The sequence below is a fragment of the Actibacterium sp. D185-2 genome (genome assembly GCF_054954595.1).
Genome location: NZ_JBPWNX010000004.1, coordinates 1 through 110,692, shown reverse-complemented (window position 1 = coordinate 110,692; position 110,692 = coordinate 1). Strand labels below are relative to the sequence as shown.

Annotated in this window: 110 protein-coding genes, 1 other RNA gene and 1 riboswitch (1 of these 112 cut by a window edge); of the genes, 60 read left to right on the top strand and 51 right to left on the bottom strand. The window is 65.2% G+C overall.

Annotation, left to right across the window (positions count from 1 at the left end; genetic code table 11):
- The 9 genes from ACSR1C_RS09155 to ACSR1C_RS09115 form a co-directional block, all read left to right on the top strand.
- Window positions 1-2,469 carry the 3' portion of a molybdopterin-dependent oxidoreductase gene (locus ACSR1C_RS09155; RefSeq protein ID WP_460259179.1) on the top strand. The gene continues 270 nt to the left of window position 1, outside the view, so only the last 2,469 of its 2,739 coding nucleotides appear in the window; the start codon falls outside the window, past its left edge; the stop codon is at window positions 2,467-2,469.
- Window positions 2,466-3,944 (top strand): 6-hydroxynicotinate reductase, encoded by a 1,479-nt coding sequence (locus ACSR1C_RS09150; RefSeq protein ID WP_460259180.1) that lies wholly within the window; start codon window positions 2,466-2,468, stop codon window positions 3,942-3,944. The genes ACSR1C_RS09155 and ACSR1C_RS09150 overlap by 4 nt, the downstream gene beginning before the upstream one ends.
- 4 nt (window positions 3,945-3,948) lie before the next feature.
- Complete coding sequence (locus tag ACSR1C_RS09145; RefSeq protein ID WP_460259181.1) at window positions 3,949-4,794, top strand: UPF0280 family protein; 846 nt, start codon at window positions 3,949-3,951, stop codon at window positions 4,792-4,794.
- Complete coding sequence (locus ACSR1C_RS09140) at window positions 4,787-5,368, top strand: amino acid synthesis family protein (protein WP_460259182.1); 582 nt, start codon at window positions 4,787-4,789, stop codon at window positions 5,366-5,368. The genes ACSR1C_RS09145 and ACSR1C_RS09140 overlap by 8 nt, the downstream gene beginning before the upstream one ends.
- Window positions 5,369-5,492: 124 nt before the next feature.
- Window positions 5,493-5,597: riboswitch (guanidine-I (ykkC/yxkD leader) on the top strand.
- A gap of 82 nt (window positions 5,598-5,679) precedes the next feature.
- Entirely contained in the window at window positions 5,680-6,753 is a 1,074-nt protein-coding gene (locus ACSR1C_RS09135; protein WP_460259183.1) for a putative urea ABC transporter substrate-binding protein, read from the top strand.
- Between the two features lie 29 nt (window positions 6,754-6,782).
- Window positions 6,783-7,628: an ABC transporter permease gene (locus ACSR1C_RS09130; RefSeq protein WP_460259184.1), complete on the top strand. Its 846-nt coding sequence runs from the start codon at window positions 6,783-6,785 to the stop codon at window positions 7,626-7,628.
- Window positions 7,625-8,386 (top strand): ABC transporter ATP-binding protein, encoded by a 762-nt coding sequence (locus tag ACSR1C_RS09125; RefSeq protein WP_460259185.1) that lies wholly within the window; start codon window positions 7,625-7,627, stop codon window positions 8,384-8,386. The genes ACSR1C_RS09130 and ACSR1C_RS09125 overlap by 4 nt, the downstream gene beginning before the upstream one ends.
- Window positions 8,376-9,641, top strand: coding sequence for an agmatinase family protein (locus ACSR1C_RS09120; RefSeq protein ID WP_460259186.1), 1,266 nt, complete (start codon window positions 8,376-8,378; stop codon window positions 9,639-9,641). Before ACSR1C_RS09125 ends, ACSR1C_RS09120 begins: the two co-directional genes overlap by 11 nt.
- A 3-nt stretch (window positions 9,642-9,644) precedes the next feature.
- Window positions 9,645-10,085 (top strand): hypothetical protein, encoded by a 441-nt coding sequence (locus ACSR1C_RS09115; protein WP_460259187.1) that lies wholly within the window; start codon window positions 9,645-9,647, stop codon window positions 10,083-10,085.
- A 54-nt stretch (window positions 10,086-10,139) separates the two neighbouring features.
- Here ACSR1C_RS09115 and ACSR1C_RS09110 read toward each other — a convergent pair whose 3' ends face one another.
- The 5 genes from ACSR1C_RS09110 to ACSR1C_RS09090 form a co-directional block, all read right to left on the bottom strand.
- Window positions 10,140-11,549, bottom strand: a complete 1,410-nt coding sequence (locus ACSR1C_RS09110) for a M10 family metallopeptidase (protein ID WP_460259188.1) — start codon at window positions 11,547-11,549, stop codon at window positions 10,140-10,142.
- A 126-nt stretch (window positions 11,550-11,675) separates the two neighbouring features.
- Complete coding sequence (gene ccmI / locus ACSR1C_RS09105) at window positions 11,676-13,118, bottom strand: c-type cytochrome biogenesis protein CcmI (protein ID WP_460259189.1); 1,443 nt, start codon at window positions 13,116-13,118, stop codon at window positions 11,676-11,678.
- Window positions 13,115-13,603: a cytochrome c-type biogenesis protein gene (locus ACSR1C_RS09100; protein ID WP_460259190.1), complete on the bottom strand. Its 489-nt coding sequence runs from the start codon at window positions 13,601-13,603 to the stop codon at window positions 13,115-13,117. Before ACSR1C_RS09100 ends, ccmI begins: the two co-directional genes overlap by 4 nt.
- A 10-nt stretch (window positions 13,604-13,613) precedes the next feature.
- On the bottom strand, window positions 13,614-15,593 hold the full coding sequence (locus ACSR1C_RS09095; protein ID WP_460259191.1) for a heme lyase CcmF/NrfE family subunit: 1,980 nt from the start codon (window positions 15,591-15,593) through the stop codon (window positions 13,614-13,616).
- Window positions 15,590-16,264 (bottom strand): Crp/Fnr family transcriptional regulator, encoded by a 675-nt coding sequence (locus tag ACSR1C_RS09090; RefSeq protein WP_460259192.1) that lies wholly within the window; start codon window positions 16,262-16,264, stop codon window positions 15,590-15,592. Before ACSR1C_RS09090 ends, ACSR1C_RS09095 begins: the two co-directional genes overlap by 4 nt.
- Window positions 16,265-16,624: 360 nt before the next feature.
- Between ACSR1C_RS09090 and ACSR1C_RS09085 the strand changes: the two genes are divergently transcribed.
- Window positions 16,625-18,979, top strand: a complete 2,355-nt coding sequence (locus tag ACSR1C_RS09085; protein WP_460259193.1) for a hypothetical protein — start codon at window positions 16,625-16,627, stop codon at window positions 18,977-18,979.
- Between the two features lie 67 nt (window positions 18,980-19,046).
- Window positions 19,047-19,418 carry a Rap1a/Tai family immunity protein gene (locus ACSR1C_RS09080; protein WP_460259194.1) on the top strand — a complete coding sequence of 124 codons (372 nt, stop codon included), beginning with the start codon at window positions 19,047-19,049 and terminating at the stop codon, window positions 19,416-19,418.
- 9 nt (window positions 19,419-19,427) lie between these two features.
- Here the strand turns inward: ACSR1C_RS09080 and ACSR1C_RS09075 are convergent, their stop codons facing one another.
- The 10 genes from ACSR1C_RS09075 to urtA all read right to left on the bottom strand — a co-directional run bounded on the left by ACSR1C_RS09075 (window position 19,428) and on the right by urtA (window position 31,387).
- Entirely contained in the window at window positions 19,428-20,711 is a 1,284-nt protein-coding gene (locus ACSR1C_RS09075) for an amidohydrolase family protein (RefSeq protein WP_460259195.1), read from the bottom strand.
- Window positions 20,711-21,658 carry an ABC transporter permease gene (locus ACSR1C_RS09070; RefSeq protein ID WP_460259196.1) on the bottom strand — a complete coding sequence of 316 codons (948 nt, stop codon included), beginning with the start codon at window positions 21,656-21,658 and terminating at the stop codon, window positions 20,711-20,713. Before ACSR1C_RS09070 ends, ACSR1C_RS09075 begins: the two co-directional genes overlap by 1 nt.
- A gap of 3 nt (window positions 21,659-21,661) precedes the next feature.
- Entirely contained in the window at window positions 21,662-22,711 is a 1,050-nt protein-coding gene (locus ACSR1C_RS09065; protein WP_460259197.1) for an ABC transporter permease, read from the bottom strand.
- Window positions 22,701-24,236 (bottom strand): ABC transporter ATP-binding protein, encoded by a 1,536-nt coding sequence (locus tag ACSR1C_RS09060; RefSeq protein ID WP_460259198.1) that lies wholly within the window; start codon window positions 24,234-24,236, stop codon window positions 22,701-22,703. Before ACSR1C_RS09060 ends, ACSR1C_RS09065 begins: the two co-directional genes overlap by 11 nt.
- The gene (locus ACSR1C_RS09055) at window positions 24,236-25,270 is read right to left on the bottom strand and encodes a BMP family protein (protein WP_460259199.1); all 1,035 of its coding nucleotides are present in this window, start codon (window positions 25,268-25,270) and stop codon (window positions 24,236-24,238) included. The genes ACSR1C_RS09060 and ACSR1C_RS09055 overlap by 1 nt, the downstream gene beginning before the upstream one ends.
- Window positions 25,271-25,418: 148 nt before the next feature.
- Window positions 25,419-26,114: an urea ABC transporter ATP-binding subunit UrtE gene (gene urtE, locus ACSR1C_RS09050; protein ID WP_460259200.1), complete on the bottom strand. Its 696-nt coding sequence runs from the start codon at window positions 26,112-26,114 to the stop codon at window positions 25,419-25,421.
- Between the two features lies 1 nt (window position 26,115).
- On the bottom strand, window positions 26,116-26,856 hold the full coding sequence (urtD, locus tag ACSR1C_RS09045; protein WP_460259201.1) for an urea ABC transporter ATP-binding protein UrtD: 741 nt from the start codon (window positions 26,854-26,856) through the stop codon (window positions 26,116-26,118).
- Complete coding sequence (urtC, locus tag ACSR1C_RS09040; RefSeq protein WP_460259202.1) at window positions 26,853-28,085, bottom strand: urea ABC transporter permease subunit UrtC; 1,233 nt, start codon at window positions 28,083-28,085, stop codon at window positions 26,853-26,855. The genes urtD and urtC overlap by 4 nt, the downstream gene beginning before the upstream one ends.
- A 3-nt stretch (window positions 28,086-28,088) precedes the next feature.
- Window positions 28,089-30,050 carry an urea ABC transporter permease subunit UrtB gene (urtB, locus tag ACSR1C_RS09035; protein WP_460259203.1) on the bottom strand — a complete coding sequence of 654 codons (1,962 nt, stop codon included), beginning with the start codon at window positions 30,048-30,050 and terminating at the stop codon, window positions 28,089-28,091.
- Window positions 30,051-30,121: 71 nt separating this feature from the next.
- Window positions 30,122-31,387: an urea ABC transporter substrate-binding protein gene (gene urtA / locus ACSR1C_RS09030; RefSeq protein WP_460259204.1), complete on the bottom strand. Its 1,266-nt coding sequence runs from the start codon at window positions 31,385-31,387 to the stop codon at window positions 30,122-30,124.
- A gap of 138 nt (window positions 31,388-31,525) precedes the next feature.
- Here urtA and ACSR1C_RS09025 point away from each other — a divergent pair, with 138 nt between their 5' ends.
- Window positions 31,526-32,461, top strand: coding sequence for a LysR family transcriptional regulator (locus ACSR1C_RS09025; protein WP_460259205.1), 936 nt, complete (start codon window positions 31,526-31,528; stop codon window positions 32,459-32,461).
- Here ACSR1C_RS09025 and ACSR1C_RS09020 read toward each other — a convergent pair.
- From ACSR1C_RS09020 to ACSR1C_RS08995, 6 genes are all read right to left on the bottom strand, one after another.
- Window positions 32,440-33,180 carry a peptidase gene (locus ACSR1C_RS09020; protein WP_460259206.1) on the bottom strand — a complete coding sequence of 247 codons (741 nt, stop codon included), beginning with the start codon at window positions 33,178-33,180 and terminating at the stop codon, window positions 32,440-32,442. The two genes, ACSR1C_RS09025 and ACSR1C_RS09020, sit on opposite strands and share 22 nt — an antisense overlap.
- Window positions 33,181-33,206: 26 nt before the next feature.
- Window positions 33,207-34,013, bottom strand: coding sequence for a transglutaminase family protein (locus tag ACSR1C_RS09015; protein ID WP_460259207.1), 807 nt, complete (start codon window positions 34,011-34,013; stop codon window positions 33,207-33,209).
- 4 nt (window positions 34,014-34,017) lie between these two features.
- Entirely contained in the window at window positions 34,018-34,959 is a 942-nt protein-coding gene (locus tag ACSR1C_RS09010) for an alpha-E domain-containing protein (protein ID WP_460259208.1), read from the bottom strand.
- A 6-nt stretch (window positions 34,960-34,965) separates the two neighbouring features.
- The gene (locus tag ACSR1C_RS09005; RefSeq protein ID WP_460259209.1) at window positions 34,966-36,393 is read right to left on the bottom strand and encodes a circularly permuted type 2 ATP-grasp protein; all 1,428 of its coding nucleotides are present in this window, start codon (window positions 36,391-36,393) and stop codon (window positions 34,966-34,968) included.
- 111 nt (window positions 36,394-36,504) lie between these two features.
- Entirely contained in the window at window positions 36,505-36,945 is a 441-nt protein-coding gene (dtd, locus tag ACSR1C_RS09000) for a D-aminoacyl-tRNA deacylase (RefSeq protein WP_460259210.1), read from the bottom strand.
- Window positions 36,942-37,865, bottom strand: a complete 924-nt coding sequence (locus ACSR1C_RS08995) for a carbohydrate kinase family protein (protein ID WP_460259211.1) — start codon at window positions 37,863-37,865, stop codon at window positions 36,942-36,944. Before ACSR1C_RS08995 ends, dtd begins: the two co-directional genes overlap by 4 nt.
- 155 nt (window positions 37,866-38,020) lie before the next feature.
- Between ACSR1C_RS08995 and ACSR1C_RS08990 the strand changes: the two genes are divergently transcribed.
- On the top strand, window positions 38,021-38,440 hold the full coding sequence (locus tag ACSR1C_RS08990; RefSeq protein ID WP_460259212.1) for an Hsp20/alpha crystallin family protein: 420 nt from the start codon (window positions 38,021-38,023) through the stop codon (window positions 38,438-38,440).
- Between the two features lie 9 nt (window positions 38,441-38,449).
- On the opposite strand, the gene ACSR1C_RS08985 is transcribed toward ACSR1C_RS08990, so the two are convergent.
- From ACSR1C_RS08985 to ACSR1C_RS08950, 8 genes are all read right to left on the bottom strand, one after another.
- Complete coding sequence (locus ACSR1C_RS08985; RefSeq protein ID WP_460259213.1) at window positions 38,450-39,556, bottom strand: primosomal protein N' (replication factor Y) - superfamily II helicase; 1,107 nt, start codon at window positions 39,554-39,556, stop codon at window positions 38,450-38,452.
- A gap of 51 nt (window positions 39,557-39,607) precedes the next feature.
- The gene (locus tag ACSR1C_RS08980) at window positions 39,608-40,729 is read right to left on the bottom strand and encodes an SPFH domain-containing protein (RefSeq protein ID WP_460259214.1); all 1,122 of its coding nucleotides are present in this window, start codon (window positions 40,727-40,729) and stop codon (window positions 39,608-39,610) included.
- Window positions 40,729-41,517, bottom strand: a complete 789-nt coding sequence (locus tag ACSR1C_RS08975; protein ID WP_460259215.1) for a hypothetical protein — start codon at window positions 41,515-41,517, stop codon at window positions 40,729-40,731. Before ACSR1C_RS08975 ends, ACSR1C_RS08980 begins: the two co-directional genes overlap by 1 nt.
- Window positions 41,517-42,437, bottom strand: a complete 921-nt coding sequence (locus tag ACSR1C_RS08970; RefSeq protein ID WP_460259216.1) for a DUF2927 domain-containing protein — start codon at window positions 42,435-42,437, stop codon at window positions 41,517-41,519. Before ACSR1C_RS08970 ends, ACSR1C_RS08975 begins: the two co-directional genes overlap by 1 nt.
- A gap of 36 nt (window positions 42,438-42,473) precedes the next feature.
- Window positions 42,474-43,667, bottom strand: a complete 1,194-nt coding sequence (locus ACSR1C_RS08965; protein WP_460259217.1) for a toxic anion resistance protein — start codon at window positions 43,665-43,667, stop codon at window positions 42,474-42,476.
- 4 nt (window positions 43,668-43,671) lie between these two features.
- Window positions 43,672-44,583 carry a 5-bromo-4-chloroindolyl phosphate hydrolysis family protein gene (locus tag ACSR1C_RS08960; protein ID WP_460259218.1) on the bottom strand — a complete coding sequence of 304 codons (912 nt, stop codon included), beginning with the start codon at window positions 44,581-44,583 and terminating at the stop codon, window positions 43,672-43,674.
- A gap of 150 nt (window positions 44,584-44,733) precedes the next feature.
- Entirely contained in the window at window positions 44,734-45,558 is an 825-nt protein-coding gene (locus tag ACSR1C_RS08955; RefSeq protein ID WP_460259219.1) for a TerC family protein, read from the bottom strand.
- 74 nt (window positions 45,559-45,632) lie between these two features.
- A complete protein-coding gene (locus tag ACSR1C_RS08950) occupies window positions 45,633-46,427 on the bottom strand; it encodes a pseudouridine synthase (RefSeq protein WP_460259220.1) in 795 nt (264 codons plus the stop codon).
- A 76-nt stretch (window positions 46,428-46,503) separates the two neighbouring features.
- On the opposite strand from ACSR1C_RS08950, the gene ACSR1C_RS08945 reads away from it, so the two are divergent.
- Both ACSR1C_RS08945 and ACSR1C_RS08940 read left to right on the top strand, forming a co-directional pair.
- Window positions 46,504-46,983, top strand: coding sequence for a nucleoside deaminase (locus tag ACSR1C_RS08945; RefSeq protein WP_460259221.1), 480 nt, complete (start codon window positions 46,504-46,506; stop codon window positions 46,981-46,983).
- A gap of 79 nt (window positions 46,984-47,062) precedes the next feature.
- Entirely contained in the window at window positions 47,063-47,521 is a 459-nt protein-coding gene (locus tag ACSR1C_RS08940; RefSeq protein ID WP_460259222.1) for a DsrE family protein, read from the top strand.
- A 25-nt stretch (window positions 47,522-47,546) separates the two neighbouring features.
- Here ACSR1C_RS08940 and atzF read toward each other — a convergent pair whose 3' ends face one another.
- The 6 genes from atzF to ACSR1C_RS08910 form a co-directional block, all read right to left on the bottom strand.
- Window positions 47,547-49,343 carry an allophanate hydrolase gene (gene atzF / locus ACSR1C_RS08935; protein ID WP_460259223.1) on the bottom strand — a complete coding sequence of 599 codons (1,797 nt, stop codon included), beginning with the start codon at window positions 49,341-49,343 and terminating at the stop codon, window positions 47,547-47,549.
- Window positions 49,344-49,361: 18 nt separating this feature from the next.
- Complete coding sequence (locus ACSR1C_RS08930) at window positions 49,362-50,993, bottom strand: dipeptide ABC transporter ATP-binding protein (protein WP_460259293.1); 1,632 nt, start codon at window positions 50,991-50,993, stop codon at window positions 49,362-49,364.
- A 5-nt stretch (window positions 50,994-50,998) separates the two neighbouring features.
- Window positions 50,999-51,895 carry an ABC transporter permease gene (locus tag ACSR1C_RS08925; RefSeq protein WP_460259224.1) on the bottom strand — a complete coding sequence of 299 codons (897 nt, stop codon included), beginning with the start codon at window positions 51,893-51,895 and terminating at the stop codon, window positions 50,999-51,001.
- On the bottom strand, window positions 51,892-52,917 hold the full coding sequence (locus ACSR1C_RS08920) for an ABC transporter permease (RefSeq protein ID WP_460259225.1): 1,026 nt from the start codon (window positions 52,915-52,917) through the stop codon (window positions 51,892-51,894). The genes ACSR1C_RS08925 and ACSR1C_RS08920 overlap by 4 nt, the downstream gene beginning before the upstream one ends.
- Before the next feature lie 5 nt (window positions 52,918-52,922).
- On the bottom strand, window positions 52,923-54,533 hold the full coding sequence (locus ACSR1C_RS08915; protein WP_460259226.1) for an ABC transporter substrate-binding protein: 1,611 nt from the start codon (window positions 54,531-54,533) through the stop codon (window positions 52,923-52,925).
- Between the two features lie 316 nt (window positions 54,534-54,849).
- Window positions 54,850-55,542, bottom strand: coding sequence for a metal-dependent hydrolase (locus ACSR1C_RS08910; RefSeq protein WP_460259227.1), 693 nt, complete (start codon window positions 55,540-55,542; stop codon window positions 54,850-54,852).
- A gap of 53 nt (window positions 55,543-55,595) precedes the next feature.
- Between ACSR1C_RS08910 and ACSR1C_RS08905 the strand changes: the two genes are divergently transcribed.
- Window positions 55,596-56,249, top strand: coding sequence for a ceramidase domain-containing protein (locus tag ACSR1C_RS08905; RefSeq protein ID WP_460259228.1), 654 nt, complete (start codon window positions 55,596-55,598; stop codon window positions 56,247-56,249).
- Here the strand turns inward: ACSR1C_RS08905 and purU are convergent.
- Window positions 56,240-57,100, bottom strand: coding sequence for a formyltetrahydrofolate deformylase (gene purU / locus ACSR1C_RS08900; protein WP_460259229.1), 861 nt, complete (start codon window positions 57,098-57,100; stop codon window positions 56,240-56,242). The two genes, ACSR1C_RS08905 and purU, sit on opposite strands and share 10 nt — an antisense overlap.
- Before the next feature lie 182 nt (window positions 57,101-57,282).
- Here purU and gatC point away from each other — a divergent pair, with 182 nt between their 5' ends.
- The 7 genes from gatC (at window position 57,283) to ACSR1C_RS08865 (ending at window position 61,913) form a co-directional block, all read left to right on the top strand.
- Complete coding sequence (gene gatC, locus ACSR1C_RS08895; RefSeq protein ID WP_460259230.1) at window positions 57,283-57,570, top strand: Asp-tRNA(Asn)/Glu-tRNA(Gln) amidotransferase subunit GatC; 288 nt, start codon at window positions 57,283-57,285, stop codon at window positions 57,568-57,570.
- Complete coding sequence (gene gatA / locus ACSR1C_RS08890; protein ID WP_460259231.1) at window positions 57,570-59,057, top strand: Asp-tRNA(Asn)/Glu-tRNA(Gln) amidotransferase subunit GatA; 1,488 nt, start codon at window positions 57,570-57,572, stop codon at window positions 59,055-59,057. Before gatC ends, gatA begins: the two co-directional genes overlap by 1 nt.
- Before the next feature lie 36 nt (window positions 59,058-59,093).
- Window positions 59,094-59,699 (top strand): hypothetical protein, encoded by a 606-nt coding sequence (locus ACSR1C_RS08885; protein WP_460259232.1) that lies wholly within the window; start codon window positions 59,094-59,096, stop codon window positions 59,697-59,699.
- Window positions 59,700-59,706: 7 nt separating this feature from the next.
- Window positions 59,707-60,396 (top strand): N-acetylmuramoyl-L-alanine amidase, encoded by a 690-nt coding sequence (locus ACSR1C_RS08880; protein ID WP_460259233.1) that lies wholly within the window; start codon window positions 59,707-59,709, stop codon window positions 60,394-60,396.
- A gap of 11 nt (window positions 60,397-60,407) precedes the next feature.
- An RNA gene (gene rnpB, locus ACSR1C_RS08875) (RNase P RNA component class A) lies at window positions 60,408-60,777 on the top strand.
- Window positions 60,778-60,917: 140 nt separating this feature from the next.
- A complete protein-coding gene (gene rpmG, locus ACSR1C_RS08870) occupies window positions 60,918-61,085 on the top strand; it encodes a 50S ribosomal protein L33 (RefSeq protein ID WP_011750518.1) in 168 nt (55 codons plus the stop codon).
- Window positions 61,086-61,220: 135 nt separating this feature from the next.
- Window positions 61,221-61,913 carry a VIT1/CCC1 transporter family protein gene (locus tag ACSR1C_RS08865; protein WP_460259234.1) on the top strand — a complete coding sequence of 231 codons (693 nt, stop codon included), beginning with the start codon at window positions 61,221-61,223 and terminating at the stop codon, window positions 61,911-61,913.
- Between the two features lie 70 nt (window positions 61,914-61,983).
- On the opposite strand, the gene ACSR1C_RS08860 is transcribed toward ACSR1C_RS08865, so the two are convergent.
- Complete coding sequence (locus tag ACSR1C_RS08860) at window positions 61,984-62,724, bottom strand: Bax inhibitor-1/YccA family protein (protein ID WP_460259235.1); 741 nt, start codon at window positions 62,722-62,724, stop codon at window positions 61,984-61,986.
- 135 nt (window positions 62,725-62,859) lie between these two features.
- Entirely contained in the window at window positions 62,860-63,078 is a 219-nt protein-coding gene (locus ACSR1C_RS08855) for a DUF1127 domain-containing protein (RefSeq protein ID WP_460259236.1), read from the bottom strand.
- Window positions 63,079-63,199: 121 nt separating this feature from the next.
- Between ACSR1C_RS08855 and ACSR1C_RS08850 the strand changes: the two genes are divergently transcribed.
- Window positions 63,200-64,054: a LysR family transcriptional regulator gene (locus tag ACSR1C_RS08850; RefSeq protein WP_460259237.1), complete on the top strand. Its 855-nt coding sequence runs from the start codon at window positions 63,200-63,202 to the stop codon at window positions 64,052-64,054.
- Window positions 64,055-64,060: 6 nt separating this feature from the next.
- On the opposite strand, the gene ACSR1C_RS08845 is transcribed toward ACSR1C_RS08850, so the two are convergent.
- Window positions 64,061-65,023 carry an NADPH:quinone oxidoreductase family protein gene (locus ACSR1C_RS08845; RefSeq protein ID WP_460259238.1) on the bottom strand — a complete coding sequence of 321 codons (963 nt, stop codon included), beginning with the start codon at window positions 65,021-65,023 and terminating at the stop codon, window positions 64,061-64,063.
- Between the two features lie 322 nt (window positions 65,024-65,345).
- On the opposite strand from ACSR1C_RS08845, the gene ACSR1C_RS08840 reads away from it, so the two are divergent.
- The 3 genes from ACSR1C_RS08840 (at window position 65,346) to ACSR1C_RS08830 (ending at window position 67,953) form a co-directional block, all read left to right on the top strand.
- Entirely contained in the window at window positions 65,346-65,717 is a 372-nt protein-coding gene (locus tag ACSR1C_RS08840) for a helix-turn-helix domain-containing protein (RefSeq protein WP_460259239.1), read from the top strand.
- 87 nt (window positions 65,718-65,804) lie between these two features.
- Window positions 65,805-66,605: an inositol monophosphatase family protein gene (locus ACSR1C_RS08835; RefSeq protein ID WP_460259240.1), complete on the top strand. Its 801-nt coding sequence runs from the start codon at window positions 65,805-65,807 to the stop codon at window positions 66,603-66,605.
- A gap of 4 nt (window positions 66,606-66,609) precedes the next feature.
- Window positions 66,610-67,953 (top strand): 8-oxoguanine deaminase, encoded by a 1,344-nt coding sequence (locus ACSR1C_RS08830; protein WP_460259241.1) that lies wholly within the window; start codon window positions 66,610-66,612, stop codon window positions 67,951-67,953.
- 11 nt (window positions 67,954-67,964) lie between these two features.
- Here ACSR1C_RS08830 and guaD read toward each other — a convergent pair whose 3' ends face one another.
- Window positions 67,965-69,257: a guanine deaminase gene (gene guaD / locus ACSR1C_RS08825; RefSeq protein ID WP_460259242.1), complete on the bottom strand. Its 1,293-nt coding sequence runs from the start codon at window positions 69,255-69,257 to the stop codon at window positions 67,965-67,967.
- 122 nt (window positions 69,258-69,379) lie between these two features.
- Here guaD and mgtE point away from each other — a divergent pair, with 122 nt between their 5' ends.
- Together mgtE and ACSR1C_RS08815 are read left to right on the top strand one after the other, a co-directional pair.
- Entirely contained in the window at window positions 69,380-70,786 is a 1,407-nt protein-coding gene (gene mgtE, locus ACSR1C_RS08820) for a magnesium transporter (protein WP_460259243.1), read from the top strand.
- A complete protein-coding gene (locus ACSR1C_RS08815) occupies window positions 70,783-71,346 on the top strand; it encodes a 5-formyltetrahydrofolate cyclo-ligase (RefSeq protein ID WP_460259244.1) in 564 nt (187 codons plus the stop codon). Before mgtE ends, ACSR1C_RS08815 begins: the two co-directional genes overlap by 4 nt.
- A gap of 43 nt (window positions 71,347-71,389) precedes the next feature.
- On the opposite strand, the gene ACSR1C_RS08810 is transcribed toward ACSR1C_RS08815, so the two are convergent.
- Together ACSR1C_RS08810 and ACSR1C_RS08805 are read right to left on the bottom strand one after the other, a co-directional pair.
- On the bottom strand, window positions 71,390-72,709 hold the full coding sequence (locus ACSR1C_RS08810) for a PepSY-associated TM helix domain-containing protein (RefSeq protein ID WP_460259245.1): 1,320 nt from the start codon (window positions 72,707-72,709) through the stop codon (window positions 71,390-71,392).
- A 37-nt stretch (window positions 72,710-72,746) separates the two neighbouring features.
- Window positions 72,747-73,112, bottom strand: a complete 366-nt coding sequence (locus ACSR1C_RS08805) for a hypothetical protein (protein ID WP_460259246.1) — start codon at window positions 73,110-73,112, stop codon at window positions 72,747-72,749.
- A gap of 104 nt (window positions 73,113-73,216) precedes the next feature.
- Between ACSR1C_RS08805 and ACSR1C_RS08800 the strand changes: the two genes are divergently transcribed.
- The 9 genes from ACSR1C_RS08800 to ACSR1C_RS08760 all read left to right on the top strand — a co-directional run bounded on the left by ACSR1C_RS08800 (window position 73,217) and on the right by ACSR1C_RS08760 (window position 81,211).
- Window positions 73,217-74,029, top strand: a complete 813-nt coding sequence (locus ACSR1C_RS08800; RefSeq protein ID WP_460259247.1) for a TIGR00282 family metallophosphoesterase — start codon at window positions 73,217-73,219, stop codon at window positions 74,027-74,029.
- On the top strand, window positions 74,026-74,964 hold the full coding sequence (locus tag ACSR1C_RS08795; protein WP_460259248.1) for a DMT family transporter: 939 nt from the start codon (window positions 74,026-74,028) through the stop codon (window positions 74,962-74,964). The genes ACSR1C_RS08800 and ACSR1C_RS08795 overlap by 4 nt, the downstream gene beginning before the upstream one ends.
- A 23-nt stretch (window positions 74,965-74,987) precedes the next feature.
- Window positions 74,988-76,766 carry an SLC13 family permease gene (locus ACSR1C_RS08790; protein WP_460259249.1) on the top strand — a complete coding sequence of 593 codons (1,779 nt, stop codon included), beginning with the start codon at window positions 74,988-74,990 and terminating at the stop codon, window positions 76,764-76,766.
- A gap of 27 nt (window positions 76,767-76,793) precedes the next feature.
- Window positions 76,794-77,183 (top strand): hypothetical protein, encoded by a 390-nt coding sequence (locus ACSR1C_RS08785; protein ID WP_460259250.1) that lies wholly within the window; start codon window positions 76,794-76,796, stop codon window positions 77,181-77,183.
- 84 nt (window positions 77,184-77,267) lie between these two features.
- The gene (locus ACSR1C_RS08780) at window positions 77,268-78,008 is read left to right on the top strand and encodes a YebC/PmpR family DNA-binding transcriptional regulator (protein WP_460259251.1); all 741 of its coding nucleotides are present in this window, start codon (window positions 77,268-77,270) and stop codon (window positions 78,006-78,008) included.
- Window positions 78,009-78,078: 70 nt separating this feature from the next.
- Window positions 78,079-78,990 (top strand): DMT family transporter, encoded by a 912-nt coding sequence (locus ACSR1C_RS08775; RefSeq protein WP_460259252.1) that lies wholly within the window; start codon window positions 78,079-78,081, stop codon window positions 78,988-78,990.
- Between the two features lie 65 nt (window positions 78,991-79,055).
- Window positions 79,056-79,622, top strand: coding sequence for a hemerythrin domain-containing protein (locus ACSR1C_RS08770; protein ID WP_460259253.1), 567 nt, complete (start codon window positions 79,056-79,058; stop codon window positions 79,620-79,622).
- An 83-nt stretch (window positions 79,623-79,705) separates the two neighbouring features.
- On the top strand, window positions 79,706-80,854 hold the full coding sequence (locus ACSR1C_RS08765; protein ID WP_460259254.1) for a PepSY-associated TM helix domain-containing protein: 1,149 nt from the start codon (window positions 79,706-79,708) through the stop codon (window positions 80,852-80,854).
- A 108-nt stretch (window positions 80,855-80,962) separates the two neighbouring features.
- Window positions 80,963-81,211, top strand: a complete 249-nt coding sequence (locus ACSR1C_RS08760) for a YdcH family protein (RefSeq protein ID WP_460259255.1) — start codon at window positions 80,963-80,965, stop codon at window positions 81,209-81,211.
- 202 nt (window positions 81,212-81,413) lie between these two features.
- Here ACSR1C_RS08760 and ACSR1C_RS08755 read toward each other — a convergent pair whose 3' ends face one another.
- Both ACSR1C_RS08755 and ACSR1C_RS08750 read right to left on the bottom strand, forming a co-directional pair.
- The gene (locus ACSR1C_RS08755; protein ID WP_460259256.1) at window positions 81,414-82,817 is read right to left on the bottom strand and encodes a helix-turn-helix domain-containing protein; all 1,404 of its coding nucleotides are present in this window, start codon (window positions 82,815-82,817) and stop codon (window positions 81,414-81,416) included.
- Window positions 82,818-82,893: 76 nt separating this feature from the next.
- A complete protein-coding gene (locus ACSR1C_RS08750; RefSeq protein WP_460259257.1) occupies window positions 82,894-84,126 on the bottom strand; it encodes a multidrug effflux MFS transporter in 1,233 nt (410 codons plus the stop codon).
- A gap of 183 nt (window positions 84,127-84,309) precedes the next feature.
- Here ACSR1C_RS08750 and ACSR1C_RS08745 point away from each other — a divergent pair, with 183 nt between their 5' ends.
- The 9 genes from ACSR1C_RS08745 to ACSR1C_RS08705 all read left to right on the top strand — a co-directional run bounded on the left by ACSR1C_RS08745 (window position 84,310) and on the right by ACSR1C_RS08705 (window position 91,374).
- On the top strand, window positions 84,310-85,842 hold the full coding sequence (locus tag ACSR1C_RS08745; protein ID WP_460259258.1) for an acyl-CoA carboxylase subunit beta: 1,533 nt from the start codon (window positions 84,310-84,312) through the stop codon (window positions 85,840-85,842).
- 22 nt (window positions 85,843-85,864) lie between these two features.
- Entirely contained in the window at window positions 85,865-86,218 is a 354-nt protein-coding gene (locus ACSR1C_RS08740; protein ID WP_460259259.1) for a hypothetical protein, read from the top strand.
- On the top strand, window positions 86,211-86,615 hold the full coding sequence (locus ACSR1C_RS08735; protein WP_460259260.1) for a RidA family protein: 405 nt from the start codon (window positions 86,211-86,213) through the stop codon (window positions 86,613-86,615). The genes ACSR1C_RS08740 and ACSR1C_RS08735 overlap by 8 nt, the downstream gene beginning before the upstream one ends.
- Window positions 86,612-87,016 carry a DUF6497 family protein gene (locus ACSR1C_RS08730; protein ID WP_460259261.1) on the top strand — a complete coding sequence of 135 codons (405 nt, stop codon included), beginning with the start codon at window positions 86,612-86,614 and terminating at the stop codon, window positions 87,014-87,016. The genes ACSR1C_RS08735 and ACSR1C_RS08730 overlap by 4 nt, the downstream gene beginning before the upstream one ends.
- Window positions 87,017-87,230: 214 nt before the next feature.
- Entirely contained in the window at window positions 87,231-87,362 is a 132-nt protein-coding gene (locus ACSR1C_RS08725; protein WP_460259262.1) for a hypothetical protein, read from the top strand.
- A gap of 66 nt (window positions 87,363-87,428) precedes the next feature.
- The gene (locus tag ACSR1C_RS08720) at window positions 87,429-87,788 is read left to right on the top strand and encodes a hypothetical protein (RefSeq protein ID WP_460259263.1); all 360 of its coding nucleotides are present in this window, start codon (window positions 87,429-87,431) and stop codon (window positions 87,786-87,788) included.
- 328 nt (window positions 87,789-88,116) lie between these two features.
- A complete protein-coding gene (locus ACSR1C_RS08715; protein WP_460259264.1) occupies window positions 88,117-88,317 on the top strand; it encodes a hypothetical protein in 201 nt (66 codons plus the stop codon).
- 131 nt (window positions 88,318-88,448) lie between these two features.
- The gene (locus ACSR1C_RS08710) at window positions 88,449-90,449 is read left to right on the top strand and encodes an acetyl-CoA carboxylase biotin carboxylase subunit (protein ID WP_460259265.1); all 2,001 of its coding nucleotides are present in this window, start codon (window positions 88,449-88,451) and stop codon (window positions 90,447-90,449) included.
- A 16-nt stretch (window positions 90,450-90,465) separates the two neighbouring features.
- On the top strand, window positions 90,466-91,374 hold the full coding sequence (locus ACSR1C_RS08705; RefSeq protein WP_460259266.1) for a hypothetical protein: 909 nt from the start codon (window positions 90,466-90,468) through the stop codon (window positions 91,372-91,374).
- Between the two features lie 22 nt (window positions 91,375-91,396).
- On the opposite strand, the gene ACSR1C_RS08700 is transcribed toward ACSR1C_RS08705, so the two are convergent.
- Complete coding sequence (locus ACSR1C_RS08700; protein WP_460259267.1) at window positions 91,397-91,864, bottom strand: DUF4174 domain-containing protein; 468 nt, start codon at window positions 91,862-91,864, stop codon at window positions 91,397-91,399.
- Window positions 91,865-91,966: 102 nt separating this feature from the next.
- Here ACSR1C_RS08700 and scpA point away from each other — a divergent pair, with 102 nt between their 5' ends.
- The 6 genes from scpA to ACSR1C_RS08670 all read left to right on the top strand — a co-directional run bounded on the left by scpA (window position 91,967) and on the right by ACSR1C_RS08670 (window position 97,564).
- The gene (scpA, locus tag ACSR1C_RS08695) at window positions 91,967-94,102 is read left to right on the top strand and encodes a methylmalonyl-CoA mutase (RefSeq protein WP_460259268.1); all 2,136 of its coding nucleotides are present in this window, start codon (window positions 91,967-91,969) and stop codon (window positions 94,100-94,102) included.
- 231 nt (window positions 94,103-94,333) lie between these two features.
- Window positions 94,334-94,951: a VOC family protein gene (locus ACSR1C_RS08690; RefSeq protein WP_460259269.1), complete on the top strand. Its 618-nt coding sequence runs from the start codon at window positions 94,334-94,336 to the stop codon at window positions 94,949-94,951.
- A complete protein-coding gene (locus ACSR1C_RS08685) occupies window positions 94,951-95,448 on the top strand; it encodes a GNAT family N-acetyltransferase (protein ID WP_460259294.1) in 498 nt (165 codons plus the stop codon). The genes ACSR1C_RS08690 and ACSR1C_RS08685 overlap by 1 nt, the downstream gene beginning before the upstream one ends.
- Before the next feature lie 31 nt (window positions 95,449-95,479).
- On the top strand, window positions 95,480-96,163 hold the full coding sequence (locus ACSR1C_RS08680) for a TerB family tellurite resistance protein (protein ID WP_460259270.1): 684 nt from the start codon (window positions 95,480-95,482) through the stop codon (window positions 96,161-96,163).
- A complete protein-coding gene (locus tag ACSR1C_RS08675; RefSeq protein WP_460259271.1) occupies window positions 96,160-97,194 on the top strand; it encodes an endonuclease/exonuclease/phosphatase family protein in 1,035 nt (344 codons plus the stop codon). The genes ACSR1C_RS08680 and ACSR1C_RS08675 overlap by 4 nt, the downstream gene beginning before the upstream one ends.
- Before the next feature lie 37 nt (window positions 97,195-97,231).
- Window positions 97,232-97,564, top strand: a complete 333-nt coding sequence (locus ACSR1C_RS08670) for an AAA+ family ATPase (RefSeq protein WP_460259272.1) — start codon at window positions 97,232-97,234, stop codon at window positions 97,562-97,564.
- An 8-nt stretch (window positions 97,565-97,572) separates the two neighbouring features.
- Here the strand turns inward: ACSR1C_RS08670 and ACSR1C_RS08665 are convergent, their stop codons facing one another.
- The 4 genes from ACSR1C_RS08665 to ACSR1C_RS08650 are packed head-to-tail and all read right to left on the bottom strand — an operon-like array spanning window position 97,573 to window position 103,141.
- The gene (locus ACSR1C_RS08665) at window positions 97,573-99,120 is read right to left on the bottom strand and encodes a Ppx/GppA family phosphatase (protein ID WP_460259295.1); all 1,548 of its coding nucleotides are present in this window, start codon (window positions 99,118-99,120) and stop codon (window positions 97,573-97,575) included.
- Between the two features lie 52 nt (window positions 99,121-99,172).
- Complete coding sequence (locus ACSR1C_RS08660; RefSeq protein ID WP_460259273.1) at window positions 99,173-101,341, bottom strand: RNA degradosome polyphosphate kinase; 2,169 nt, start codon at window positions 101,339-101,341, stop codon at window positions 99,173-99,175.
- 36 nt (window positions 101,342-101,377) lie between these two features.
- A complete protein-coding gene (locus tag ACSR1C_RS08655; protein WP_460259274.1) occupies window positions 101,378-102,064 on the bottom strand; it encodes a P-loop NTPase family protein in 687 nt (228 codons plus the stop codon).
- Window positions 102,065-103,141 (bottom strand): AI-2E family transporter, encoded by a 1,077-nt coding sequence (locus ACSR1C_RS08650; protein WP_460259275.1) that lies wholly within the window; start codon window positions 103,139-103,141, stop codon window positions 102,065-102,067.
- 133 nt (window positions 103,142-103,274) lie between these two features.
- On the opposite strand from ACSR1C_RS08650, the gene proS reads away from it, so the two are divergent.
- The 7 genes from proS to ACSR1C_RS08615 all read left to right on the top strand — a co-directional run bounded on the left by proS (window position 103,275) and on the right by ACSR1C_RS08615 (window position 109,535).
- A complete protein-coding gene (proS, locus tag ACSR1C_RS08645) occupies window positions 103,275-104,666 on the top strand; it encodes a proline--tRNA ligase (RefSeq protein WP_460259276.1) in 1,392 nt (463 codons plus the stop codon).
- A gap of 31 nt (window positions 104,667-104,697) precedes the next feature.
- Window positions 104,698-105,204: a DUF2937 family protein gene (locus ACSR1C_RS08640; protein WP_460259277.1), complete on the top strand. Its 507-nt coding sequence runs from the start codon at window positions 104,698-104,700 to the stop codon at window positions 105,202-105,204.
- Window positions 105,205-105,322: 118 nt separating this feature from the next.
- Complete coding sequence (locus ACSR1C_RS08635; RefSeq protein WP_460259278.1) at window positions 105,323-106,609, top strand: lipoprotein-releasing ABC transporter permease subunit; 1,287 nt, start codon at window positions 105,323-105,325, stop codon at window positions 106,607-106,609.
- Complete coding sequence (locus ACSR1C_RS08630; protein ID WP_460259279.1) at window positions 106,602-107,279, top strand: ABC transporter ATP-binding protein; 678 nt, start codon at window positions 106,602-106,604, stop codon at window positions 107,277-107,279. Before ACSR1C_RS08635 ends, ACSR1C_RS08630 begins: the two co-directional genes overlap by 8 nt.
- A gap of 138 nt (window positions 107,280-107,417) precedes the next feature.
- A complete protein-coding gene (locus ACSR1C_RS08625) occupies window positions 107,418-108,644 on the top strand; it encodes a calcium-binding protein (RefSeq protein ID WP_460259280.1) in 1,227 nt (408 codons plus the stop codon).
- A gap of 76 nt (window positions 108,645-108,720) precedes the next feature.
- Window positions 108,721-109,119 (top strand): c-type cytochrome, encoded by a 399-nt coding sequence (locus tag ACSR1C_RS08620; RefSeq protein ID WP_460259281.1) that lies wholly within the window; start codon window positions 108,721-108,723, stop codon window positions 109,117-109,119.
- Window positions 109,095-109,535 carry a L,D-transpeptidase gene (locus ACSR1C_RS08615; RefSeq protein ID WP_460259282.1) on the top strand — a complete coding sequence of 147 codons (441 nt, stop codon included), beginning with the start codon at window positions 109,095-109,097 and terminating at the stop codon, window positions 109,533-109,535. The genes ACSR1C_RS08620 and ACSR1C_RS08615 overlap by 25 nt, the downstream gene beginning before the upstream one ends.
- Before the next feature lie 2 nt (window positions 109,536-109,537).
- Here the strand turns inward: ACSR1C_RS08615 and ACSR1C_RS08610 are convergent, their stop codons facing one another.
- Both ACSR1C_RS08610 and ACSR1C_RS08605 read right to left on the bottom strand, forming a co-directional pair.
- Window positions 109,538-109,984, bottom strand: coding sequence for a DMT family transporter (locus ACSR1C_RS08610; RefSeq protein WP_460259283.1), 447 nt, complete (start codon window positions 109,982-109,984; stop codon window positions 109,538-109,540).
- A 72-nt stretch (window positions 109,985-110,056) separates the two neighbouring features.
- On the bottom strand, window positions 110,057-110,572 hold the full coding sequence (locus ACSR1C_RS08605) for a DUF4238 domain-containing protein (RefSeq protein WP_460259296.1): 516 nt from the start codon (window positions 110,570-110,572) through the stop codon (window positions 110,057-110,059).
- Window positions 110,573-110,692: the final 120 nt, after the last annotated feature.

Genomic DNA, 110,692 nt, shown 5'->3' with positions numbered 1-110,692 from the left:
CAGGCGGCGTTTCTGCGCCACGGGGCGGCACAATGCGGGATCTGCACGCCGGGGATGCTGATGGCGGCCACGGCGCTGCTGGCGCAGGTGCCCGCGCCCACGCGCGACCAGGCGAAAGAGGCGCTGGGCGGTGTGCTGTGCCGCTGCACCGGATATACCAAGATCATCGACGCGGTGTGCGATGCGGGCGCGCGCCCGGCCCCCGCGCCCCTGCCACAGGCGGGGGCGGCGGTGGGGGCTGCGGTCGCGCGGCTGGACGGTGGGCCCAAGGTGGACGGATCCGAAGTGTTCGGCGCGGATTACTGGCCCGCGGGCGCGCTTGTGGTACGCGCGATCCGGTCACCGCATTTCGCGGCCGGGTTCCGCTTCGGCGATCTGGCGGGCTGGGCCGGGGCGGCGGGGGTGCAGGTCTTTACCAGCGCCGATCTGCCGGGGCGCAACCGCTTCGGCGTCATCCCGCCCTTCGCCGATCAGCCCGCCCTGGCCGAGCAACACGCGCGGATGCGCGGCGAGGCGGTGGCGATCGTGGCCGGGCCGCAGGCGGTGATGGCCACGCTCGATCTGTCCGATTTTCCGATTACATGGGCGCCGCGCGACCCGGTGCTGGCGCCCGACACCGCGCTGGGTGGTCCGCCGCTGCATGACAGCCGCCCCGACAATATCCTGATCCGGGGCCGGGTGGTGCAGGGCGATGCCGCGGGCGCGCTGGCCGGGGCCGCGCATCTGGCCGAGGTCACGGTGCAGACCGCCTATGTCGAACATGCCTATATCGAGCCCGAGGCCGGCTGTGCCTGGATGGACGGCGACACGCTGGTCATTCAGGCCTGTACCCAGGCCCCGGTGATGGATCGCGACGATACCGCCATTCTGCTGGGGTTGACGCCTGACAAGGTCCGCATCATTCCGGCGGCCACCGGCGGCGGGTTCGGGTCAAAGCTGGATGTCTCGCTCCAGCCGTTGATCGGGCTGGTGGCGCTGAAGACCGGCCAGCCCTGCCGCATGGTGTATGGCCGCGCGGAATCGATGATGTCGACCACCAAGCGCCACCCGGCCCGGATGACCGCCCGGATCGGGGTGGACGCCGGTGGCCGCATCGCCGGGATGGAATTCGACGGCACCTTCAACACCGGCGCCTATGCAAGCTGGGGGCCGACGGTGGCCAACCGGGTGCCGGTTCATGCCTCGGGGCCGTACCGGGTGCCGAACTATCGGGCCGAGGCCACGGCGGTGCATACCAACGGTCCGGTGTCCGGCGCGTTCCGGGGCTTTGGCGTGCCGCAGGCGGCGGTGGTGCAGGAACTGCTTTACGACGATCTGGCCGCGGCCTGCGGGTTGGACCGGCTGGAGTTTCGCCGCTGCAACGCGCTGGCCGACGGCGACCGCACGGTCTGTGGGCAGGAACTGCACGGTGTCGGTATCCGCGCCTGTCTGGATGCGCTGGCCCCGCGCTGGGGCCAGGCGCTGGCAGAGGCGGCGGCGTTCAACGCGGTGGCGGGCGCCGTGCGGCGCGGGATCGGCGTTGCATCGTGCTGGTATGGCTGCGGCAACACCGCGCTGCCCAACCCGTCGACCATCCGGGTGGGGATCACCCCGAACGGCGCGCTGCGGCTGCATCAGGGGGCAACCGATATCGGGCAGGGCTCGAACACCGTCATCACCCAGATTTGTGCCGATGCGCTGGGTATGCCCCTGACGGATTTCACCCTGATCGGTCCCGATACCGCGATCACGCCCGATGGCGGCAAGACCTCGGCCTCGCGCCAGACGGTTGTGTCGGGCAAGGCGGCGCTGCTGGCGGGCGCGGCGCTGCGGCGCCAGATTCTGGCGCTGACCAACCGGGGCGCGGACGCCGCGATCCGGTTGCAGGGCGATTGCCTGCTGGTGACCGACAGTTCCGGCACGGCCACGCTGCGGCTGGCCGATCTGCCCGAGGCCGGGCATGGCTATGCGCTGCTGGCCGAGGAAAGCTATGACCCGCCGACCCTGCCGCTGGACGACAACGGGCAGGGTGTGCCCTATGCCGTTTACGGCTATGGCGCGCAATTGGCCGAGGTCGAGGTGGACATGATCCTGGGTACCGTCCGGGTCGCCCGGATCACTGCGGCGCATGATCTGGGCCGGGTCATCAACCCGCGTCTGGCCGAAGGTCAGATCGAGGGCGGCATCGCCCAGGGGTTGGGCATGGCGCTGATGGAGGATTACATTCCCGGCCGGACCGAGAACCTGCACGACTATCTGATCCCCACCACCGGCGACATGCCGCAGATCGACCCGGTCCTGATCGAGGTGCCCGACCCCGAAGGCCCGATGGGTGCCAAGGGGCTGGGCGAGCATGTGCTGATCCCGACCGCGCCCGCGATCCTGAATGCGATCCGCGATGCCTCGGGCGCGCGGATCACGCAATTGCCGGCGCTGCCGCACCGGGTGCTGGCCGCGATCCGCGCCGCGCAGACGGAGGATGGGGCATGACCGCCGACGCGACGACCCGTGCGGGCAAGATCCGCTGTGACGCCTGCCCGGTGATGTGCTTCGTGGCCGAGGGCATGACCGGCGCCTGCGACCGCTATGCCAATGAGGGCGGCAGGATCGTGCGTTGCGATCCGCTGACGGTGCTGGATCGCCGGATCGCCGAAGGCGGCGAAATTCGCCCGTTCCTGGCCGCCGAATGGCAGGGCGATCTGATCCGCGACGACGATCTGTTTGTCAGCGCGGTGGGCGCGGGCACCACCTATCCCGATTACAAACCCGCCCCCTTCATCATCAGCCGAGAGGTCGAGGGTGTGGATTTCGTCACCGTGGTGACCGAGGCGATCTATTCCTATTGCGGGGTCAAGGTGAAGATCGACACCGACCGCCACCTGGGCCCCGAAGGCGCGGTGATCCGCGCGCAGGGCGAGGCGGTGGGGTTGATGATCACCTCTGAATACGGTTCGCAGATGATGTCGCTGGGCGGTGTGGATCACCTGACCGGCGGGTCCAAATCCGAGGGTCGGGTGACCTGTGACACGCTGCTGCGGTTGTGCAACAAGCAGCCGGTCGAACTGTCGGTCGAGGGCGGCGCCACGGTTGTGGTGCAGGCCGGCCAGCCGCCCATCGTGGACGGCGCGACCGAACACCGGATGCGGGTCGGCTGCGGCTCGGCCACCATCGGGATGTTCGCGTCGCAATGGCGGGGGCTGGTGGACGAGGTCGTGGTGGTGGACGATCACATCACCGGCGTGGTGTCCGAGCATCAGGCGGGCAAGGTGCTGGGCTGGCCCGAGACCGGCATCCGCATCAAGGGGCGCCGGTCCACGCCGGGACGCTATTTTCAGGTGGCGCAGCCGGGGCTTGGCTGGGGCGGCACCGATATCGAGGAGCCGCTATCGATTCTGGGCGACTGGAACCCGAAGAAGGGCGCGCGCCCCGGCCTGACGCTTCTGATGGTGTCGACCACCGGGGAACATGCGGGCTATTACGTGCTGGACGACGCGCTGGTGCCGCAGCCCGCCGCCTTGCCCGACGGGTTGCGTGCCTCGGTCGATCTGATCGCTGAAAACTGCGAACCGGCGCTGTGCAATGTGCTGTTCGCCGCCGGGGCGGGGGGGTCGCTCCGGTCTGGGGTCACGCGCAACCCGGTGCGGCTGACGCGCTCGGTGCAGGCGCTGAAGACGCATGTCACCTGCGGCGGCGCCCCGGCCTGGATCTGGCCCGGTGGCGGGATCACCATGATGGTGGATGTCACAAGGATGCCAGAGGGATCCTTTGGCTATGTGCCCACGCCCGCGCTGGTGGCGCCGCTGGAATTCACCCTGCGGCGCGACGACTACCTTGCGCTGGGCGGGCATGGCGACGCGGTGCGCAGCCTGGCGGATGTGCTGGAGCATGGCGGCGACTATGGCGACCGGATGCGCGCCGTCGCCCCGCGCGGCGACATGCCGCCGCTGCCGGACGACACGGGCTAGGGTGATGGGGCCGCAAGCCTCCCTTCTGCCGGACGGGCAGCGGCTGCACCTGCATCACGGGCCGATCGACCTGATCATCGGTGCGGACGGGGGCGCGCGGGAGCGCGCCTTTGCCCGTGCCACGGCGCGGTTCAGCACGGTGCTGGACGAGTTGGTGGCCGAATTGCCCGCGCTGCGCCGTCCGGTGGGGCAGGCCGCGCTGACCGGCGCGATCGCGCAGGCGATGCAGCGCGCGGCGGCGCCGTTCGCGCCCGTTTTCATCACGCCGATGGCCGCTGTGGCCGGGGCGGTGGCCGATGCGGTTCTGGCCGCTGTGGCCGGTGCGCCCGGCCTGACCCGCGCCTATGTGAACAACGGCGGCGATGTGGCCTTCTTTCTGGCAGAGGGGACGCAGATCACCGCCGCCATGGCCGGGGGCCGGATCACGCTGTGCGCCGCCGATCCGTATCGGGGCATTGCCACCTCGGGCTGGCGCGGGCGCAGCCAGTCGCTGGGCATTGCCGATGCGGTCAGCGTGGTGGCCGGAACCGCCGCCGCCGCCGATGCCGCCGCCACCCTGATCGCCAACGCGGTCGATCTGCCGGGACACCCCGCCATCACCCGGCGCCCGGCCCATGATCTGGCGCCCGACAGCGATCTGGGCGCGCGGCTGGTCACCACGGAGGTCGGACGCCTGAGCGGCGCGGAAACCGATGTGGCGCTTGACCGGGGCGCGGCCTTTGCGCAAGACCTGCGGCACAAGGGGCTGATCGGCGGCGCCTGTCTGCTGCTGAACGGCCAGAGCCGCACCATCGGCCCGATGCCCGACCCTGAACCGAATGCCGAACGACCGGAGCTGCACCATGCCTGATTTCCCGATCCGCAAAACGATGATCTTCATCGAGGATATCCACCACGACGGCGGCCCGGTGGCCGATCTGCCGCGCCGCCGCGCCGCGATCATCGCGCTGGTCGCGAACCCCTTTGCCGGCCGCTATGTCGAGGACATCAAGGGCGCGATGGACGATCTGAAGCCCCTGGGGCTGATGATGACCGATCGTCTGATCGCGGCGATGGGCGGGGCGCAGGGCATCGATGGCTACGGCAAGGCCGCGCTGTGCGGTGAAAACGGCGAGCTGGAACATACCGCGCTGTGGCATGTGCCGGGCGGCTATTCGATGCGCGAGCGGCTGGGCGAGGCCAAGGCGATCGTGCCCTCGTCGATGAAGGTCGGCGGCCCCGGCACCCGGATCGACATCCCGCTGGGCCATATCAACGCGGCCTATGTGCGCAGCCATTTCGACGCGATGGAGGTGGGCATCGCCGACGGCCCCCGTGCCAATGAACTGCTGTTCGCGCTGGCGATGAGCCGTGGCCCGCGCATCCATCACCGTGTCGCGGGCCTGGCGGCTGCGGACGTGACCGGCGAAGATGGTCTGCGCTAGGGCACGGCCCGATCCTTGGGCGATCCGGCGCAATTCGCGCTGAAATAACGGGCAACCTCGCCCTTGGCCGTGGCCGCCCGCCGCGCGGCGTTTACCGGGCCGCGATATCCCGCATTATAGGCCCATGCAGGGCGTCTAGGGTTCCGTTTGCGTTGGCAAAGCAGGTCCGAGAGATGCCGCCGGGTCCGATCACGGGTCCGGTACACGGCGGGGCAAAATCCCGGGAGAGCACTGCACCGTTCGATCGAAACGTGCTCTCTGCTTATCGTGTTCCGGTCGGGCTGTTTTTGACGCCGCAAAGGGACACTGCCATGAACCGATTTTCACTAACCTCGACCTCGACACTTGCCGCGCTGACATTCGCGCTGACCCCGGCTATTGCCGCCGCGCAGGAAAAAGACAGCTTCAAACTCGCCTGGTCGATCTATGTGGGCTGGATGCCCTGGGGCTATATCGAAGACAGCGGCCTCATGGACAAATGGGCCGACAAATACGGCATCGACGTCGAGATCGTGCAGATCAACGATTATATCGAGTCGATCAACCAATACACCGCCGGCGCGTTCGACGGTGTGTCGGCCACCAACATGGATACGCTGTCGATCCCGTCGGGCGGGGGTGTCGATACCACGGCGCTGATCGTGGGGGATTATTCCAACGGCAATGACGCGGTGATCCTGAAGGGCGAAGGCGGGCTGGCCGATCTGGCGGGCAAGCCCGTGCATCTGGTCGAACTGTCGGTGTCGCATTACCTGTTGGCGCGCGGGCTGGACAGTGTGGGCCTGTCGGAATCCGATCTGGACGGGGTGATCAACACCTCGGACGCCGACATGATCGCGGCCTATGCCACTTACGACGTACAGGCGGTGGTCACGTGGAACCCGCTGGTCTCGGCCATCATGGCAGAGCCGGGCGCCAACATGCTGTTCGACAGTTCCGACATTCCGGGCGAGATCATTGATCTGATGGTGGTCAATACCGCGGTTCTGGACGCCAACCCGGCCTTCGGCAAGGCGGTGACCGGCGCGTGGTACGAGGCGATGGCGATCATGTCATCCGACACGCCCGAGGGCATCGCCGCGCGCGAGGCGATGGCGGCGGCCTCGGGCACCGATCTGGCGGGCTATGACGCGCAGCTTGCCTCGACCGCGATGTTCTATGACCCGGCTGCGGCGGTGGCCTTCGCCTCCGGCCCCGAACTGCCCGAAACCATGGTCAATGTGGCCGGGTTCCTGTTCGACAAGGGTATCCTGGGCGAAGGCGCGCCCTCGGCCGATTTCGTGGGTGTGGCCTATCCGGACGGATCGACCACCGGCGATGCGGGCAACGTCAAGTTCCGCTTCGACACGACCTATATGCAGATGGCCGCGGACGGCGCGCTCTGAGACCGCCGGTTTCCCCCATGTTGCCGCGCGTGCCGGACCCCGCTGAAAAGCCCGGTTCGGTGCGCCTGGTCAACCGCAAACCCGGCCGGGCGCTGGCCGGGTTTCTGCTGATGCTGCCCTTCGTGCTGGTGCTGGTGGCCTATGCGCTCGGGTCCGAGGCGCGGCGCGCGGTCAACCCGGCGGACAAGCTGTTGCCGGCGCCGACGCAGATCGTGGAAACGGCGCAGCGGTTGCTGACGCAGCCCGACAAGCGATCGGGCGACATCCTGTTCTGGAAAGACACCGGCGCCAGCCTGCGGCGGCTGGCGCTTGGCGTGGGCATCGCGGCGACGCTGGGGCTGGGCTTTGGTCTGCTGATCGGGCTGCTGCCGCTGGTGCGCGCGGGGGGCGCGCCCTTTGTGTCGGTTCTGTCGATGATCCCGCCACTGGCGGTGCTGCCGATCCTGTTCATCGTGTTGGGGCTGGGCGAAGTATCCAAGGTGGCGCTGATCGCCATCGGCATAACGCCTTTCCTGATCCGCGATCTGTCACAGCGGGTGGCCGAACTGCCCGCCGAGCAGATGGTCAAGGCGCAGACCCTTGGCGCAACCTCGCTTGCGATCGGGCTGCGGGTGGCGCTGCCGCAGATGATGCCGCGCCTGTTGCAGGCGGTACGGCTGTCGCTGGGCTCTGCCTGGCTGTTCCTGATCGCGGCCGAGGCGATCGCCGCCGAAAACGGGCTGGGCTATCGCATCTTTCTGGTGCGCCGCTATCTGGCGATGGATGTGATCCTGACCTACGTCATCTGGATCACCGTGCTGGCCTTCGTGATCGACTGGCTGCTCAAGCGGCTGACGCAGCGGCTGTACCCCTGGGCGGGGGAGGGCACGCTGTGAGCTATGTCGAGGTCGACAATGTCTTTCAGTCCTACAACCACCGCCCGATCCTGGAGCGCGTGTCGCTGGGGGTGAAACAAGGCGAATTCATCTCGATCGTCGGTGCGTCGGGCTGCGGCAAGTCCACCTTCCTGCGGCTTCTGCTGGCGCAGGAACAGCCCAGCCGGGGCGAGATACGGATCGACGGCGCGCCGCCCGCGCGCGAGCCGAACAAGGATCGCGGCGTGGTGTTTCAGCGTTATTCAGTGTTCCCGCACATGACCGTGCGCGAAAACCTGATCGCGGCCGAGGCATTGGGTGCGAACCCGCTGGGCCTGTTGCTGGGCCGCGCGCATCGGGCGGCGGGCAAGCGTGCGGATGCGGCATTGGAACGGATCGGGCTGTCGCATGTGGCGGGGCAATATCCGGCGGCGCTGTCGGGCGGGATGCAGCAGCGGCTGGCAATTGCCCAGGCGCTGGCGGCGAAGCCGAAGATCCTGCTGCTGGACGAACCCTTTGGCGCGCTCGACCCCGGCACACGGCTTAAGATGCATGGTTTCTTGCAGGAGCTGCGGGCCGAAACCGGCATGACCGTGTTCATGGTCACCCACGATCTGTCCGAAGGCTTCAAGCTGGGCGACCGGGTGCTGGTCTTCGACAAGACCCGCTGGGACCCGCAGGCGCCAGAGGCTTATGGCGCCACCATCACCTATGATTTCGACACGCGGACGGCCACGCCGCCGCACGACAACCCCGAGGAGAGCATCCATGTTCACTGAATCAGGCCGCCGCCCCCGGTCGCACCACCCGGCCGACCAGCGCCATGAGGCGCGCCGCTTTCACCACCCGGACCTGTCGAAGCTGCAGGGCTGGAAGTCGATGCAGGCCGAGGCCGACATTCCCGGCGACGAATGGGAAAAGGAAAAGCAATGGGCGCTGCGCATGGGCCTGACCGGCGCCGACAGCATCGAGGACAAGTCGATCCCCACCTTCGCGCGGGGCGAGTTGCCGCATTACGCGGGCATCAACACCTTCCTGAAAGCCCCCTATGCCGAGGACGTGTCAGAGGTCGGCCAGTATGACGCCACCGTGCTGGGCGCGCCGTTCGATGGCGGCACCACCTATCGCCCCGGTACCCGCTTCGGGCCGCAGGGTATCCGCAAGATCAGCGCTCTTTACACGCCCTACAATTATGAAATGGCCATCGACCTGCGCGAACAGATGAGCCTGTGCGACGCGGGCGATATCTTCACCATCCCCGCCAATATCGAAAAGACCTTCGATCAGATCAGCCGCGCCTGCGCGCATGTGTTTTCCAGCGGCTCATTGCCGATCATTCTGGGCGGCGATCATTCGATCGGTTATCCCACGGTGCGCGGCATCGCGGAATGCACGTCGAAAAAGATCGGGATCGTGCATTTCGACCGCCACGCCGATATTCAGGAAAAGGACCTGGACGAACGGATGCACACCACGCCGTGGTTCCACGCGACCAACCTGCCGAACGTGCCGGCCAAGAACCTTGTGCAGGTCGGCATCGGCGGCTGGCAGGTCCCGCGCGAGGCGGTGGGGGTGGCGCGGGAACGCAACACCAACATCATCACCATGTCGGATATGGAGCGCATGGGCGTCGACAAGACCGCTGAGATGGCGCTGGAAATGGCGTGGGACGGGGTGGACATGGTCTATATGTCCTTCGACATCGACAGCGTCGATTGCGGTTTCGTGCCCGGCACCGGTTGGCCCGAACCGGGGGGCTTTTTGCCGCGCGAGGCGCTGGCGCTGGCATCCAAGGTCGCGGCCGAAGGCATCTGCGGGATGGAACTGGTCGAGGTCTCGCCGCCCTATGACACCTCGGACATCACCGCACTGCTGGGCACGCGGGTGATCGTGGATGTTCTGGGCTCGATGGTGTCGGCGGGCACGCTGGGCAAGCACAAGCGCCATATCGACAAGCCGGTGACGCTGCCGATGGGCGACTATTCAGAGGCGACCCATGGCCGCCGCTGGTCGACCCCTGCGAAAAGGAAATGACCGATGCCGCATGATCACCCACACCATCACGACGACGACCACCATCATCATCACGGGTCGGGCCACAACCACGCCCACCCCGACCACCTGCACAGCCATATGGAACCGGGCGACCGGGCGGCCGACCTTCAGGTTCTGACCACCCAGTTCATCGATGGCTTCACCGCGGCGAAGGACAAGCAGGCCTATCTGAAGATCGCCGGCGTACCGCTGGAAATCGGCGGCGGCGACAGCCCGGCGCTGAAACTGGTGGATGTGGAGTTGCGGACCGAATGGCAGGTCGGCACGGCCTCGCCCTCGTTCGGCTCGCGCGAGCTGAGCTATCTGCCCTTCCCGGGCGAGATGATCACCGAGCGCACGAATATGGGCTTCGTCTATGTGTCGATGGCGGAAAAGCGCGTGGTCGATCTGCGCGATTTCCTGCGCGACAGTCTGGCGGACTGAGCCCCCGGAACTGGCGCCGCTGCGACCCAAGGCGGGCCGCAGCGGCGTGTTTCATCAGGCGAACAGGATGAAATCCGCGCCGGAAAGTTCCGACCGTTCGACACCTTCGAAGAAGATGATCTGATCTTGATAGGTCAGCGTGATGCCAGAGGCATCCATGCTGGCGGACAGGTCCTGACGGTTGAACGGGCCCAGATCGGACACATCGACCATGTCGAAGCCATCCTCGAAATCGGCGATCGTGTCGAACCCGCCGCCATCGGCGGTGAAGATGAATGTATCATTGCCGCCATTGCCGGTCAGCACGTTGTCGGCGCCGTTGGCGATCAGCGCGTCGTTGCCCGCGCCGCCGGTGGCGTTCTCGATCACTGCGCCATTGGCGATGGTATAGCCGCCATAGATGCCGTCGGCATAGGAAATCCAGCCGCCGCCGCCTTCTTCCAGCTGCAAGGTCGCTTCGCGCAGGTCGATCACTGCGTTCTCGCTGCCGTCATAGCGGATCTCGTCGGTGCCGCCGGCATCCCAGATGCAGCTGTAGAACGTTCCGGCCTCGTTCGCGTCGGGCAGGTAATACACATCGTCGCCGGTGTGGTATTCGTCATTCGCGCCGTATTTTTCCTGAAGCTGCGCGATGTCGATCGCCATCGGCGTGCCCTGATAGCCATAGTCCACGGTGTCGGACGGCGACAGGGCGCCGTTGGGGTTGGTGGCCCAGCCATCGACATAGGACATGGTGGTATAGATGCCCTGGTTCAGATCGCCGGTGCCGGTGTCGTCGGCCCCCGAGACGCCCGGCAGGATGCTGGAGCCGCCGCCATCGTCATGCGGATGCGCCAGGCCAAGGCCATGGCCGAATTCGTGAATCAGGGTGATGAAGCCATAGCCGCCCTGTTCCAGCCCGCCGGTTGCATCCCAGCCCACGGCGCCGACGCCGGCGTTGAAGCCGGCAGAGCCCGGGCTGGCCTCGCCCGGGGGGTTCATGACCCCCAGAAACAGGCCGAATGCGTTGACCTTGTTCAGCGAAAATTCGGCATCCGCGGCATTGGTGGTTTCCACGAACTCGACATCGATGATCGCCTCGTAGGTGTCGAAGGCGACCGCGACCTGCTGCTTTTCATAGGCCGTCCATTCAAGCCGCGGGAACAGGCCGCCATAGCTGCCGGTGCCGGGGACGAAATAATACTCGATGACCATGTCACCGTCGCCGTTGAATTCGCCGCTGTCGACCGCCTGGTCGCCCCAGTTGATCGCATCGGTATAGGACGAAACGCTCAGCGCGATGGCAGAGGCTTTTGCGATCAGGCCGTCGGCGCCGTTCGCGTCGGTGTTCAGAAGATCGACGCCGCAGCACGGGCAGGGCCCGTCGGTCAGAAGATGGCCCCAGGCGGCGGGGCTTACCGTGTCGGTCGCGGCGGCGATGACCGCAGTTTTACTGTCAAAATGTTCTGAAATGAAGTTCAGCACCGGATAAATCTCCTCAGTGATATATTGCGGCGCAGGCTAGTCCAGATGGGCGCGTTTCCCAACCCTGAAAGTTCGGTTTGCCTAATGAAACTCCCGGGGCGCGGCACTGGGACCGCGCCCTTTCGGTCAGGGCGTGGTCACGGCCGGCCCGGCCTCGGCGGAAAGCCGGGCCAGGATCGCTGCCTTTTCGGCGAAATGGGCGCGCGCGGCGCTGTAGGTCGCCTGCGCCTTGTCGGCCTTGCCAAGCTGCGCGTAAGACCGCACCAGCATGATCCAGCCGTCGGGGTTGTCTGGATTTTCCTCCAGCTTGGCGGCCAGTCCGGCGACCATCCCGGCGATCAGGTCGGCCTGTTCGTCGGCGCTCATGTTCTGCGCGGCGGCGATGTCGGCGGCATCCGGTCCCGAAACACCCGGCGCCTGCGCCAGCAGATCCAGCCCAAGCGCCGTGGCGGCATCGTCGATCTTGCCCAGAACGAAGGGGGCGGCGGCGAAATGCGCCCGCGCATCGGCAATGGTGCGCGCCGCGCCTTCGTCGTCGCCCAGGGCCGAACGGATTTGGGCCAGCTCGATCCAGCCCTTGTAATCGGCCGGATCACCGGCCAGTGCCAGTTCCAGCCCGACCGCGCGGGCGGTCATGGCCTCGGCGCTGCCGATATCCGCCCCGCCCCCGGCAGACCCGGCGGCGGCGATTTCCACCGCGGTGGCATCGGGCAGATAGGCGGTCACGTCGCGCTTCAGGAACCGGGCCATGTTGACGATGTCGCGCCGTACCAACCCCATCCAGGGCGCGTCGGGGGACGAGTCGGCGGCCAATGCGGCCCAACCGTGCAGCGCGCCTTCGAAATCCTGCGCCTGCGCCTTGGCCAGCGCCACATAATACCGTGCGCGCGGGTCGGTGCCGCGCGCCAGCACCTGCTCGAATATCAGTCGGGCGGCCTGCGGCACCTTGTTGCCATTGGCCAGCGTCATCGCCTCGCCATAGGCCGACAGTACCGAGGGGTTGTTGTCCGACAGCTCGGCCGCATGGCGATAGGCGTCGGCGGCCGAGGCATTGTCGCCGATCGCGGCATAGCTGCGCGCCAGAAGCCACCAATCCTCGAACGATTGCGGGTTGTCGCGGGTGGTCTGGATCAGCAACTGGATGCGGCTGTCGATATCGCCCGCCTCGGCCTGCTGCATCAGGGCCTGCGCCTTGCGCTGTGCCAGCGGCAGATCGGGCAGCGCAGGGTTGCCAAGCCCGGCATAGCCCGCCAGCGCCGCGCCCGCCGCCAGCACCACAAGGGTCGCGGCAAAGACCGGCGAACGGTGCGAGACCGACATGCCCCGGACGGATTTGCGGGCGGCCTTCAGCGCGCGGGCCTCGATTTCCTGCTGGGCGGCGTCGAATTCCGCCGCGCTGATCAGCCCGGCCTTCAGGTCGCGGTGCACCTCGTCGGCCTGATCGCGATAGATCGACAGCGCCTGATCGGTTTCGTGCAATTCGACCTCGGTGCGGCGCAGGAACGGCCAGGCCATCCACAAGGCGCAGATCAGGGCCGCGCCGGTAATGGCGATCCACAGAAGGGTCATGTGCGGTCTCCCTCAAGCAGTTTGCGGGCCTCGGCCCGGTCGGTGTCACTCATGCCCGCCAAGCCGGCCGGTGGTTTGCGTCCGCGCGCATAAACTACGGCGCCGGACAGCCCGAACAGCAGCGCCAGCGCCGGGGTCAGCCACAGCACCGCGTTCTTGGCCGACCAGCGCGGTTTCAGCAGCACATAATCCCCGAACCGGTCCGAGATATGGCGCAGCACCTGCGCATCGGTGTCGCCGGCCGCCATCCGTTCGCGCACCAGAACGCGCAGATCCTTGGCCAGCCCGGCATTGGAATCGAAGATCGACTGGTTCTGACAGACCAGACAGCGCAACTGACGGCCGATTTCCCGCGCGCGGGTTTCCTGGGCGGGGTCGGCGAACATCTCGTCCGCGTCCAGCGCCAGGGCCATCGGGGCGGTCAGCAGCGCCAGCATCAGCGCCAGAAGGGCAGGGCGCAGGCGGGCGGGCAGGGGTATCCTCATGGTCATCCTCCTATTCCGCCGGTTGGGGCGCCATGCGCCGACGCGGCGCCGGAATGCCCACGCGCAGCCGCCGGTCGGTCAACGAGATCAGCCCCGACAGCGCCAGAATCAGCGCGCCGAGCCACATCCACGGGACACCGGGGTTGTAGTAGTATCGGGTGACGAAGCCGCCGCTTTGATCCGGATCGCCCAGCACCGCATAGAAATCGCCGTGCCAGCGGGTTTCGATCCCGGCCTCGGTGGTCGGTTTCTGCTCGACCGGATACCAGCGCCGTTCGGGGCGCAGCATGGTGATCAGCCTGTTGTCGCGGGTGACGCGGACCGTCGCGACAGAGGTCTGGTAATTCGGGCCCGTGCCGTTTTCGACATCAAGCAGGGTGAAGGCATAACTGCCGACCTGCACCGGGTCGCCCATCTGGACGACCTGAATTTCTTCGTCCTTCCAAAGCGAGGCCGCAATCACGCCGGCGGCGGCAATCGCCAGCCCGGTATGGCCCAGATACATCCCCCAGGTCGAGCGTGGCAGCCCGATCAGCCGGTGCAGCGCGGTGCGGGCCGGGGTGCTGCCGACGCCGACCCGGCGGGCCAGGTCGACACTGGCGGCCACGCCCAGAAACAGCGCGATGCCGATGCCGAACAGGCCAGCGGGTTCGGGGATGCCGAACAGCGCCATCAGCGCGGCCCCGATCAACAGCGTCAGCCCGACCGACAGGCCGGTGGCGCGCAGCACCTGCCGGCGGTTGGCGCGTTTCCAGGCCAGAAACGGGCCGATCGCGGCGGCTAGGATCACCAGGGCAAAGACCGGCAGGAAGGCCTGATTGAAATAGGGCGCGCCGACGGTGATCTTGTCGCCGGTCACCAGTTCCAGCGCCAGCGGATACAGCGTGCCGACAAAGACGATCGCGGTGGCTGCGCTGAGCAGAACATTGTTCAAAAGCAGCCCGCCTTCGCGCGAGACCAGCGCGAAATAGCCGCCATCGGCCAGTTTCGCGCTGCGCCAGGCAAACAGCGTCAGCGCGCCGCCAATGGCCACCACCAGGATCAGCAGGATGAAAATGCCGCGCTCTGGGTCGTTGGCGAAGGCATGAACCGACGACAGGATGCCCGAGCGCACCAGGAAGGTGCCGATCAGCGACAGCCCGAAGGTCAGGATCGCCAGCAGGATGGTCCAGGCCAGCAGCGCGGCGCGCTTTTCGACGACGATCGCGGAATGCAGCAGCGCGGTGCCCAGCAGCCAGGGCATGAAGCTGGCGTTTTCCACCGGATCCCAGAACCAGAAGCCGCCCCAGCCCAGTTCGTAATAGGCCCACCACGACCCCAGCGCGATACCGGCAGTCAGCGCGGACCAGGCCAGCAGAACCCAGGGCCGCATCCAGCGCGCCCAGCTCGGGTCGACCTGACCACGCACCAGCGCGGCCACGGCAAAGGAAAACGCGGTCGAAAAGCCGACATAGCCCAGATACAGCAGCGGCGGGTGGAAGGCGACGCCGGGGTCCTGCAGCAGCGGGTTCATGCCTTGCCCGTCCAGCGGCGGGTTGATCAGCCGTGCGAACGGGTTCGTGGTCAGCAGGATGAAGGCCAGGAAGGCCACGCCGATCATTGCCTGCACCGACAGCACCGTGGCCCGCATCGCGACCGGCACTATCCGCCCGAAGACCGAGATCAGCACCCCGAAAAGCGACAGCATCAGCACCCACAGCAGCATGGATCCTTCGTGATTGGCCCACACGCCGGTGACCTTATAGAGCATCGGCTTTCCCGAATGGCTGTTCAGCGCCACGTTCAGCAGTGAAAAGTCCGAAACGACATAGGCATGGACCAGCACGCCGAAGGCGGCGGCGATGCTCACGAACTGCACCTGCGCGGCATTGTCGGCAAAGCGCATCGCGGCGGCGTTGTCGGTGCGCACACCCCAAAGCGGCACGGTGGATTGCAGGATCGCCGCCACCAGCGCCATGACAAGGGCGAAATGCCCGAATTCAACGATCATTGTAGGGCTCCCCTCGGGAAAGACTGGTCGCCCGCCGCGCGCGGGGCATGGGTCTGAAAGCTGTGCGGCGCACGGCTTTGCATCGGGATGCGCCGTTCAAGCGCCGCGATGTCCGGGATGTAATAGGCGCTGCGCGACTGGAACTTGACCAGCCCGCTTTTGCGCAGCCGGGTGAACAGGCGGCTGACGGTTTCGCTGTTGAGCCCCAGAAAATCGGCGATGTCTTCGCGCGTCATCGGCAACTCGACCTGAACCGACGCGCCGGCCGGCTGGCCGATCCGGCGCGACATGTCCAACAGGAACAGGCTGACCCGTTCCATGCTGTCGAGCCGCCCCAGCGTGACCAGATGGGTCGAGCAGGTTTCCAGCCGGGCGTGGATCAGCACGAACAGGGCCGAGACAAGATCGGGATGCTGATCGAGCGGCCCGTGTAACCCGGCCAGGCTCTGCTCGCAGATATGGCATTCGCTGAGCGCCTCAAGCCAGCTTTCCGACCCCGAGGCGGCGGCAAGCCCGCAGATGATCTCGCCGGGGGTTTCCAGCCCGACGATCTGGCGCCGCCCGTCGGCCAGCCCGGTGCAGATCGCCGCCACCCCCGAGGTGATGACCCAGATGCGCTGACAGGCCCCGTTGCCCAGGTCCAGCCGCTCGCCGCGTTTGAGTACGGTCATGTCATGGCTGCGGCCGGTCCCGTCATCGGGCAGCAACTGGCAGACAGGTTGGCGACAGGCAACGCCCGAGGCCGGGCAATTCATGGCTGGTTTCAATGCTTCACGAACGGACATGGTCCCCCTGACGTGCGGCTGAGCGTCATCGGTTTGTTGGTGTGCAAATATCAAAGTGCCTTGCCCGACGCATATAAACTGCTGTGTGGCGGCACCATGACTCAGATCAATTCTCTTTTATGAATATGGACTTACGGGGCAGTTCTCATTTTTTTGGGTTCTCTGACAAATGTCAGGGCCAAGCGCGGCAATGCTTTTTAGGTTTGAGGAAAGTTTGAGTCTTGCACGCAAAATGGAGTCGGGCCTGTGAAAAAGATTGTCTTCGCCCTGGCGATGCTGTTCGGAGGAGCAGCCTACGCTCAGGACGTCCCCGTGGACGTTCCGATGAAGGTCGATGAAGCGCTGGCCGCCGAAAAGGGCTGTCTGTCGTGTCACGAAGGGATCGAGAAATTCACCGCCGGCGCGATGATGGATCAGATCGAAGTGATGGGCGAAGATTTCGCCGATCCGGGCGGCTGCGTGATCTGCCACGGCGGCACGCCAAGCGGCCTGACCGCCGAAGAGGCCCACAAGGGCAGCCCGACCGACCTGGCCGAGGCGGACGGCCCGCATATGTTCTTCCCCGATCCCGGCGCGCTGTGGATCGCGGACAAGACCTGCGGTCAGTGCCATGACGGCTATGCCGAGCGTCTGACCAAATCGCTGATGAATACCGAGGCCGGCAAGCTGCAGGGCAACCTGTGGTCCTGGGGCGTGATCGACACGCATCAGTCGGTCTATGGCAACTACGATCTGGTGGACGAGGACGGCAATGTGCCGATCGTCGGCACCGAGGCGTATCAGGATTATATGGTCGCCTTTGCCGAATCGCATCCCGAACAGATGCCAACCTCGATGGCGCAGGTGCCCGAGGTCGACGTGGATCAGGTGTCGGAACACCCCAATCTGGCCGGTATCACCTATTCGCGCCAACAGTGTCAGCGCTGTCATGTCGGCGTGACCGGCAGGGAAAAGCGCGGCGATTATCGCGGGGCGGGCTGTTCGTCCTGCCATGTGCCCTATTCGAACGAAGGGTTCTATGAAGGCGGCGACCCGACGGTGGCCAAGGATCAGCCGGGCAAGCTGTTGACCCACCAGTTGCAGGCGACCCGCAAATCCAAGGTCACACTGGGCGATGTCGAATATTCCGGCATCCCGTCCGAGACCTGCAACTCGTGCCACAACCGTGGCAAGCGGATCGGTGTCAGCTATCAGGGCATCATGGAATTCCCCTATGGCTCGCCCTATGACGAGACCGGCGGCAAGCAGCCCAAGCTGCACACCAAGAACTATCTCTACATCAAGGATGACCTGCACCATTCCATCGAATCGCGGGACGGCAACCCGGCGGGCGGCATGCTTTGCCAGGATTGCCACACCACGGTGGACATGCATGGCGACGGCAACCTGCCGGGCACCACGCTGGCCCAGGTCGAGATCGAATGCGAAGATTGCCACGGCACCGTGTCGAAATTCCCCTGGGATTTGCCGCTGGGCTATGGCGAAGAGCATGAGATGGATATCGGCGATGCCGCCCGCGGTCTGGCCGATGACGTGACCGCCGAGCAGTATTTCGCCGAGCTTTACGACCCCGAGGACGGCTATCTTCTGACCGCCCGGGGCAATCCGTTCGGCAACGTCGTGCGGCGCGGTGACAAGGTGATCCTGCATTCGGCCTCCGGTCTGGACTTCGAAATTCCGGTGCTCAAGCAGATCGCGATCGACGGCACCTGGAAATCGCCGAATGCCGAGGTCGCGATGATGTCTGTCGGCAAGCATATGGAAAGCATGGAATGCTACGCCTGCCACGCCGACTGGGCCCCGCAATGCTATGGCTGCCACATCACCGTGGACTATTCCGAGGGCAAGACCGATGTCGACTGGATCGCCAATGCCAACGAACGCGGTGCCAACGGCCTGACCGCCGACAACCCGCTGGGCACCAACGGTCTGACCAGCCCCGGCAAAGTGTCTGAAACCCGGTCCTACCTGCGTTGGGAAGAGCCGACCCTGGGCATCAATGGCGAAGGTCGGGTCAGCCCGCTGATGCCGGGGTGTCAGGTCATCACCACGGTGATCGACAAGGACGGCAAGACCGTGGCCCATAACGAAACCTGGATGACGCCGGATGCGAATGGCACCAAGGGCATGGACCATGCCGCCGTGCAGCCGCACACTGCCGGACGTCAGGCGCGAACCTGCGAAAGCTGCCACAACAACCCCAAAGCACTGGGCTATGGCATCTCGGACGGCCGGTTCATGAAGGGCTACGACAAGGGCTTCACCGTTGATCTGCAAACCGCCACCGGGGAACTTATCCCGAGCCAGACGCAGTTTCAGTCGCAGCCGGTGCCGTCGCTTGACCACGACCTCAGCCAGATCGTGACCCGTGACGGCAAGCAACTGGTCAGCGTGGGGTCGCACTGGCCGCTGACCGGCCCGCTGCCGCAGGACATGCGCGAAAAGATGGAGCGCACCGGCCTGTGCATGGGCTGTCACCAGAACATGACCAACGAGGACCTGTGGTCGAAGGTGAACACGCCTGCCTTCCGCAACAATGCCGAACACCAGGATGTCATGAACGAAGCCGTCCATGCCCTGGCCGACAGCAAGTCGGAATAAGCCCGAGTTTCCCGGCCGCCCCAGACAGTGGGCGGCCGGGATCATTCATCCAGCGAGGAGCATACCCATGCGCGCTATTCTTTCCATCGCCCCGTTGGCCCTTGCGGGCGTTCTGATCTCGGCCCCGGCTTTCGCCGACTCGCATATGGCCGCGCCCTATCTGGCGGGCGATCTTCTGTCGCCGTGCCAGGAGGCCGACAATGACGCCCGCTGGGGCGAAGCGGCCGAAACCGAATGCGAGCAGTACATCAAGGGGTTCATCGGCGCGCTGGAACTGATCGGCGACACCGGCGCTTGCCCGCCCGCGGTCAACACGGAGGACGAGGTGCGCTGGGCCTTCATGCGCTGGGTCCATGCGTCCTATACCCGGCGTACGAAACTCTCTGCCGCCGAGGCGATGATGGGTACCCTGAAAGAGGTGTTTCCCTGCGGCGGCTGATCGCTGGGATTAGTCCTGTGCAACCAAATGGCGGCGCCGCACCGTGGCGGGCCGGCCGGGCAGGGAAAGCCGCGCATCGTTGCGTGCCTGCCGCGAGATGACCTTGCCCTTGGCGATCACATACAGCCGGTCGGGCCGCAGCCGCAGCGCCTCGATCGGGTCGGCGGCATCCAGCACCACAAGCGACGCCTTTGCGCCGACATGCAGCCCGTACCCTTCCAGATTCAGGATCGACGCATTCACCTGCGTCACCATGTCGAAACAGGCGGCCATGTCCTCGGGGCTGGTCATCTGCGCCACATGCAACCCCATGAAGGCCACGTCCAGCATGTCGCCGGTGCCAAGCGAATACCACGGATCGCGCACGCAATCCTGACCCCAGCCCACCGGAATACCCATCGCGCGCATTTCTTTGACCCGCGTCAGGCCGCGCCGCTTGGGAAATGTGTCGTGCCGGCCCTGCAGCACGATATTGATCAGCGGGTTCGGGATGGCGGCCACCCCCGCCTCGGCCATCAGCGGCAGCAGCTTCGAGACATAGTAATTGTCCATCGAATGCATCGAGGTCAGGTGCGACCCCGCCACCCGGCCCTGAAGCCCCAGCCGCTGGGCGTGACAGGCCAGCGCCTCGATGTGACGTGACATCGGATCGTCGGTTTCGTCGCAATGCAGATCGACCATCAGCCCGCGTTCGGCGGCGATCGCGCACAGTTCTTTGACGCTGTCGGCACCATCTTGCATGGTGCGCTCGAAATGCGGAATGCCGCCGACGACATCCACGCCCATGTCCAGCGCGCGCAGGGTGTTGGCGCGCGCGGTCGGGTCGCGATAGAACCCGTCCTGCGGGAAGGCGACCAGTTGCAGGTCGATATACCCTTTCACCGTCTCGCGCACATCCAGCAGCGCCTGCACCCCCAGCAGCCGGTCGTCGCAGGTATCGACATGCGACCGGATCGCCAGCAGGCCCAGACTGGCGGCCCAGTCGCAATAGGCCAGGGCGCGCGCCTTCATCTCGTCAATCGTAACGATCTCTTTCAACTCGCCCCACAGCGCGATCCCTTCCAGCAAGGTGCCCGATGCGTTGATCCGTGGCAGGCCGTAGGACAGCGTGGCGTCCATGTGGAAATGCGGATCGACGAAAGGCGGGCAGACCAGATCGCCGCTGGCGTCGATCACCGCGCCCGCCGTGGCCCCGGTCAGATCGGCCAGGGCCGCGATCCGGTCGCCGGTGATGCCGATATCGGTCACGCGGCCATCGGGCAGGGTGCCGCCCTTCACGATCAGATCGAACATCAACGCTCCCCCTTGTTGAACGGCACCATCAGGGCTGCGGGCACCTCGGCCCGGCGTGACATGAATATCAGCGCCAGGATGGACAGGATATAGGGCATCATCAGGAACACCTGATAGGGCAGGGCCGCGCCCAGCGGGGTCTGTTGCAGCCGGATTTGCAGCGCATCGAACGCCGCGAACAGCAGCGCGCCCAACAGCGCCTTGCCCGGCTTCCACGCGCCGAAGACCACCAGCGCGATGCAGATCCAACCGCGCCCGTTGACCATCTCGAAGAAGAACGAATTGAATGCCGACATGGTCAGAAACGCGCCGCCCACCGCCATCAGCCCCGACCCGGCCATCACCGCGCCGATGCGGATGCCGGTCACCGACAGGCCCTGCGCCGCGACCGAGGCCGGGTTTTCCCCCGCCGCCCGCAATGCCAGCCCCAGGGGCGTACGATAGAGTACCAGCGCCACCAGCCCGGCCACGGCAAAGGCCAGATAGGTCAGCGGCGTCTGGCTGAACAGCGCCGGGCCGATCAGCGGTATGTCGGACAGCAGCGGAACCGGCCATTCGGTGAATGCCTCGATCCGCGGCGGGGTGGTGACCTCAGGCAGCGCCAGGCGATAGGCGTAATAGGTGACCGAGGTGGCCAGCATGGTAATGCCCAGGCCCACCACATGCTGTGACAGGCCGAAGGGCACCGACAGCACCCCGTGCAGCAGGCCAAACAGCATCCCTGCGGCCATCGCCACCGCCACGCCGCCCCAAAGCCCGGTGCCGGAATAGACCGCCATCCAGCCCGCGAAGGCGCCGATGACCATGATCCCCTCGATCCCCAGGTTCAGCACGCCAGCGCGTTCGCAGATCAACTCGCCCATGGTGGCGAAGATCAGCGGGCTGGCGATGCGCACGGCGGCGGCCCAGAAGCTGGCGGACAGAAGGATGTCGATGATCTGATCCATCCGTTATCCCCGCACGACGCGAAACCGCGTCAGCATGATCGCCAACACCATCAGCAGCAGGGCCGAGGCCAGCAGAATATCGGCGATATAGGTGGGTACGCCCGCCGCGCGGCTCATGGAATCGGCGCCCACGAAGATGCCCGCGACGAACAGCGCCGACACCACCACGCCCAGCGGATGCAGCAGCGCCAGCATCGCCACGATGATGCCGGTGTAGCCAAAGCCGGGCGACAGATCGAGGGTCAGCGCGCCTTTCAGTCCGGCCACCTCGGAAAATCCCGCCAAGGCCGCCAGCCCGCCCGACAACAGCGCAGTCAGGATCAGCACGCGGGTGACCGGGATGCCGGCAAACCGCGCGGCCTGCTGGTTCAGGCCGACCGCGCGCATCTCGTAGCCCAGCGTGGTGCGGGTCTGGATCACCCAGACCACGGCGGCCGAGATCAGCGCGATGCCGAACCCCCAGTGCAGGCGCAGCCCCTCGACGATGCGGGGCAGGCGGGCCTCGGCGATCAGGCGTTTCGATTTCGGCCAGCCCATGCCCATCGGATCCTTCAGCGCACCTTCCAGCAGCATCGATATGAACAAAAGCATGATGAAATTCAGCAGCAGGGTGGTCACGACCTCATCCACCCCCAGCCGGGTTTTCAGCAAGGCGGGCCCCAGCAGCACCAGCGCCCCGGCGATCATCGCGCCCAGCATGATGGTCGGGATCAGCAGCGGCGCGGCCCAGTTCAGCGCGCCCGTGCCCAACAGCACGGTGACCAGCGCGCCGGCGTAAAGCTGGGCCTCGGCGCCGATGTTCCACAGCTTGGCGCGAAAGGCCACGGCCACCGCCAGCCCGGTAAAGATCAGCGGCGTGGCGCGGTTCAGTGTTTCCAGGGCTGCGAACTTGCTGCCCACTGCGCCCTTCACGATCAGCCCCAGCACTGCAAACGGGTTCGCCCCGGCCAGCGCCGCCAGCCCGCCCGCAATGACCACCGTCAGCGCGATCGCCAACGCGGGCAGGCCCAGGGTGCGCGCCAGGGTCGGGGTGGCGACAGGTTCAAGCCGCATGTTCGAAACCTTCCCCGGCCATCCAGACGCCCAGTTGCGCCGGGGTCATTGAACCACGTTCAAACGGCGGCGACAGCCGCCCTTCGGACATCACATGGATGACATCGGACAGGGCCATGATTTCATCCAGATCCTCGGAAATCAAAAGCACGGCGGCGCCTGCGTCGCGCGCCTGCAACAGCCGCGACTGCACATAGGTGACCGCGCCAATGTCCAGTCCGCGCACCGGCTGATTGGCCAGGATGATCCGGGGGCCATGTTCCAGCGCGCGGCCCAGGATCAGCTTTTGCATATTGCCGCCCGACAACAGCCGGATGCGGGTCCTGGGGCCGGGGCAGCGGATGTCATAGGTGGCGATCAGATCGCGGGTGAACCCGTCCGCCGCGCGCCAGTTCATCCAGCCGTTGCGGCTGAATTCCGGCGCGGGGTAATCTTCCAGAATGGCGTTTTCGGTCAGGGTGAAATCGGCGATCGTGCCGGTGGCGTGGCGATCCTCGGGGATGCGGCCGATGCCTGCGGCCAGCGCGGCGCGCGGGGTCCAGTCCCGCGGCACGGCCCCCGCCACCTGCATCTGCCCCGACGCGGGCCGCAGCAGCCCGGCCACCAGATCGGCCAGTGCTGCCTGACCGTTGCCCGACACGCCCGCCAGCCCGGTGATCTGCCCGGCCTTCAATGCCAGCCCGACGGATTTCAGCCCCGGCGCATTGCCCCGGTCGGGGGTGCTGACACCGTCCAGTACCATCAGCGCGGCACCGGGATTGACCGGGGCCACGGCGGGCGCCTTGACCTCGGCCCCCACCATCATTTCGGCCAGCGCGTGGCGGTTGGTCTGTGCGGTCGCGACCTCGCCCACCAGCCGCCCGTGGCGCAGCACCAATACGCGGGACGAGATTGCCATCACCTCGTGCAGCTTGTGCGAGATGAAGATCACCGACAGCCCCAGCGCCACCGCGCGGCGCAGCGTATCGAACAGCGCGTCGGTTTCCTGCGGCGTCAGCACGGCGGTGGGTTCGTCCAGGATCAGGATCCGCGCCTCGCGGTACAGCGCTTTCAGGATCTCGACCCGCTGGCGTTCGCCCACGGTCAGGCTGCCGACCTTGGCATCGGGGTCCACCGCCAGCCCGAAATCGGCCGAAAGCTGTGCGATCCGCGCCCGCGCCGCCGCCCGCCCGAACCCGGCGCGCCACAAGGGCACAGTGCCCAGAACGATGTTTTCCAGCACGGTCATGTTGTCGGCCAGGGTGAAATGCTGATGCACCATGCCGATGCCCGCCCCGAGTGCGGCGCGCGGATTGCCGGGGGGCAGGGGCGTGCCGAACAGGGTCACGCTGCCCGCGTCGGCGGTGTAATGGCCGAACAGGATGTTCATCAGCGTGGTCTTGCCCGCGCCGTTTTCCCCCAACAGCGCGATCACCTCGCCCCGATGCAGGGCAAAGCTGATCGCGTCATTGGCGGTCAGGGCGCCGAAGCGCTTGGTGATATTGTCGAGGCGCAGGACAACCTGCGCCCCGTCATCCGTGATCATCAGGAGGATTTCGGCTCTTCGTCGTTGATCGCGACCACGAAGCTGCCATCCTTGATCGCCGCCTCGCGTTCCGCGACCAGCGCCAGGGCCGCCTCGGGGATCTTGCCCTCGAACGTGCCGAAGGGCGCCAGCGAACAGCCGCCTTCCTTCATGAAGGAATAAAGGCCGTAGTTTTCGGCGGTGAATTCCCCGGCCTTCACCTTGGCGACGGCGGCGGTGAACGTAGGCTCGAAATGCCAGATCGCCGAGGCCACGACCGTGTCGGGATAATCGGCCTGGGTGTCGATCACGTTGCCGATCGCCAGAATGCCCTTTTCCTGTGCCGCGTCCGACACGCCGAACCGTTCAGCATACAGGATATCGGCGCCGTTCTCGATCATCGCAAAGGCGGTTTCCTTGGCCTTGGGCGGGTCGAACCAGCTGCCGATGAACGAGATCTGGAACACCATGTCGGGGTTCATCTCTTTCGCGCCGGCCATGAAGGCGTGCATCAGGCGGTTGACCTCGGGGATTGGAAAGCCGCCGACCATGCCGATATTGCCCGCCGCCGACATCGCACCCGCAATGATGCCCGACAGATAGGCCGCGTCCTGAATATAGTTGTCGAAGACCGAAAAATTCGGCACGGCCGGGTCGGGCAGGAAGCTGGACCCCATCATGAAGGCCACATCGGGATAATCGGCCGCCACTTCGCGCGCCTCTGCCTCGACCCCGAAAACCTCGCCCACGATCAGCTGGATGCCGCTTTCGGCATATTCGCGCATCACCCGCGGATAATCGGTGTTGGAGACGTTTTCGGTATAGGTATAGCTGACCTCGCCCGCATCCTGCGCGGCGGTGGCGGCCTTGTGGATGCGGCTGACCCACTGCTGCTCGACCGGCACGGTATAGATGCCCGCCACCTTCAGCGGCTCGGCCCCGAACAGCTTGCCCGGTGTGGTCAGAACGCCGGTCGCGGCCAGCGCCACGCCAGAGGTCAGAAGATGCCGGCGGGACAGTGTCAGTGCCCCGGTTCTGGATGTGCTTCGCGTCATGTTCCTGTCCCTTTTGTTTGTCTGCAAACGTTTGATCAAAAGGTAAAAGAACGCCACGATTCGGCAAAATCCTTTCGGACAAACGACCCCGGATGCCGGGATATTTTGCCGCATCCGTGCGCGGGTGATTAAAGTTTGGGCGCCGCCGTCAGACTGACACGGCCGCCATCAGCGCGTCCTCGGACACATCGGCCTTGGCGCCGCTCAGTGTCACCCGGCCCTGATTGAGCACATAGAAACTGTCGGCCAGCCCATAGGCAAAGCTGAAGAACTGCTCGACCAGCACGATGGCCATGGTGTTCTGATCGCGCAGATATTCGATCACCCGGCCGATCTGCTGGATGATGTTGGGCTGGATGCCTTCGGTCGGCTCGTCAAGCAACAGCAGCTTGGGCTTGGTGATCATCGCGCGGGCAATCGCCAGTTGCTGCTGCTGACCGCCCGACAGATCGCCGCCGCGCCGGTTTTGCATTTCCTTCAGGACCGGGAACAGCTCATAGATCTCGCCCGGCACCCTATGCTCGGACCGGGGCAGGCAGGCATAGGCGGTTTCCATGTTTTCCTTCACCGTCAGCAGCGGAAAGATCATCCGCCCCTGCGGCACATAGCCCACGCCCTTGTGCGCCAGCACATGGGCGGGCGGGCGGGCCAGCGGCTCGCCATTCAGCACCACGTCGCCGCCGGATCGGTGATGTGTGCCCGACAACGCCTTCAGAAGGCTGGTCTTGCCCACGCCGTTGGTGCCCATCACGCAGGTGATCTTGCCGGTCGCGGCCTGCATGTCGATGCCGTACAGGATCTGGCTGCCGCCGTAATGCAGGGTCAGGTTCTTGGTTTCCAGCATCTCAGCGCCCCAGATATACGTCGATGACGTCTTGGTTGGCGGTCACATGGTCGAGGCTGCCCTCGGCCAGAACCGATCCTTCATGGAACACCGTCACCTTGCAGTTCAGCCTGCGGACGAATTCCATGTCATGTTCCACCACCACCACGGCACGGGTCCGGGCGGCCTCGACCAGCAGGGCGGTGGTATGTTCGCGCTCGGCCGGGGACATGCCCGCCGCCGGTTCGTCGACCAGCAGCAGCCGGGGTTCCTGCGCCAGCAACATGCCGATTTCCAGCCATTGCTTTTGCCCATGCGCCAGCTCGCCCGCCTTGCGCGGCAGTTCGGCGTGCAGGCCGATCTCCTCGGCCAGCGTCTGCACCTTGTCGGCGTCGTCCGCGCTGCGCCGGTAAAACAGCACGTCGAACGGGCCGCGGTCGTTTTTCAGCGCCATCAGCAGATTGTCGAACACCGACTGATCCTCGAACACGGTGGGGCGCTGGAACTTGCGGCCGATGCCTTCGCGGGCGATCTGGCTTTCGTTCATTTTCAGCAGGTTCACCGATTTCTCGCCCCAGATCACCCGGCCTTCGTCGGGCCGCGTCTTGCCGGTGACGATATCCATGAAGGTGGTCTTGCCGGCGCCGTTGGGGCCGATGATCGCGCGCAATTCGGCGTCGCCGATCCGGAACGACAGATTGTTGATCGCGCGAAACCCGTCAAACGTGACCGAAATGCCCGAGACCTCTAGCAGCGTGCTCATTCCTCGGCCTCCTTCTCGCGCAGCGATCCCTGGTCGGGGCCAAGATCGGCACCCTGGCGCGCGGGTGGTATGCGGCCGGTGATCAGATCGAACAGCCCGCCAATGCCTTGCGGTGCGAATAGCGTGACCAGAACAAAGCTGAGCCCCAGCAGCACCAGCCACCAGTCGACCCATTTGACCGTGTAAAAGCCCAGCGGCAGGTTCGGCACCTGACCGCCGGTGAACCAGGTGGACACCAGCGACACCAGGGCCGCGCCGATCACCGCGCCATACAGCCGTCCGCGCCCGCCGATGGCGACCCAGACCGCCAGATAAATACTGGCGATGGGCGCGATTTCCGCCGGGTTGATGATGCCCGCCTGCGGATAATAGAGCGCCCCCGCAATGGCCGCGATCACCGCGGTGAGGGTGAAGACGAACAGCTTGTACCCTTCGACGTGATAGCCCAGGAACCGCACCCGCGCCTCGTCATCGCGGATGCCGCGAATGACCGAGCCCAGCTTGCCGCCCACCACCCAGGCCGCCAGCAGATAGCCCAACCCCAGCGCCAGCGCCGAGGCCCACAAGAACCAGATCGAGATCAGCGATTGCGGCACGTTTTCCGCGCCGGGCAGGTTTTGCAGCCCCGAAAGGCCATTGTTGCCGCGCAACCCGCTGTCGTTCTGAAACAGGTACAGTGACAGCGCCAGGGTCATCGCCTGGGTCAGGATCGACAGGTAGACCCCGGTCACGCGCGACCGGAACGCCAGCCAGCCGAAGATCAGCGCCAGCAGGCCGGGCACCAGCACCACCAGCGCCAGTTGCGCGGTCAGGCTGTCGGCGAAAGACCAGATCGGCGGAATCTCGGCCCCGCCGACGACGCCGAAAATCTGGGTGCCGATGCCGTCGCGGATTTCCTCTGGCGTGGGGGGCAGGGGCGCACCCGCCAGGGACGAGACGACGATCGCCTTGGTGCGCTCATACATCAGCCACATGCCGATCATGTAGCCGCCCAGCCCGAAGAACGCGAAATGGCCCAGGCTCAGGATGCCGCAATAGCCCCAGACCAGATCCATCGCGATGGCGATCAGGCACAGGCACAGCGTCTTGCCCAGCGTCTTGACCATCGAGGTCGAGATGACGTCGATGCCGAAGCCGTCGCTCAGGGCGGTGACCGCCACGGTGAACAGCGCCAGCAAACCGATGAAGATCATCACCGACGGATTGCGGATGAAGAACGGTTTCTGCATCGGTCAGTCCCCCGCCGCGCGGCCCTTGAGGGCGATGATGCCCTTTGGCCGAAACTGAATGAAGATGATGATGAAGATGATCATATAGGTCTGTGCCGCCAGGGTGTTGCTGGGGTTCATCCACTCGATCCCCTTTTGCAGGAAGCCGATCATCGCCGCGCCCAGCAGGGTGCCCCAGATATTGCCGACCCCGCCCACGACCACGGTCATGAAGCTTTGGACGATATAGTCGCTGCCCAGTTCCGACGTGACCTTGGCGTAAAGCCCGATGGCCACGCCGGCGATCCCGGCGATGCCCGAGCCGAGCCCGAAGGTCAGCATGTTCACCCGGTCGGGGTTGATCCCCATACTGGCCGCCATGCGCGGGTTTTGCGTCACCGCGCGCATTTCCAGCCCCAGCCGGGTCTTGTTCAGCACGAACAGCAGCAGGAACAGGAAGATGATCCCGAGCACGAAAATCGCGATGCGGATGTAGCTGATCGACACCACATCGTTCAGCACCAGCGCCCCGTCCAGCCAGCCGGGGCTGGTCAGCGGGCGGGCCTGGGTGCCGAAGATGTTCTTGGCCAGCTGCTGCAGCGCGATGGAAATGCCGAAGGTGGCCAGCAAGGTTTCCAGCGGCCGGTTATAGAGCCAGCGGATCACCAGCCGCTCCATCGCGACACCGGCGGCGAAGGTCACCGCAAAGGCCAGCGGGATCGCGACGATGATCGACACCGTGTAATCGGGGACGATCTGCTGCACCACATAGCCCGTATAGGCGCCCATCATGATGAATTCGCCATGCGCCATGTTGATCACGCCCATCACGCCGAAGGTGATGGCTAGGCCGATCGCGGCCAGAAAGTAGATCGAGGCCAGCGACAGCCCGTCCAGCGCCAGATCCAGCACCTGGTTCAGTCCGACGCGGGTGCCGATCGACGACAGGGCCTGGGCCGCGGCGTCGGTGACGGCGGCGTCGGGTTCGCCGTATTGGTCAAAGAACACATGCGCCTTCAGCGCGCGGTCGATATCGGCCTCGGTCACATCCGCGGGCACCGCATCTTCGGCCGACAGCAGGTCATAGGCGCGGGCGCGGGCCGCGGCCGTGTTCAGACTGTGTGTCGGGATGCCGGCGACGGTGCCGTTTTCGATATGCGCGATCAGCGCCTCTTTCTTTTCGGCGTCGGTGACCGGTGCGCGGGCCAGCCCGGCCTCGACCAGCAGCGCATAGGCGGCGTCGCGGGGCAGGGCGTCGGTGCCGGGCTTCAGGACGGCGGCGATATTCGCGCCCTCGGGCAGGTCGGTGGCGGCCACGCGCCGTGTGTCCAGCAGCGGGTTCAGCGCGCCGCGGGCATCGACGCCCAGATCGGTGGAAAAGCTTTCGATGGCGGCCACGCGCGCGGCGCTGTCATCGGAATAAGGAATGGTCAGCAGCCGTATCAGGCGCTCTTTGCGGGCCAGCAGCCCGGCGTCGCTCTCGCCCTCGATCGAGGCGCGCAGAGCCGCCAGATGCGATGCTTCGGGCCCGCGCTCGATCGCGGTCAGCCCTTCGGCGCGCTTGGCGGGGTCGGGGTCGGTCAACTGAAACCGGACCAGCGCGGTGGCGATCACGCTGCGCACACCGCTGTTGGGCTTGAGCTGCGTGACGGCTTTCTTGTCATATTCGCCCACCGCGTCGCCGGTGGCGATGTCGATCAGGCGGTAGGTATCCTTTGTCACCGGCTCGGCAAAGAAGAACAGCCCGTCCTCGTCGCGCTGCCAAAGTTCTTTTTCGCGCCACTTGGCCAGTACCTCGCGGGTTTCCGGCAGGCCAGAGGCCAAAAGCGCCTCAAGCACCGTGTCGATCGTGCTGCGCGAGGATTTCTCGACCGCGGCGCGATGCTCCTGCAAAATATCCTGAATGGGGGATTGTGCCTGTGCGACCAGGGCGGTCAGAAGCCAGAACAGGGTAACCCTAAGTCCGAAAATGAAAATGCGTGTCATGCTGCCCGAACCGGAGGGGGCACCACGGCGCCCCCTCCTACTAGACTGAAATTGCCAAGCCGAAATGCGGCTTAGTAGTTGGATTTGATCTGCACGCAGGTCTTGGTCTCGGTGTTGTACATACCGCAGTCGAGGTCTTTCCAATCCGATTCCAGCACCGCCGATTCCGGCAGGAAATCGGTCCAGGCATCGCCCGGCACTTCTGCGGTCTGGCTGATGATGTCGAATTGGCCATCGGCCTGGATTTCACCGATCAGAACCGGCTTGGACAGGTGATGGTTCGGCAGCATCACGGCGGTGCCGCCGGTCAGGTTCGGGAATTCCTGACCGTACATCGCGCTGCGGACGGCGTCCACATCGGTGGTGCCGGCGGCCTCGACCGCGTTTGCCCACATGTTGAAGCCGATATAGGTGGCCTCCATCGGGTCGTTGGTCACGCGATCTTCGCCCATGGTCGCTTTCCAGGCGGCGACGAATTCGTCATTGGCTTCGGATTCGGCGGACTGGAAGTAGTTCCAGGCGGCCAGGTGACCGACCAGGTTGGTGGTGTCGAGGCCCGACAGTTCCTCTTCACCGACCGAGAAGGCCACGACCGGGATGTCGTCGGCCGAAATGCCGGCAGCGGCCAGTTCCTTGTAGAAACCGATATTGGCGTCGCCGTTGATGGTCGAAATCACGCCGACCTTCTTGCCGTCGGCACCCAGCGCGACAACGTCGGCCACGATCTTGGACCAGTCGGAATGACCGAAGGGGGTGTAGTTGACGAAGATGTCTTCGGCCGGGATGCCCTTGTCCTTGAGATATTGCTCAAGGATTTTGTTGGTGGTGCGGGGGTAGACATAGTCGGTGCCCAGCAGCGCGAACTTCTCTACGCCCAGCTCTTCCAGGAAATAGTCGGTCGCCGGGATGGCCTGCTGATTGGGGGCGGCACCGGTGTAGAATACGTTTTTCGAGCTTTCCTCGCCCTCATACTGCACCGGGTAGAACAGCAGGCCGTTCAGTTCCTCGATGACCGGCAGAACGGATTTGCGCGAAACCGAGGTCCAGCAGCCGAAGATCACGTCAACGCCCTGATCCGAGATCAGTTCGCGCGCTTTTTCCGCAAACAACGGCCAGTCAGAGGCGGGGTCGACGACCACGGGTACCAGCATCTCGCCATTGATACCGCCTTTGGCGTTCTGCTGGTCAATCAGCATCAAAACGGTGTCTTTCAATGTGGTCTCGGAGATCGCCATCGTGCCGGACAGCGAGTGCAGCACACCCACCTTGATCTCGGCCTGTGCAGCCCCGGCAAGGGTGGCCGACAAAGCGGTGGCGGTCAAAAGCATTTTCATCATGTTTCAATTGTCCCTGTTTAACGGCGCGGGGCACGAATCCCCGTCGGCGTGTAAATCTGTTAAGAAAAACCTGTCCTGTCTTCTGCAAGTTTTGCTCTATGCTGCTGCAAAAAGCGCAACGCCGGGGGAAAGATACATATGCGACACCTGAATTTATATCGTGCCCTGCGCGAGGTCGTGCGCGAAGGATCGATCAGGAAAGCCTCTGAAAAACTTGCGATTTCCGCCTCTGCGTTGAACCGGCAGATCCTTGCGATGGAAGAGGAGCTTGGCGTGCCGTTCTTCGAACGTCTGGCCGGCGGGGTGCGGCTGTCCACGGCCGGAGAGATATACTTTAGTCAGTTTAATAGGCATCTTGCTGAAATAGACCGCGCTGGCGAAACTGTGTCCGATCTGTCCGGTGTGCGGGTCGGTCATGTCCGTGTCGCCGTGAGTCGACCGCTGGAACGGGGCCTGTTGCCCGACGCGGTGCGCAACTTCCGGGCCGATCATCCGCGGGTCAGCTTTACCCTGACCCCGGTGGCGCCGGGGGAATTTTCCGAGCTGCTGCTGGGGGATGATGCCGATCTGGCGCTGATCGCGCAGCCGCAATATCACGATGGGGTCGAAACCCTGACCTTCGAGGAAATGCCGGTCTTCGCGGTGGTGGCCCGCGCGGCGGCGCAGGGGCGGCGCGCGCTGTCCCACGCCGATCTGATCGATATGGACCTGATCCTGCCGCCCGGTCAGGCCGGGCTGCGCGCCCATTTCGACCTGACCTTCAAGCGGCTGCGCAGCCCGCTGTCGCCGGTGGTGGAAAGCGCGCAGTTGCTGCCGCCCTGGCCCGGTGGTGACAGGATCCGCCCCAGCGCGCAGCTTTGCCTGGCGCCGGTCATCAGCCGCAGCTGGCTGACGGCGCATGACGCCTGTGTGCTGCCGCTGCCCCGGTTTGCCCCGGCGCGGGTGGTGCTGTGCAAGCGCGCGGGCCGGGTGCTGCCGGTGGCGGCAGAGAAATTCGCGATGCAACTGGCCGCGGAATTACAGACTGGCGGCGGGGTCGGTGACTGCGCCGATCAGGACGAGCCGATCTCGTAGGGCGGCAGGCTGTCGAAGGCCATTTTCAGCGCATCGCCCCAGCCTTCCGAAATCGTCCTGAAATAGGCGTCGCGCTTTTCGACCCGGTGAATCTCGCCCGGTTGCAGGCTGTTGGTCTTGTAAATCTGAAAATCCAGCGGCAGCCCGACCGACAGATTGGCCTTTATCGTGCTGTCGAACGACACCATCAGCAGCTTCACCGCGTCGGCGAAGCTCATGTCGGGGTCATAGGCGCGCACCAGGATCGGGCGGCCGTATTTGGTTTCGCCGATCTGAAAGAACGGCGTGTCCTCGGACGCTTCGATGAAATTGCCCTCGGGATAGATCAGGAACAGGCGCGGCTCGCCCACACCGATCTGGCCGCCGACGATCATCGTGGCATTGAAGGCGGAATCGGCGCGCTGGCCAGCCTCGGCATGTTCGGCGATCACCTCGCGCAGGGTGTCGCCGACCAGACGGGCCACCTGAAACATCGAAGGCTGTTCCAGGATTGACGGGTTACGCTCGCCCGGGGCCTTGGTGCGTTCGTCCAGCAGGCTGATGACCGATTGGGTGGTGGCCAGATTGCCCGCCGTCATCACGGTGATCACCGCCCGGCCGGGGACCGACCAGCACTGCATCTTGCGGAAGGTGGAAATGTTGTCCATCCCCGCGTTGGTGCGGGTGTCGGACATGAACACCAGACCGGAATGGAGCCGCAGGCCCACGCAATATGTCATCAATCGCTCCTGAGGGCGGGGGCCGCCTATTGCTGTTGGACCTGAATTGCCACCGACAGCGTCTCTGTCCCGTGGTCCCCGATCCGAAGACCCGATATCGGTGCGGCTTCCTGATAGTCAAGCCCGGTGGCCACACGAATATAGCGTTCATCCGGGCAGATCCCGTTCGACACATCGAAACCGATCCAGCCGATCCCGTCCAGATGGGCCTCGGCCCAGGCGTGGCTGGCATCCTGATCGATCCGGTCGTCCATCAGCAGATACCCCGACACATAGCGCGCCGGAACCCCCATGGCGCGCGCCGCGGCGATGAACACATGCGCGTGGTCCTGGCACACGCCGTGGCCTGCGGTCAGGGCGTCCTCGGCGCTGCTTTGGGCATTGGTGTGGCCGGTCGTATAGGCCACGGCCTCCAGCACCCGGTCCGACAGCATGTGCAGCCGGGTCACGGGGTCGTCCACCTCGCTCAGCAGGCCCTTGGTCAGCTTGCGGGTCAGGTTGCCGGCGCGGGTCAGGTCGGTGGCGCGCTCGAAATACCACAGCGGGGCAAAGCCCGCATGTTTGCCGGTCACGCCGTTGGTGTCGAAGGTCTCGACCTCGCCGACGCAGGTGATCGTGATCTCGTGGCCTTCGCCGGAAAAGCTGATCAGGGTGACATGGTTCATGTGCTGGTCGTCGAATTCCAGCTCTTTGCGGCCACCGTCGACGGCGATTTTCCAGTTCAGCACATGCTGGGCCGGGCGGCCTTTGGGGGTCAGCCGCAGCTCCTGCAGCCCGTAGGAAACCGGGCGCTCGTAGCGATAGGTGGTGCAGTGCGTGATTTTCAGGCGCATCTCTCTATCCGTAGAATCGGAAATCTCGTTCAACCTGAGCGCCCAGGGCGGCGTTGTCACGCAGGAACCCAGTCAGGAACTCGTGCAGGCCGGTGTCGAACACGGTGTCGATCGAGGTCCGGGTCAGACAGGCCTGCAGAGTCTCGGCCAATTCAAGGCATTTATACTCGTTGCCATATTGCTGTTCCAGATAGCTCAGATTGCCGGTGAGTTTGGACAGGCAAAAGGCCAGCGAGCGCGGCATACGCCCGTCGAGGATCAGGAATTCGGCGATCCCGCGGGGCGAGGCATCGGGCCCGTTGAGCCAGCGATAGGCGCGCTGCCCCGCGACGGAACGCAGGATCGTTTCCCACTGCACATTGTCCAGCGACGATCCGATCTGACTGACCGAAGGCAGCAGTACGTAATATTTCACGTCCAGAATGCGCGCGGTGTTGTCGGCGCGTTCCAGAAACGTGCCGATCCGCGAGAAATCGAAAATGTCGTTGCGCAGCATGGTGCCGTGCAGCGCGCCGCGCACCAGTGCGCTTTGCTGCCGGATCATGCCCAGGATGCCGGGCAGGTCTGGCTCGCGCACCGGGCGGCGCAGCGCCTCTTTCAGGTTCATCCAGCTTTCGTTGACCGCTTCCCAGACCTCGCGGGTCAGGGCGGTGCGGACCATGCGCGCGTTATTGCGGGCATGTTCGACCGCCGACAGAACCGAGGACCCGTTGGTCTTGTCGCGCAGCAGGAAATCGATCACCGCCGCGCCGTCGAATTCTTCGTGCCGCTCCAGATAGGCCTCGCGCACCCCGGCGGTTTCCACCACCGAGGCCCATTCGTCCTTGGCCGAATCCGGCCGGGTCAGGGCGATGCGAAAGCCTGCTTCGATCAGCCGCGCGGTGTTTTCCGAGCGCTCTAGATAACGGAACATCCAAAAGAGTCCGCCCGCGGTCTTGCCCAGCATTTCAGGTCACTCCCCCAGAACCCAGGTGTCTTTCGTGCCGCCGCCCTGGCTGGAATTCACCACCAGCGAGCCTTTCTTCAGCGCCACCCGCGTCAGTCCGCCGGGGGTGATGTCGATCCGGTCGGGCGACACCAGAACATAGGGCCGCAGATCCACATGGCGCGGCGCCAGCCCCGATTTGGTCAGGATCGGTACCGTCGACAGCGCCAGCGTGGGCTGCGCGATATAGTTGCCCGGCTTCGCCATCAGCTTGGCGCGGAACGCGGCCAGCTCTTTTTTCGACGCGGCAGGCCCTACCAGCATACCGTACCCGCCCGAACCATGCACCTCTTTCACGACCACCTCGTCGAGGTTGTCCAGCACATAGGCCAGCGCGTCGGGTTCCGAACAGCGCCAGGTTGGCACGTTTTTCAGGATCGCCTTTTCGCCGGTATAGAATTCCACGATGTCGGGCATGTAGCTGTAGATCGCCTTGTCGTCGGCAATGCCGGTGCCCGGCGCGTTGGCGATGGTGATCCCGCCCGAGCGGTACACATCCATGATCCCCGGCACGCCCAGCAGGCTGTCGGGGTCGAAGGTCAGCGGATCCAGAAACTCGTCGTCGACCCGGCGATAGATCACGTCGATCGGGGTATATCCGCGCGTGGTGCGCATCGCGACCCGCCCGTCCACCACCCGCAAATCGTGCCCTTCGACCAGTTCGACCCCCATGTGGTCGGCCAGGAAGGAATGCTCGAAATACGCCGAATTGTGGATGCCCGGCGTCAGTACCGCCACAACCGGCGCGCCATTGGCGCGGGGCGGGGCGCTGGCGACCAGCGACCGGCGCAGGCGGCTGGGATAGTCCGACACCTCCTGCACCTTGATCTTGCTGAACAGCTCGGGGAACATCTGGAGCATCGTCTCGCGGTTTTCCAGCATGTAGGACACGCCCGACGGGGTGCGCGCATTGTCTTCGAGCACGAAAAAGTCATCCTCGCCGGTGCGCACCAGGTCGACGCCGACGATATGGGTATAGACATTGCCCGGCGGGGCGACGCCGATCATCTGCGGCAAAAACGCCTCGTTCTGCGCGATCAGCTGTTCGGGGATGCGGCCCGCGCGCAAAATTTCCTGCCGGTGGTAGATGTCATAGAGGAAGGCGTTGATCGCCCGTACCCGCTGTTCGATACCCTTGGTCAGCTTGGCCCATTCGCGCTCTGATATAATGCGTGGCACGATGTCGAACGGGATCAGCCGCTCATCGGCTTCGGCCTGGCCATAGACGTTGAAGGTGATGCCGGTGCGGCGAAAGAACGTCTCGGCCTCGGCCGACTTCTTTTGCAGACGCTTGAGGTCTTCGTTCGCGAACCAGCCGTGGAAATCCGCATAGGGGGCGCGCGGGGTCCCGTCCGGGTTTTGAAGCTCGTCGAAAAACTGTGCGTTCTCTTCCATGTGCTCCACGTTAAGATATTGTGAACCGGCTGCAACAACTGGCAGCAACGCGGCGAAATCGGTGGTGATTTTATTTGGTGGTGGCAGGGCGTTTGCACAAAAAATGTGCGCCTACCCATCCAGCCATAACGTCACCGGCCCGTCGTTGATCAGCGAGACCGCCATATCCGCGCCGAACTGCCCGGTCCGGGTCGGGATGCCTTCGTGCTGCTGCATCCGGGCGGCAAAGAATTCATACAACGCACGGCCCGCTTCGGGCGGGGCGGCGGCGGAAAAGCCGGGCCGGTTGCCGCGTGACGTGTCGGCGGCCAGCGTGAACTGGCTGACCACAAGGGCCGCGCCGCCGGTGTCGCGCAGCGACAGGTTCATCTTGCCGGCCGCATCGCTGAAAATCCGCAGCTTGGCGATCCGGGCGGCCAGTTTCGCGGCTTGCGCTTCGGTGTCGCCGGTCATGGCGCAGACCAGAATCAGCAGGCCGGGGCCGATCTGGCCGATCACCGCGCCATCCACCCGCACCGCGGCTTCGGTGACGCGCTGGACCAGCGCCCTCATGCCAGTTCTGCGGCCCAGGGCGGGTTGGCCCCGGCGCGCGAGACGGTGATGGCGGCGGCGCGGGTCCCCAGCGCCAGCGCGGCCTGCATCGTCCCGGCGCCGATCCCGGCCAGCGCGGATTTGTTCAGCTTTCCCGCAGCCTGAAGCGCGGCCAGAACGCCTGCGTTGAAGGTGTCGCCCGCGCCCACCGTATCAACGACCTGAACCTGTTGTGACGGCAGGAACACGCCTTCGCCCGCGCCAAAGGCGCTGGCGCCGCGCGCGCCTTCGGTGATGAATACCAGCTTGGGTCCCTTCGCAAGCACGCCATGCGCCAGCTGCCCGATCTCGCCCTCGCCTTCCAGCCAGCGCAGATCCTCGTCCGACAGTTTCACGATATCGGCCAGCGCAATCAGCCGGTCCAGCCGGGCGCGATAGCGGGCCTCGTCGGTGATGAAGGCGGGGCGGATATTGGGGTCTATCATGGTGACACGGGACGCGGATTCGCGCGCCATCAGCGCCTCATAGGCCGCGCCGCAGGGATCGGCCACCAGCGAAATACCCCCGAAAAACAACGCCTCGACCGCGTCGGGCAGGGGGGGCAGGTCGGCCTCGGTCAGCATCCGCCCGGCAGTGTTTTCATCATAGAAGGCATATCGCGCATGGCCGTCCTCCAGCTGTACGAAGGCCAGCGTGGTGGGCCGGTCGGCGGTGACCGTCAGGCTGGCATCCACCCCGGCCTCGGCCAATGCCGCGCGCAGCCGGTCGCCGAACATGTCCGATGACAGCCCCGAGAACAGCCCGACCGGCGCGCCCAGCCGTCCCAGGGCGATCGCGGTGTTGAACACCGCGCCGCCGGGATAGGGCGCGAAAGCCGGCTCATCCGCCGGGGTGCGGCGCGGCAGCATGTCGATCAGCGCTTCGCCACAGCACAGTATCATCGGCGCGTATCCGTCCAGATCATGCCCCAGCCATAGCGCGCGCGGGCGCGTCGTGCAATCGCGGCACCCGCCGCTTGACGCAGGTCAACGACACATCCGCCTGTGGGCAGCAAGGTTTCGCCCATCGCCACAGTTTTCGGAAAAGGAGATCCCACATGGTTGAGAAATCCCACACCAGCGGCTTCTGGCCATCGCTTTACGATCCTTTGCGCAGCGTGGGCACACGGCTGGCCGAATGGCTTGCGCCTGCCGCCGACGCGTCGGCGGCCGAGGATGCCTACCGCATCACCGTCGAATTGCCGGGGGTGGCAGAGGAAGATATCCACCTGTCGCTTGAGGATGGGGTGGTCACCGTGAAGGGCGAAAAGCGCAGCGCACGCGAAGAGGCGGGCGAGACCTGGTTTTTCAGCGAACGTCAGTATGGCAGCTTCTCGCGCAGCTTCCGCCTGCCACCCGATGCGGATGCGGGCGGGATCAGCGCCGATCTGAAGGACGGGGTGCTGGCGGTGACGGTGCCGAAAAAAGCGCCGCGCACCGGGGGCGGCGGCAGCCGAATCCCGATCACGACGGGCTGATCTTGCGCCCTATTGCTGGTTCTGGGCGATGAAATAGCCCACGATCCCGGCCACGATCGCCCCCGCCACCACGGCCAGGGCGATTTTCCAGGCCGACCAGGGCCGTTCGCCCTGTACCCGTCCGGTGCGGCCATTGACCACGAAGCGATAGGATTTGCCGCGGTATTTATAGGCGGCCAGCCAGACCGGCAGCAGGATATGCTTGAAGGTGATATCGGAAATCGCGGTGTCCAGCGCGTGGATGCGTTGCCGGTCGCCGCCGATGTCGAATTTCACGTCCCGCTCGATCACCCGGTCCATATGGGCGCGGGCCTCGGAAAAGCCGTCGGTCAGTTCGACCGTATATCCCTCGGCCCGGAACCCGGCCAGGTATTCGGGGCTATAGGGTTCCAGCGCGGCCAGATCCCAGGGTTCCAGCGCGTCGGTAAAGCGTTTGGGCAGGCTGCGCGAGGCCAGCACCAGCACATCGTCGAAAAACCGCGCCACCCGGCCCGATTTGGGCCGCCAGCGCACCTTTTGCACCCGCACGGTTTCACGCTTGCCGTTGCGCATCACTGTGCGGGTTTCGTAATAGACCGTGCCGTGTTCGCCGCGATAGGCGGTGCGGGTGTCGGCGTCGAACGTCCAGTAGGGCACATAGATGCCCTGCATCCTGCGGCCCTTGCGGGCGTAGTCCTGCAAGCCCCCGGGGGCAAACCACAACCGGCCCAGCCAGTCCGTCATCGCGCGGCGGGCGGTGGCCTCGTCCAGTGCGAAGGGCAGCAGCGCGCGGGGTTTGATATGGCGGTGGGTGCCGGTGTCGGTGACCACGGGCGTGGCGCAGAACGGGCATTCGGCGGCGTGGATGTCGCCGTCGAATTCGACCTGCGCGCCGCAATTGGGGCATGACAGGACGCGGGTTTCCTCGATCTCGGCCTCGGGCAGTTGTGCCTCGAGCGCGGCGCGGAAATCCAGCTCGCGGATCGCGGGCAGATGCGCGGCGGCTTCGGCGATCGGCTGCGTGTTGCCGCAGTGATCGCAGATCAACTGGCTGCTGTCGGGGGCAAAGCGCAAATCCGCGCCGCACTGGTCGCAGGGAAAGCGGTGCTCTTCGGGGGCGGGGGGCGGCGCATCCAAGGGGTCATGCCTCCGGCGGGAGTATTTGGGCCAAGAAGAAGGGGCGGCGGGTTACACGCCCGGCGGCGGGGGCGGCGGCAGGATGGTGAATAGCTGTGCCAGTTCGGCCACGTCCTCGGCCTCTTTCCAGCCGTCCTGACCGGCGGTCCAGACATAGGACTTGCGGCTCAGGCCGCCCTCGGCCGCCATGCGCCCCAGATCGGCGCGCGAGAACGGCCCCTTGGTGGCGCCGTTTTCGGCGATGTGCCAGACATGCTCGACCGGCGGGGGCGGCGGCGCGGGTTGCGCGGCACGGGCCGCGGGCACGGCGCCCCAGGGGCCCTGCTGTGCCATCTGCCCGGCCATCGCCATGCCCAGACCGGCGCCCAGCCCGGCGCCCATGCCGCCGCCACCTGACGGGTTGCGCGCGGCGGCGGTCATCGCCTCGGCCGCCGAATATTGGGTGAACCTGCCCAGATCGCCCGCCAGCCCCATCGAGGTGCGTTTGTCCAGCGCCTCTTCGACCGCCGGGGGAAGCGAGATGTTTTCGATGTAAAGCTCGGGCATCGACAGCCCGTAGCCATCCAGCGTGCCGCTGATTTCGGCGGCCACCAGCTTGCCCAGATCGGCGGTGTTGGCGGCCATGTCCAGCACCGGAATGCCCGACGCGGCGATCACGCGGGAAAATTCCTGCACGATGATGTTGCGGATCTGAAAGCTGATCTCGTCCATGGTGAATTCACCGTCGGTGCCGACGATTTCGGTCAGGAACCGTGCGGGATCGGTCACCCGCACCGAATAGGTGCCGAAGGCGCGGATGCGGGTCGGGCCGAATTCCGGGTCGCGCAGCATGATCGGGTTCTTGGTACCCCATTTCAGATTGTTGAACCGGGTCGTGTTGACGAAATAGATCTCGGACTTGAAGGGCGATTTGAACCCGTGATCCCAGTGCTGCAGCGTGGTCAGCACCGGCATGTTGTTGGTTTCCAGCATGTAAAGGCCGGGGGTGAACACATCGGCCAGTTGGCCTTCGTGGACGAACACCGCGGCCTGGCCTTCGCGCACCGTCAGCTTGGCGCCGTATTTGATTTCATGCCCTTCGCGTTCGAACCGCCAGACCATCGTGTCGCGGCTGTCATCGACCCAGTGGATGACGTCGATGAATTCACCGGAAAGGAAATCGAAAATACCCATTATTTTTCCTCGCTTGCGCGCACAGCCGAAATCCACTCGGCCCGTTCGCGCTGATACTCTGACTTAGTTTGGGTGATGCACCGAAATGGCTTATGGTCAGATTGTGCATCTTCGGCAGCTTTGGCAAGTTTTTCACTAGCTTGGACTAGGCGCGACATCAGGCCTTCATCCGCCCTTTGCGCCGTCAGTTCCCGCACGTCTACGAATTGTATGCTTTCATACTTCACGCCGTCGATATCGAAGTATTCAACAGAGAATTCAATCTTTGGAATTGGAGGGTTGGCGAGTAGCTCGTGGCCAAGCCCAAAATTATATGAAACCGAAAAATCCTGAGGGATCGTGCGAATCGGATACTTTAATTTAGCAAAGTCCGTAATAATACGCTGCGGGACAAATTCTGATATGTCGGATTTCAGAGTTACCATTACGTCTCGTGCCGCCCCTGCCCCTACATTGGTTATTTCCAACGTTGAGAGGATACGCGCGTCTTCACGTTTCCCTAGGTGAACAAGTATTACAGGATCAGTACCTGCTTGTCTGGATTTACGCTGCTCCGTTAGTGCATAGTATGCGATGAAGACCGAAACGGTCGCCACGAGCAAAGTTAAAACGGTAGGCAACAGTTCGACAACTTCTTGCCGGGTGGGGGACTGGTCGAAGAATGAGAACCCAACATAAAGTAGGCAGAATGAGAGAAATCCGACAGTAATACCCAGTGCGAATTTTCCGTCCCCAATCAGAACTCGCCAATGTGATGGAGACACTTTTCTAGTTCTCGGGGTTCCCATTAGACATCGCCTCCCATCAGTTCGGCGGCCAGGACCCGGACGATCGGGCGGGCCTCGTCAGGGGTCATGCCGGGCTGCAGGCGCGGGTCGTACAGCATTTGCAGCAGCATCTCGTCATGGCCGGTCAGCAGCGCGAATTCCTCGTCATCGTTGAAGATCGAGGGCCGCGCGGCGGGGCTGTCATTGGCCAGGCCCATGCCCTGGGCCAGTTCTTCGTGGATGCACGACAGGCGCAGCGCGTCAGGCTGTTCGGCCCGGATCACCGCCACCGCCCGCGAATAGGTCGAGGCGGTGTCGCGCGAGAAGGCGAAGACCGTGCAGAAGGTCGAGCGCGGCATCGCGGTGACCGACCGCACCAGGGACGGGCCGATCCCCGGCACCAGCTGTTGCAGGCGCGGGCCGATGGCGCGCCGCTCGTCCTCGTTCAGCATGAGGACGTGGAAATTGGCGTTCTGCGACGACGAGGTCATGCTGATCGGCAGGCCGCTGACCCGCGACAGCCGGCGGACATAGGCGGCGATGTCGGCGCGATCCTGGCGGCGCTGTGCCTCGGGCACGGTTTTGCCGAAGATCACGTTCATGCGCACCGGATTGTCCCAGCGGCGCAGCCTGCTTTCGGTCTGGCGGGCGACGATCAACCCGCCGCGGGTGTCATATTCGTCATAAAGCGCGATCTGGACGAAATTCTCGACCAGTTGCCGCTGCGAGACCGGTACATCGGGCCCGCCGCCATCGGTGCGCATCAGCCCGCGCGACAGCAGATCGGCCTGCACCCGCGCATAATAGGCCGCGACCGCCTTGCTTTCGGCGGATTGCTCGGGCTGCGCATACTCGGGCCGCGCCGGGGGAACCGCGACGGGTTCCACCGGCGGCGGCATTTCGCAGGAAGCCAACCCGAAGGCAGCCAGAACCGCGAACACGAAAGGGGTCTTGCGCGCTATGGCGGCCTCCCGCGATCAGGCGTGGGGCACGGCGGTGCCGGCGGTATCGCCAACCCCGTCGCGCCGTGCCTTGGCAGAGGCCAGCGTGTCGCGCAGCTCTGCCTCCATTTTTTTCAGTTCCTGCTCTGCGGCGGCGCGCTTGGCCTTGCCTTCGTCGGCGATTTGCAGGCTTTCCTGGATCGTGGCGATCAGGGTCGCGTTGGCCGATTTCACCGCTTCGATGTCGAACACGCCGCGCTCCATTTCCTGACGCACCACGCGGTTGGCCTGTTGCAGGTTCTCGGCATTGGCGGTCAGCAGTTCGTTGGTCAGGTCCGACGCGCTGCGCACGGCCTCGGCGGCCTCTTTGCTGCGCTGGATCGTCACCGCCTGGGCCAGTTGGGTTTCCCACAGGGGCACGGTGTTGACGAGGGTCGAGTTGATCTTGGTGACCAGCGATTTGTCGTTTTCCTGCACCAGCCGGATCGAGGGCAGCGATTGCATCGTGACCTGACGGGTCAGTTTCAGGTCATGCACCCGGCGTTCCAGATCGTCGCGGGCGGCACGCAGGTCGCGCAACTCCTGCGCCTTGATCACCTGCTCGTTTTCGGGGGCGATGGCGACATCGGTTTCCTTGGCGGGGATGGTGGTGCCGTCCAGCTCTTTCAGCTTTTCCTCGCCCGCGGCGATATACAGCGCCAGCTCGTCATAGAAATCGAGCGTCTTTTCATAGAGCATGTCCAGCGATTTGACGTCCTTGAGCAGCTTGTGCTCATGGGTCAGCAGGTTGTCGGTGATCTTGTCGATCTGGCCCTGCACGGTTTCGAACCGGGAGATGAACTTGGCGAAGGGGGCCGAGCGGCCCAGCAGTTTTTCCCACCAGCTGCGGTCGCGGCGCACGTCCAGTTCGGTCACCGAAAAGCCGCGAATCGTAGTGACGATATCCTGAAGACTGTCGCCCGCCGGGCCCACATCCTTGTTGCGCACGTCGGTCAGCATCGCCTGGCTGATCACCTGCAACTCGGCCTGCGCGGACGAGCCGAACTCGATGATCGAGCTGCTGTTGCCCATGTCGATCTCGGCCATACGCTTGCGGATGCCGTCCGCCACGGGGGCGGGGGCAGCGTCCAGCGGGACGATTTCGCCCACGGGCTCAGGCAGGATGACGGCGGTTACCTGTTCCACTTCGGCCAGGGCCTGGGCGGCTTTTTCACGGATTTGTTCAGACATCAGTTCATTCCCCATTGTCACGCATGGCCGGGTCCGGGCGCACGCCTTCACGCTGCAATCTTTCGCGCAGCACTTCGATTTCCACATCCAGGTCGGATTTGTCGTCGAGCAGCAGGTCGCTGGTCCGTGCCGCGAAATTCTGCTCCAGATCGTCCAGCAACGCCTCGTAAGCGGTCCGGGCCGCAACATCGCGGCTGCGCGCGTAGAGATCGGCGAACTTGATCGTCGCGTCGCGGGCGCCCAGCAGATAGACCACCAGATACTTGCGCGCCGCGGTCAGGTCGCGCGGGTCGTTTTCCACGGTGCGGAACATGTCGCGCACGGTGGTTTCGAACCGTTCGACCCGGACCTCCAGCGCGCGGTCGCCGGCGCGCATGATCGCGTCCGACATCGCGGCCAGATGCTTTTCGGCCTCGTCCACGGCGCGGGCCACGCGATCCTGCTGGAACGTGTCGATCCCTTCCATGCCCTTGTCGCGCATCGGATCCAGACCGAAGGAAAAGCTGTGCAGCACCGTGCCCAGCACCGCAAAGATGACCGGGTTCAGCAGGCTGCCTTCGGGCGCGAGGCCGGCCAGGAACAGCCCCGCGCCGGTCAGGACCGAACCGAAGATCTTGCGCGGGATCGCCGGGCGGCGGGCGATCTTGCGGGCGTGATAGGCATCCTCGGCCTTCAGCCCCTCGCGCGTCATCCAGGCCGCCAGGATCAGCAGGCCGAACCCCGCCAGCCCGGTGGCCAGCCCCACCGGATCAGAGGTGAAGGCCCGCAGCAACAGCGGGAAGGGCGCCAAAAACAGGAAGTTGACCCGCCCGCCCGCCCGGCTGACCGTCTTGCCGTGGAACGGGTTGCGCGGCGGTCGGGTGCTGTCGGTCTTGCTGCCCTCGGGGCTGAACTTTCCGCCAAATCGCTGGGCCATCACGCGCCCCCCGTCACGGCGACATAGACGATCAGCGCCAGCAGCAGAAAGAACGCAAGCTTTTGCAGGCCGGTTTCCGTCATCATAGCCCCCTCATGAGCGTTGTCGTCCTATATACGGGATGCGACACCCGCGTGAAAGCGCAGTACCTTATGCCTTGCGGCTTTGCTGGGCGTGGCGTTCGGCGTCCAGCTTGCGCGAATAGCCCGATTGCAGGAATTCCACCGCGAACAGCACCAGCACCGCGAAATAGAAGGTGGTCTTGGACATCGGAATCAGCGGGTAGCCCAGGATTTTCAGTTGCAGCGCGTCGTCATGCATCGCATGGGCGGCGGCCGGCCCGGCCTCGCCCAGCAGCACCACGCCGACGATCAGCAGCACGAACAGGCCCAGCACCTCGTACATCCGGTTCTTCTGGATAAACGCGGTCACCCCGTCGGCCAGCAATACCATCGCCGCGCCCGAGGCCAGGATCGCCGTGGCCAGCACCGGGAACACATCGGTGATCGCCAGCGCCGACAGGATCGAATCGAAGCTGAAGACCAGGTTCATCGTCACGATCAGCGCGATGACCTGAAGGCCGGACTTGCCCGCCTTGCCTTCGACATCATGATCCAGATGATCGATCGACAGCATGTGGCTGATCTCCTTGACCGCCGTGTAGATGATGAAGATGCCGCCCAGAATGAAAACGATGGTCGAGAAATTGACCCCGCCTTCCAGCACCCCGACCCAGTTCATCACGAAAAACGGTGCCGACAGCGACTCGATCAGGCGGATCATCACGAAAAGCAGGACCACGCGCAGCGCCACGGCAATCAGGATGCCCCAGAATCGGACGGCCTTTTGCTGCGCGACCGGCGCGCGCTGGCTTTCGATGCTGATATACAGCAGGTTGTCGAAACCCAGCACCGCCTGCAAAAAGCACAGCATCAGCAGGTTGCCGAGGTTTTCGAGTGTCAGAAGATCCGCCATCGCCGCGCGCTCCTTTGGGAAATCCGTTTCGCGCAGCAAGCCATACTGCGGCGGCTACGGCAAGGTGCGGAAAATCATGCTTTTCCCCGTGGACGGCGCGTCACCTTCGGTTTGGGGGTCGCGGCCGGTTTGAACTCGGTGTCCAGGCCCAGCTGATCGCGCAGCACCCGGCCCTTGATCTCCTCGACCGCGCCTTCCTTCAGCTCGCCCAGCCGGAACGGGCCATAGGAAATGCGGATCAGCCGGTTCACCACTAGGCCCACCGAATCCATCGCGCGGCGGATCTCGCGGTTGCGGCCTTCGCGGATGCCGATGGTCAGCCAGGCATTGGCGCCCTGCTGACGGTCGAGCGAGACCTCCATCGGCTGGAACCGCTCGCCATCTATGGTGATGCCCTTGCGCAGCGGCGCCAGCATCCGCTCGTCGGGCGTGCCCTTGACCCGTACCCGGTACCGGCGCAGCCAGCCGGTCGAGGGCAGCTCCAGCCGCCGTTTGATCTCGCCGTCATTGGTCAGCAGCAGCAAACCCTCGGAGTTCAGATCGAGCCGCCCCACCGACATCACCCGCGGCATGTCTTCGGGCAGGGCGTCGAACACGGTCTGGCGGCCCTTTTCGTCGCGCGCGGTCGTCACCAGCCCGGCGGGCTTGTGATACAGCCACAGGCGCGGCGGTTCCGCCGCGGCCAGGGGGACTCCCTCGACGGTGATCTTGTCGGAGGCGGTGACGTTCAGCGCGGGGCTGTCGATTGTCTTGCCGTTCACGGTCACGAGGCCGATCTGAATCATGCGTTCGGCCTCGCGGCGCGATGCGACGCCGGCGCGGGCCAGAACCTTGGCGATACGCTCGCCCGGGGGGGTGTTTGTGCTCATGGCCTTCCTTTACGCGCAAGCGGGGCAAAGCGAAAGCGCCTTGCGCAGGGGCGCGGGGGCGGGGCATGAACGGCGCATGAGCCCCTTTACCAGCCATATGCAGGCCGCCCTGGCCGAGGCCCGTGCCGCCGCCGCGCGCGGCGAGGTGCCGGTGGGCGCGGTGATCGTCGCCCCCGATGGCAGTATCGTGGCCCGCGCCGGCAACCGCACGCGCGAACTGAACGACCCCACGGCCCATGCGGAAATTCTGGCCCTGCGCGCGGCCTGTGCGGCGGCGGGGTCGGAACGCCTGCCGGGGCATGATCTGTATGTGACGCTTGAACCGTGCCCGATGTGCGCCTCGGCGATCAGCCAGGCCCGGATCGCGCGGCTGTATTACGGCGCGGCAGATCCGAAATCGGGTGGCGTGGCGCATGGGCCGCGGGTGTTCGACCATCCGCAAAGCCATCATGTGCCCGAGGTCTATGACGGGATCGGCGCGCAGGCGGCGGCGGCGTTGCTGCGCGCGTTCTTTGCGGAAAAGCGGCCGGGATGCGCCGGGGAACGCGATATCTGAATGGGATAAGGATTGCGCGCCTTCCCTGGGCGCGTCAGGCTGGCCTGGCTTTCAGACGGTGTTTCGCAGGGAGGAAATCATGAAACAACCGATGCTCGGACGCGCCCTTGGCGCGGTACTGGCGTTTTGCGCGATGATCACGTTCAGCACACAGATGGCGCTGGCCGAACCGGCGGCGAAGGTCGCGATCCATGTCGATTCAGACGACGTCCAGACCATGAACATGGCGCTGAACAACGCGGCCAATATCGCCAAATATTATGAAGAAAAGGGCCAGGAGGTGGTGATCGAGATCGTCACCTACGGCCCCGGCCTGCATATGCTGCGCGAAGATACCTCGCCCGTGGCGGCGCGGATCGAAACGATGGCGCTCAGCCATGACAACCTGACCTTCTCGGCCTGCCTGAACACAGTTCAGGCGATGAAGCAGAAGACCCAGACCGATGTGCCGCTGCTGGAAGAGGCGACCGTCGTACCCTCGGGGGCGGTGCGGCTGATGGAGTTGCAGGCGCAGGGCTATGCCTATCTGCGGCCCTGACACCTGACATCACCGGGGCGGGCGGTCAGGCGGAATTCGCCAGATACGCCCGCCAGTCCCCCAGCGCGGAAATATCCTGCGCGCCTTCGGTCCCGGCCGCTTCGCAGATGAAGCCCTTGACCCAGTCGCCATCCGCCAACTCGACCGAACCGATCCCCAGCGGCGCGGGAATGCCGGCCAGGAAACCGCCGACCTGATCCATCGGCAGATCCCATATTTCCATGCCGATGCTGTGGCCGGTACCGGGCGCACGGCGCACCAGGCCGGGGCGCTGCGGCGGGCCGCCGGCCAGCGCGTAAAACCGATAGCTGGGCGCGGTTTCGGCCCTGCGCAGGAACCGGCCGCCACGATCGGTCAACTGCCAGTTCAGCGGCAGGCCCGACATATGCGCGCCGCAGACCGCGATCTGGAACCCGTCTGCTTGCGGTGCGGGCAGGGCAGCCGGGGCGGGCACCGGCCAGCCGGTGGCGCCCAGATTGCGCGCCACGCCCCGTTCAAACAGCCGCGCGACCGATGCCACAAGCCCGTCCTCGCCCGCGCCGGCCAGCAGGGTCACGCTGCCGGGCCGCCCGTCGCTGCGCGGTGCGGTGGGCACGGCGATGCCGCACATATCCAGCAGGTTCACGAAATTGGTGTAGATCCCGAAATTCGAATTCGGCGTGATCGGATCGGCCGCCAGATCCGCGACCGTATAGAAGGTGGGGATTGTCGGCACACACAACATATCAAGCCGGTCGAGTACCGGCAGCGCGACGCGCTTCAGCTCTTCCAGCCGGTAAAAGCCGCGAAACGCATCCGCCGCCGACAGGGTTTCGGCATGGCAGATGATCTGGCGGGTAACCGGGTGCACCGCGTCCGGATCGGTTTTCAGCAAATCCTCGATCACTGTATAGCGTTCGGCCACCCAGGCCCCTTGATAAAGCATGTCGGCAATGGCGTAGAGCGGGGTAAAATCCATCTCTTCGATCTGCGCGCCCTGCTGGCGCAACTGGTCCACCGCCGCATCGAACGCGGCCTGCTGCACCGCATCGCCCAGAAACCGGATCGTATCGGCGCTGGGTATGCCGATACGCAGCCCCGGCGGCACATCGGTCAGCGGGCGGGCGGGGATGTCTTTCGAATAGGCGTCGGCGGGGTCATGGGCGGCGGCCACCGCGAAGGCGGCATAGGCATCGTCGACCCCCAGCGCGAAGATCGAAATCGTATCAAGGGTCCGGCATGCCGGCACCACGCCCGAGGCCGACAGCGCGCCCAGGCTGGGCTTCAGCCCGACGATATTATTCAGCGCGGCGGGCACCCGGCCCGATCCGGCGGTGTCGGTCCCAAGCGCGAAACTGACGATCCCGTGGCCCACCACCACGCCCGATCCGCCCGACGATCCGCCCGGCACGATATCGGGATCGACCGCGTTTTTCGGCGCGCCATACGGGCTGCGGATGCCGACCAGCCCGGTGGCGAACTGGTCGAGATTGGTCTTGCCGATCAGCAGCGCCCCGGCCGCGATCAGCCGCGCCACGACGAAGGCGTCGGCCTTGGCGGTATAGGCATAGGCGGGGCAGGCGGCGGTCGTGGGCATTCCGGCGGCGTCGATATTGTCCTTGATGGCAAAGGGGATCCCCCACAGCGGCCGGGCCGGATCATAGGCGCCCAGCGCGTCGGCGGCGGCCAGCACCGTGTCGCGGTCCGGCAGGTGGATAAAAATCGCCGGGTCGGCCACGGCGTCGATTCGGGCAAAGACCTCCTCCATCACCTGCCGGGGGGTGACGCCGGCGCCGTATGCGGCGCGCAGCGCGGAAAGGGTAAAGGGGGTGTTGCTCAGCATGGGTATGGTCCTTCTGCCTCAGGCCGATTTGCGCCGTGCGGGCGGTTTGGGGGCGGCCGATAGTAAGTCGCAGGTATAGGGGTGGGCCGGGGCCGACATGACCTGCTCGGTCGGGCCCTGTTCGACGATCTCGCCGGCCTTCATCACGATCACATGGTCGCATAGCAGGCGCACCACATGCAGATCGTGGCTGACGAACAGATAGCTGATCCCCAGCCGGGCGCGCAGATCGGCCAGCAGGTTCAGCACCACGGCCTGAATGGATACATCCAGCGCGGCGGTGGGTTCATCCAGGATCAGGAGTTTCGGATCGAGCGCGATGGCGCGGGCGATGCCCACCCGTGCCTTCTGGCCGCCCGACAACTGATGCGCAAACCGATCCAACAGGGGGCGCGGCAGGCCGACCAGATCGGCCAGTTCCTCGATCCGTGCGGCCAGCGCCGCGCCGCGCAGCCCGCCCAGCCGGCGCAGCGGATCGGCGATCGACTGGCGCGCGCTGTGGCGCGGGTTCAGGCTGTCGGTGGCATCCTGAAACACCATCTGGATCTGGCCGCGCCGCGCATCGCGGGCAAAGCGCCGGGCCGGGGTGGCGGCGATGTCGTCGCCGTCGAACAGGATGTCGCCGCTGGTCGGATCCGTCAGTCGCACCAGCATTTCCGAGGTGGTGGATTTGCCGCAGCCCGATTCGCCGACCAGCCCGACGCTTTCGCCCGCGCGCACCTGAAACGAGACGCCGCGCACCGCATGGACCGGGCCGGATTTACCGGCAAAGGTCTTGGTCAGGTTGCGCACCTGCAGCAGCGGGCGGTCGGACACCTGATGCGGCAAAAGCGGCGTGCGCATCTGCGCGGGCAGCAGGCTGCGGATCGATTGGCCGTGGCGCGGGGTCGCATCGACCAGCTTGCGCGTATAGCTGTGCCGCGGGTCGGCAAACAGCGCGGCGGGGTCGCCCTGTTCAACGATGCGGCCATCCTTCATCACCACGATCCGGTCGCAATACTGCGCGGCCAGGCCCAGGTCATGGGTGATCAGGATCGAGCCCATGCCCCGGTCGCGGATCAGGTCGCGGACCAGATCCATCACCGCCTTTTGGGTGGTGATGTCCAGCCCGGTGGTGGGTTCATCGGCGATCAGAAGGCGCGGATCGCAGGCCAGCGCGATGGCGATCACCACGCGCTGGCACATTCCGCCCGAAAGTTCGAACGGATAGGCGTCATAGCGCGCCTCGGCGTCGCGGATTCGGACCGCTTCCAGCGCGGCGATGGCCTTTTCGCGCGCGTCTTGCGCACTGGCGCGGGCATGCTGGCGCAGTACATCCTCGATCTGATGACCGACCTTGCGGATCGGGTTGAGGGCGGCGCGCGGGTTCTGGAAGATCATCGAAATCTCGCGCCCGCGAATGTCGCGCATGTCGCGTTCGGCGGCGCGGCGCAGGTCGATGCCGGAATAGACCAGTTCGCCATCAGTGATCTGGCCGCCGGCATCCAGAATCCGCATTAATGCATAGGAGGTCACCGATTTGCCCGACCCGCTTTCGCCGACAATGCCCAGAATTTCGCCCTTGGCCACATCCAGGCTGAGACCGCGCACGGCCTCGACAATGCCTTTGCGGGTCTGAAACGAAACGGCAAGATCGCGGATCGACAGCATCGCGTTCACGTCCTTTTGCGCGGATCGACGATGTCGCGCAGCCCGTCGCCCAGCAGGTTGAAGGTGAAGACCGCGAACATCAGCCACAGGCCCGGAAACACCGCCAGCCACCATTCGCCCGAGACGATGAAATTCGCGCCCTCGGCCACCATGATTCCCCATTCCGGGGTCGGCGGGCGCACACCCAGCCCGATAAAGCTGAGCCCGGCCGCGTTCAGGATCGCCCAGCCCAGGTTCAGCGATACCTGCACCATCATCGGTGGCAGCGCGTTCGGGAAGATATGCAGCGCCAGCACGCGCAGGTCCGAATTGCCCGACAGGCGGGCGGCCAGCGCAAACCCCGCGCCGCGCCGGATGTTCACCTCGGCCCGCACCAGCCGCGCATAAAAGGGAATGTTGATCAGGGCGGTGGCGTAGATGATATTCTCGACCGTATTGCCAAGGGCCGCAACGATCCCCATCGCCAGTACGAACAGCGGAAAGGCCATGATCGTGTCCAGAACGCGGTTCAGCACCACGTCCAGCCAGCCGCCCCAATAGCCCGCGATCCCGCCCAGCACCGAGCCCAGCACAAAGGACAGCGCCACTGCCGCGACCGAGATCACCAAATCCAGCCGCGTCGCCACGATCACCCGGCTGAACACGTCGCGGCCCAGACTGTCGGTGCCGAACCAATGCGCGCGGGACGGGGCCTGCAACGCATGTGCGGCGTCCGAGGCCAGCGGATCATAGGGCACAAGGGCCGGACCGAACAGCGCCGACAGCACGATCAGCGCGAACATGGCAAAGGCGATCATCGTTACCGGATTGCTGCGCAGCACATAAACCAGATGCGCCAGCGCGCCGGTGCCGCCGGATTTCGGGCGCTCGGGGGCGGGGGTGGGGGCCAGCAGCGGCGTCATTTGGCGGCAAACCCGATGCGCGGATCGATCGCCGTATAGGCCAGATCGATCACCAGATTCAGCGCCACGAACAACAGCGCCATGGTCAGCACGAATCCCTGCACGGCGGCGTAATCCGAGACCACCAATGCCTCGACCGCATAGGACCCGATGCCGGGCCAGGCAAAGACCTTTTCCACCAGCACATTCGCGCCCAGAGAGAACGAAAACACCATGCCCAGCGTGGTCACCACCGGCAGCATCGCGTTGCGAAACGCATAGCCGTACAAAACCTTGCGGTTGCTCAACCCCGCGGCCTTTGCCGTGCGCACGAAATCCGATGACAGCGCCGACAGCATCGCCGCCCGCGTCATCCGCGCGATCGGCGCCAGCGTGAACAGCGCCAGCGTGACCGCCGGCATCACAAGCTGCTTCAGCGCGCCCAGCCAGGTTTCCAGATCCCCCGCCAGCGCCGCGTCGATCAGATAGAACCCGGTCACATGGTCGGGCGCGATATAGATGAAGTCGAGCCGGCCCAGCGGCGACGGCGCGATCCCCAACAGATAATAGAACACATAGATCAGCACGATCCCGGTGAAAAACGTGGGCAGCGACACGCCCGCCGTCACCAGAACCCGGCACAGATGATCCACCATCGATCCCGGCCGTGTCGCGGCCAGCACACCCAGCGGTACCGCCACCGCGCAGCTCAGCAAAAGCGCGGTCAGCGTCAGCTCCAGCGAGGCGGGCAGCCGGCTGGCCAGATCGGCCCGCACCGGTTGTCCGCTGGAAATCGACTGGCCCAGGTCGCCCCGCGCCAGATCCCGCACATAGATCAGGAATTGCTGCGCCATCGGCTTGTCCAGCCCCAGCGCCTCGCGCACCTCGGCGATCGAGGCCTCGTCCGCCGCCGCCCCCGCGAAATACACCGCCGGATCGCCGGGCAGGGCGCGGGTCAGCACGAAGCTGATGATCACGACCCCGATCACCACCGGGATCGCCTGCGCAATGCGCAGCAGGACGGTTTTCAGGCGCGGCGGCACGGGACTCAGACCCCCTTCAGCGGGCGGACATCCAGCTGGCGATGGAACCAGAACTCATACCCCTCGGCCCCGTTCGTAGCGACGTTCAGCGCCGGCTGCCACAGCGGGATGCGCGGCAGATCCTCGAACGCGATCTGGAACATCCGCTTGATATTGGGCGCATATTGCGGATCGTTCATCGGCATGTGCAGGGTTTCGTCCACCAGCGCCTCGATCTCCGGGTTTTCATAGTTCGACGAATTGAACAGATGGCCCTTCTTGTAGGCCCAGAAGAAATAGTAATCGGGCGTGTTCAGCCAGCCGCCGAAGTTTTCCAGATGCAGCGGCAGGCGCTTTTCGACCAGCGCCGCAGTACGCCAGTTGGCGCCGGGGATCTTCTCGATCTCGCTGGTGATGCCCAGCTTGGCCAGACTTTCTTGGATCAGCAGGGCCGTGGGCTCCATCCAGTCGGACAGCCCAAGGCTGATCGAGAACGGCACGTCGAACCCCTTGGCGAAGGCGGATTTCTCCAGATGTTCGCGGGCCTTGTCCATGTCGGTATGAAAGGGCGATTTGCGCGGCCAGGCGATATCGTCAATCTCGGTGCTGCCGCCCCAAAGCGGCGCCCCCCGGCCATAGGCGGCGGCCTGGAAGATATCCTCATAGGGGATCGCATAGGCGACGGCCTTGCGCACGTCGGGATCCTGGAACGGCTCGAATGTGGTGTTCAGCCCGACGCAATGCATGCAGTTCTCGATCGGGGTCGAATAGACCGTGACCTTGTCGGCCAGTTCCTTGGCATCCTTGTTGGGAATGTCGAAGGAAAGCTGCACATCACCGCGCTCGATCAGCGCCCGGCGGGTGGCGGGGCTGGGCACCTCGCGCAGCACGACGCGCTTGACGGCGGGCAGCGGGCCACCGACCCAGGCATCGTTGCGCTCATAGACCAGTTGCTCGCCCGGCGCCCATTTGACCACCTTGAACGCGCCCGAACCGGCCGGGGTCTTGTGCAGATATTCCATCGCCCAGGGGTCGTCGGCGGTGGCATGGGCCAACGCGACCGCTGAATTGATGATGAACGGCACCGGCACCGCCAGATCCGGGATCGTCAGCTTCGACGGGCGCGCCAGCGTGATCACGAAGGTCTCGTCGTCCAGCGCCGCGAACTGCTCGGGGTCGACCAGCCCGCCAGCCTTCATCTGCACGGTGGGGAAACCGCCCACGGACACGGCCCGGTCGAACGACCATTTCACATCCGCCGCCGTGACCTTGCTGCCGTCCCAGAACGTGGCGTCGGGCTTGATCCTGAAGGTCAGCGTCAAACCGTCGTCCGAGATGTCCCAGCTTTCGGCCAGCTCGGGCTCGATCACCGAATAGTCATAAGACAGCCCACCGCCCGGCGCCTCTTTGGTGCCGAAGGACACCAGCCGGTCATAGCAGTTGATCGCCACCTGATACGAGGCGCGGTTGGTCCCGGTGCGGTGCAGATCCAGACTGTTGATGGTCTGGCCGGTCACCGCGACCAGCACATCGCCGCCAGCGGCCTGCGCCGGCAGGGCTTTCAGGAACGGCAGCATCGACGCGCCGATCACGCCGCTGCCCAGTTTCAGAAAATCGCGTCTCGAAGATACCGTCATTGATCCAGTCCTTTCAGGCTTGGGGGCGTCACGGGCAAGGGGGCGTGACGCGGGTTGGCCAAAGACTGCGATGGACCGGCCTATGCCTCAATTGCTATATTCACACATAAGCGGTGCATACTATGCACCGCTTATTGGGTATGAATTTGATATCAATGAGTTGCCCGAATTTCCCCGCGCCAATCCACGGCCGCACCCGGATGCGCCGAAAAAAACCGGCTGCTTCTTCTCGGCACAAATACTCCCGCCGGAGGCGACCCTGAGGCGCCGCAGGCGACGAGGCAGGGAAAATGGCCCGGAACGGGCCGCATTCCGGTTACAGCAGGATCGGCTCCATCACCTCGGGTTCGATCACGTTCACCTCGGGCAGGGTGTCCTTCATCACCGCCGCCGATTGCTCCAGCAGCGGGAAGGTGCGGTAATGGCACGGAATCACCGTCTTGAACTCAAAGAACGTCCGCGCGGCATAGGAGGCGCGGCGCATGTCCATGGTGAAATGGCCGCCCGCGCACAGGATGCCGATCTCGGGTTTATGCAGGTCGTTGAACACCTGCATGTCGGCCATCACGTCGGTGTCGCCCGACACATAAACCGTGCGCCCGCCATGCGAAATCATGAAGCCCGCCTCGCTGCCGGTATAGACCGGCTCGCGCGCCCCCGAAATCGACGAGGAATGCACCGCATTCACCAGCGTCACCGCGACATCGCCCAGTTTCACGGTGCCGCCCTTGTTGAAACCGACCGTCTTGACGTTTTCCTGCTCGGACCACCAGTTCATCAGATCGTAAATACCGACCAGCGGCACGTCCAGTTCGCGCGCCAGGGTCAGCGCGTCGCCGGTATGGTCGCCATGCCCGTGGGTCAGCAGGATATGGGTCGCGCCCGCGATCGCCTCGGCCCTGCGGGCCTTGGGGAACATCGGGTTGCCGCTCAGCCACGGGTCGATCAGCAGGACCTGATCGCCGATTTCCATGCGAAAGCCTGAATGACCCAGCCATGTGATTTTCATCTCGCCCTCCTAGGTTGCCGGGGGCATGGTAGCATTGCAGGAGGTTCTGTCACATGAATTGGTCACAACAGATCGACGCTTATTGCGAACGGCTGGATCCGGGCTTCTGGGCCGAGCCGGTGAACGCGCTGACCAATGCGGCCTTCGTGATCGCGGCGCTGGTGATGTGGCGGCGGGTGCGCGGGCCGGATCTGGTACTGGCGCGGGCGCTGGTGGCGGTGCTGGCGGCAATCGGGATCGGATCGTTCCTGTTTCACACCTATGCCACCGCCTGGGCCGGACTGGCCGACACGGCGCCAATCGGGTTGTTCGTGCTGCTGTATCTTTACGCCGCGAATCGCGATTACTGGGGGCTGCGGCGCGGAGCCGCGCTGGCGCTGACGGCGGCGTTCATCCCTTATGCCGCCGTCACCGTTCCGCTGTTTTCAAGGCTGCCCGGCCTCGGTTCATCGGCCGGATATGCGCCGGTGCCGCTGCTGATCGGGGTCTATGCGCTGCTGCTGCGCCGCCGGGCGCCGCACACCGCGCGCGGCCTGGGTATCGGTGCGGGGCTTTTGGTTCTGTCGCTGACTTTTCGCACGCTGGATCTGCCGCTTTGCGCGCGCCTGCCGTTGGGCACGCATTTCCTGTGGCATCTGCTGAACGCCATCCTGCTGGGCTGGATGATCGAGGTCTACCGCCGCCACAAGGCGCAGGATCAGGCCTGAGAGAACACGATCGTCTTCAGCCCGTTGGGCAGCACCCGGCCCTGCAGATGCAGCCGCACCGCGCGCGCCAGCACCCGGCTTTCGATGTCGCGGCCCACGGCGACGTAATCCTCGGCGGTCAGGGCGTGGCTGACGCGCTCGGTTTCCTGCTCGATGATCGGGCCTTCGTCCAGATCGGCGGTGACGTAATGCGCCGTGGCCCCGATCAGTTTGACCCCGCGCTCATGCGCCTGGTGATAGGGTTTGGCCCCCTTGAACGACGGCAGGAACGAATGATGGATGTTGATCACCCGGCCCGACAGCGCCGTGCTCAGCTCATTCGACAGCACCTGCATATAGCGCGCCAGCACCACCAGTTCGGCCCCGGTTTCCGCCACCAGCGCCAGCAGGCGGGCTTCCTGCGCGGGTTTGGTCTCTTTCGTCACCGGCCAGTGGTGAAACGGGATGCCCTCGTTTTCGGCGGTGCGGCGGCTGGTGTCGTGGTTCGACACGATCGCCACCACCTCGGCCTTCAGCCAGCCCACCTTGATCTGATACAGAAGATGCAGCAGCGCGTGATCGAATTTCGACACCATCAGGATGACCTTAGGGCGGCGGGTGGCATCGACCACCTGTGCCTGCATCCCGTAGGCGGTGATCACCGGGGCCAGCCGCGCGTACAGTTCTTTCGCGTCGTCACGCCCGTCGGTGGCAAAGGCCACGCGCATGAAGAAGCGGTTGTTTTCGGGATCGCGATACTGATTGCTTTCCAGGATATTGCCGCCCAGCGCCGAAATCGCGCCCGATACCGCGGCCACGATGCCGCGTTTGTCGTCGCAGGTAAGGGTCAGGATGAAGCTGTGATCGGACATTCGTGGATCCCGTTCGTGTCTGGTGGCGTCATTTCCCCCGTCTTTATCAGCGACAGGGCCGGGTGCCAGCCCTTTCCCGCCGCCTTTGATCCCATCCGCGACACGAACCGTGTCATGGGCGGCTTGCAGCCCGCCCCGCGCGGCGATAAACCCATGCGCGACCTCTTGAACGGAGCAAACCCATGTCCATCGACACCGACACCGCCCGCCGCGTGGCCCATCTGGCCCGCATTGCCGTGGATGAGTCCGACCTGCCGGCACTGGCGGGCGAGCTTTCGCAGATCCTGACCTTCATGGAACAGCTGAACGAGGTTGATGTCGAAGGGATCGAACCGATGACCAGCGTCACGCCGATGCGCCTGAAACGGCGCACCGATGTGGTGACGGATGGCAACATGCAGGAAAAGATCCTGTCGAACGCGCCCGATGCGCGCGAAGGCTTTTTTGCCGTGCCGAAGGTGGTGGAATAATGTCCGAACTCTCCAAACTGACAATTGCCGCCGCGCGCGACGCGCTGCGCGCAGGCGATGTGACCGCGACCGAGATCACCACCGCCTGCCTGGCCGAGATCGAGGCCGCCGACGCGTTGGGCGCATTCGTGCATAAAACGCCCGAGATCGCGCTGACCCACGCGCAGGCCGCCGATGCGCGCATCAAGGCGGGCGATGCGCCTGCGATGTGCGGCATTCCGCTGGGCATCAAGGATCTGTTCTGCACCAAGGGCGTGCCGTCGCAGGCCGGCAGCCGGATTCTGGAAGGGTTCTTGCCGGAATACGAGTCCACCGTCACCCGGAACCTGTTCGATGCGGGCGCGGTGATGCTGGGCAAGCTGAACATGGACGAATTCGCCATGGGGTCCAGCAACGAAACCTCGACCTATGGCACTGTCACCAGCCCCTGGCGGCGCGGCAATGACGACACGGCGCTGACGCCGGGCGGCAGCTCGGGCGGCTCGGCCGCGGCGGTGGCCGCCGATCTGTGCCTTGCCGCCACCGGCACCGATACCGGCGGCTCGATCCGTCAGCCTGCCGCCTTTACCGGCATCACCGGGCTGAAACCCACCTATGGCCGTTGTTCGCGCTGGGGCGTGGTGGCCTTTGCCTCTTCGCTCGATCAGGCCGGGCCGATGACCAAAACCGTGCGCGACGCGGCGATCATGCTGCAGGCCATGGCCGGGCACGACCCCAAGGACAGCACCAGCGCCGACCTGCCGCTGCCCGATTTCGAGGCCGCCCTGACCGGCGACATCCGTGGCAAGAAGATCGGCATCCCGCGCGAATACCGCATGGACGGCATGCCCGAAGAGATCGAAACTCTGTGGCATGACGGCACCGAGATGCTGCGCGCCGCCGGGGCCGAGATCGTCGATATCACCCTGCCGCACACCAAATACGCGCTGCCCGCCTATTATGTCATCGCCCCGGCCGAGGCGTCTTCGAACCTCGCGCGCTATGACGGGATGCGCTATGGCCACCGCGCCAAACTGGCCGAGGGCGAGGGCATCACCCAGATGTATGAAAAAACCCGCGCCGAAGGCTTCGGCCACGAGGTCCAGCGCCGGGTGATGATCGGCACATATGTGCTGTCGGCGGGCTTTTATGACGCCTATTACAACCGCGCCCGCAAGGTGCGCGCCCTGATCAAGCGCGACTTCGAGACGGTCTTTGCTGACGGCATCGATGCGATCCTGACCCCGGCCACGCCTTCGGCTGCGTTCGGATTGGGCGAGATGGCCGAGGCCGACCCGGTGCAGATGTATCTGAACGACGTCTTCACCGTTACCGTCAACCTGGCGGGTCTGCCGGGGATCGCGGTGCCGACGGGGCTGAACCAGCAGGGCCTGCCGCTGGGCCTGCAACTGATCGGGCGTCCCTGGCAGGAGGACGAGCTGCTGAACACCGCCTATGCACTGGAAACGGCGGCGGGCTTTGTTTCCAAGCCGGGGAAATGGTGGTAAACCGGCTGAAAAGCCGCTGAACTGGGGTTGGGTTTGATGATGCGCGTCACTCTTTCGGTACTTTCCTTGCTGGCCGTTGCGGCCTGCGCCCCCGAGGTGCCGGATTCCGCCGCCGGTGTCGGCTTTGGCGATTACGACAGCTATCAGCAGCAGCGCGAGGCCGCGCTGTCGGGTATCACCAGCGTGCCGTTGCCGCAGCAAGGTGTGGACGGGATCGCAGCGCCCGCGCCGGTGGCGGTCGACACCAACAATCCCGGCATTTCCGACGAGCAGAACTTTCAGGCGGTCGCGGCGCGCGAAACCATCGAAAGCGACGCCCAGCGGCTGGAGGCCCAGCGCGAACAGTATGAGGTGATCGCCCCCACCGCCGTGCCCGCGCGCACCGGGACCGGGCCGAATATCGTCGAATATGCGCTCAGCACCACCAACCGGGTCGGCGAGCCGCTTTATCGCCGCACCAACCCGCTGCGCCATTCGGCGGCGGAGCGCAACTGTGCGAAATACACTTCGGGCGATCTGGCGCAGGAAGCGTTCCTGAAGGCCGGCGGCCCCCATCGCGACAAGCTGAGCCTCGATCCCGATGGCGACGGTTTCGCCTGTTACTGGGATCCCAGCCCGTTCCGCCTGGTGGTGAACCACTGAGGGGCCCGTGGCCCGTCTGACCCATCCGTCACCCAATTTCGGCGGGCGCCGCGACGGCGTCCGGCCCGATCTGATCGTGCTGCATTACACGGCCATGGCCACGGCGCAGGCCGCGTGTGAGCGGCTGTGCGATCCGCTGGCCGAGGTGTCAGCGCATTACCTGATCGCCGGTGACGGGCAGGTGCTGACCCTCGTGCCGGAAGACCTGCGCGCCTGGCATGCCGGGGCAGGGGCCTGGGGCGCGGTCACGGATGTGAATTCCCGTTCGATCGGGATCGAACTGGCCAATGACGGAGCCAGCCCCTTTGCCGCCGCACAGATGGATGCGCTTGAGGCGCTGCTGGCCGATCTGATGGCGCGCCACGCGATCGCGCCCGAACGGGTAATCGGCCATTCCGACATGGCGCCGCTGCGCAAATGCGACCCGGGCGCGCGGTTCGACTGGCAACGCCTGGCACGCCGGGGCCTGTCGGTCTGGCCGCAGGTGGCCGCCGTCTTGCCGCCGGTGGATGCGGCACGGTTCATCCGCGATGCGCGCCGCTTCGGCTATCCGGACACGGATGCCGCGGCGCTGCTGGGCGCGGTCCGGCTGCGGTTTCGCCCCGGCGCCAGCGGGCCGCTGGACGCCACCGATTGCGCGCTGATCGCCGATCTTGCCGCCCGCTTCCCCGTTGACCCGGACGCACTGAGCCCCTAGATGCAACGGGCGCGGATGGCTGGATGGCCGCGGGCGGCAACGCCCGAGGAAAGTCCGGACTCCACGAAGCAAGGGTGCCGGGTAACGCCCGGCCGGGGAAACCCGAGGGAAAGCGCCACAGAGAAGAAACCGCCCCGCAAGGGGTAAGGGTGAAACGGTGGGGTAAGAGCCCACCGCGGGACTGGCAACAGGACCGGCACGGCAAGCCCCACCCGGAGCAATGCCGAATAGGGATCTCGCGGGCGCATGCCCAGGGCGGCTTCGGCCCAGAGGTCCGGGTTGGCAGCTGAAGCGCGCCGGTAACGGCGGGCTTAGAGGAATGGTCATCCAGGGGCGCGCAAGTGTCCTGGACAGAATCCGGCTTACAGGCCATCCGCGCATAGCCGCCCGCCGGCGGGTTTTGTCATCAAACCGTATCACAGCGGGCGGATATCGGTTGACTCGGCGCGCCGGAACAGTAAAAGGCGGGCTTCAAGGATTTTTACGGGTGGATGCGTCCGCCCGCGCGACGGAGAAAAGCAATGGCGAAACCGACAACTATCAAGATCCGCCTGAATTCGACCGCGGGCACCGGCCACTTCTACGTGACCAAGAAGAACGCCCGCACCATGACCGAAAAGATGACCGTCAACAAATATGACCCGGTCGTCCGCAAGCATGTCGAATACAAAGAAGGCAAGATCAAGTAATCTTGCTTCGGATCGATGTCCTGACTGGGCCGCGCGATTTGCGTGGCCTTGTTGATTCATGCACCGCTCTCATGCTGAATTGGGCCGGGCAGGCGGTGTAGGACCGCCTGACGCCCCAAAAGGTCGGAGGCCAGAATGCACCAGACGCGGGAAAAACACTTTACCGATCGGGTGGGCTGGCTTCGTGCCGCAGTTCTGGGGGCCAATGACGGCATCGTTTCCACCGCCAGTCTGATCGTCGGCGTCGCCGCCGCCGCGACGGGGCGGGGCGAGATACTGATCGCCGGGGTCGCCGGTCTGGTGGCCGGGGCGTTGTCCATGGCGGCGGGGGAATATGTTTCCGTCAGTTCGCAGGCGGATGCCGAGGCCAGCGATATCGCGCGCGAGCGCAAGGAACTGGCGACCCAGCCCAAGGCCGAGCTGAAAGAACTTGCCGGGATCTACGAGGCGCGCGGGGTATCGCCCGCGCTTGCCCTTCAGGTGGCCGAAGAACTGACCGCCAAGGATGCCCTGAGCGCCCATGCGCGCGACGAGCTGGGCATATCCGAACTGACGGCGGCCCAGCCGCTGGTGGCGGCGGGGGCCTCGGCGCTCAGCTTTGGGATCGGGGCGGCGCTGCCGCTTGGTGCGGCGATGTTCGCCCCGGATCGTTGGATCGTTCCGGCGGTGACGGCGCTGTCGCTGCTGTTTCTGGCGGTGCTGGGGGCGCTGGGGGCCCGCGCCGGGGGTGCACCGCTGCCACGCGCGGTGTTGCGGGTGACCTTCTGGGGCGCTGTCGCCATGGCGGTGACCGCAGGCGTCGGCAAGCTGTTCGGGGCGGTTGTCTGAGCCCGAGGCGCCGCAAAAGAAAAGGGCCGGCGCATCGGCCGGCCCTTCGTGCAGTCGTGGATCGTTCCGATCACTCGCGGTTGCCCATGAAGGACAGCAGGAACATGAACAGGTTGATGAAGTCGAGATAGAGGTTCAGCGCCCCCATGATCGCCGACTTGCCCAGCCATTCGTCGTCCATCGCGTGGGCGTGGGCCAGATAATCGGTTTTGATCTTCTGGGTGTCATAGGCGGTCAGGCCCGCAAAGATCAGAACGCCGATCGCCGAGATCGCGAAATAGACCGCAGGCGATTTCAGGAAGATGTTGACGATCGACGCCACGATCAGGCCGATCACGCCCATGATCAGGAACGACCCCCAGCCCGAGATATCCTTTTTCGTGGTATAGCCCCACAGCGACAGCCCCGCGAAGGAGATCGAGGTGACAAGGAAGGTCTGCGCGATCGAATAGCCGGTGAAGACCGCGAAGATATAGCTCAGCGACAGGCCCATCGCGGCGGCGTAGACGAAAAAGAACAGTTGCGCGCCTGCCGCCGACAGGCGGTTGATCATGGCGCCGAAGGCGAAAACCATGATCAGCGGCAGGAACATGGCGATCCAGCCCAGGATATTGGGTTGCAGGGTCATCGGGTCGCGGAAGATACCCAGCAACGCGTCGTTCGAGCCGATCGCCCAGGACACCAGCGCCGTCATCAGCAGACCCACGGACATGGTGCCGTAGACCTTGTTCATATGGGTGCGAAGCCCCGCGTCGATCTGCGCGGTGCGGACACCGGCCTGGCCCGCGCGGATCGTGTTGTAGTCAGCCATCAGATGCCTCCAAAAAGCAATATTCCGGCGACCCACGGAAAAGGGGCCGCACTCATTGCCAAATATCGGCAAGCGCGGCCCCTTTTTCAAGATATTCCGGTCCGAAACCGGCGTGTGGGAAGATTATTCCCGGATTCAGCATTTCCAGCCGGCCGGCACGTCCCAGAACGGGCGGCGCGATTCGGCCTCGGCCTCGACACGGGTCAGGCCCAGATCGTTCAGCTGGGCTGCGTCCATGCGGGCAAGGCGGTGGCGCTGTGCCGACAGGTCGAACGCGCGGGAGACTGCGGAAAGGACAGAGCGGCGACCGCGCGCGGCGCGGGCGTGCCCCATGTGGTTGGTCATCTGTGTCATCGGTTTCCTCGGTGTTTTTGAATGAGTCGTCTGTGTTGCATCATTATGCTTGATGTATTTGGCGCAATGTGTTCCATACTTCAAACGAATGGTTGTTATCAATTGCATCAGGATTTGTGATATGCCGCGAAATCTGGACATGACCGCCCTGCGCTCTTTCGTTGCCGTGGCCGAGGCCGGCGGGGTGACCCGTGCCGCGGGTTTTCTGAATCTGACCCAATCGGCGGTGTCGATGCAGCTCAAGCGGCTGGAAGAGGCGATGGGCCTGCAACTTCTGGACCGCACGGCGCGCCAGATCGCGCTGACCGGCGCGGGCGAGCAGTTGCTGGGCTATGCCCGGCGGATGCTGCACCTGAATGATGAGGTCTATGCCAGGCTGACCGCGCAGGAATATGAGGGCGAGATCACCCTCGGCGTGCCGCATGACATCGTCTATCCGGCCATTCCGCAGGTGCTTCGGCGGTTCAATACCGAATACCCGCGCGTGAAGGTGCAGCTTTTGTCGTCGTTCACCCGGGGATTGAAAGAACAGTTCGGCCGCGGCGAGGTGGATATCATCCTGACGACCGAGGATGCGCCCAATCAGGGCGGCGAAACCCTGATCGAACTGCCGCTGATCTGGATCGGCGCGCCGGGCGGCCATGCGTGGAAGTCGCGGCCGCTGCGGCTGGCCTATGAAAACAACTGCATCTTCCGGGGCTCGGTGCAGGCGGCGCTGGATCAGGCCGAGATCCCGTGGGAAATGGCGGTGGAAGGCAATTCCACCCGCACGATCGAGGCATCGGTCAGCGCCGATCTGGCGGTCCATACGGTGATCGAGGGCAGCGAGCCGCCCTATGTGGAACGCATCCAGCACAACGGCGCGCTGCCCGATCTGCCGTCGAAGAAGATCAACATGTATGTGTCCGATGTCACCGGCGGGAAAATCACGGACGATCTGGCCGCGCTGATCCGGCAGGCCTATCGCGCGGGCTGACGCGGCTCAGCCCATCGTCACCACGACCTTGCCGGTGGATTTGCGCGCGCGCAGCAGCTCCAGCGCCTCGCCCGCGCGGTCCAGTGGCAGGGTGTGGCTGATATGGGGTTTCAGATGGCCGGCCTCGTACCAGGCGAAAAGCTGTCGCATGCTGCCGGTCAACACCTCGGGCCGGAATTTCAGATAGCCGCCCCAGTAAAGGCCGATCACCGAAATATTCTTTACCAGCAGGTGGTTGGCCTTGATCCGGGGCACGTCGCCGCTGGCAAATCCGATCACCAGAATGCGTGCTTCCGGGTTGCAGGCGCGAAACGCCGCCGTGAACTGATCGCCGCCCACCGGGTCATAGACCACATCCGCGCCGCCCAGCGCCTTGACCGCCGCGCGCAGGTCTTCGGTTTCGCTGTCGATCAGATGATCGGCACCGGCCGCGCGGGCCACCGCCAGTTTATCGGCGCCGCGCGCACAGGCGATCACCCGCGCGCCCATCAGCTTGCCGATCTCGATTGCCGTCAGCCCGACGCCGCCCGCCGCCCCCAGCACCAGCAGGGTCTCGCCCGGTTGCAGGCGCGCACGGTGATCCAGCGCCACATGGCTTGTGCCATACGCCACCTGAAACGCCGCCGCCTCTTCGAATCGCATGGCATCGGGCAGGACCACGCAGCGCGCGGCCGGAAAGGTGCCATATTCGGCCAGACCGCCCGCGCCCGCGAAGACTGCCACCCGTTTGCCCGCCAGATGCGGATCGGCATCCTTGCCCAATGCCTCGACCGTACCGGCCAGTTCCATGCCCAGTGTCAGGGGCATCGGGGGCATGTCCTGATAGCGGCCCTCGATCATCAGAAGATCGGCGAAATTCAGCCCACAGGCCGCGATGCACAGCAAAACGCTATCAGCCTGTGGTTGAGGTGTGTCAAAGTGATGCAGGCGGGGGGTATCCCCCGGCTTTTCCATCCGGTAGGCGCGCATAGCGTTTTCCTTTACGTTCCGGGGCAACCTTAATGTGCCACCGCGCGCTTCGCCAGTGTTCGGGAACTGCAAAACGCATGAGGAGCCGCAGGGGAAGGATTGCAAAATGCGTTGCAAAATGAAAAACACGCTTGGGGTGAATTTCGTTTACGCAATGCATCCTCAGACTTGGTCCGTGGCAAAGGATGCCTGCGCCAGGGCTTCTTTTGAAAAACTGAATTAAAACAAATAAATATAAGTTATTCTGAAGCAAAATAGGCCGCTAACCCGGATTTGGCACGAAAGTTGCTTATATCATAGACTGTAGCAGAGGAGTGCGCCCATGAAACATCCCGTTGACGTCCATGTCGGCAAACGCGTGCGCCACCGTCGGTGGATGGTGGGCATGACCCAGCAGCAGCTTGCCGAAAGGGTTGGGATCAAGTTCCAGCAGATTCAGAAATACGAAACCGGCATGAACCGCATCAGTGCCTCGCGCCTGTGGGATATCGCCGACGCGCTGGAGGTGCCGGTCAGCTTTTTCTTCGAAGGGCTCGATCGCAAGGCTTCGGCCGAGGTGATGCAGGAAGGGGTTCCCGCCGATATCCTGTCCGACAAGGAGGCGCTGGAACTGGTGCGCTCCTATTACGCCATCCCCGAAAATCAGCGCCGCCGCCTGTTCGAACTGGCCCGCGTGCTGAGCGACGCCGCCTGACCTGCGGCTTGACGCGCCGCCGCCCGCCAATTACCGCGGGGGACAGGCGGCGCGGGGCGGGCCCGGCCGTGCAACCGGGAACTGCGTATGATTGATGATGACCGCGCCGCGCTGATCGCAACCGCCCATGCCCTGGCGGATGTGGCGCGCGGCGAAACGCTGGCCCATTTCCGGGGCGGCGCGCTGGGGATCGAAAACAAGGACGGCCAGGGGTTCGACCCCGTCACCGTGGCCGACCGCGCCGCCGAACAGGCGATGCGCACCCTGTTGGCCGACAGCCGCCCCGATGATGCGATATTGGGCGAAGAATTCGGTGCCGTGCCGGGCACAAGCGGGCTGACCTGGGTTCTTGATCCGATCGACGGCACGCGCTCTTACCTGTCGGGCACGCCCACCTGGGGGGTGTTGATCGCGGTGTCGGATGCGGACGGCCCGCGCCTTGGCGTCATTGATCAACCCTATACCGCCGAGCGGTTCATCGGCGGTCTGGGGCAGGCGCGGCTGGACGGGCCGCATGGCAGCCGCCCGCTGGCTACGCTGCCGCCGCGCCCGCTGGATCAGGCGATCCTGTTCACCACCTATCCCGAGGTCGGCACCCCGGCAGAGGGCGCGGCCTTCGCCGCCCTGTCGGCGCAGTGCCGGCTGACCCGTTACGGCATGGATTGCTATGCCTATGCCCTGCTGGCGCTGGGGCAGATCGATCTGGTGGTCGAGGCCGGGTTGCAGCCCTACGACGTTCACGCCCCGATCGCGGTGATCCAGGCGGCGGGCGGCATCGTGACCGATTGGCAGGGCGGCCCGGCGCATAATGGCGGCCGGGTTTTGGCCGCGGCCAATGCCGGGGTTCATGCCGCGGCGCTGGCGGTGCTGTCGCAGGTCGGGGACTGAGCCGATGCGCCATGTGTTGATCCGGGGCGCCGATACGATCCTGACCATGGACGACGCCCGGCGTGAACTTGCGGGCACTGATCTGCGTTTGCGCGGTGGGCAGGTGGCCGAGATCGGCATGGGGCTGGAACCGCGCGACGCCGAGGTGGTCGAGGCCCGCGGCTGCGTCGTCACGCCGGGGCTGGTGAACACCCATCATCACCTGTTTCAGACGCTGACCCGTGCGGTGCCGGGCGGGCAGGACGCACTGTTGTTCGGCTGGCTGAAAACGCTTTACCCGATCTGGTCGCGCTTCGGCCCCGAGGAAATGCGCGTCTCGGCGCTGGTCGGGCTGGCCGAATTGGCGTTGTCGGGCTGCACCATGACCTCGGACCATCTGTATCTGTACCCCAACGGCGCGCGGCTGGACGATACGATCGTGGCGGCGGGCGAGATCGGGCTGCGGTTTCATCCGACGCGCGGCGCGATGAGCATCGGCCAGTCGCAGGGCGGGTTGCCGCCCGATGCGCTGGCCGAACGCGAAGAGGACATCCTGAACGATTGCATCCGCGTCATTGACCGGTTCCATGACCCGCGCCCCGGCGCGATGGTGCAGGTCGGCGTGGCGCCCTGTTCGCCGTTTTCGGTCAGCCGCGAGCTGATGCGCGACGCGGCCCTTCTGGCGCGGGAAAAGGGCGTGCGGCTGCACACCCATCTGGCCGAGAATGACGAAGATATCGCCTATAGCGAGGCGCAGTTCGGCTGCCGCCCCGGCCAGTATGCCGAGGATCTGGGCTGGACCGGCGATGATGTGTGGCATGCGCATTGCGTCAAGCTGGATAGTTCGGAAATTGATCTTTTTGCCCGGTCCGGCACCGGGGTCGCCCATTGCCCATGTTCGAATTGTAGACTCGGTTCCGGCCTCGCGCCGATCCGGGCGATGCGCGATGCACGGGTGAATGTGGGTTTGGGCGTCGATGGGTCGGCCTCGAACGACAGCGGCAATCTGATCGCCGAGGCGCGTCAGGCGATGCTGTTGCAACGGGTCGCGCGCGGCGCCGATGCGATGAGCGCGCGCGAGGCGCTGGAGATCGCGACCCGCGGCGGGGCGGCGGTGCTGGGCCGGCGCGATTGCGGCCAGATTTCCCTGGGCAAGCGGGCCGATGTGGCGATCTGGGATGTGTCGGGCGTGCAAAGCGCGGGCAGTTGGGACAAGGCGGCGCTGCTGCTGGCGGGGCCCACGCAGGTGCGCGACCTGTTCGTCGAGGGCCGCCAGGTGGTGCGCGACGGGCAGGTGGTGACGATCGATCTGCCCCAGGTGATCGAGACGCAGAACCGGCTGGCGGCGGCATTGGCGGCGCGCGGCTGAGGCAGGCCGCGTTATGCCTTTTGCGGAACGCCGCCGACCCAGACCGCCCGCACCGCGCGGTCGTCGCCCATCATGATGGTGGGAAACAGCGCCTCCCATATATCCTTGGCATGGGCGGAGCGCTGTGCGATGGCCGGGGTCGAGGCCAGATCGAGCACGACAAGATCGGCCTCCATCCCTTTGGCAAGGTTCCCGATTTTACCGTCCAGCCGCAGCGCGCGCGCCGCGCCCTGGGTGGCCAGCCAGTACAGTTGCGCGGGGTGCAGCGGGTGGTGGCGCAGCTGCGCGATCTCATAGGCCGCAGCCATGGTGCGCAGCATTGAAAAGGACGACCCGCCGCCGGTATCGGTGGCCAGGCCGATACGGTGGCCCGCCGCCATCAGCCCGGTCATGTCGAACAGGCCCGAGCCGATGAACGTGTTCGAGGTCGGGCAGTGGATCAGGCTGGCATCCACCTCTTTCAGCCGGGCCTTTTCGCGCGGCTCCAGATGGATCGCGTGGCCGAACAGCGCGCCGGGGCCAAGCAGCCCGTGTGCCTCATACGTATCAAGGTAATCGCGCGCCTGCGGGAACAGCTGTTTCACCCAGGCGACTTCGTCATGCTGTTCGCTCAGATGGGTCTGCATCAGACAGTCGGGATGCTCGGCCCAGAGCGCGCCCATCGCCGCCAGTTGCTCGGGGGACGAGGTCGGCGAAAATCGCGGCGTGACGACATAGGACAGCCGGTCCACCCCATGCCATTTTTCCAGCAGCGCGCGGCTGTCGTCATAGGCGCTTTGCGCGGTGTCGCGCAGGCCCTCGGGCGCATTGCGGTCCATGCAGGTCTTGCCGCCCAGCGCCCGCAGCCCGCGCGCCCGGGCGGCCGAAAAATAGGCGTCCACGCTTTCGGGGTGGATCGTGCAGTAAGAGCAGACCGTGGTCGTGCCCTGCGCCAGCAGCAGGTCGAAATAGCGGGTGGCGATCGTGGCGGCATAGGCGGGATCGGCGAATTTCATTTCCTCGGGGAAGGTATAGTCGTTCAGCCAGTCGATCAGCCGCTTGCCCCAGCTGGCGATCATCGCGGTCTGCGGGTAATGCGCATGGGCATCGACAAATCCCGCCGTGATCAGCGCATCGCCGTAATCGTGCAGCGCGGCCTGCGGATGGCGGGCGCGCAGCGCGTCGGCCTCGCCCAGATCGGCGATCAGGCCGTCGCGCAGCAGCACCGCGCCCCGGCGCCGGTGGGTCGCGGCGGCCGGTCCCTCGGCAAAGGGATCGGCGGTATAGGTCAGGGTCTGGCCCAGGATCAGCCTGGCGTCGGTCATGTCGTGCCCCCTATTCTGCGTGGCAGCGTAAGCCGCGCCGCGACCGGCGTAAATCATGCATCTTGCCCTGTTGCTTCTACCGGGGTTTCGCTAAGGTCGGGCCAGATCGCAAGGGGCAGGGCATGGCGGAAGATATCGCAGAACCGACAGAGCGCGAAGCGGAACCGAGCGAGCGCGAAGAAGAGGGCTATGGCCTGGACAACCGGATCGTCAGCGCGATTCGTCTGGCGGTCGCGGCCGGTGATCGCGCGCGGCTGGACGAGCTTCTGGACCCGCTGCATGCCGCCGACATCGCCGACCTTCTGGAACAGGTGGACAGCGGCCACCGGCGCGAGATTCTGTTGCTGGGCGCCGAGCATGTCGATGGCGAGGTGCTGTCGGATCTGGATGAAAGCATCCGCGAAGAGGTCATCCAGTTCCTGCCGCAGCAAGCGCTGGCCGACGCCGTGCGGGAAATGGAATCGGACGATGTGGTCGACCTGGTCGAAGACCTGGAAGAGCCGCAGCAGACCGCGATTCTGGACGCGCTGGAAGATGCCGACCGGGTCGCCGTCGAACAGGCGCTGAGCTATCCGGACTATTCCGCCGGCCGTCTGATGCAGCGCGAAATGGTGGCCGCGCCCGAGCACTGGAATGTGGGCGAGGCGATCGACTATCTGCGCGCCAACAAGAAGGAACTGCCGGATCAATTCTATCATATCATCGTCGTCGATCCGAAGATGAAGCCGGTGGGCCATGTGACGCTGGGCAAGCTGCTGTCGAGCAAGCGCAGCGTGAAACTGATGGACATTCTGGAGGACAGCTTCCGCATCATTCCGGTGACCCAGCCGGAATCCGAGGTGGCCTATGCCTTCAACCAGTATCACCTGATCTCGGCCCCGGTTGTGGACGAGGAGGGGCGGCTTGTCGGTGTCATCACCATCGACGATGCGATGATCGTGCTGGACGAAGAACACGAAGAAGACATTCTGCGCCTGGCCGGTGTCGGCGAGGGCAGCCTGAGCGACCGGGTGATCGAAACCACCAAGCAGCGGCTGCCGTGGCTGGCGGTCAATCTGGTGACGGCGATCCTGGCGTCGCTGGTGATCGCCCAGTTCGAAGACACCATCGCGCAGTTCGTGGCGCTGGCGGTGCTGATGCCGATCGTGGCCTCGATGGGCGGTAATGCGGGCACCCAAAGCCTGACCGTCGCGGTGCGCGCCATCGCCACCAAGGATTTGACCGGATCGAACGTCTGGCGCGTGGTCCGGCGCGAGGCGCTGGTGGGTCTGGTCAACGGGCTGATCTTTGCCGCGGTGATGGGCACTGTCGGGGTGGTGTGGTTCGGCACGCCGATGCTGGGCGTGGTGATCGCGACGGCGATGGTGGTCAATCTGGTGGTCGCGGGGTTGGCCGGCATCCTGGTTCCGGTGACGCTGGACAAGCTGGGGGTCGATCCGGCGCTGGCTTCGGGCGCGTTTGTGACCACGGTCACCGATGTGGTGGGGTTCCTGGCCTTTCTCGGGCTGGCGGCGATGTTGCTGCTGTGAGCGGCGGTCTGGCCGATGCCAAAGCGGTCGCGCGCAAGGCCGCGTTTGCCGCGCGCAAGGCGGTGCATGACCCGGTGCGCAGCGATCGGGCCGCCGCCGCGTTGCTGGCCGTCCTGCGTGCCCATGGCGGGCGGGTGATTTCGGGCTATGTGCCGATCCGGACAGAGGTCAGCCCGCTGTCCGCGATGGCGGCGATGGCCGCGTCCGCGCGCATTGCGGTGCCGGTGGTGCAGGGGCCGGGCCTGCCACTGACGTTTCGCGAATGGACCCCCGGCTGCGCCATGACCGAGGGCGCATTTGGCGCACCGGTGCCGGTGACCGGGGCTGATCTGGTGCCCGAGGTGCTGATCGTGCCGCTGCTGGCGTTCGATGCGCGGGGCTATCGGTTGGGCTATGGCGGCGGTTTCTATGACCGCACGCTGGAAGGGTTGCGGGCCAAGGGGCCGGTGCTGGCGATCGGCTTTGCCTATGCGGCGCAGCAGGTTGGTGCGGTGCCGGTGGACCCCACCGATCAGCGGCTCGACATGATCGTGACCGAGGCGGGCGTGCAGCGCCTGTAAGGTAAGGCGGCAGGCCCCCGCGTGCGGGGCCTGCCAACGGGGCTTATTCGGCGGGCTGGGGGATGGTGCCGTCGCGGAACCAGCCCAGCCTGCGAAACAGCAGCCAGTCCAGCCCCAGCGCCAGCAACAGCGACGCGCCCACCAGCGGCAGCACGATACCGATGCCGATGATCAGCAGGCCAAAGTCCCGGCCAAGCGCGGCATCCGGTGCGGCGGGCACACCCAGTTTTCCGGCCGGGCGGCGCATCCACCAGGCCACGAAGCCCGAGACCGACAGCAGCAGGCCCAACCCCGCAGCCAGCGTGTTTTGCGCCAGGTTCAGCCAGCCATAAAGCTCGCCCTGATGCAGCGAAATGCCATAGGACACCGCCCGCGCCACCGGCGGATTGTCGGCAAAGTCGATCCGCTTCAGCACCGCGCCGCTATACTGGTCGATGACCAGCTCGGTCTGTTCGCCCCGGTCGGGCGCGGCCGAGCGCAGCCAATACGCCCCTTGCACGCCTTTCGGCGGGCGCATCTCGTAAGGTGCGGCCAGCCCTTCGGCATGGGCCGTGGCCAGCACTGCCTCGAACGGCAGCGGTGTGCCGGTGTCGGCGGTGGAATTCGGCACCTTGCCGCCAAACCGCAGGCTGAGCGATTTCTGCCCGGTCTGATCCTGGATGGCCGACAGCGAACCGCCCCAGATATCGGTCCAGGGCAGGCCCGACAGCAGCAAGGGCGTGATCAGCACCGCCGCCAGCATCCCGGTGAACAGATGCGTTTCGCGCCACCAGCCGCGCCCGGTGCCGCGCGGCGGGCGCACCGCATCCGACAGGCGGCGCGGGCCGCGCGGCCACCACAGATAAACGCCTGTGACGATCATCACGATCGACCAGTGCGCGGCGAGTTCGACGAATTTCGTGCCGAACCCGCCCATCAGCAGTTCGCCATGGAATTTGCGCACGATCCGCATGAACGTCTCGTCGCGCGGCTGCACGGCGATGACCTGCGCGCTGTAGGGATCGACCCAGGCATAGCTGCGGATCTTGTCGCGGTCCTCGAACTCGATCAGCGTGCTGCGCGCGGGGTCGCCGGGATCGGTCACGCTGCGCAGCCGGGTCAGCCCGGCCTGATCCTCGACCGCCCCGATCTGCGCGGAGAAGGGCAGCGGATCGCCCCCGGCCGCGACGTTCAGGCGGTCGGCGTAAAGCCATTCCTCGATTTGCGGCTTGTACAGGTACAAGCCCCCCGAGAGTGACAGGATCAACATGAAGGGAAGGACGTAAAGCGCTGCCAGAAAATGCCATTTCCAGACGAGGCGATACAGGGCGCCACCGCGCACGGGGCGTTTCGCGGCCGGGGCCGCGGGCGAAGTCAGTGTCATTGAAACTATCCTTGAAGGTCTGTTTTGGGGTCTTCGGTCAGACAGCGACAAGGGGGGGCGCGCGGGCGGGTCTTCGCCGGGCATAGGGCGGCAGACTGCGCGCGATCCGTGCGTACAGCGGACGGCGCAAGGCGTGATCGCGCGCCAGCGCCTGCCAGAAACTCAGCGGGGCCGCGTCGGCGGTTACCGCCGTGCCGATGGTGCAGGGGGCCTCTTCGGTTTCGCCGGTCCGAACCGGCGCACCGTCGGGGCCGATGGTGACCGTGACCAGCCCGTCCCCGGTGCAGATCACGATGGTCTGGACCGTGCCGGGCAGCAACAGCGACACCACGGCCGACGCCTTGGGCCAGATCAGGCCAAGGCACAGCGCCACCACAAGAAGGATCCCGCCGGATTTCCGCATCCGGCCTTCCTATCAGCTTGCGGTGCGGGCAGGGCGCGTCGGATTGACGCGGATGATGCATTTCCACGCTTGCCCTTGGCCCGCCCGCGCCCTAGGCATTATCCATGAAAATCCTGTTCCTTGGCGATGTGGTGGGACGTGCGGGCCGCGCCGCGATCACCGAACGCCTGCCGAAACTGCGCGCCGACTGGGGCCTCGACTTTGTCGTGGTCAATGGCGAGAATGCAACCTCGGGTGCCGGTCTGACCGGGGCCCATGCCAAGGCGATCCTTGACGCAGGGGCCGATTGCGTGACGCTGGGCGATCACGCCTTCGACCAGAAGGAGATGCTCAGCTTCATCGAGACCGAGCCGCGCATCATCCGCCCGATCAACTATGCCAAAAGCGCGCCGGGCAAGGGGCACCGGCTGTTCACCGCCACCGGGGGGCGCAAGGTGCTCGTGACGCAGGTGCTGGGCCAGGTCTTCATGAAACGTCCGTTCGACGATCCGTTCTCGGCGGTCGATCAGGTGCTCAAGACCCATCCGCTGGGCGGGTTGGCGCAGGCGGCGCTGGTCGATGTCCATTGCGAGGCGACGTCGGAAAAGATGGCGATGGGCCATTGGTGCGACGGGCGCGCCAGCGTGGTGGTCGGCACCCACACCCATGTGCCGACGGGCGATGCGCAAATCCTGCCTGGCGGCACCGCGTTTCAGTCGGATGCGGGTATGTGCGGCGATTACAATTCTGTCATCGGGATGGACAAGGCCGAACCGATGCGCCGTTTCATCACCGGCATGGGCAAGGGCCGCTTCACCCCGGCGGCGGGCGAGGCCACGCTGTCGGGCCTGTATGTCGAGACCGACGACCGCAGCGGCAAGGCTGGCAAGGTGCGGATGATCCGCGTCGGCGGGCGGCTGGAGCAGGCCGCGCCATGAGCGCCGCCGCCGCGCCGGGCCGTTCGGCGCTGCTGCTGATGCTGGTCGTGCTCGGGATGGGCTGGGGCATCACCCCGCCACTGGCCAAGATCGCGGTTTCCGGCGGCTATCGCGCGTTCGGCATCATCTTCTGGCAATCGGCCATCGGCGCGGTGCTTCTGTTTCTGATCAGTACCGCGCGGGGCCGGGGGCTGCCGCGGGGGCGGCGCCAGATCGGCATGTGCGTGGTGATCGCACTGATCGGCACGCTGCTGCCCAATGCCGCGTCCTATCGCGCGGCGGTGCATCTGCCGGCGGGCATCATGTCGATCCTGCTGTCGCTGGTGCCGATCTTCGCCTTTCCGATCGCGCTGGCGATGGCCACCGACCGGTTCGAATGGCGCCGGCTGGCCGGCATCCTGTGCGGTGCGCTGGGGGTGGTCCTGATCGCCGGTCCTGAAACCGGCCTGCCCGACCCCGCCATGCTGGCCTTCGTGCCGCTGGCCCTGCTGGGGCCGCTGTTTTACGGGCTCGAGGGCAATATCGTCGGCAAGTGGGGCATGGTCGGCATGGATCCGATCCAGCTTTTGCTGGGGGCGTCGGTGATTTCCGCGCTGCTGACCGCGCCGCTGGCGCTGGCCGCCGGGCAGTGGATTTCGCCATTGCCGCCCTATGGCGCGGCCGATCTGGCGGTCATGGGGTCGGCCGTGGTGAACGCGCTGGTCTATGCGGGCTATGTCTGGCTGGTCAGTTGCGCGGGGGCGGTGTTCGCGGCACAGGTTTCCTATCTGGTGACCGGGTTCGGGGTGCTGTGGTCGGTGCTGTTGCTGCAAGAGTCCTATTCCGGCTGGGTCTGGGCCGCGCTGGCGGTGATGCTTGCGGGTCTGTTCCTGGTGCAGCCGCGGCCCAACTCTGTGCTTGTGCGAACTTCTGCTGTCGCTAAAGATACAGTCTGACCCGGCAACAGGCCCAGACTGGAATGATCGACCTTTCCCTTTCCGCGACCACGAATGCCATTCTTGCGCTGACCGTCGTTGCGGTGATGTTCGCACTGTTCGTACGCGAACACTATCCGGTCGAGGTGATCGCGCTTTCGGGCGCGGCGGTGATGCTGGTGCTGGGCATTCTGCCCTATGACGCCGCCCTGAACGTGTTGTCGAACCCGGCGCCCTGGACCATCGCGGCGATGTTCGTGGTGATGGGGGCACTGTCGCGCACCGGGGCGCTGGACGGGTTCATCGCCGTTGCCGAACGCACCACCGAACGGGCGCCGATGCTGGGCATCGCCGGGCTGCTGGGCTTTGTCGTGCTGGCCTCGGCCTTCATGAACAACACGCCGGTGGTGGTGATGATGATCCCGGTTTTCGTCAAACTGGCGCGCAAGCTGAACCGCCCGGTGTCCAAACTGCTGATCCCGCTGTCCTATGCGTCGATCCTGGGCGGGATGACCACGCTGATCGGCACCTCGACCAACCTGCTGGTGGACGGCGTGGCGCGTACCGCGGGGCTGGCGCCGTTCACGATCTTCGAGGTGACGCCGCTGGCGCTGATCCTGGTGGTCTGGGGCATGATCTATATCCGATTCATCGGCAAGCGCCTGTTGCCCAACCGCGAGTCGATGGCCGATCTGCTGTCGGACCGCAGCCGGATGAAATTCTTCACCGAGGTCGCGATCCCCGAAGACAGCGAGTTGATCGGCGCCGAGGTGACCGGCGTCGATCTGTTCCGCCGCGAAGGCGTGCGCCTGATCGACGTGCTGCGTGGCGATGCCTCGTTGCGGCGCGACCTGCGCGGCGTCACGCTGGAGCCCGGCGACCGTGTCGTGCTGCGCACCGAGATGTCGGAACTGCTGGGCCTGCAGCAGAACAAGAAACTGCGCATGGTCGATAAGCTGTCCTCGGTCCAGACCACCACGGTTGAGGCACTGATTTCGCCCGGATGCCGACTGGTCGGGCGGTCGCTGGGCGATCTGCGGTTGCGCCGCCGCTATGGCGTCTATCCGCTGGCGGTACATCGGCGGAACCAGAATATCGGCCGCAAGCTGGATGATCTGGTGGTGCGCGTCGGCGACACGCTGCTGCTGGAAGGCACGCCCGAGGATATCCGCCGCCTGGCCTCTGACATGGAACTGGTCGATATCTCGCAGCCCACCGCGCGGGCCTATCGGCGCAGCCACGCCCCGATTGCGCTGGCGGCGCTGGTCGGGATCGTGGTGCTGGCCGCGCTGGGCGTGGCGCCGATCCTGTTTCTGGCGATCCTGGCGGTGGCGGCGCTGCTGCTGACCCGCTGCATCGATTCCGAAGAGGCGTTCTCGGTCGTCGATGCGCGGCTATTGGTGATGATCTTCTCGATGCTGGGGGTGGGCGCGGGGCTGGAAGCCTCGGGCGCGGTGGCGATGATCGTCAACGCGATCGGGCCGTTCCTGGGCACGCTGCCGCCGTTCCTGCTGATCTGGGCGATCTATCTGCTGACCTCGGTGCTGACCGAAGTGGTGACCAACAATGCGGTGGCCGTGGTCGTGACCCCGATCGCCATCGGCCTGGCCCAGGCGCTGGGGGTCGATCCGCGGCCGCTGGTGGTGGCGGTGATGGTGGCGGCGTCGACCAGTTTTTCCACGCCGATCGGTTATCAGACCAACACGTTGATCTACGGCCCCGGCGGCTATCGCTTCACCGATTTCATGCGCGTGGGCATTCCGCTGAACCTGAGCATCGGATTGCTGGCCTCGGCCGTGATCCCGTTCCTGTGGCCGCTGTAAGTTTCACCCCCTGAAAGGAGGCCGACCATGTTTCGCACCCTGTTGCCCGCGGCCCTGACCCTGGCGCTGGCCGCCTGCGCGGCCCAAAGCGGCGGCCGCCCCGAAGAGGTGATCCTGACCCGCAATCTGCTGACCGTGCGGATGACCACCGGCGAGATATGCAAGGGCCCGCGCGCGTCCGCCACCCAGACCGAGGCGGGTTGGAGCGGCACGCTCCAGGACTGCACGACCGCCTATCCCTATGCGGTGGAACTGCTGCCGGGCACCAACCCGATCCGTTGGGTTCTGGTCGAGTTTTTCACCGCGCTGGGCGGCCCGGACGTGATCGCGCCGCTGGCCCGCGTCACCATTTCCGAACCGGGGGGCGGGCGCGACTGGACCTTCCGCTCGCCGCCGCCGCCCTCTGCCAAGAACTGATTGCCGCAAGGCGGGCCACCCTTGCAGCCCGCCCCGCCGCTGGCATATAGAGGCGCGGAGCAAAACCAAGGTTCGGAGAGTTTCATGGCAGGCCATTCCAAATGGGCGAATATCCAGCATCGCAAGGGCCGGCAGGATGCCGCGCGCTCGAAGCTGTTTTCCAAGCTGTCGAAGGAAATCACCGTGGCCGCCAAGATGGGCGACCCGGATCCCGAAAAGAACCCGCGCCTGCGCATGGCGGTGAAAGAGGCCAGGTCGAACTCGGTCCCCAAGGATGTGATCGACCGCGCGATCAAGAAGGCCACCGGGGGCGATGCGGAAAACTATGATGAAATCCGCTATGAAGGTTACGGCCCGAACGGGGTGGCGGTGATCGTCGAGGCGATGACCGACAACCGCAACCGGACGGCGTCCAACGTGCGCTCGACCTTCACCAAGAACGGCGGCAATCTGGGCGAGACCGGGTCGGTGGGCTTCATGTTCGACCGCAAGGGGCAGATCAGCTATCCGGCGACGGCGGGTGATGCCGACACGGTGATGATGGCCGCGATCGAGGCCGGGGCCGAGGATGTCGAGAGTTCCGAGGATGGCCATATCATCTGGTGCGCCGATACCGATCTGAACGAGGTCTCGACCGCGCTGGAGGCCGAGCTGGGCGACTCCGAATCCACCAAGCTGGTCTGGAAGCCGCAAACCACCACCGAGTTGGGGCTGGAAGATGCGCAAAAGCTGATGAAGCTGATCGACGCGCTGGAGGATGACGACGACGTGCAAAATGTCACCGCCAATTTCGAGATCTCCGACGAGGTGATGGAACAGCTTTAAGCGCGGCGAACCCGCGCAGGCGGGGGCTTTCCCACTTGCCCTCGGGCATTCTATAGGATCAAGTTCGCGCATGTCCGATGTCTTTTCCGACACGCGCCGCCCGGCCATAGGCGTTTTCTGGATGCTGGTTTCCGGCCTTCTGTTCGTTGGTGTCACCGCCATTGTGAAACATGTGGGCGACGGCCTTCCCGCGCCCCAGGCCGCCTTTTTACGCTATCTTCTCGGGCTGGTGTTTTTGCTGCCGACGCTGGGCGCGCTGTCGCGCCTGCGGCTGCCGCGGCGCGCCTGGGTCCTGTTCGCGCTGCGCGGCGCGGCCCATGCGCTGGGCGTGATCTGCTGGTTCTTCGCGATGACCCGGATTCCGATCGCCGAGGTGACGGCGATGAACTATCTCAACCCGATCTATGTCACCATCGGGGCGGCATTGTTTCTGGGCGAAAAGCTGGCCGCGCGGCGGATCATGGCGATCGTCATCGCGCTGATCGGGGCGCTAATCATTCTGCGGCCGGGATTTCGTGTCGTCCAGCCCGGCCATATCGCGATGCTGATCACGGCGCTGATGTTCGGCGCCTCGTATCTGATCGCCGGTCGGGCCAGCGGCAAGGTCAGCCCGGCCATCATCGTGGCGATGTTGTCGATCTTCGTGACCATCGCGCTGGCGCCGTTTGCCGCCGCGGTCTGGGTCACGCCGACACCGCCGCAACTGGGCTGGATGTTCCTGGTGGCGGCCTTCGCCACTGCGGGGCATTACACGATGATGCTCGCCTTTCGCGAGGCGCCGCTGTCGGTGACCCAGCCGGTGACCTTTCTGCAACTGGTCTGGGCCGCGTTGCTGGGCTGGCTGGCCTTTGGCGAGGCGGTGGATATCTGGGTGATCGCGGGGGGCGGGCTGATCCTGGCCTCCGTCAGTTTCATCACCTGGCGCGAGGCGATGCTGAAGCGGCGCGCCATCACCCCGCCCCCCGACGCCACCAGAATGTGAAACCATGCGCAGGCGCTGTGCGCGGCGGCGCTTGTCCGCCCGTGCGCAGGACCTATTGTGGCGGCATGGACAATCCGCTTTCCCTTGACCGCCGTCCCGGCCTTCCCGATGCGCTTCGGGTGCTGCTGGCCGACTATCCCCGCGACATCTGGGAAAGCCACGGCAATTTCGACGGGCTGACCCGGTTCTGGCTGGGCCGTCACCTGATGTTCCGCGATCTGCTGTCGCGGTTGCAGCAGGATGCCGGGGCGGTGCTGGGGGGCGATCTGGATCCGCGCCGCTATCAGCAACGGACCGCCCGGCTGGCCGGCACCTTTCTGAACGAACTGCACGGCCATCACCAGATCGAGGACCATCATTATTTTCCGCAGCTTTGCGCACTCGATCTGCGGCTCGGGGCGGGGTTTGACCTGCTGGATGCTGATCACCACGCGCTGGACGCGCATATCCATGGGCTGGCGGATCTGACCAATGCGATGCTGCGCGCGGGGCCCGATGTGTTGCGGCCACAGGCCGGGGCGCTGCGCGACGCGCTGGACGGGTTCGCCGGGTTTCTGGACCGGCACCTGACCGACGAGGAAGAACTGGTCGTGCCCCTGATCCTTGCACATGGGCAACATCTGGACAGGTAGGCCGCCGCATTCTCGCGGGCGCGACGGAATGTTGGCGTACACACGTTATACGAAATGCGCGCGACGCATCTGGAGAGAGTAACATGTCTGTCAGGCGGATATTCTTCTGGGCCCACCTTGTGGCCGGGGTCAGCGCGGGGCTGGTCATTCTGTTTCTGTCGGTCACCGGGGTTCTGTTGACCTATGAGCGGCAGATCGTGGGCTGGTTCGAAAACGCCAGCACCGTGGCCCATGACGCGGGTGCCGCACCGTTGCGGGTTGGCGAACTGGCCGGGATTGCGCAGGGGATCGCCAAAAACGCCCCCGCCACGCTGGTGCTGCAAGCGGACACGGACGCGCCGGTGACGCTGCGCACGGGGCGGTCCAATACCACGCTGCTGGATCCCTATAGCGGCGACGTGCTGGACAGCCGCGCCGAAGGGGCGAAGGCGTTTTTTGAAAAGGTCACCGCGCTGCACCGCTGGTTCGCGCTAAGCGGCGACGCGCGCGAAACCGGCGCGGCGATCACCGGGGCGGCGAACCTGATCTTTCTGTTCATTACCCTGTCGGGGCTGGTTCTGTGGTGGCCGAAACGCTGGAAATGGCGGCTGGTGCGGATGAATCTGTGGTTTCGGCGCGGCCTGCCCAACGCCAAGGCGCGCGATTACAACTGGCACCATGTCTTCGGGATCTGGGCGCTGATCCCGCTGGTGGTGGTGATTGGCACCGCGGTGGTGTTTTCCTATTCTTGGGCCGATCGCGCGGTTTATGCCGCCTTCGGCGAAGAGGTGCCCGCGCGGCGCGGCCCGCCGGGGGGGGCGCCGATGGCCAATCAGGCCCAGGGCAGGCCGCAGGCGCAGGTCTTTGACGGTCAGCTTCAGGCGGTGGTCGACGCCGCCGCGGCGCAGGTGCCGGGCTGGACCCGGATCGAGCTGCCGCTGCCGGACCCGGCGGATACCGAGGTCGCGCTGCGCGTCGATACCGGCACCGGCGGTCAGCCCACCAAGCAGCAGACCCTGACCTATGCGCTGACCGATGCCACACTGACCGGCAGCAGCGGATTTACCGATAATACACCGGCCACGCAGGCGCGAATCCTGATCCGGTTCCTGCATACGGGCGAGGCGCTGGGCCTGACCGGGCAGACCCTGGCCGGGCTTGCATCGCTTGCGTCGGTGTTTTTGGTCTATACCGGGCTGGCGCTGGCGTGGCGGCGTCTGATCGTGCCGCTTTGGCGCAGGCGCAAGGCTTGACCGGGGCCGGGTTTATGCCGTATCGGGCGCGTTCATTTGATCGGAGTCAAAGTGGCGGGGGCCTGCCCCGTCTAGCGTAGCTTCGTTAAGACAGGAAGGAGACCCGAGATGTCGAATACCCCCCATGAACTGGCCGAAGAGTTCCCGGATCAAGTTGATGCGATCCGCGCGCTGAAAACCAGCGATGCCCATTTCGCCCGGCTTGTGGATGAATATCACGAGGTCAACGGCGCCATTCATCGCGCCGAAACCAATATCGAGCCCACCGACGAGCTGAACGAGACCGCCATGCGCAAGCAGCGGATGGCGCTGAAAGACGAAATCGCCCGCCTTCTGGCCGCCCCGGCCGAGGGCTGAGGCGTTCAGGCTTCGGCCGCGTCCCCGTTGGATGCGGCCGGACCTTCGACCTGTTCCTGAAATCGCATGAAAAACGGATCGCTCATCTGGCGGGCGAACCCGTCGATCAGCCGCGATGCCACGGCGGCCTTTCCGTTGCATGGCGATGCCCTCCCCCTGTGCGGTGTTCTGACAGACCGGCGCGCGGGGCCGGGGCGATAAGCTATTCGGCGATTTCATAGGGCATCAGGCCGCGCTGGTCGGGATCGACCCGCAACCGGCGTTCCAGCGGCGGCACGGCGCGCTGGGGGCAGGTCTTGCGCTCACAAATGCGGCATGAAATCCCGATCGGCTCGAACGCGGTGGCGCGGGTCACATCCATGTCGTCGGCATAGACGATCTGCCCGGCATGCTGCACCTCGCAGCCCAGCCCGATGGCAAAGCGCCGGGTGGGCGCGCCCCAGGCCCCGCCGGATTTCGATATGTCGCGCGCCAGACAGAAATAGCGCGCACCGTCCGGGGTTTCGGCCAGCTGCCGCAGAAAACGGCCGGGCGATTCAAATGCATGATGCGCGTTCCACAGCGGGCAGGCCCCGCCGAACCGGGCGAATTGCAGCCGCGTGGCGGAATGGCGCTTGGTGATCGTGCCGGCCTGATCGACGCGGGCAAAGAAGAACGGCACCCCCTTGGCGCCGGGGCGCTGCAGGGTGGACAGGCGATGCGCCACCTGCTCGATCGACGCGCCGAACAGATCGGCCAGCCGTTCCAGATCATGCCGCGTCTCCTGTGCGGCGGCCAGAAAGGCGCGGTAGGGCAGCAGCGCCGCCCCGGCGAAATAGTTGGCCAGCCCGATCCGGGCGATGGCGCGGGCCTCGGGGCTTTGGAACCGGGCGAAATCCAGTGTGGCGTCCAGCAGTTTGGCCTGGGTCAGCAACGCCACCTGATGCAGCAACTGAAAGCGCTGGGTGGGCGGGGCCGCGCGCGACGACAGGGTCAGGGTGCGGGTTTCGGCATCATAGTGGCGCAGCCCGTCGCCCGGCGCGGTCCGCACCGTGGCACCCGCGCCGCGCAGGCAATCCATCGCCAGGGCGGTCGGGTCGCCGGGGGGGCCGTCCGGGCAGGCAAAGCGTTCGGCGGCGCGGTCCACCGCGTCGATGTAGTTGTCGCAATAGTGGAAAAAATCGCGCACTTCTTCCCAGGGGCTGGGCTGCACGCGGGCATCCTCGCGCCCCAATGCCTCGTCCAGCGAGGCAAGGCGTTCATGGGTCTGGCGATAGGCGCGGTGCAGATCCAGAAAGGCGCGCGCCAGGGCCGGGGCGTTCGAGGCGGCCAGCCGCAGATCGGCCAGCGGCGGCGCGACATCGGCAAAGACCGGGTCGGCCAGCGCCTCGCGCATGTCGGTGACGATGCGTTCCGCGTCGCCGGTCGACAGCTCGGTCACGTCAAAGCCGAATTCCTGCGCCAGCGCCAGCACCACCCCGGTGGATACCGGACGGTTGTTGTTTTCCATCTGGTTGAGATAAGGCAGCGACACGCCCAGCTTGGCGGCGAAATCCTTTTGGGTCAGGCCCAGCCGGGTCCGGGTTTCGCGCAGCTTGACGCCCGCATAGAGTTTCTGATTGGCCATGGCGCCTGTGTTTGCAGTTTTGCTTTCACCCATTGTGTTCTTTGCAAACCCGTTGCGCAAGCCCGCTTTGGCCGGATCACTGCGGGTGCAGGCCCAGCCGGTCGGCGCGGCGCTGGGCGTGCAGGACGTAGAGCATCGACAGGACCACGCACAGGCTTGAGGTCAGCATGATCCCCAGCAGGGGATAGACCCCGCGCCCCGGCGTCAGCAGCGCGCCCGACAGGGCCGACAGCGCGGCGCTGCCGCCGATGGTGACCGCGCCGCCAAAGCCGCTGGCGGTGCCCGCCAGGCTGGGCCGCACCGACAGCATCCCCGAGGTGGCGTTGGGCATGATCATGCCGTTGCCCATCCCGACAAACGTGACCAGGCCGAAAAAGCTGAACGGATGGGTGGCGCCCAGCACGAACAGCAGCAGCGACACCAGCAGGCCCGCGACCAGCAGTATGGCGCCGCCCAGGATCATGCGGTTGATCCCGATCCGCACCGAAAACCGGCCCGACAGGAAATTCCCGACCAGATAGCCCAGCGCCGACATGCCGAAATACAGCCCCAGCGCCGACGGCGACAGGCCGAATACCTCGGTCCCGACGAAAGGTGCGCCGCCGACGAAGGCAAAGAACGTGCCCGCCGCAAAGGCCGAGGTCAGCGCATAGCCCCAGAACCGGCGCGAGCGGATCAGTTCCGGCGTTTCGCGCAACTGGGCGATCAGGCTGGTCTTGCGCCGCGGCGCGGTTTCGCCCAGGTCGGCCCAGATCAGCGCCAGCAGCGCGCTGCCCGCCAGCAGCAGCACCGCGAAATTGGCCTTCCAGCCGAACGCCTCGTCCAGCACCCCGCCGATTGCCGGGCTGACCATCGGCACCATCGACATGCCCATGGTGACATACCCGATCATCGACGCGGCCTCGGCCTGCGGGACCATGTCGCGCACCACCGCACGGCTGAGCACCATGCCGGTGACGATCACCGCCTGCGCCATGCGGAAGGCCAGGAACACATGCACGTTCGGTGCGAAAAGGCAGCCCAGCGTGGCCAGCAGGAACACCACGACCGAGCCCAGCAGCACCGGGCGCCGCCCATACCTGTCAGAAAGCGGGCCGATGAAGATTTGCAACACCGCGTTGACGCCCAGATACAGCGCCACCGACAACTGCATCAGCCGATAGTCGGTGCCGAAATAGGCGGTCATGTTGGGCAGCGACGGCAGAAAAATGTTCATCGACAGCGCCGCCATCCCCGCAAGCAGGACAAGCGTCACGATATGGGGCGGGGTGCTGCGGTCAAGAAACCGCACAGGGGGCTTGGGAGTCATGTTAACTGACTTAGGGCGATGTGCGGGACCTGTCCATATCCTCGGATGTCGAATGGATTATTTGCAAGTTTACAATTAGCCAAATCTGCATTGCCAAGAATTTGCAAATATTCCGAAAATCACTTTCTCGTGCCTGCCCGGCCCTATAGGGTGCCCGCAAACCGGGAAGGGGAAGCCAAGATCATGAAAGACATCCTGCAGGAACTTGACGATCGCCGTGCCGCCGCGCGGCTCGGGGGCGGGCAGCGCCGGATCGACAGCCAGCACGCCAAGGGCAAGCTGACCGCGCGCGAGCGGATCGAACTGTTGCTGGATGAGGGCTCGTTCGAGGAATTCGACACTTTCGTCGCCCATCGCTGCACCGATTTCGGGATGGAGCAGGACCGCCCTTATGGTGACGGCGTCGTGACCGGCTGGGGCACGATCAACGGTCGCATGGTTTATGTGTTCTCTCAGGATTTCACGGTCTTCGGCGGCTCGTTGTCGGAAACCCACGCCCAGAAAATCTGTAAGATCATGGATATGGCGATCCAGAACGGCGCGCCGGTGATCGGGCTGAACGATTCGGGCGGCGCACGTATTCAGGAAGGTGTGGCCAGCCTGGCCGGCTATGCCGACGTGTTCCAGCGCAACATCATGGCCTCGGGCGTGGTGCCGCAGATCAGCGTGATCATGGGCCCCTGCGCCGGTGGCGCGGTTTACAGCCCGGCGATGACCGATTTCATCTTCATGGTCAAAGACAGTTCCTACATGTTCGTCACCGGCCCCGACGTGGTGAAGACCGTCACGAATGAGGTTGTCACCGCCGAGGAACTGGGCGGTGCCAGCACCCATACCAAGAAATCCTCGGTCGCCGACGGCGCGTTCGAGAACGATGTCGAGGCGCTGACCGAAGTGCGCCGTCTGGTGGATTTTCTGCCGCTCAACAATCGTGAAAAGCCGCCGGTCCGCCCGTTCTTTGACGATCCGGCCCGGATCGAGGACAGCCTGGACACGCTGGTCCCCGACAATCCGAACCAGCCCTATGACATGAAAGAGCTGATCGCGAAAACTGCGGACGAGGGCGATTTCTACGAGATTCAGGAAGATTTCGCCAAGAACATCATCACCGGCTTCATCCGGATCGAGGGGCAGTCGGTGGGCGTGGTCGCCAACCAGCCGATGGTGCTGGCCGGCTGTCTGGACATCGACAGCTCGCGCAAGGCGGCCCGGTTCGTGCGGTTCTGCGATGCGTTCGAAATTCCGATCCTGACCTTTGTCGATGTGCCCGGTTTCCTGCCCGGCACCAGTCAGGAATATGGCGGCGTCATCAAGCACGGCGCCAAGCTGTTGTTCGCTTATGGCGAGGCCACGGTGCCGAAGGTCACGGTGATCACCCGCAAGGCCTATGGCGGTGCCTATGACGTCATGGCGTCGAAACACCTGCGCGGCGATTTCAACTATGCCTGGCCCACGGCGCAGATCGCGGTGATGGGCGCCAAGGGCGCGACCGAGATCCTGTATCGTTCCGAACTGGGGGATCCCGAAAAGATCGCGCAGCGCACCGCGGATTACGAGGATCGCTTCGCCAATCCGTTCGTCGCTGCCGAAAAGGGCTTTATCGACGAGGTGATCCAGCCCCACAGCACCCGCAAGCGGGTGGCGCGGGCCTTTGCCTCGCTGCGCGGCAAGAAGTTGGAAAACCCGTGGAAGAAGCACGACAACATTCCGCTGTAAGCGGGGTGTTTGGGGGCGTCCGATGCAAGACCGCTGGCATATCATCCGTGAAGACGGCGCGCTGACATTGGCCCGTCATCTGCCGCCGCGTTTCGACGTGGCGGCCGAAACGGTGCTGCCTTTGGCGCGCAAGGGACGTCTGGCGCAGCAGATACGGCAGGACCTGTGGCGCGCGCTGCGGCGCTTGCGCGGGTTCACGCCGGTGGTGCGTATCGAGGAGGACGGTGCGCGCCTGTTGGTCCGGGCGGGCGGCGCAATCCATGCCCGAACCTTTCCCAGAACCCGGACGCAGGCGGCCATCGCGGCGGTGCTGGACTGCCCGGCGAACCGCGCGCGCTGGCTGGCCAACGCAAGGCCGGGGGTGACCGATGCCTGAGTTCCACCTGTTCACCAAGGGCCCGCGCCCGGTCGCGCCGTTTTCCCATGCGGTCGAGGCCGATGGCTGGGTGATCCTGACCGGCCAGATGCCGACCGACCCCGACGCCCCGGATGCGCCCTTGCCCGAAGGGATCACAGCCCAGACCGCACGGGTGATGAACAATCTGGCATTGATCCTGGCCGAGTTGGGGCTGGACCTGTCGCATGTGGTGCAGTGCCGCTGCTTTCTGACCGAATTCGAGCGCGACTTCGCCGCGTTCAACGACGCCTATCAGGGGTATTTCCCGGCCGACCGCCGCCCGGCCCGCACCACCGTGGGCGTGACCGCGCTGGCCGTCGGCGCGCTGGTCGAGGTTGACTGCATCGCCCGCCGTCCCGAAGGGCAGGGGGCATGATGCGGGGGGGCGCGCTGATCTGTCTGGCCGCGGTCGCGGCCGCGCCGCTGCTGGCCGGGGATGCGGCGATTGCCGTTCCTTCGGGGCAGCCGGTGACGTTTCTCGACATGATCTGGGGCGAACCCGGCCCGGCGGGCCTGACCGCGCGGTTCCGCTTCGTGGCGCCCCGGATCGGCCATGGCGACAGCCAGGTCTCTTTCGCCGAGGCCGAGCCGGACATGCTGTTTTTGTGCACGCACTACGCCCTGCCGCGGCTGAGCAACCTGGGGCCGGAGGTGTCGCAGGTGATCATAACCCTGGCTGACCGGCCGGTTGACTTCGGCCAATCCGCGCCCGAAGCCACCCAGTATTTCGAGGCCTACCGCCCCGAAAACAACGCCTGCATCTGGGAGGGATTTTGACGATGCCGCAAAATGTTGCACCGTTCCATTGGCCAGGCGGCAGCGCTGCGTCATTCGCGCCACAACGTATCATTGTGCGCGGATGGGCATATGCGTTTGATTTGCTTTGGGCTATGATTTGGTTGGGTCACGCATTTGTGCCCTGCATAATTGGCATGGCCGGGCTGCTGCATAAGCTGTGGATACCGGCCCTGCACAGGAACAGGAGTGAAGCATGTCGAACACTGTCAAAACCCTCATGGCTGTCTGCCTCGTGGCCTTCACCGCAGCATGCGCCGCGGAAGAAGAAGTCGTGTATGTCGAGCCGACCCCGGTCGTGTCCGAGCCGGTTTACACCAAGTACTGATCGGATTTCGGGGCGGGTTTTTTCGCCCGCCCCGGCCATCCGCCCCCTGACCGGAAGGGGCGCGTGATGTTGAAATACAAGGGCTTCCCCAGCCGTCTTCCGGGTACCGATTATCAGTTCACCATTCGACGCGAGAACAAGAAGGCTGTGACCCCTCTTGTGGCGCGGGAACGGTTTGCCGACCGCCGCCCGGCCGACCGGCGCGCCGATGCGGGGTTTCTGGCCGCGTTATGGGCGTATTTCGGCGATGAACCCTTCACGCGCGGCAATCTGGATGCCGGCCGGCTGAGCTGGCTGTTCGGCCGCGAGGTCGTCGCGGCCGAGGATCCGTTCGATCCCGAAAGTTATGACGCGCTGCTGCGGATCGACGTGGCGCGCGCGCAGGCCGCGTTCCCCGAGGTGTTCAGCGGGGGGCAATCGGCATGATCTTGCCCGCAATCTCCGGTTTTGGGCAAAAAACGGCCCAATCGACCGCCTGTGGGATATCGGACTTTGCCCGCGTGACGAATTGCGACACGCTTGGGCATGAGCAGACCCGCTTCTTGCGTCGTTGCGGGTCTGTTTGTTCAAACCGTTACCCTTCCCCTTCCCTCTGGTCTGGCCCGTCTCGGGTCAGACCAGACCCTTTTTCATTCCGCGATCATGATCGGCAAAGCGTTGCCGCAGGGCTGAATGCGTGCATTTGCCGCTTGGCAACTGTCGGGGTCCGGCGGCATAGTAATGCCGTAACAATCCTCAGTAAGGGCGGAGCAGAATGCACAAACTCAAACTCATCGTGGTCCCGGCGCTTTTCCTCGCGCTTGCGGGCTGTCTGGAAGACGATAGCGAGCGGGCGCTGGCCGGCGCGGCGGCGGGTGCTGTCGTGGCCGATGTCCTGGATGAAAATGTCATTGCCGGTGCGGCCATTGGTGCCGCTGGCGGTGCTCTGTGCGACGACGCGGGTATCTGTAACTGATATCAAGACCGGGCGGGCCTTCGGGCCTGACCATATTCAATTGAAAGCCATCGGGGCCGTGGGCCCGGGTGGCTTTTTTCGTGTTCAGGCCGGGGCGGCATGGCCCCGGTCCACTGCTGGAAGGGACTGAGATGTTCAAGAAGATCCTGATCGCAAACCGGGGGGAAATCGCCTGCCGGGTCATCAAGACCGCACGCAAGATGGGGATCGCGACCGTGGCGATCTATTCGGACGCGGATAAAAACGCGCTGCATGTGGCGATGGCCGACGAGGCGGTGCATATCGGCCCGGCGCCGGCCAATCAGTCCTATATCGTGATCGAGAAGGTGATGGACGCGATCCGCCAGACCGGCGCCGAGGCGGTGCATCCCGGTTACGGCTTTCTGTCGGAAAACAAGCTGTTCGCCGAGGCGCTGGCCAAGGAAGGCGTGGCCTTCATCGGGCCGCCCGCCGGCGCGATCGAGGCGATGGGCGACAAGATCACCTCGAAAAAGCTGGCGCAGGAGGCCGACGTGTCGACCGTGCCCGGCTTCATGGGGTTGATCGACGACGCCGAACATGCGGTGAAAATCTCAAACGAGGTCGGCTATCCGGTGATGATCAAGGCCTCTGCCGGTGGCGGCGGCAAGGGGATGCGCATCGCCTGGAACGACGACGAAGCGCGTGAAGGCTTCCAAAGCTCGAAGAACGAGGCGGCCAACAGCTTTGGCGACGACCGCATCTTCATCGAGAAATTCGTGACCCAGCCGCGCCATATCGAAATTCAGGTGTTGTGCGACAGTCACGGCAACGGCGTCTATCTGGGCGAGCGCGAATGCTCGATCCAGCGCCGCAACCAGAAGGTCATCGAAGAGGCGCCCAGCCCCTTCCTGGACGAAGCCACCCGCAAGGCGATGGGCGAACAGGCCGTGGCCCTGGCCCATGCGGTGGATTACGCCAGCGCGGGCACCGTGGAATTCATCGTCGACGGCGACCGCAACTTCTATTTCCTGGAAATGAACACCCGTCTGCAGGTGGAACATCCGGTGACCGAGCTGATCACCGGCATCGATCTGGTGGAACAGATGATCCGGGTGGCGGCGGGCGAAAAGCTGTCAATCGCGCAAAAAGACGTCAAGCTGACCGGCTGGGCGATGGAAAGCCGGCTTTACGCCGAGGATCCCTATCGCAACTTCCTGCCCTCGATCGGGCGGTTGTCGCGCTATCGCCCCCCGGTCGAAGAGGTGCGCCCCGGTGCGGTGGTGCGCAACGATACCGGCGTCTATGAGGGCGGCGAGATCAGCATGTATTACGACCCGATGATCGCCAAGCTGTGCACTTGGGCGCCGACCCGGGCCGAGGCGATCGAAGAGATGCGCATCGCGCTGGATACGTTCGAGGTCGAGGGGATCGGCCACAACCTGCCGTTCCTGTCGGCCGTGATGGATCATCCGAAATTCGTGTCGGGCGACATCACCACCGCCTTCATCGCCGAGGAATACCCCGACGGGTTCAGCGGCGTGGATCTGCCCGCCGAAGACCTGCGCCGGGTGGCGGCGGCTGCGGCGGCCATGTACCGCGTGACCGAGATTCGCCGCACGCGCATTTCCGGCACCATGGACAACCACGAGCGCAAGGTGGGCCGCGACTGGACCGTGGCCGCGCAGGGCCAAAGCTTTGCCGTGACGATCGACGCCGACCCGCAGGGCGCCACGGTGATCTTCGACGATGGCGACAGCCACCGGGTGGCGTCGGACTGGACGCCGGGCCAAAGCCTGGCGCGGATCGACATCGACGGCGATCCGCTGGTGCTGAAGGTTGGCAAGGTGACCAGCGGCTTCCGCATGCGCACCCGCGGCGCCGATCTGAAGGTCAATGTCTACAGCCCGCGTCAGGCGGAACTGGCGGCGTTGATGCCCGAAAAACTGCCGCCCGATACCTCGAAGCTGCTGCTGTGCCCGATGCCCGGCCTGATCGTGAAGGTCAATGTGGAAGAGGGCCAGGAGGTGCAGGAAGGTCAGGCGCTGTGTACCGTCGAGGCGATGAAGATGGAAAACATCCTGCGCGCCGAGAAGAAGGCCATCGTGTCGAAGATCAACGCCGTCCCCGGCGACAGCCTGGCGGTGGACGACGTGATCATGGAATTCGAGTGAGCAGGGACCCGGCGGCATGGATCTGATCCTGCATCTTGGTGCGCACCGCACCGGCTCGACAGCTTTCGAGGAAAGCCTGTCGGCCAATGCGGCTGTGTTGCGGGATGAGGGGCTGGTGATCTGGCCGCCGAAGGTTCTGCGCCGGATGCCGGGCTTTTCGAGGATCAATGCACCCCAGGATCAGGCAGAGGTCACGGCCGCCGCCGCGGCGCTGTCGGACGGGTTTGCGGCTGCGCGGCAGGCGGGGGTCGGGCGGTTGCTGCTGTCCGAGGAAAACATGATCGGCACCATGGCGCGAAATCTGCGCGCCCAGGCGCTTTATGGCGATGCGCGGGCGCGGCTGGCCGCCTATGCCGCGATCCTGCCGCAGGCGCCGCGCCGGGTGGCGCTGGGGATCCGGTCCTATACGGATTACTGGCGCTCGGCCTATCTTTATGTGCTGCGCCGCCGGGCCTTGCCCGCCTTCGATGGGCTGGCCGGGCCGCTGGCGCAGGCGCGTCAGGGCTGGCTCGATCTGGTCGCGGCGGTGGGGGCGGTCTTTCCGGGGGCCGAGATCGTGATCTGGCCGCAAGAGGCGCTGGAGGGCCGGGTGCTGGAAACCGCCTGTCAGGTCATCGACCGGGACGCCGGGGCCGGGGGGCTGACCCCGCCGACAGGCCGGGTCAATGCGGCACCTTCGGCGGCGGATGTGCCGCTGATCTTTCGCCTGCGCACGGCCGAGCCGGATCTGGCCAACGCGGCGCTCGACGCGCGGCTGGCCGACCTGCGGGGCGCGGCCGACGACGCGCCGGTGCCGTCTTTCTTCAGCGCCGATCAGACCCGCGCGCTGGCCGGGCGCTATGACACGGATATCGCGGCGCTGGCACAGGGCCATTGCGGCGCGCGGCTGCTGCTGGGGGCGGACATGATGCAGGTGACGGCATGAACCCGCATCCCGCGCCGGTCCGTTATTCGCTGACCCGGCGGTCGCGGACTTCCTGCTGGCGCAGCGGCATCTTGTCGATTGCGCGCGACAGTTCGCGCACGTCCCAGGGGAACGGTTTGCGCAGCGCCACGGTGCCGTCCTTGGCGATCAGCACCAGCATGAAGCCGCGCGGGCGCAGCTTCTTGCGGGCCGCCGACATCGCGGCCGGGTCGGTATCGGTCACGATCACCACGTCGCGGGTGGCCAGTTCCGCCGGCAGGGCGGCCAGCAGTTCCATCTGCTGGGTGAAACGTGGGTCGGCCGGCGTGTCGGCGAAGACCACCACCGGCCGCGCCAGCCACTGGAATGCGGTCAGATCGACCTCGGCGGCGTCCATGATCACGGTCGGGTCGGCCTGCCAGCGCGCCAGCGGCGTGTCGGCGGGGGCCTCGGTCGCGGCGGCGGTCAGTGGCGCAAGCAGCAGCACCAATAAGGTTGCGAGAGTTTTCATGACTCCTCCGATCCCGTCCCATATAGGCGGCGAACGGGGGAATGCGAAGGCCGAACACGCCCGACGCGGGCAGGGCCATCCCAAGATCAGGAGGAAAATCCGATGACGGACAAGACAAAAGCCTGGGCCGACATGGCCACCAAGGAACTGCGGGGCCGTCCGCTGGACGCGCTGACCTGGCACACCCCCGAAGGGATCGACGTCAAGCCGCTGTATACCGAGGCGGATACCGAAGGTCTGCCGCATATGGGGTCCGTCCCCGGCGAGGCCCCGTTCACGCGCGGCCCCAAGGCCACGATGTATGCCGGTCGCCCCTGGACGATCCGGCAATATGCGGGCTTTTCCACCGCCGAGGCTTCGAACGCCTTCTACCGCAAGGCGCTGGCCGCCGGGCAGCAGGGTGTGTCGGTGGCCTTCGATCTGGCCACCCACCGCGGCTATGACAGCGACCACCCGCGCGTCGTGGGCGACGTGGGCAAGGCCGGTGTGGCCATCGACAGCGTCGAGGACATGAAGATCCTGTTCGACGGCATCCCGCTGGACAAGGTGTCGGTCTCGATGACCATGAACGGCGCGGTGATCCCGATTCTGGCGAATTTCATCGTGGTGGGCGAAGAACAGGGCCATGACCGCGCCGTGCTGTCGGGCACCATTCAGAATGACATTCTGAAAGAGTTCATGGTGCGCAACACCTATATCTATCCGCCCGAACCCTCGATGCGGATCATTTCGGACATCATCGAATATACCTCGACCGACATGCCGAAGTTCAACTCGATCTCGATTTCCGGCTATCACATGCAGGAGGCCGGCGCGAACCTTGTGCAGGAACTGGCCTTTACCCTGGCCGACGGCAAGGAATATGTGCGCGCGGCACTGGAACGCGGGCTGGATGTGGATGCCTTTGCCGGGCGGCTGTCGTTCTTCTTTGCCATTGGCACCAACTTCTTCATGGAAATCGCCAAGCTGCGCGCCGCGCGGTTCCTGTGGCACCGGATCATGAGCGAGTTCAACCCCAAGGATCCCAAGTCGCTGATGCTGCGCACCCATTGCCAGACCAGCGGCGTGTCGCTGCAAGAGCAGGACCCCTATAACAACATCGTGCGCACCGCCTATGAGGCGATGAGCGCGGTGCTGGGCGGCACCCAGTCGCTGCACACCAATGCATTCGACGAGGCGATCGCCCTGCCGACCGAGTTTTCGGCCCGCGTGGCGCGCAACACCCAGCTGATCCTGCAAAACGAGACCAAGGTGACCAAGGTCGTCGATCCGCTGGCGGGGTCGTACTATGTCGAGAAGCTGACCGCCGATCTGTGCGAAGAAGCCTGGAAGATCATCGAAGAGGTCGACGAGATGGGCGGCATGACCAAGGCCGTGGCCACCGGCATGCCCAAGCTTCGCATCGAAGAGGCCGCCGCGCGCTATCAGGCCGCTGTCGACCGGGGCGACGAGGTGATCGTCGGCGTCAACAAGTTCCGGCTCGATAAGGAAGATCCGATCGACATTCTGGATGTCGACAACGTGGCGGTGCGCGAAAGTCAGGTGGCACGGCTGGCCCAGACCCGCGCCAACCGCGATGCCGCCGCCTGCGATGCCGCGCTCGCGGCGCTGGAAGAGGCCGCCAAAAGCGGCAAGGGCAACCTGTTGCGGCTGGCGGTCGAAGCCGCCCGCGCGCGCGCAACCGTCGGGGAAATCAGCATGGCGATGGAAAAGGCATTCGGGCGGCACCGGGCCGAGGTCAAGACATTGGCCGGCGTTTACGGCGCCGCCTATGCGGGCGACGAAGGTTTTGCCGCGATCCAGAAATCGGTCGAGGATTTCGCCGAGGCCGAAGGCCGCCGCCCGCGGATGCTGGTGGTCAAGATGGGCCAGGATGGCCACGACCGCGGCGCCAAGGTGATCGCCACGGCGTTCGCCGATATCGGCTTCGACGTGGATGTGGGCCCGCTGTTCCAGACCCCCGAGGAGGCGGCGCAGGATGCGGTGGACAATGACGTGCATGTGGTGGGCATCAGCTCTCAGGCCGCCGGTCACAAGACGCTGGCGCCCAAGCTGGTCGAGGCGCTGAAGGCCGCAGGCGCCGAGGATATCATCGTGGTTTGCGGCGGGGTGATCCCGCAGCAGGACTATCAGTTCCTGTATGACGCGGGCGTCAAGGCGATCTTCGGGCCGGGCACCAATATCCCCGAGGCCGCACAGGGCGTGCTGAAGCTGATCGCCGAGGCGAAGGCGGGCTGAACACGGCCCGTTGCGAAACCGTCAGGTCCGTGCCGCTGGCGGCGTGGGCCTGACCCTTGAGGGAAAAATCTTCCCGAAGATTTTTCAGGCAGAAGAAATTTCGTGAAATTTCTTCCTTCCCGGCGCTGCGTGGTCCGGGCAAGGCCATATGCCAGGCATTGATCACCTGGATCGTTTTCCGCCATTATCCGGCCAAGCCGCCCCGGTCCGGGGCTGCCTTTGAGGGACGACATGATCGTACTTGACCATATCGCAGTATCCGCTGCGTCGCTTGGTGCGGGCGTGGCCCATGTCGAAACCGTGCTGGGTGTCCGGCTTGGCCCCGGCGGGGTGCATCCGGCGATGGGCACGCATAACCGGCTGCTGCATCTGGGCCCGGGGCTGTACCTGGAGGTGATCGCCATCGACCCAACCGCCGCGCCACCCGGCCGGGCGCGCTGGTTCGATCTGGACCGGTTCACCGGCCCGGCGCGCCTGACCAACTGGATCGCCCGCACCGATGACCTGGAGGCCGCGATTGCCGCCTCGCCCGATGGGATCGGCGTGCCGCTGGCGTTGACGCGCGGCGATCTGAGCTGGCGCATGGCGGTGCCGGGCGACGGGCGGCTGCCGTTCGACGGCGCCTATCCCGCGCTGATCGAATGGCAGGGGGCGGCGCATCCGGCGGCGCTGTTGCCCGATGCGGGCTGCCGCCTGCGCGCGCTTGAGGTGACCCACCCCGATGCCCGCGGCCTGCGCCGCGCGCTGACCGGGCTGCTGGACGATCCGCGCGTCGCGATTGCCGAGGGGGCCGCCCCGGCCCTGCGCGCCGAGATCGAAACGCCGGGCGGGATGCGGGTGCTGACATGATCATCCGCGCCGCTGGGCCGGGCGATATCCCCGCGATCATGTCGATCTGGAACCCGGTGATCCGCGACACGCTGATCACCTTCAATCCGCAGGAAAAAACCGCCGCCGATCTGGCGCATCTGCTGGCGGCGAAGGCGGATGCCGGTCATCCGTTCCTTGTCGCCGAAGCGGCCGGGCTGGTGCTGGGTTTCGCCACCTACGGCGCGTTCCGCAGCGGCGCGGGCTATGCCCATACCATGGAGCATACGGTGATTCTGGCCCCCGCCGCGCGCGGGCAGGGGACAGGCCGCGCCCTGATCGCGGGGCTGGTGGCACAGGCCCGCGCGGCGGGCGCGCATTCGCTGATCGCGGGTGTCAGCGCGGCCAATCCGGGCGGCGTGGCGTTTCACGCGGCTGTGGGCTTTGCCGAGGTCGCGCGGCTGCCGCAGGTCGGGCGCAAGTTCGACCAGTGGCTGGATCTTGTGCTGATGCAGAAATTCCTGGATTTCCCGGCCTGACTTGCCGCACCGCAGCCTATAGAGTTGCGCCATGTCCTTGTGGTCGCGCATAACTGATGCCGTTTCGGCGCTTGCGAAAGGCGAAAGCCTGGCGCAGGTCTTTGACCGTCTGCGCACCCCGCCCGAGCGCCGGGTGGCGTTTGCCATCGCGGTGATCGCGCTGGGCGCCAAGATGGCCAAGGCCGACGGGCACGTCACCCGCGACGAGGTCACCGCCTTCCGCGAGGTGTTCACCATCCCGCAATCCGACAGCGCCAGTGCGGCGCGGGTCTTCAACTTGGCCCGGCAGGACGTGGCCGGGTTCGAGGAGTACGCCCACCGCATCCGCCGCATGTTCGGCGAGGATGACGCGCCGCTGGCCGATCTGCTGGAGGGGCTGTTCCACATCGCCGTGGCCGATGGCGAATATCACCCCGCCGAGGATGCGTTCCTGCTGCGCGTGGCCGAGATTTTCGGCCTGGACGGGCGGTGTTTCCATGTGTTGCGGGCGCGGTTCGTGCCCGATGCGGCGCCCGATCCCTATCAGGTGCTGGGCGTGTCGCGCGACGATACGCTGGCCGAGATCCGCAAGGTCTGGCGCGCGGCGGTGCGCGACGCCCATCCCGATCGGATGCAGGCCCGCGGTGTGCCGAAAGAGGCGGTAAAACTGGCCGAAAAGCGGCTGATCGCGATCAACCGGGCGTGGCGGGACATTTCACAGGAGCAGGGCGGGTGAGGATCGCCACCTACAATGTCGAATGGTTCAACAATCTGTTCGACGACGAGGGCAACCTGCTGGACGATGGCGAATGGTCGGGCCGACGGGATGTGACCCGCCGCGCGCAACTGGCGGCGCTGGGCATTGTCTTTACCGCGCTTGATGCCGATGCGGTGATGATCATCGAGGCGCCCGACCACAACGGCCACCGCGCCACGGTGCGGGCGCTGGAAAACTTCGCCGCCACGATGGGGCTGCGCACCCGCCGCGCGCTGGTGGGGTTCCAGAACCACACCCAGCAGGAAATCGCGCTGCTGTATGATCCCGACGTGCTGACGGCGCGCCACGATCCGCAGGGGGCCGAGACCGGCAAGCGGGGCTCGCCCGATGCGCCGCGGTTCGACGGGGTGTTCCGCTGGGATGTGGATGTGGACGGCACGTCCGATCTGATCCGCTTTTCCAAGCCGCCGCTGGAACTGGCGGTGGAAACCGCCGCCGGCGCGCGGTTCCGCATGATCGGGGTGCATGTCAAATCGAAGGCCCCGCATGGCGCGCGCTCGAAAAAAGAGATCATGCGCCTGTCGATCGACAACCGGCGCAAGCAGTTGGCGCAATGCATCTGGCTGCGCCAGCGGGTGCTGCAGCATCTGGCGGCGGGCGATCCGCTGATCGTGCTGGGCGATTTCAACGACGGCCCCGGCCTGGACGAGTATGAAAAGCTGTTCGGCCGCTCGGGGGTCGAGATCGTGCTGGGCACCGACGAAACCGACGATACCCAGCGCCTGTTCGATCCCCATGCGCGCCAGGCGTTGCAGGGGCGGCTGTGCGCGCAGCCCGCCACGGCGCGGTTTTTTCTGATCCATGAGATGTGCTATCTGTCGGCCTTGCTCGATTACATCATGGTGTCGCCCGACCTGCGCGACAGAGACCCGCATTGGCGTATCTGGCATCCGTTCGACGATCCCGGCTGCTATGCCATCCCCGAACTGCGCGAGGCGCTGCTGGCCGCATCGGATCATTTCCCGGTGACCCTGGATATTGCATTGTGAACTTCAAACGACTCGCCCCTGCGCCTATATTGGGGCCATGAAACGCATTGCCGCCCTTGGCCTGCTGGCCCTGCTGATGACGCCGCCCGCCCACGCGCAGGAGGCGATGCCGGACTTGCCGCAAAATGAAGGCCCGAAGGCCGGCGCCGATGACGATATTTCCGAAGGGTTCGACCTGTTGGGCGAAGGCGCGAAGCGGTTGTTCCGGGGGCTGACCGACAGCATGGAACCGGCGCTGCGCGAATTGATGGGGCTGATCGACGATATCGACGCCTATGAAATGCCCGAACGGCTGCCCAATGGCGATATCATCATCCGCCGCAAGCTGCCCATGCCCGAACCCGTGCCGGAAGGCGAGATCGAGATCTGAGGGTCGCCTCAGCCGCGCTTGGTTTTGACCCGGGTTTCCACCCCCAGCGATTTCGCGAGCGAGGCAAACCGCGCCTCGGCCACTTCGCCGAACAGCCCGACGGCGGCCGGATCCAGCCACAATTCCAGCACCTTCTTTTTCGGGAAATAGCGCAGCTCGGCCATCTGGTCGGGCGCTTCGGTCGAGAACATGGCGCCAAAGCGCATCGCCTTTCCCAGAACCTCGGCATCTTGAATCTGCTTGTCGGTCAGCAGCGAAAACAGCGGCTCGAACCGGCTGCCGCTACGGGAATTCTTGTAGCGGTGCAGCAGCGCCAGCCCCAGAAACACCCGGCCCTCGTGATCCAGGCCACCCAGATTGGCGCGGGTGGCATTGTCGAAACAAACCTCGTGCCGGTAATCGGGATGCGCGCGCCAGGCGGTGTCGTGCAGCAGGCAGGCCGCCTTGATCAGCCGCTTGCGGTCGTCGCCGGCGGCGTTGAACAGTGGCAGCACAAAGGCATAAAGCCGCCGCCCGAAGCCCGGCAGCCGGGCCGAGCTGGCCTCGGCAAAGCGGCAGGCCTCGATCAGTGGGTCGCGTTCGCGCAGCCGTTCGGGCATCTGTTCGTATAACAGACCCTCGCGGATGCCATAGCTGGAGACGAATATCTCGCGCGGTTTGAAGGTCGCCAGAAGCTGTTTCAGCACCTGCGCCGCGACCGGCACCAGCGCCATCCGCTCGGACGACACACCGCTGCGCGCGCGCAGCACATCGGGATCGTTCGCGGCGATCCAGGTGATCGTGTTGTTGATCGACTGGCGCGTCATCCGGTATTCGTGCAGCACCGTCAGCGGATAGCCGCGCCGCTCCATGTCCAGCCGGGCAATCGCGCGCCACGAGCCGCCGACCAGGAACAGCCGCTTGTGACCGGTGCCCATCCGGTCGGCCAGATCGGCGATGGTGGCGCCGATGTATTTCTTCAGCCCCTTGGTGCCGCCCTTTACATCGCGCAGCTTCAGCGGACCCAGCGCCGAGGTCACGCGCTTGCCGACGCGGCCGCCGGTCAGTTCGGCCAGTTCCATCGACGAGCCGCCGATGTCGCAGACCAGCCCCTCGGCCCCCGGCCAGCCCAACAGTACGCCCTGGGCCGACAGGCGGGCCTCTTCCTCGCCGTCGATGACCCACAGTTTCAGGCCGGTTTCGCGTTCCACTTCGGCGCGGAACTCGGCGCCGTCCTCGGCATCGCGCACGGCGGCGGTGGCGACCGCGGTCAGCGGCGTGGCGCCCATGCCCTGGGCCAGCAGCGCAAAGCGGCGCAGCGCCGACAGCGCCCGGCGGCGGCCTTCGGGGTTCAGCCGCCCGGTTTCGCCCAGGCCCGCGCCCAGGCCGCACATCAGCTTTTCATTGTAGAAATAGGCCGGGCTGCGCGCCGCGCCGTCGAACACCACCAGCCGGACCGAGTTGGAGCCCACATCCACCACGCCGACGCGCGACAGCGCCCGCGCCTGGGGATCGTCGAAAAGCGGGCGCCCGAACGGCCCCCAATCTTCGCTGCGCTGTTCGGTGCCGCCATCCATGCGCGTCTCTCCGCTGGCTTTGTCCGACCTTGCCAAGACTTCGCCCATCAGGTCAATCTTTCGAATGGGCAAGTTTGGGCACATCCGCCGCCCCTGCCGTGCCGCGCCCCGAAAGCGACGGGTTTTCCATGAAGAACCGGTGGCAGTTGAATGCGTCGTCTGTCACGGGATAGCGGGTATAGCTGTTGTCAGGGTTCATCACCCAGCTTTGCGCGGTATCGGCCAGGTTGGCGGCCATGATCTGGTTCACGATCTGCGCCTTGACCGTATCGTTGCGGATATCCACCAGGGTTTCGACCCGGCGGTTCAGGTTGCGGCCCATCCAGTCGGCCGACGAGATATAGACCTTGGCCTTTTTCGAGGGCAGCCCGTGACCATTGCCGAAACAGGCGATGCGGGAATGTTCCAAAAACCGCCCGACGATGGATTTGACCCGGATGTTTTCCGACAGGCCCCGGATGCCGGGGCGGATGCCGCAGATGCCGCGCACCACCAGGCTGATCTTCACGCCGGCACCGCTGGCGGCATAAAGCTCGTCGATCACGTCGGGTTCGATCAGCGAGTTGACCTTGACCCAGATCTCGGCCGGCCGCCCGGCGCGGGCGAATTCGGCCTCGCGGCGGATCCGGTCGATCAGGGTGGATTTCAGGTTCAGCGGCGAGATCGCCAGGTTTTCCAGCCCCTCGGGTTCGGCATAGCCGCCGACATAGTTGAACACCTTGGTCGCGTCGCGCCCCAGCGCCGCGTCGCAGGTGAAGAAGCTGAGATCGGTATAGATCCGCGCGGTGATCGGGTGGTAATTGCCGGTGCCGTAATGGGTATAGGTCACCAGCTGGTCGCCTTCGCGCCGGACCACGGCGCTGATCTTGGCGTGGGTCTTGTAGTTGATGAAGCCGTAAACCACATGCGCGCCGGCGCGTTCCAGCCGCCGGGACTGCTGAATATTCGCGGCCTCGTCGAACCGCGCCTTCAGCTCGATCAGTGCGGTGACCGATTTTCCGTCTTCGGCCGCCTCGCACAGCGCGCTGACGATGGGCGAGTTTTTGGACGTGCGGTACAGCGTCTGCTTGATCGCCAGAACGTCGGGATCGCGCGCCGCCTGTTGCAGGAAACGCACCACCATGTCGAAGGTTTCATAGGGGTGGTGCAGCAGCATGTCCTTTTGCCGGATCGCGGCGAACATGTCGCCGTCGTGGTCCTGTACCCGTTCGGGCACCCGCGGCGTGAACGAGGGCCACAGCAGATCGGGCCGCGCGTCGATCACAAGTTCCGACAGGTCGGCCACGCCGATCAGGCCGCGCATCTCGACCACTTCGGCCTCGGTGATGTGCAACTCGTTCATGATCACCTGGCGCAGCTCTTCTGGCGCGCCGGCGGACAGTTTCATGCGCACCACCTCGCCGCGGCGGCGGCGTTTCAGCGCGACCTCGAATTCGCGCACCAGATCCTCGGCCTCGTCCTCGACCTCCAGATCGCTGTCGCGCAGCACCCGGAAGGTGCAGCTTCCGGTGGCGCGGTAGCCGGGAAACAGCGACGAGACATGGATCAGCAGCAATTCTTCAAGCGGCAGGAACCGGTGATGCCCCGCGCGGCCGGGCAATGGCACGAACCGATCGATCTGGTTGGGGATCGGCAGCAGCGCCTGCAACGGGCGGCTGTCGCTTTCGCGTTCAAGCTGCAGCGCCAGACAAAAGCCGGTATTGGGAATGAAGGGGAAGGGATGCGCCGGGTCGATCGCCAGCGGCGACAGCACCGGGAACACCTTGTTCAGGAAATGCTCTTTCAGATGCGTCCTGTCGCCCTTGGTCAGCTTCGAGCGGGTGAGGATGTGGATATCCTCTTCCTCCATCTCGCGTTTCAGCTGGTTCCAGACCGTCTGTTGCGCCTGCAGCAGCTTGCGCGCGTCCTTGTCGATCAGCACCAGTTGCTCGGCCGGGGTCAGCCCGTCGGCGGCGGGGGTGCTGTTGCCGGCCTTGGCCAGTTCGCGCAGACCGGCGACGCGCACGGTATAGAATTCATCCAGATTGGTGGCCGAGATCGACACGAAACGCACCCGTTCCAGCAGCGGCACACGCGGATTTCGCGCCTCGTCCAGCACCCGCCAGTTGAAGCCCAGCCAACTGAGTTCGCGGTTGCAGAACCGTTTCGGCCCGGTGCGCTGGGGTTCCGGCACGCTGACGGGTTCGGGAAGCGGGGATCGAAGGAAATCTGCCGGTGTCATGGGACGCTGGGCCTGCCTGTCGCTGGAGCGGACCCTTTATTGCCCGTGTGGCGGGGGGATGTCCAGCACCTCTGCCGCCAGTTTTTCGCTGATTTTGCGCCCCGTGGCCAGTGCCTGTTGGTCCAATGCGGCCACCAGCGCCTGGGCTGCGGCAAAGGACCGCTCCATCCGGCCCAGCAGATAGGGGATCAGCCGGGCCGGCACCTGAAGCTGGCGGTCGGCGAACAGCTTGACCAACAGTGCCGCCAGCAGCGCGTCGTCGGGCGCGTCCAGCGTGGCGGTGGCGGTGGCCTCCATCCGGCTGCGCAGGTCGGGCAGGGTCAGCGGCCACAGGTTCGGCGCGGCCCGCGCGGTCAGCAGCAGCGTGCCGCCCTCGGCCAGCAGAAGGTTGTGCAGGTGAAACAGCGTCTCTTCGGCGGCGGCATCGCCACCGATCCGGTCGGCATCCTCGACCACCACCGCCCGGCTGGCGGCCAGCGCTGCGATATCGGCCCCGGCCAGATCGGCGGCGGACAGGATTTCGGCGCCGGTCAGGCCGGCCCAGACATGCGCCAGATGGGTCTTGCCCGCGCCTTCGGGGCCGACCAGCATCAGCTTGTGCGCAGGCCAGGCCTGCCAGTCCTCGACCAGGGCCACGGCCAGCGCATTGGCCGGCGAGACGAAGAAGTCACCCCGCCCCCGTGCCGGGCGCAAGGGCAGATCGAAGGTCAGTTGCTTGGACATTCAGTTATCGCTATCGCGCCCGGTTCCGGTCAGGCCCTTGAACAGGCGGCTGTCCAGATATTGCGCCACCGCATAGCGGGTCAGCACCCCGAGCGAGGCGGCCACCGGCACCGCGATCAGCATTCCGACGAAGCCGAACAGCGTACCGAACGCGGCCAGTGCGAAGATCAGCCAGACCGGGTGCAGCCCGACGCTGTCGCCGACCAGTTTGGGGGTGATGATGTTGCCCTCGACGATCTGCCCGCCGATATAGATGACCGCGACCAGCCCGATCATCACCCAGTCGCCCCAGAACTGGAACACCGCCAGCCCGATTGCCACGACCCCGCCCAAGATCGAACTGATATAGGGGATGAAGGCCAGCAGCCCGGACAAAAAGCCGACGATCAGCCCGAATTGCAACCCGACCAGCATCAGCGCGATCGCATAGAACGTCCCCATGATCAGGCAGACCGTGCCCTGACCGCGGATGAACCTGGCCAGGGTATTATCGACCTCGCGCGCCAGCTTGCGGATGATCGGGGCGTGATCCAGCGGCAGCAGCCTGTTGATCTCGGCCACCATGTTGTCCCAGTCCATCAGCAGATAGAAGGTGATGACCGGCACCAGAACCAGCAGCACGGCCAGGTTGATCACGCTCAGCGCCGAGGTGATCAGCCCGTTCAGCAATTCGCCGCCCTTGGACTGGATCATGTCCCCCAGCCCGACCAGCGACCGGCGCAGGGTCGAGCCCTCGTTCATCAGCGACGGGAACCGTTCGGTCAGGAAGGTTTGCAGGTTCTGCGCCAGTTTCGGCGCCACATCGACCAGCGCCAGCGCCTGTTCCACCAGTGCGGGCAACACCAGCAACGCCACCATGACGAACAGCACCAGGGCCATCCCGGTGATGGTGACGGTCGCCCAGACGCGGCTGAAATGCCGCCGTTCCAGCCAGTCGGCAAGCGGGTCCAGGCAATAGGCGATCCCCATGCCCAGCGCGAAGGGCAGGATCACATCGCCCAGCAGCCACAATGCACCCAGAAACGCCGCCGCGGCGACGGTCCAGTATTTGGCTTGTTCGCGAACGGGTAACGCCATGTCGCCTCCTGTCGGTTCCGGTTCAGTCTTCACCGATGACGGCGCGCGTTGCAAGGGGCGCGAGGCGCTTGTCTGGCCGCGGGCGATGGCATAGACGGGTGCGCAACCGTCATTCCAGGAGGCCCGCGATCCCATGCGCCTGTCCCGCTATTTTCTGCCCGTGCTCAAGGAAACCCCAGCCGAGGCGCAGATCGTCAGCCACCGCTACATGCTGCGCGCCGGCATGATCAAGCAGGCCGCCGCCGGGATCTATTCCTGGTTGCCGCTGGGTTTCAGGGTGCTCAAGAGGATCGAGCAGATCGTGCACGAGGAGCAAATCCGCGCGGGTCATATTCCGATGCTGATGCCGACGCTGCAATCGGCCGATCTGTGGCGCGAGAGCGGCCGCTATGACGATTACGGCGAAGAGATGCTGCGCATCACCGACCGGCACGGGCGCGACATGCTGTACGGCCCCACCAACGAAGAGCTGATCACCGATATCTTCCGGTCCTACGTCGGCAGCTACAAGGAACTGCCGCTGACGCTGTATCACATCCAGTGGAAATTCCGCGACGAGATCCGCCCGCGTTTCGGCGTGATGCGCGGGCGCGAGTTCTACATGAAGGACGGTTATAATTTCGACCTGACCAAAGAGGACGCGCTGCACGCCTATAACCGCCATCTGGTCAGCTATCTGCGCACCTATGAGCGGCTCGGCCTTCAGGCGATTCCGATGCGCGCGGATTCGGGCCCGATCGGCGGCGACGACACCCATGAATTCCTGGTGCTGGCCGATACCGGCGAATCCGAGGTGTTCTATGACAGCGCGGTGACCGATATCAGCCTGGGCGACCGGCAGATCGACTATGACGACAAGGGCCAGTGCCAGGCGGTGATGGAGGAGTTCACCTCGCTTTACGCCCGCACCGACGAAACCCATGATGCGGCCGTGTTCGCGCAGATCCCCGAAGAGCGCCGCCGCACCGCGCGCGGCATCGAAGTGGGGCAGATCTTCTATTTCGGAACCAAGTATTCCGAGGCGATGAACGCGGTTGTGTCCAATGACAAGGGCGAGCGCGTGCCGGTGCATATGGGCAGTCACGGGATCGGGGTCAGCCGTCTGGTCGGCGCGATCATCGAGGCCAGCCATGACGACAAGGGCATCATCTGGCCCGAGGGTGTGACGCCCTTCCATGTCGGCATCGTCAACCTGAAACAGGGCGACGCCGAGGCCGACGCGGCCTGTGACGCGCTCTATGAAAGCGTCATCGCGCTGGGGCTGGAGCCGCTGTATGATGACCGCAACGAACGCGCCGGCGGAAAATTCGCGACGATGGACCTGATCGGCCTGCCCTGGCGGATCACGGTGGGGCCGCGCGGGTTGAAAAACGGTGTGGTCGAACTCACCTGTCGCAGGACGGGCATCAGCGAAGAGCTGCCGCCCGAACAGGCGGTGGAAAAGGTGGCGGCAATCTATGCCCCGCATCACGGCACGGCGATGACCGAGCCGATGGCGCAGCGGGCGTTCCACACCTGGATTTGACGCGGGCAGGCCGCGGGCGGGAGAGCGGGCAATGATCCTCAGAAATCTCGCGTTTGCGGGCGGGTTGGCCGGGGCGGTGGCCCTGTCGCAATTCCCCGAGTTTTCGCAGCAATATCTGCAACGGCTGTCCGGCGCGGTGGATGAGTTGCGGGTGGTGGCCACGGCCTTCGATCTGAGCGCGAAGGCCACCGGCCTGAGCCGCGATCAGGCGCTGGCCCGGATCGAAGGCTCGGAATTCGAGGACACCCTGCGCGACACGATGACCGCCAGTCTGGCGCGCTATGACCGGCTGCAGGGCGATTACGACAGCCTGAAGGACCGGACCGTGCTGCAACGGCTGGCCCGGCCCTGGCATTTTTCCGACCCGGAACTGGCCCGCCGGACCTGGGACGATTTCAAGCCGGCGGTGCCGGTCACCGCCGACGGGCTGATCTGCGCCGGGCTGGGATTTGCCGGGGGCTGGCTGATCGTGATGGGGCTGTTTGCCGGGCTGCGGCGGCTGTTTGTGGGTGGTTCATCCCGGCGCGCGGGGGGATGAAAAATCTTCACGAAGATTTTTCCGGCCGAAGATTTTTCACGAAAAATCTTCCATGCGGCGGCGCTTGACGGCGCCCCCGAACCTCAGCACCCTGCGTGCAACAAGAACAGGAGCAGACGTGGCCAATCGCACCGCACCCTTTGCCGGGTTTGAATGGATGATCGCCTGGCGTTATCTGCGCGCGCGCCGCTCGGAAGGCGGGGTCAGCGTGATGACCTGGATCAGCCTGATCGGCATCACCCTGGCCGTGGCCGCGCTGATCATCACGCTGGCGGTGCGGGCCGGGTTCCGCGCCGAATTCGTGGATACGATCCTGGGCGCCAATGCCCATGTCACGGTCTATTCGGCGGTCCATGTCACCGAAACCGGACAGACCACCCGCACCATTGCCGATTACGCCGAAATGGCCGGGCGCATTGCCGCGATCCCCGGCGTGACCCGCGCCGCGCCGCTGGTCAAGGGGCAGGTCATGGCCTCGGTGCTGGGCAACAATGCGGGGGCCGAGGTGTTCGGCATCACGCTTGCCGATCTCAAGACCGTCCCGCGCATCGCCAGCCCCGAGGTATCGCTGGGCGATATCGACCGGCTGGACGACGGCATCGCCATCGGTACCGGCCTGGCGCGCAGCCTGGGGGTGTCGGTCGGCGACAAGGTCAAGCTGATCTCGCCCAACGGGGTCAAGACCGCCTTCGGCACCTCGCCGCGGGTCAATGCCTATGAGGTGGTCTATATCTTCCAGGCCGGGCGATACGAGATCGACCGCACCCGTATCTACATGCCTTTCGCCGAGGCGCAGACCTATTTCAACCGCGAAGGCGCCGCCGACGAGATCGAGGTGATGGTCGAAGAGCCCGAAGCGGTCGACGATCTGGCGCCCGCGCTGCTGGGCGCGGGCGGGCCGCGAACCCTGTTGTGGACGTGGCGCGATGCATCGGGCGCATTCCTGAAAGCGCTGGATGTCGAGGATACGGTGATGTTCGTGCTGATGTCGGTGCTGGTGCTGATCGCGTCGATGAACATCATTTCGGGGCTGGTGATGCTGGTCAAGAACAAGGGCCGCGATATCGGCATCCTGCGCACGGTGGGGCTGAGCGAGGGGTCTATCTTGCGGATATTCTTTCTGTGCGGATCGCTGGTCGGGCTGGTGGGCACCGCCATGGGCGTGGTGCTGGGCTGCCTGTTCGCGATCTATTTCGACCCGATCCTGGCCTTCGTGAACGGTGCGTCGGGCGGCGGGGTCTGGGATGCGTCGATCCGGGGTATCTATAAACTGCCGGCCAAGTTGCAGGTCAACGATGTGCTGTCGGCGGTGGCGCTGTCGCTGGCGCTGTCTTTCGGCATCACCATCTTTCCCGCCCGCCGTGCGGCGCGGATGAACCCGGTAGAGGCGCTGCGCTATGAATGATCCGGTGCTGGTGCTGACGGGGATCCAGAAGGCCTATAACAAGGGCCGTCCGAGCGAGGTGACGGTGCTGCGTGACGCCAGCCTGACCATCGCGCCGGGCGAGGTGGTGGCGCTGGTCGCGCCGTCGGGGGCGGGCAAGTCGACGTTGCTGCATATCGCCGGGCTGTTGGACACGCCCGATGCGGGCCATGTGGCAATCGCGGGGCAGGCGGCCACGACGCTGTCCGACCGCAAGCGCACCGCGATCCGGCGCAACGATGTGGGCTTTGTCTATCAGTTCCACCATCTGCTGCCCGAATTCACGGCGCTGGAAAACATCGTGCTGCCGCAGCTAGCCAATGGTGTGCCGCACAAGGCGGCCGAGGCCCACGCCCGCGATCTGCTGGCCCGTGTCGGTGTCGCCGCGCGCGCCGATCACCGCCCGGCGGCCCTGTCGGGCGGCGAGCAGCAGCGCGTGGCCTTTTGCCGGGCGCTGGCCAACCGGCCGCGCCTGCTGTTGGCCGACGAACCCACCGGCAATCTGGATCCGGCAACCGCGGACACGGTTTTCGCGGCGCTGATGGAACTGGTGCAGGGCACCGGCCTGTCGGCGCTGATCGCCACCCATAACATGGAACTGGCCGGGCGGATGGACCGTATCATGCATCTTCGGGACGGGCGGCTGGTCTGACTCGGGCCTTTGTTTCGGTCTGCGAAACAGGCGGCTGTCCCGGTTTCCATACGGGCAACGCCTGCGGCCTGTTAACATTAGTAAATAGGGTGGTTTTTCCTTAATTTGGCCTCATTCAATATGATTCGAGGCAGATCCATGATTGCTCTAATTACGCTTTTTTCTGCAGGACTTTGGTATGGTCTGTATGAATGGATCGACGACGATAACGATAACGATAACGATAACGATTCCGACAAAGAGACCGACGACCGTATCCTTGGGACCGAAGGCGACGATGTGCTGACCGGCACAGAGCTGGCCGATGTGATACGCGGCGAAGGCGGCGACGACAGCCTGTACGGCGAGGCCGGCAACGACACGCTGTCCGGCAATGACGGGAACGACCTGCTGGACGGCGGCACGGGCGACGATTTCTTAAGGGGCGGCCCCGGCGATGATGTGCTCTTTGGCGAAGAAGGTCGGGACACGCTGCAGGGCGACGAAGGCAATGACAGCCTGTATGGCGGGGCAGGCCCCGACGATCTGTCCGGCAACAAGGGTGATGACTATCTTGAGGGCGGCGATGGCGTCGACACCCTGCGCGGCGGCGATGGCGATGATTTCGTGACGGGCGGCCCCGATGCCGACACCGTTCTGGGGAACGAGGGCAATGATACGCTGTTCGGCGACAACGGCAGCGACGATCTGGACGGCGGGCCCGGCGACGATTTCCTGGATGGCGGCAACTGGCACGACACCCTGAGCGGCGGTACCGGGAATGACGTGGTGCTGGGCGGCGCGGGCGACGATGTTCTGGACGGCCTGCTGGGTGACGATCTGTTGCTGGGCGGTGAAGGGGACGATCTGGTCCGGGGCGGCGACGGAAACGACACGCTTTATGGTGAAGACGGCGATGACGAGCTGCGCGGCGGCGCGCTGGACGATGTGCTGAACGGCGACGCCGGTGCCGATCTTTTGCAGGGCGGCGTCGGCAACGATGTCCTGAGCGGCGGCGATGGCGCCGATACGGAATTCGGCGAATCCGGCACCCCGTCGGCCGATATCCTGTATGGCGACAACGACGACGATCTGCTGTATCTGGGCGATACCGATACCGGCTTTGGCGGCAAGGGGGCGGATACGTTCGCCGTGCCCTATGTGAACGACGCACTGGTGGTGATCGGCGATTTCGTCTCGGGCGAAGATGCGATTTTGATCGAGGACAGCGATCCGGCCGGCCTGTCCGTGACCGACGAGACCGTGAATCCCGAGGGCGATCTGCTGGTGACGCTGTCCAACGGGACGGTGTTGCAATTCACCGGCCGCGACGTGCCGCTGGCATCGGGCGATCTGGGTATCGTGACCGGCGGCGTCTTCGCCTGACCCTTCGCTTGATCCGGGTCAAGGCGCGGGCGGCCCCGTGGGCCTAGGCTGATCCTGACACAGCCCGGAGGTTCCGATGCGACAGCTTCTTGCCGCGATGGTGGTCGCCACTGTCTGCGCCGTCCCGGCCCATGCCGATGAGGCCGCGCGCGGCGGTCCGCTGTTCCGGCAGCATTGTGCCACCTGCCATGGGATCGGCGCGCGGGGCGATGGGCCAATGGCCGCGATCCTGACGGTCGATGTGCCGGATCTGACCCGGCTTGCGGTCCGCAACGGCGGCGATTTTCCCACCCTCCAGGTAATCGCGGCGATTGACGGGCGCAGCCAGTTGCGCGGTCATGGCGGGCCGATGCCGGTCTTCGGCTTCGCGCTGGGCGGCGGCAGTGTCGCGCTCGACTTTCCCGATGGCAGCGTGATGGAAACTTCGGCCGATATTCTGGCGCTGGCCCGATGGCTGAACAGCGTGCAGCAATGAGCCGCCTGGCGTTGGCCCTGCTGGTGCTATTGGTCTGTGGCGCAGGCGCGCGGGCACAGGAGGTGCTGATCCATATCGACATTTCCGATCAGCAGATGATCGTGCACGAAGCCGGCGCGCCGCTTTACATCTGGCCGGTTTCGACCGCGCGGGCGGGCAAACGCACGCCGCTGGGCGTATTCACACCCAAGCTATTGAAGCGGGTGCATTATTCGACCCTTTATGACGGCGCGCCGATGCCCTGGTCGATCTTCTTTGCCGGAAATTACGCGATCCACGGCACCACGGCGGTGGATAATCTGGGCGCGCCCGCCTCGGCCGGCTGCATCCGCCTGGCTCCCGAAAATGCCGAAACGCTGTTTCACATGGTCGAGCAGGCGGGCCTGTCGGATACCCGCGTGGTGATCGTCGAATAGGTTCAGGCCCGCTGGGCCACGAACACCCCCAGCGCCATCAGCGCGATCCCCGCCGCGCGGGTCGGGTTCAGCGGCTGGGGCAGGGCGCCCATCAGCCCGAAATGGTCGATCAGGGCGGCGCTGATCAACTGCCCCAACAACACGAAGAACACCGCATTGCCGACCCCGAACCGGGGGGCGATCCAGGTGATCGACAGCACATAGAAGGCGATCAGAACCCCCGCGGCGAACAGATGCGCGGGTGCGTCGGGCGCATGGGACAAGGCACCCGGCCCCGAGATCAGCACCGCGATGGTGGCGGTGGTCAGCGCTACGGCAAACAGGCAGACGGCGGCGGCCACCGGACTGCCCAGCCGGGTACCCAATTGCGCATTCAGCGCCGCCAGCACCGGAATGCCGATGCCGGCGACCAGCATGACGCCGGCGTATCTGACGGTGGTGATGTCCATGCGGCGGTCCTCCCTGCGGGGAGGTTAGCGGGGGGAGAGGTGTAAAGGAAGGGGCCGGTCAGCGAACATTTTCTATGCTTGATTGCGGCCATTCCACTTGGTTGGTTTCTTACGTTTTCCGAAGACTCTATTGTAGAAAGTGACAATGCCATTCGGTGTCGGAACATGATTGAACTCAACCGTTGGCGAGATGTCCGCGAATTCTGATACCAGTCCGCGGTGGTTGGAAGTGCTTGCGTAGAACGCTTGGTAAGCAAAACGCGCAACAAGTCGGTTCATTTTGTGTACAAAGCCCTCCGTTGCGCATTGTCCTTCATATAGTCCAAACTCCAAGAAATAAGGCTTTGCTTCGATGCTTCCAAGGATGGCTAAATCTCGCGATACTGGAAAGAAGAATAGAATTGGATTGTTGGGGGCAATAGTATGCGGCCGCATGTTTTCATATGAAACAGAGGCGTCAAACCAGATGACAGGGTTGTCACTGGTGATGAAATCCACGTCTGTATTGTTTCTGATAATCGCGAAACCCAGCATACCTAACAGATTTGCAAATCCTTCTGAAATTTTGGGCATGGCGTGTATCGACAGAGACTGTGTGAAATTTTGTGCCCTGACGCGCTTTCTTACGCCATGGGGAAGCGGTCTTCGAACATGATGGCAAGTTGACTTCTGACAGCGTGCCATTCGCGCACGGCGCGCTTCCACTCG

What these genes read in the sequence shown, in the direction of transcription:
- ACSR1C_RS09150 (WP_460259180.1), top strand. Translation starts at nt 2,466, where the DNA reads ATGACCGCCGACGCGACGACCCGTGCGGGCAAGATCCGCTGTGACGCC.
- ACSR1C_RS09145 (WP_460259181.1), top strand. Translation starts at nt 3,949, where the DNA reads ATGGGGCCGCAAGCCTCCCTTCTGCCGGACGGGCAGCGGCTGCACCTG.
- ACSR1C_RS09140 (WP_460259182.1), top strand. Translation starts at nt 4,787, where the DNA reads ATGCCTGATTTCCCGATCCGCAAAACGATGATCTTCATCGAGGATATC.
- ACSR1C_RS09135 (WP_460259183.1), top strand. Translation starts at nt 5,680, where the DNA reads ATGAACCGATTTTCACTAACCTCGACCTCGACACTTGCCGCGCTGACA.
- ACSR1C_RS09120 (WP_460259186.1), top strand. Translation starts at nt 8,376, where the DNA reads ATGTTCACTGAATCAGGCCGCCGCCCCCGGTCGCACCACCCGGCCGAC.
- ACSR1C_RS09115 (WP_460259187.1), top strand. Translation starts at nt 9,645, where the DNA reads ATGCCGCATGATCACCCACACCATCACGACGACGACCACCATCATCAT.
- ccmI (WP_460259189.1), bottom strand. Translation starts at nt 13,118, where the DNA reads ATGACCCTTCTGTGGATCGCCATTACCGGCGCGGCCCTGATCTGCGCC.
- ACSR1C_RS09100 (WP_460259190.1), bottom strand. Translation starts at nt 13,603, where the DNA reads ATGAGGATACCCCTGCCCGCCCGCCTGCGCCCTGCCCTTCTGGCGCTG.
- ACSR1C_RS09095 (WP_460259191.1), bottom strand. Translation starts at nt 15,593, where the DNA reads ATGATCGTTGAATTCGGGCATTTCGCCCTTGTCATGGCGCTGGTGGCG.
- ACSR1C_RS09090 (WP_460259192.1), bottom strand. Translation starts at nt 16,264, where the DNA reads ATGACCGTACTCAAACGCGGCGAGCGGCTGGACCTGGGCAACGGGGCC.
- ACSR1C_RS09080 (WP_460259194.1), top strand. Translation starts at nt 19,047, where the DNA reads ATGCGCGCTATTCTTTCCATCGCCCCGTTGGCCCTTGCGGGCGTTCTG.
- ACSR1C_RS09075 (WP_460259195.1), bottom strand. Translation starts at nt 20,711, where the DNA reads ATGTTCGATCTGATCGTGAAGGGCGGCACCCTGCCCGATGGCCGCGTG.
- ACSR1C_RS09070 (WP_460259196.1), bottom strand. Translation starts at nt 21,658, where the DNA reads ATGGATCAGATCATCGACATCCTTCTGTCCGCCAGCTTCTGGGCCGCC.
- ACSR1C_RS09065 (WP_460259197.1), bottom strand. Translation starts at nt 22,711, where the DNA reads ATGCGGCTTGAACCTGTCGCCACCCCGACCCTGGCGCGCACCCTGGGC.
- ACSR1C_RS09060 (WP_460259198.1), bottom strand. Translation starts at nt 24,236, where the DNA reads ATGATCACGGATGACGGGGCGCAGGTTGTCCTGCGCCTCGACAATATC.
- ACSR1C_RS09055 (WP_460259199.1), bottom strand. Translation starts at nt 25,270, where the DNA reads ATGACGCGAAGCACATCCAGAACCGGGGCACTGACACTGTCCCGCCGG.
- urtE (WP_460259200.1), bottom strand. Translation starts at nt 26,114, where the DNA reads ATGCTGGAAACCAAGAACCTGACCCTGCATTACGGCGGCAGCCAGATC.
- urtD (WP_460259201.1), bottom strand. Translation starts at nt 26,856, where the DNA reads ATGAGCACGCTGCTAGAGGTCTCGGGCATTTCGGTCACGTTTGACGGG.
- urtC (WP_460259202.1), bottom strand. Translation starts at nt 28,085, where the DNA reads ATGCAGAAACCGTTCTTCATCCGCAATCCGTCGGTGATGATCTTCATC.
- urtB (WP_460259203.1), bottom strand. Translation starts at nt 30,050, where the DNA reads ATGACACGCATTTTCATTTTCGGACTTAGGGTTACCCTGTTCTGGCTT.
- urtA (WP_460259204.1), bottom strand. Translation starts at nt 31,387, where the DNA reads ATGATGAAAATGCTTTTGACCGCCACCGCTTTGTCGGCCACCCTTGCC.
- ACSR1C_RS09025 (WP_460259205.1), top strand. Translation starts at nt 31,526, where the DNA reads ATGCGACACCTGAATTTATATCGTGCCCTGCGCGAGGTCGTGCGCGAA.
- ACSR1C_RS09020 (WP_460259206.1), bottom strand. Translation starts at nt 33,180, where the DNA reads ATGACATATTGCGTGGGCCTGCGGCTCCATTCCGGTCTGGTGTTCATG.
- ACSR1C_RS09015 (WP_460259207.1), bottom strand. Translation starts at nt 34,013, where the DNA reads ATGCGCCTGAAAATCACGCACTGCACCACCTATCGCTACGAGCGCCCG.
- ACSR1C_RS09010 (WP_460259208.1), bottom strand. Translation starts at nt 34,959, where the DNA reads ATGCTGGGCAAGACCGCGGGCGGACTCTTTTGGATGTTCCGTTATCTA.
- ACSR1C_RS09005 (WP_460259209.1), bottom strand. Translation starts at nt 36,393, where the DNA reads ATGGAAGAGAACGCACAGTTTTTCGACGAGCTTCAAAACCCGGACGGG.
- dtd (WP_460259210.1), bottom strand. Translation starts at nt 36,945, where the DNA reads ATGAGGGCGCTGGTCCAGCGCGTCACCGAAGCCGCGGTGCGGGTGGAT.
- ACSR1C_RS08995 (WP_460259211.1), bottom strand. Translation starts at nt 37,865, where the DNA reads ATGATACTGTGCTGTGGCGAAGCGCTGATCGACATGCTGCCGCGCCGC.
- ACSR1C_RS08990 (WP_460259212.1), top strand. Translation starts at nt 38,021, where the DNA reads ATGGTTGAGAAATCCCACACCAGCGGCTTCTGGCCATCGCTTTACGAT.
- ACSR1C_RS08980 (WP_460259214.1), bottom strand. Translation starts at nt 40,729, where the DNA reads ATGGGTATTTTCGATTTCCTTTCCGGTGAATTCATCGACGTCATCCAC.
- ACSR1C_RS08975 (WP_460259215.1), bottom strand. Translation starts at nt 41,517, where the DNA reads ATGGGAACCCCGAGAACTAGAAAAGTGTCTCCATCACATTGGCGAGTT.
- ACSR1C_RS08965 (WP_460259217.1), bottom strand. Translation starts at nt 43,667, where the DNA reads ATGTCTGAACAAATCCGTGAAAAAGCCGCCCAGGCCCTGGCCGAAGTG.
- ACSR1C_RS08960 (WP_460259218.1), bottom strand. Translation starts at nt 44,583, where the DNA reads ATGGCCCAGCGATTTGGCGGAAAGTTCAGCCCCGAGGGCAGCAAGACC.
- ACSR1C_RS08955 (WP_460259219.1), bottom strand. Translation starts at nt 45,558, where the DNA reads ATGGCGGATCTTCTGACACTCGAAAACCTCGGCAACCTGCTGATGCTG.
- ACSR1C_RS08950 (WP_460259220.1), bottom strand. Translation starts at nt 46,427, where the DNA reads ATGAGCACAAACACCCCCCCGGGCGAGCGTATCGCCAAGGTTCTGGCC.
- ACSR1C_RS08945 (WP_460259221.1), top strand. Translation starts at nt 46,504, where the DNA reads ATGAGCCCCTTTACCAGCCATATGCAGGCCGCCCTGGCCGAGGCCCGT.
- ACSR1C_RS08940 (WP_460259222.1), top strand. Translation starts at nt 47,063, where the DNA reads ATGAAACAACCGATGCTCGGACGCGCCCTTGGCGCGGTACTGGCGTTT.
- atzF (WP_460259223.1), bottom strand. Translation starts at nt 49,343, where the DNA reads ATGCTGAGCAACACCCCCTTTACCCTTTCCGCGCTGCGCGCCGCATAC.
- ACSR1C_RS08930 (WP_460259293.1), bottom strand. Translation starts at nt 50,993, where the DNA reads ATGCTGTCGATCCGCGATCTTGCCGTTTCGTTTCAGACCCGCAAAGGC.
- ACSR1C_RS08925 (WP_460259224.1), bottom strand. Translation starts at nt 51,895, where the DNA reads ATGACGCCGCTGCTGGCCCCCACCCCCGCCCCCGAGCGCCCGAAATCC.
- ACSR1C_RS08915 (WP_460259226.1), bottom strand. Translation starts at nt 54,533, where the DNA reads ATGACGGTATCTTCGAGACGCGATTTTCTGAAACTGGGCAGCGGCGTG.
- ACSR1C_RS08910 (WP_460259227.1), bottom strand. Translation starts at nt 55,542, where the DNA reads ATGAAAATCACATGGCTGGGTCATTCAGGCTTTCGCATGGAAATCGGC.
- ACSR1C_RS08905 (WP_460259228.1), top strand. Translation starts at nt 55,596, where the DNA reads ATGAATTGGTCACAACAGATCGACGCTTATTGCGAACGGCTGGATCCG.
- purU (WP_460259229.1), bottom strand. Translation starts at nt 57,100, where the DNA reads ATGTCCGATCACAGCTTCATCCTGACCCTTACCTGCGACGACAAACGC.
- gatC (WP_460259230.1), top strand. Translation starts at nt 57,283, where the DNA reads ATGTCCATCGACACCGACACCGCCCGCCGCGTGGCCCATCTGGCCCGC.
- gatA (WP_460259231.1), top strand. Translation starts at nt 57,570, where the DNA reads ATGTCCGAACTCTCCAAACTGACAATTGCCGCCGCGCGCGACGCGCTG.
- ACSR1C_RS08885 (WP_460259232.1), top strand. Translation starts at nt 59,094, where the DNA reads ATGATGCGCGTCACTCTTTCGGTACTTTCCTTGCTGGCCGTTGCGGCC.
- rpmG (WP_011750518.1), top strand. Translation starts at nt 60,918, where the DNA reads ATGGCGAAACCGACAACTATCAAGATCCGCCTGAATTCGACCGCGGGC.
- ACSR1C_RS08865 (WP_460259234.1), top strand. Translation starts at nt 61,221, where the DNA reads ATGCACCAGACGCGGGAAAAACACTTTACCGATCGGGTGGGCTGGCTT.
- ACSR1C_RS08860 (WP_460259235.1), bottom strand. Translation starts at nt 62,724, where the DNA reads ATGGCTGACTACAACACGATCCGCGCGGGCCAGGCCGGTGTCCGCACC.
- ACSR1C_RS08855 (WP_460259236.1), bottom strand. Translation starts at nt 63,078, where the DNA reads ATGACACAGATGACCAACCACATGGGGCACGCCCGCGCCGCGCGCGGT.
- ACSR1C_RS08850 (WP_460259237.1), top strand. Translation starts at nt 63,200, where the DNA reads ATGCCGCGAAATCTGGACATGACCGCCCTGCGCTCTTTCGTTGCCGTG.
- ACSR1C_RS08845 (WP_460259238.1), bottom strand. Translation starts at nt 65,023, where the DNA reads ATGCGCGCCTACCGGATGGAAAAGCCGGGGGATACCCCCCGCCTGCAT.
- ACSR1C_RS08840 (WP_460259239.1), top strand. Translation starts at nt 65,346, where the DNA reads ATGAAACATCCCGTTGACGTCCATGTCGGCAAACGCGTGCGCCACCGT.
- ACSR1C_RS08835 (WP_460259240.1), top strand. Translation starts at nt 65,805, where the DNA reads ATGATTGATGATGACCGCGCCGCGCTGATCGCAACCGCCCATGCCCTG.
- ACSR1C_RS08830 (WP_460259241.1), top strand. Translation starts at nt 66,610, where the DNA reads ATGCGCCATGTGTTGATCCGGGGCGCCGATACGATCCTGACCATGGAC.
- guaD (WP_460259242.1), bottom strand. Translation starts at nt 69,257, where the DNA reads ATGACCGACGCCAGGCTGATCCTGGGCCAGACCCTGACCTATACCGCC.
- mgtE (WP_460259243.1), top strand. Translation starts at nt 69,380, where the DNA reads ATGGCGGAAGATATCGCAGAACCGACAGAGCGCGAAGCGGAACCGAGC.
- ACSR1C_RS08810 (WP_460259245.1), bottom strand. Translation starts at nt 72,709, where the DNA reads ATGACACTGACTTCGCCCGCGGCCCCGGCCGCGAAACGCCCCGTGCGC.
- ACSR1C_RS08805 (WP_460259246.1), bottom strand. Translation starts at nt 73,112, where the DNA reads ATGCGGAAATCCGGCGGGATCCTTCTTGTGGTGGCGCTGTGCCTTGGC.
- ACSR1C_RS08800 (WP_460259247.1), top strand. Translation starts at nt 73,217, where the DNA reads ATGAAAATCCTGTTCCTTGGCGATGTGGTGGGACGTGCGGGCCGCGCC.
- ACSR1C_RS08795 (WP_460259248.1), top strand. Translation starts at nt 74,026, where the DNA reads ATGAGCGCCGCCGCCGCGCCGGGCCGTTCGGCGCTGCTGCTGATGCTG.
- ACSR1C_RS08790 (WP_460259249.1), top strand. Translation starts at nt 74,988, where the DNA reads ATGATCGACCTTTCCCTTTCCGCGACCACGAATGCCATTCTTGCGCTG.
- ACSR1C_RS08785 (WP_460259250.1), top strand. Translation starts at nt 76,794, where the DNA reads ATGTTTCGCACCCTGTTGCCCGCGGCCCTGACCCTGGCGCTGGCCGCC.
- ACSR1C_RS08780 (WP_460259251.1), top strand. Translation starts at nt 77,268, where the DNA reads ATGGCAGGCCATTCCAAATGGGCGAATATCCAGCATCGCAAGGGCCGG.
- ACSR1C_RS08775 (WP_460259252.1), top strand. Translation starts at nt 78,079, where the DNA reads ATGTCCGATGTCTTTTCCGACACGCGCCGCCCGGCCATAGGCGTTTTC.
- ACSR1C_RS08770 (WP_460259253.1), top strand. Translation starts at nt 79,056, where the DNA reads ATGGACAATCCGCTTTCCCTTGACCGCCGTCCCGGCCTTCCCGATGCG.
- ACSR1C_RS08765 (WP_460259254.1), top strand. Translation starts at nt 79,706, where the DNA reads ATGTCTGTCAGGCGGATATTCTTCTGGGCCCACCTTGTGGCCGGGGTC.
- ACSR1C_RS08760 (WP_460259255.1), top strand. Translation starts at nt 80,963, where the DNA reads ATGTCGAATACCCCCCATGAACTGGCCGAAGAGTTCCCGGATCAAGTT.
- ACSR1C_RS08755 (WP_460259256.1), bottom strand. Translation starts at nt 82,817, where the DNA reads ATGGCCAATCAGAAACTCTATGCGGGCGTCAAGCTGCGCGAAACCCGG.
- ACSR1C_RS08750 (WP_460259257.1), bottom strand. Translation starts at nt 84,126, where the DNA reads ATGACTCCCAAGCCCCCTGTGCGGTTTCTTGACCGCAGCACCCCGCCC.
- ACSR1C_RS08745 (WP_460259258.1), top strand. Translation starts at nt 84,310, where the DNA reads ATGAAAGACATCCTGCAGGAACTTGACGATCGCCGTGCCGCCGCGCGG.
- ACSR1C_RS08740 (WP_460259259.1), top strand. Translation starts at nt 85,865, where the DNA reads ATGCAAGACCGCTGGCATATCATCCGTGAAGACGGCGCGCTGACATTG.
- ACSR1C_RS08735 (WP_460259260.1), top strand. Translation starts at nt 86,211, where the DNA reads ATGCCTGAGTTCCACCTGTTCACCAAGGGCCCGCGCCCGGTCGCGCCG.
- ACSR1C_RS08730 (WP_460259261.1), top strand. Translation starts at nt 86,612, where the DNA reads ATGATGCGGGGGGGCGCGCTGATCTGTCTGGCCGCGGTCGCGGCCGCG.
- ACSR1C_RS08725 (WP_460259262.1), top strand. Translation starts at nt 87,231, where the DNA reads ATGTCGAACACTGTCAAAACCCTCATGGCTGTCTGCCTCGTGGCCTTC.
- ACSR1C_RS08720 (WP_460259263.1), top strand. Translation starts at nt 87,429, where the DNA reads ATGTTGAAATACAAGGGCTTCCCCAGCCGTCTTCCGGGTACCGATTAT.
- ACSR1C_RS08715 (WP_460259264.1), top strand. Translation starts at nt 88,117, where the DNA reads ATGCACAAACTCAAACTCATCGTGGTCCCGGCGCTTTTCCTCGCGCTT.
- ACSR1C_RS08710 (WP_460259265.1), top strand. Translation starts at nt 88,449, where the DNA reads ATGTTCAAGAAGATCCTGATCGCAAACCGGGGGGAAATCGCCTGCCGG.
- ACSR1C_RS08705 (WP_460259266.1), top strand. Translation starts at nt 90,466, where the DNA reads ATGGATCTGATCCTGCATCTTGGTGCGCACCGCACCGGCTCGACAGCT.
- ACSR1C_RS08700 (WP_460259267.1), bottom strand. Translation starts at nt 91,864, where the DNA reads ATGAAAACTCTCGCAACCTTATTGGTGCTGCTGCTTGCGCCACTGACC.
- scpA (WP_460259268.1), top strand. Translation starts at nt 91,967, where the DNA reads ATGACGGACAAGACAAAAGCCTGGGCCGACATGGCCACCAAGGAACTG.
- ACSR1C_RS08690 (WP_460259269.1), top strand. Translation starts at nt 94,334, where the DNA reads ATGATCGTACTTGACCATATCGCAGTATCCGCTGCGTCGCTTGGTGCG.
- ACSR1C_RS08680 (WP_460259270.1), top strand. Translation starts at nt 95,480, where the DNA reads ATGTCCTTGTGGTCGCGCATAACTGATGCCGTTTCGGCGCTTGCGAAA.
- ACSR1C_RS08670 (WP_460259272.1), top strand. Translation starts at nt 97,232, where the DNA reads ATGAAACGCATTGCCGCCCTTGGCCTGCTGGCCCTGCTGATGACGCCG.
- ACSR1C_RS08665 (WP_460259295.1), bottom strand. Translation starts at nt 99,120, where the DNA reads ATGGATGGCGGCACCGAACAGCGCAGCGAAGATTGGGGGCCGTTCGGG.
- ACSR1C_RS08660 (WP_460259273.1), bottom strand. Translation starts at nt 101,341, where the DNA reads ATGACACCGGCAGATTTCCTTCGATCCCCGCTTCCCGAACCCGTCAGC.
- ACSR1C_RS08655 (WP_460259274.1), bottom strand. Translation starts at nt 102,064, where the DNA reads ATGTCCAAGCAACTGACCTTCGATCTGCCCTTGCGCCCGGCACGGGGG.
- ACSR1C_RS08650 (WP_460259275.1), bottom strand. Translation starts at nt 103,141, where the DNA reads ATGGCGTTACCCGTTCGCGAACAAGCCAAATACTGGACCGTCGCCGCG.
- proS (WP_460259276.1), top strand. Translation starts at nt 103,275, where the DNA reads ATGCGCCTGTCCCGCTATTTTCTGCCCGTGCTCAAGGAAACCCCAGCC.
- ACSR1C_RS08640 (WP_460259277.1), top strand. Translation starts at nt 104,698, where the DNA reads ATGATCCTCAGAAATCTCGCGTTTGCGGGCGGGTTGGCCGGGGCGGTG.
- ACSR1C_RS08630 (WP_460259279.1), top strand. Translation starts at nt 106,602, where the DNA reads ATGAATGATCCGGTGCTGGTGCTGACGGGGATCCAGAAGGCCTATAAC.
- ACSR1C_RS08625 (WP_460259280.1), top strand. Translation starts at nt 107,418, where the DNA reads ATGATTGCTCTAATTACGCTTTTTTCTGCAGGACTTTGGTATGGTCTG.
- ACSR1C_RS08620 (WP_460259281.1), top strand. Translation starts at nt 108,721, where the DNA reads ATGCGACAGCTTCTTGCCGCGATGGTGGTCGCCACTGTCTGCGCCGTC.
- ACSR1C_RS08615 (WP_460259282.1), top strand. Translation starts at nt 109,095, where the DNA reads ATGGCTGAACAGCGTGCAGCAATGAGCCGCCTGGCGTTGGCCCTGCTG.
- ACSR1C_RS08610 (WP_460259283.1), bottom strand. Translation starts at nt 109,984, where the DNA reads ATGGACATCACCACCGTCAGATACGCCGGCGTCATGCTGGTCGCCGGC.